The organism is Streptomyces sp. NPDC005438 (genome assembly GCF_040606315.1).
Classification (GTDB): domain Bacteria; phylum Actinomycetota; class Actinomycetes; order Streptomycetales; family Streptomycetaceae; genus Streptomyces.
Window position 1 is genome coordinate 112,621 of record NZ_JBEXEP010000007.1, and the last position, 115,343, is coordinate 227,963.

Genomic DNA, 115,343 nt, shown 5'->3' on the forward strand with positions numbered 1-115,343 from the left:
GCGGGGTCCGAGGCGGGGTCCGAGGCGGGGTCCGAGGCGGGGTCCGAGGCGGGGTCCGAGGCGGGGTCCGAGGCGGGGTCCGAGGCGGGGTCCGAGGCGGGGTCCGAGGCCGGGAGTGAACGGACCGGGGAGGGGACCAACTCCCCCGAGGAGGCGCCGAGGCGTCCGTCCAGTGAGGAGGGCGAGAGGTGAGCGACGTCCTGGACGTCGGGGTGCGGCTGTTGGCCGTACTCGTCGCCTTCCTGGTACTGCCGCTGGTGGTGGGCCAGACCGAGCACAAGGTGATGGCCCACATGCAGGGCCGGGTGGGTCCGATGTACGCCGGGGGTTTCCACGGCTGGGCCCAACTGGTCGCGGACGGCGTGAAGTTCGCGCAGAAGGAGGACATCGTCCCGGCCGGGGCGGACCGTCGGGTGTTCCAGTTGGCGCCGGCGGTGTCCCTGGTCCCGTACCTGCTGGTGCTGGTCGCCATCCCGCTGGCCCCCGGGGGCGCGGTGGGGCAGGTGATCGACGCGGGGATCTTCTTCGTGCTGGCCGTGATGGGTGTGGGCGTGCTGGGCTCGCTGATGGGCGGCTGGGCCTCGGCCAACAAGTTCTCCCTGCTGGGCGGGCTGCGTACGGCCGCCCAACTGCTGGCCTACGAGCTGCCGATGCTGCTGGCCGCCGCCTCGGTGGCGATGGCGGCCGGCACCCTGTCGCTGCCGGGGATGCTGGACGCCTTCGAGTGGTGGTGGGTGCCCTGGCAGGTGGTCGGCGGGTTGGTGTTCTTCACCGCGGGCCTGGCCGAGTTGCAGCGCCCGCCCTTCGACGCCCCGATCGCCGACTCGGAGATCATCTTCGGCGCGTACACCGAGTACTCGGGGCTGCGGTTCGCGCTGTTCCTGCTGGCCGAGTACGCCGGGATCGTGGTGCTGTGCGCCCTGACCGCCGTACTGTTCCTGGGCGGTTGGCACGGGCCGGCCGCCGACCAGCTCGGTTGGCTGTGGATGTTGGTGAAGACCGGCGTACTGGCCTTCGTGGTGATCTGGCTGCGGGTGAGCTACCCGCGCCTGCGGGAGGACCAGGTGCAGCGGGTGGCCTGGACCGCGCTGGTGCCGCTGGCCCTGTTCCAGATCGCGTTGACCGGGGTGATCAAGGTGGTGATCCAGTGACCGGCCGGCCTGACCAGCCCCAGGTGTCCGGGAAGAACCGTTCCTCGTTCGGCTCGGGACTGGCCAAGGGGTTGGCGGTGACCCTGCGGACCATGACCCGCAGGTCGGTGACCGCCCACTACCCGGACGTGGCGCCGGAGTTGCCCCCGCGGAGCCGGGGCGTGATCGGCCTGTTCGAGGAGAACTGCACGGTCTGCATGTTGTGCGCCCGGGAGTGCCCCGACTGGTGCATCTACATCGACTCGCACAAGGAGACGGTGCCCCCGGTGGCGCCCGGTGGACGTGAGCGCAGCCGCAACGTGCTGGACCGCTTCGCCATCGACTTCTCGCTGTGCATGTACTGCGGTATCTGTATCGAGGTGTGCCCCTTCGACGCCCTGTTCTGGTCGCCCGAGTTCGAGTACGCGGAGACCGACATCCGTGAACTGACCCACGAGCGGGACAGGTTGCGCGAGTGGATGTGGACGGTGCCCGAACCTCCCGCGCTGGACGAACGGGCCGAGGAGCCCAAGGAGGTCGGCGCGGCCCGCAAGGCGGCGGAGAAGGCCGCCGAACGGCTGGCGGCCGAGAACGCCGAGAGCGCCGAGAACGCCGAGAACGCTGAGAACGCCGAGAACGCCGAAGAGAGTGGCGCCGCTGACGGGGAGGAGCAGCCGTGACCCTGGCCGCCGGCCATCCCGGTTTCCTGTCCCCGACCGGGGTGGAGGTCGTGTTCCTCACGGTGGGCCTCGCCACCCTGGGCGCCGCCCTGGTCACCGTCACCACCAGGCGGCTGGTGCACGCCGCGCTGTGGCTGGTGGTGGCCCTCGGCGGGGTGGCCGTGGAGTACCTGCTGCTGACCGCCGAGTTCATCGCCTGGGTGCAGGTGCTGATCTACGTGGGCTCGGTGGTGGTGCTGTTGCTGTTCGGGCTGATGCTCACCCGGGCGCCGATGGGGCCGAGCCCCGACGCGGACTCCGGCAACCGGCCGGTCGCGGCGGTGGTGGCCCTGGCTTCGGCGGCCACCCTGGTGACGTTGGTGGTGGACGCCTTCCGGTCGACCTGGATCGACCTGGACCGGGCCGCCGGCTCCGGCGGCTCCACCCGGGTCACCGGCGAGTTCCTGTTCCGGCACTGGGTGTTGCCCTTCGAGGCGCTGTCGGTGCTGTTGTTGGCCGCCCTGGTGGGGGCGATCGTGCTGTCCCGGCGCCGGGACGCCGGCCCGGGGGACGCCCGGCCGTCCGGTGACCGGGCGGGGGAGGGCCGCTGATGCATCTGGCGTACCCGGCGGTGCTGGCCGCCCTGCTGTTCTGCGTGGGCCTGTACGGGGTGCTGGCGCGGCGCAACGCGATCCTGGTGCTGATGTCGGTGGAGCTGATGCTCAACGCCGTCAACCTCAACCTGGTGGCCTTCGACGTGTGGCTGCGGGACACCCTGCACGCGGGGCAGGCCCTGACGTTGTTCGTGGTGGCCGTGGCGGCGGCGGAGATCGGCATCGGTCTGGCCATCGTGCTGTTGGTGTACCGCAACCGGGGCACCTCCGACCTGGACCGGCTCCGTGACCTGCGGGAGAGACGGGACCCTGACGGCCCAGAGGACGCGGACGCCCCCGAGGGCCCCGACACCGCTGGGACGACCACGGCTTCCGACAGTGCCGCCGACCCGTTGACCAGGGGAGAGGCCACCGCGTGACCACGACCACCCTCGCCGTACTCGTTCCGCTGCTGCCGTTGTGCGGGGCGCTCGCCGGGTTGCTGCTGGGGCGTACCGCGCCCGGCTTCGTCCAGCCGCTGGCCGTGCTGCCGACGCTGGCGGCCACCGTGGCGGCCGTACTGGTCGCCGTGGAGCAGGGGGGCGGTGAGCCGGTACGGGCGGTCACCGAACTGGCGCCCACCGGCAACGAGGCGTTGCCGATCGAACTGGCCCTGAACCTGGACGGGTTCGCGGTCCTGGTGGCGGTGCTGGTCGGGGTGGTGGCCAGCTGCGTACAGCTGTACTCCACGGCCTACCTGCGTGACGACCCCCGCTACCCCTCGTACGCGGCCCTGGTGTCACTGTTCACCTCGGCGATGCTGCTGGTGGTGTACGCCGACGACCTCATCGTGCTGCTGGTGGGCTGGGAGGTCATGGGCATCTGCTCGTACTTCCTGGTCGGCCACTACTGGGAACGGGAGGCGGCCCGTGCCGCGTCCCTCAAGGCCTTCCTGGTCACCAAGCTCGGCGACGTGCCCTTCCTGATCGGCGTCCTGGCCCTGGCGGACCAGGCCGGCACCTTCCGCATCAGCCGGATCGTGACCCGGCTGACCTCCTCCCTCTCCGACTTCGAACTGTCCCACCCCACCCTGATCGCCCTGCTGCTGTTGGCCGGGGTGGCCGGCAAGTCGGCCCAGTTCCCCCTGCACACCTGGCTGCCGGACGCCATGGCCGGCCCCACCCCGGTGTCGGCGCTGATCCACGCGGCGACCATGGTGGCCGCCGGCGTCTACCTGGTGGCCCGGCTGCTGCCGGTGTTCCTCGCCTCGGCCGCCGCCCTGGTGGTGCTGGGCCTGCTGGCGGCCGTGACCATGGTCGGTTCGGCCCTGGCGGCGCTGGCCCAGGACGACATCAAGCGGGTACTGGCCTACTCCACGGTCGGTCAACTCGGCTACATGGCCGGGGCGTTGGCGGTCGGCGACCGGGGTGCGGCGGTGTTCCACCTGCTGTCCCACGGCGCGTTCAAGGCGCTGCTGTTCCTCGCGGCCGGGGCGCTCATCCTGGCCGCCGGCACCAACTCGCTGACCCGGATGGCCGCCGACGGCGGCCTGCGGACCCGCGCCCCGGACGCCTTCTGGACGCTCACCGTCGGACTGCTGGCACTGGCCGCCGTCCCCCCGTTCAGCGGCTTCTTCTCCAAGGAGGCCGTACTCGGCGCGGCCGAACACCAGGCCCTGCACCCCGGGCAGGGCGTACCGGCGGCAGCCGGCTGGATCGTGCTGGTCGCCGGGCTGCTGACCGCCCTGCTGACCGCCGCCTACGCCACCCGGCTGTGGCTGCTCGCCTCGGGATGGTCGGCGCTGCCGGAGGCCGGGCCCCGGCCGGCGCCGCAGTCCCCCGGGCAGCAGCCGGCCGGAGCCGACCAGGCCGCGCCGCAGCCGGAGCAGACCCAACTGCCCCGCCAGGCCGAGGCGTCCGCCCAGCCCGGCGGGCACCCCCCGACCCAGGGACCCACCCGGGTGCCGCCGGTGATGGTGGCCGTGCTGTGGCTGCTGGCCGTCCCCTCGTTCGCGTTCGGGCTGCTGTACGGCTGGTTGCCGCGCTGGTTCGACGACCGTCCGCTGGGGCCGACGTTGACCACCTCGGTGCTGGCCACGGCCGCCGCCCTGCTCGGGGCGCTGTTGTCCTACGCCGCCTGGCGCCACCTGCTGTCCCGGGCCCCGTCGGAGGGGGCGTCGGCGCGGCTGCGTGACCCGGGCCGGCTGCTGCTGGGCCCCCTGCATCGGCACGCCGCCCTGGGCTTCCACCTCGACGGGCTGGTGCACCGGCTGCTGGTGCGGCCCACGGTGGCCGCCGCCGGGCTGGTGCGGTTCCTGGACCGCGAGGTGATCGAGACCTATGTGCGGGCCGCCGCCGGCACGCCCCGGCTGATGGGTGCCCTGGCCCGGGGCGCCCAGACCGGCAACGTACAGACCTATGTGAGCGTGCTGTTGGCCGGTTCGCTGGCGCTGGGCGTGGCCGCCGTACTGCTCCTCGCCGACCTCGTCGGAGCGTGACCCCGTGACCCTCGCCGCTTTCTCCCCCGACGGTACGGCCCTGCGGCTGCTGCTGGCCGCCGTGGTGGTGCTGCCCGCGCTGGGCGCGGTGGCCGCACTGCTGCCGGCCCCTCCCGGGCTGCGCGGGCGGAACCCCGAACAGGCCGTGCTGCGCCACGGGGTGACCGTGACCGGGCTGGTGCTGCTGTGCGCCCTGCTGCTGACGGCCGGTTTCGACCACGGCGAGGCGCGGCGGATGCAGGCCACCACCGACCTGTCGTGGATTCCCGCCCTGGACATCCGGCTGCACCTGGGTGTGGACGGCATCTCGCTGCCGCTGGTGGTGCTGACCGCGCTGCTGACCTTCCTGTGCGCGCTGTACTCCTACCACCGCCCACCGGCCGGCCCGTCCGCCCGGGGCTTCGTGGCGCTGCTGCTGCTGCTGGAGACCGGCACCCTGGCCACCTTCGCCGCGCTGGACCTGGTGCTGTTCTTCCTGGCGTTCGAGACCGTGCTGATCCCGATGTACTTCCTGATCGCCCGCTGGGGCCAGGACACCCCGGACGGCACCCGGCAGCGGGCGGCCTGGCGCTTCATCCTCTACACCCTGCTGGGCTCGGTGGTGATGCTGCTGGGCCTGCTGCTGGTCGGGCTGCGCGCCGGCACCTTCGACATGGTGGCCCTCGCCGAGGACGGGCCCGGCCAGCTCACCCACACCACACAGCTGTTGGCGGTGCTGGCCATCGGGGCGGGACTGGCCGTCAAGACCCCCATGTGGCCGTTCCACAGCTGGCTGCCCGACGCCCACACCGCCGCCCCCACCGTCGGGTCGGTACTCCTGGCCGGCGTACTGCTGAAGATGGGCACCTACGGCATGGTGCGCATCCTGCTGCCCGTCGCCCCCGACGGTATGCGCACCCTCGCCCCGTACCTGGCCGCCTTCGGCACGGTCGGCATCGTCTACGGTTCGCTGGCCTGCCTGGCCCTGGTGATGCCCTCCCGGGGCGGCCGGTCCGCCGACCTGAAACGGCTGATCGCCTACTCCTCGGTGGGCCACATGGGCTTCGTCCTGCTGGGCATCGCCACCCTCACCCGTACCGGGGTCAACGGCGCCCTGTTCGCCAACGTCGCCCACGGACTGATCACCGGCCTGCTGTTCTTCCTGGTCGGGGCGGTCAAGGAACGGGCCGGCACCACCGAACTGGGCGCCCTGGCCGGCGACCTGGGCACCGGGGCGGCACTGTACGGGCGCAGCCCCCGGCTGGGCGGGCTGATGGCCTTCGCCGCCGTGGCCTCCCTCGGGCTGCCCGGACTGGCCGGGTTCTGGGGCGAGTTGCTGGCCATGCTCGGCGCCTACCACCCCGCCGAGGGCCTCAACCGGGCCACCTTCCTGGTGTGCCTGGCCTTCGCCGCCCTGGGCACCCTGCTGACCGCCGCCTACCTGCTGGTGATGGTGCGCCGGGTGTGCATGGGCGACCCGGCGCGGGCACCCCGTACCGGTGACGGCGGCGTACTGGCCGACGTCCGGGGGGTGGAGTTCGCCGCCTGGACCCCGCTGGTGGTGCTGACCCTGCTCGCCGGGCTGTGGCCGGCGGTGCTGCTGGGCCTGACCAACCCGGCCGTACAGAACCTGCTTCCGGGAGTCGCCCGATGACCGCCCCCCTGGCCGCCGGAACCGTGCAGTCCATCGACTGGCTGGCGATCGCCCCGCCCACCCTGGCCGCCGTACTGGGACTGGCGGTGCTGCTGGCCGACCTGTGGGTGCCGCCGGCCCGCAAGTGGCTGCTGGGCTGGCTGACCGTCGCCGGACTGGCGCTGTCCACCCTGGCGCTGCTGCCGTTGGCCCTCGGCGACGACCGCGCCACCTTCTGCCTCACCTCCGGCCCGGACGCCTGCTCCTACGTGGTGGACGACTTCACCCTCACCGTCCAACTGCTGGTGCTGGGCGGGGCGTTGCTGACCGCGCTGCTGTCCCTGCCCACCCTCGCCGAGGAACGCCTGCCGGCCGGCGAGTACGGGTTCCTGCTGATGTCGTCGGCCGCCGGGGCCGCCCTGCTGCCGGCCGCCCGCGACCTGGTCACCCTGGTCATCGCCCTGGAGGTCGCCTCGCTGCCCTCCTTCGCGCTGGTGGGCCTGCGCCGGGGCGACCGCCGCTCCTCCGAGGCCGCTCTGACCTTCTTCCTGTCCTCGGTCACCGCCACCGCCGTGATGCTGCTGGGCGTGAGCTTCGTGTACGCCTCCAGCGGGGCGGTGCACCTGGACGCGGTCGCCGACGGCCTACGGCAGCTGGAACACCCCCAGTTGGGCTCCCTCGCCGCCGCCGGGGTCGGGCTGACCCTGGTGGGCTTCGCCTTCAAGGCCGCCGCCGCGCCCTTCCACTTCTGGGTGCCCGACAGCTACGTGGGCGCCCCCCTGCCCATCGCCGCCTACCTGTCGGTGATCGGCAAGGCGGTCGGCTTCACCGGGCTGATCCTGGTGACCGTACGGGCCTTCCCCTCCCACGACCAGGTGTGGGGTCCGGTGCTGGCCGTCCTCGCGGCGCTCACCATGACCGTCGGCAACGTCGCCGCGCTGCGCCAGGTGGCGGACCGGGCCCACAGCGCGGTACGGCTGCTGGCCTGGTCCTCGGTGGCGCAGGCCGGCTACCTGCTGGTGCCGATCGCCGCCGCCGGACGACGTGGCGCCCTGGCGGACGCGGTCGGCGCCACCCTGACCTACGCCCTGATGTACGCGGTGGTCAACCTCGGCGCCTTCGCGGTGGCCGCCCACGTGGGCCGTACCCGCTCCGCCCACTCCACCGACAACCGGCTCACCGACTACCGCGCCCTGTACGCCCGACAGCCCCTGGCCGCCCTGGCGTTGGCCTTCTTCCTGCTGTGCCTGGCCGGCCTGCCGCCCGGGGTGGTCGGACTGTTCGCCAAGGTCGCGGTGTTCCAGGTGGCGGTGGACGCCGGACTGGGCTGGCTGGCGGTGGTCATGGCCGTGAACGTCGTCCTGGGCCTGTACTACTACCTGCGCTGGACCGCCCTGCTGTTCCGCCCCGCCCCCGAGGACGCCCCGGCCACCGGCGCGGACATCGGGGTGGAGGCACCCCGGGTCGGCGGCCCGCTGGCCACCGTGATCGGGCTGACCGCCGTGCTGGGCCTGGTCCTGTCCGGCGCCCCCCAACTGGTGCTGCGCTTCACCGGCCTGCCCCTGTTCTGACCCCCCTGTTCTGACCCCTCTGCTCTGACCTCGCGGCGGGGCGCCCGCCCGGCCGGGGGCCCCGGTGCGCGGGGTGGCCGGAACCCGCCGGTCACACCCCGTTCCCGGTCACCCACCGTGACCGCCGCCCCGGGGAACCGACGCCCTCGCTACGGCGTTCACCTGTACGGAAGGTCCGTTGGAAGGTGGAGACGACCAGCGAGTGAACGCTCGCTCCGCACCAGTGGAGGGCGCACGTGCACCGGCACAATGGGCTGAGGACAGCCGTCCTGCTGGGCGGCATGTCCGCGTTGATCCTGCTGGTCGGGGGCTTCTTCGGACGTATGGGCCTGCTGCTGGCGCTGCTGGTCGCCCTGGGCACCAACGGCTACGCCTACTGGCGCAGCGACAAGCTGGCGCTGCGCGCGATGCGGGCCCGGCCGGTCAGCGAGTTCGAGGCGCCCGAGCTGTACCGCATGGTCCGCGAGCTGTCCACGGCCGCCCGGCAACCGATGCCCCGCCTCTACATCTCGCCGACCCAGGCGCCCAACGCCTTCGCCACCGGACGCGGCCCCCGGCACGCGGCGGTCTGCTGCACCGACGGCATCCTGCGGATGCTGAACGAACGGGAGCTGCGCGGGGTGCTGGGCCACGAGCTGAGCCACGTCCACAACCGCGACATCCTCATCTCCTCGGTCGCCGGCGCCCTGGCCTCGGTGGTGATGTTCCTGGTCAACTTCGCCTGGCTCATCCCCCTCGGCCGCTCCGACGACGACGACGGTCCCGGACTGGTCGGGATGCTGATGGTGATGATCCTCGGCCCCCTGGCCGCCGCCCTGATCAAGCTGGCCATCAGCCGCTCCCGGGAGTACGAGGCCGACGCCGCCGGGGCCCGGCTCACCGGCGACCCGCTGGCCCTGGCCTCCGCGCTGCGCAAGCTGGAGGCGGGCACCAACCTGCTGCCACTGCCCCCCGAACCCCGGTTGGAGACCGCCAGCCACATGATGATCGCCAACCCCTTCCGGGGCGGGGGCGGGATGTCCCGGCTGTTCTCCACCCATCCGCCGATGGCCCAGCGCATCGCCCGCCTTGAGGACATGGCAGGCTGGGAGGAGTGAAGACCCTCCTCAACGTCATCTGGCTGGTGCTCGCCGGCTTCTGGATGGCCCTCGGTTACGTCCTGGCCGGCGTCATCTGCTGCGTACTGATCATCACCATCCCCTGGGGCATCGCCAGCTTCCGCATCGCCGGATACGCCCTGTGGCCCTTCGGCCGCACCACGGTGGAGAGCCGTGGAGCCGGCATCGGCTCCGCCCTGGGCAACATCGTCTGGATCGTGTTCGCCGGCTGGTGGCTGACGTTGGGGCACCTGCTGACCGGGCTGGCGCTGTGCGTCACCGTGATCGGCATCCCCCTGGGCCTCGCCAACTTCAAGTTGATCCCCATCTCGCTGATGCCCCTGGGCCGCGAGATCGTCCCCACCGACCGCCCCTTCATCGCCCGCTGACCGCCCCGGTACTCCGGGACCGGGCCTTCGGCCGGCCGGTGCCCCAGTGGGGTGCGGGCCTGGCGGTGTCGGGCGCCCAAGCCCCGTGCGTCGCGGGGGAGTTGGGCTCCTGGTACGGAGTGGCCTGGGGGTGCCTGGTGTGGGTGCGGTGGTCTCGGAGCTTCCTGTGGGGCCGGTTGGTGGTTCCGGGTGCGGGTGGCTGTGGGGATACTCGCCGTGCGGTGCTCGGTGGCTGGTGTGGGTGGTTTGCGCCCTGGTGTGGGTGCGGTGGTCTCGGAGCTTCCCGTGGGGCCGGTTCGTGTTCCTGGCGACGGTGCCTGACCGAGGGCCGTGCTGCCGGGGCCCGTACGTCGTGGGGGCTCCTGGTGCGGGGTGCCGCCCCGGACGCGGCGTCTCCTGTCGGTGACCCGTGCCGTGGTTCCCCTCTTCCCGTACGGCCGGCCGGTGCCCCCGGTGGGGTGCGGGCCTGGGGTGTTCGGCGCCCAAGTCCCGTACGCCGTGGGGGAGTTGGGCCGGCTCAAGGGGGTGCCGCGCCGGCCGGGTTCCCACCCGGGCCCGGCCCCCGCTCGCCCCGATGGCCGAGGTCCTCAGGGGCTGCTGGCCCCTCAGCTCTCGGCGGGCAGCCCCAGGGCGCGCAGCGCCCCCCAGGGCACGTCCGCCCCGTCGAGGGCCTCGGCCAGCCGCAGTGCCCGGTCAGCGATGACCAGGTCGCGGGGTACGTCGGCCACCCGTACGCCCCGCTCCCGCAGATGTCCGGCGACCTGGCTCCAGGAGTACAACACGGTGCCCTCGTCGGTCACGGGCGGGGGAAAGCCGCTCTGGCCCGCCAGCCCCCGGAGGGCCTCCGCGTCCGTCCCGGACCGCTGGGCCGCCTCCTCCCGGGTCACGGTGTCGGGCTGGGTGACACCGACCGCGCGTAGTCCGTCCACCAGCCGGATGCGGCGTACCGCCTCAGCCACCGCGTCCAGCAGGTCGGGGGCCTCGATGTCGCAGGCCAGTTCGCGGAGCGCGGTGGAGTCGGCGACCAGGGGGTGGGCGTCCGGGGCCTCGGGCGCGAGGGTGTAGGAGATCGCCCCGTCGGCCAGGGCGTCACAGTGGTCGAACTGATCCGCCTGCTCGCGGGTGAGGGGATGCTGTAGGCAGAGGGTGAAACTCCACTCCACGGTGGTGCTCCTCCTGAGAGTGCGGGGCTCTTGCGCGAGTCCTCTGGTGGATGTGGCTTCTGACGAACCGGTCGATCTTCCTGGCTTCGTTGCCCGGGTTCCTGGGGGTTCCAGAGACCGCCAGGCTGGCTCCGCAGGAGCAGCACACGACCGGTTCCCACGGCGCCCACCCGCCTCGGTACCCTCCTCCGGTGACCACGCCCTGGACACTAACGACCACGGAACGTGGTCGTGGTGCCGGGGGTCCGATCTGGCCGGAACCCGGTCCTCGGGCCGGCGAACACCGCCGGTGACGGTGACCCGTGCGGCGACGCCGGGCTGGTGCGCGCCACGGCGGTGCGGTCACCCACGGCCGGGGGCCATGTTCCTTACTCCACGGGGAAGTTGGCCGGGCGCCGGTGGTCGGCCGCCCACCGGTCTCGGCGGCATGGCCGGGGGATCACACTCCGCTCACGGCTTCCGTCAGCCCGCGACTTTCGTGTGAGCATCGGTGACCGACCGGACAGGGCGAACCGTCCGTCACCCGTCCCAGGCCAACCGTCACCGAGGTGTTCCCGTGTCGCAGTCCCCACGAGCCGGCCGCCGTACGGCGCTCGCCCTGTCCCTCTTGGTCGCACTGGGACTGACCGCCTGCGGAACCTCGTCCGAGCGGGACTTGGACAAGGAGCGGGAGCCGGAGAAGCGGGAGAAGGCGGTGGACAGGGGCCGCTACGAGAAGGTGATCAAGAACCCCCGGCCCACGCCGCAGGAGGTCATCGACGTGTCCGGCGCCCCGGACGGGGCCGTACAGGGGGAGGACGGTTCCGTACTGCTGAGCTTCCACCCGGGCGCCCCGGACGACGACGAGGGGCCGGCCGTCTACGCGTGGCGCCTGTACTCCCCGGAGAGCAAGCGGGTCGCCGACCACGCGGAGAAGAGCAACGCCGAGACGGGTATCCCCGGCACCTTCCACAGCTGTGCCGGAGGCTTCCTCTTCGCCCCGTCCCAGCTGGGCGGGAAGTACTTCTTCCTCGACACTTCCGGGAAGAAGCACCCCGTCACGAAGCGGGACACGCCCCGGAACACCCGTCCCGGCGACGTCCTGGCCGGTGAGGCCACCACCGACGGTGTCGGGGCCACGTACGCCTACCGCCCCTCGACCCGCACCGTCGCCCCCGTACCCCTGGCCAACAACCGGGTGAACGGCCTGACGGTCGACAGCCGGCGGGGTACCGCCTGGGCGCACGACCAGGGGGAGGGATCCACACCGCACCGGATCGTCACCTCGGCCGCCGGTGGACGGTCCCACCCCCTGCCCGCCAAGTACTCCGTCATCGACCTGGCGGCCAGGGGCGGCACCTTCGTGGCCTACACCGACAGGGGGGTCGAGTTCCCCAAGGACCCGGTCCTGCACCTCACCAGGGACGGGGTGCGCTGGTGGACGGTACGCGGCACCTCGGACATGCCCATGAAGGACTTCCCCCTGCACGCCGAGGTGGACGTCCTGTCCGACGGGCGCGTCCTCGTCACCGACGCGGAGAGGAAGCGCTCCTGGCTGAGCGACACCGACGGCGACGAGTTCACCCGCCTCAGGACCCCGGTCGGCTTCGTTCGGACCTCCGCCCAGGGCAGGGTGCTGTACGGCGTGGCCGACTCCTTCCACGGCTCGTACAAGCCGGTACGGGGCGAGGGCCTGTGGAGGTCCGACGACGGTGGCCGCCACTGGACCCGCTTCCGTGACGGCAGGTACTGACAGCGCCTGGCCGTAATCCCCTGCGGCCCAAGTCCCGTACGGCGTGGGGGAGTTGGGCTCCGGGGCTGGGGTGCCCGTCGGGGTGCCGTCCCGGTTGGTTGGCCCGCGCCAACTCGTACGGCCGGCCCCCGGCCCCGGCCGGTACGGCGCCCGCCCGTGGTCCCCTGCGGCCCAAGCCCCCCACCCCGCAGGGGAGTTGAGCCCTGAGGCGGGGGCACCCACCGGGGCGTCCCCCGGCACGGTGGCCCCGACCGGTTGGGGCCACCAGCCCGTACGGCTGGCCCGCCCCGGCACCGTATGCCCGCAGACCCCGGCAGGCGTGCCCCGCGGACCCCGGGCCGGGCGCCCCTCGGGTGGGGGAAACGCGGTTGCGGGCGGGGCCTCGGGCGGACAGGGTGCCCGGATGAGCGGTACCCCCATCGAACTGCCCGTCCGGGACGGAACCCTGGCGGCCCTGGACTTCGGCGGCCACGGCCCGGGCCTCCTGCTCGTCCACGGCAGCGGACACAACGCCGCCGCCTGGACGGACGTGGCCGCCCGGCTGGTGGACCACTGCCATCCGGTCGCCCTCGACCTGCGCGGGCACGGACAGACCCCGGTCACCTCCACCGACCCGGAGCGGTACTGGCGCGACATCGGCGAGGCCGTCACCGCGCTGTCCTGGGAACGGCCGGTCCTGGTCGGCCACTCCACCGGTGGCTACGCGGTCACCGCGGCGGTCGCCGACGGGCTGGTGGATCCGGCCGCCCTCTGCGTCGTCGACGGGGTGGTACTGGACGACCGGGACACCGCCCTGGCCGAGCACGCCGCCCTACGGACCCCGGAGACGGCGGACCGGCTGCGGGCCCTGTTCCGCTACGGCTGGTCGGCCACCGACGAGCAGATGCGCGCCCACGTCGCGCGGTGCGTCCGCGAGGCGGAGGGGGACTGGCTCAACGCCGGGGCCCGCCCGGAACTGGTCGAGGAGGTGACGCGGCGCTCCTTCCTGCGCCGTGACCACCACTGGCTGCGCAGGCCCACCATCGAGGAGATCGTCACCGTCAGCACGGTGGACGCCGAGGCCAGGGTCTTCCCCGGCGTCGACGTGTACGACCACCTCACCGTTCCGACCACGTTCGTCCTGGCCGGCGAGGGCTTCTACGCGGCCCGCCGGGACGAGGTCCGCGCCCTGGTCGACGCCGTTCCCGGCCGTCGGCTCGTCGACCTCGACGGAAACCACAACCTGCCCATGACCCGGCCCGCCGAACTCGCCGCCGTACTGGGCGAGCTGCTGTGAGCACGGGCCAACTCCCCCGCGCGGCAAGGGGGTTGGCCCGGTACCCCGATGGGGCACCCTGACCAGCGGCGCAACAGGTGACCGTACGCCCCGACCGCCCGTACCCCACCAGCCGGGCGCCACCCCTCACCCGTACCGACGACGGCCCCCGGCCCCCGGTGCCCCGGCGAACCGTCAGCCCGGCCGCCGCCAGGGTTCGCGCCGCCCCAACAGGCCGGCCGCACGGGGGAGTCGGGGACCACCAGGCGGGGTAGTGAAGGGGTTCGGCGGGACTTCGACCACCCGGACAGAGGCCGTTCGTCCACCGGGGGAACCGGGCCCGGCCGGAGGTATATCTTCGGTGATCGCGGGACCGCCCAGGCCCGGTGTGTCGGACGCCAGTCGACAGCGCGGCCGGTCCGCGGAGGTTCCCGTGACCGCGGGAACTTTTCTCCCGCAGAGGTCGTCCTCGTTCCCGTGATCGTGGGAGCGGGGTGTGCCCGGGGAGGCCAGTTCTTAGGGGAGGGGAGTTTCGCGGATGGATGAGGGCCGCAGAGCAGACGAGGGAGAGGTTCCCGGGAACGCGGGTGCCCCGAAGGCGCAACGGTTCACCGTGGTCGCCGGCCGGTACGAGCTGCGCCGCGAGATCGGCAGTGGCGGTATGGGCGTGGTGTGGGAGGCGTGGGACACTCAGCTGAGGCGGTTCGTCGCCCTCAAGGGCATACGCTTCTCCGGCTCCGCCACCTCGCGGGCGATGGCCCGGGCCCGCCGCGAGGCCCAGGCGATCGCCCACATCCAGCACCAGAACGTGGTGTCGGTGCACGACGTGATCGAGACCGGCAGCGAGGTCTGGATCGTGATGGAGCTGCACAAGGCTCCCTCCCTCGCGGACCTGCTCCAGGAGGACCAGCTGTCGGTGCCCCGCGCGGCCCGGCTCGCCCTCCAGGTCCTCGAGGGGCTCGGCGCCGTACACCAGGCCGGGGTGCTGCACCGCGACATCAAGCCGCACAACCTCCTGGTGCTCTCCCAGGACCGGGTGCTGCTGGTCGACTTCGGCATCGCCACCTTCGAGGGCGCGGAGATGGTGACGCTGCCGGAGGACATCCCTCCGGGTACGCCCAAGTACCTCGCCCCCGAGCTGCTCTACGGCGTCTCCGGTCACCCGATGGCGGCCACCCGGCAGTCCGACCTGTGGTCGCTGGGCGTGACCCTCTTCGAGATGGTCGAGGGACGGACGCCCTTCGACGGCGACACCCCCTGGGGGGTCTACACGGCCGTCCACCGCGACCCGGTGCCGCCGATGCTGTACGCAGGGCCGCTCGCCGAGATCATCACCGGGCTGCTGTCGAAGGACCCCGGGGAGCGCCCCACCGCCGAGAAGGTGGAGGAGACCCTGCGGCGGATCGTCGACAGTTCCCCGCGCGGGCGCACGGCCGCCGGCGCGGTGGAGGCCTCCGGGGGCGGCAGCCGGCCCGAGCCACGGGACCCGCGACTGGACCAGCGGCTGGAGTCGTCGAGCCCCGAGGAGCCGGGGCCGGACGAGAAGCCGAAGCCGGCCGAACAGGGCGCGGGACAGAACGCGGACGCCTCCGGGGCGAGCCGGGCCGAGGGCGCACCCGTAGCCGACGGCCCGAAGGGGGCCGAGGAACCGAAGGCCGCCAAGAAGCCCAAGAAGTCCAAGCCCAAGGACCCGGGGAAGCGGGAGGGCGAGGACCGGACGGGGAAGGCGGCGAAGACCGGGCGCCCCGACGGCGGGAAGTCCGGCAAGCCGAAGAAGGCCGGGCGGCCAGAGGAGCCCGGGGAGCCGGAGCGGTCGGGACGGCGGGGCTGGTGGGTGGCCGTGGCCGCCGCGATCTGTCTGGTGCTGCTGGCCGGCGGCGGCTACCTGGTGTGGGACCGGCAGGACGACGGCCAGAAGTCGGACGGTGGGCCGAGCGCCGACGCCAAGCCCGAGGAGGACACCGGGCCCAAGGTGGAGGACGCCTCCCTGGAGCGACTGGAGCAGGCGCGGAACAACGAGAAGCCGTGGGTCATCGGGCTGAAGGACGGCCAGCCCGGACTCAGCGACCTGAAGGACGGCAAGTGGTCCGGCGTGGAGTACGAGTACGCCAAGGACATCGCCAGGTCCCTCGGCATCCCGGACGACAACGTCAACTTCGTCGCGGTGGGGACGGAGGAGCGCGCCAACCGGCTCGACAACGGATTCATCCAGATGATGATCGGCAGCTACGGCATCTCCGAGGAGCGCCAGCGCGGTACGGAGGAGGACCCGCCGGTCCTGTTCGCCGGCCCCTACTACCGCACCCAGCAGAAGATCATGCTGGAGCGGTTCTCCACCAAGGGCGACGCCAACGCGGCGCGCATCAGGGGCCAGCGCGAGATCGTGCAGTCGGTCAACGACCTCCCCTCCGACACCCGCATCTGCGTGGTCAGGAAGTCCTCGGGCCACAACTTCCTCCGCTCGAACGACAAGTTCAAGCAGGTGAAGACCCGGTCCGACTACAACTACTGCATCAAGGGCCTGCACAAGCAGTACGACGCGGTCTTCACGGACGAGGCCGTGCTCAAGGGCTTCCTGAAGGGCCGCGAGAAGGAGTACATGATCGCCCGGGGCGGGTTCTCCGAGAAGAACGAGGAGTACGGCATCGGCCTCAAGGCCGGAAGCGTCCGGCTGTGCCAGGAGGTCCTGGACGCCGTGCGGAAGAAGCCCGCCAGCGGCTACCCGGGCTACCGCGACCTGGAGCCGGAGGGGCAGAAGGGCTGGTCCTTCGAGGTGTCCCCCGGCAGTTGCGCGCCCTAGCCCCCTAGCCCCGCCTACCGGCCGTGCCCCCGGTCACCGGCCAGCGCGCTCCTCAGCTCGCTGACGGAGTGCTCCAGGTCGGTGATGCGGGGGGCCAGCGCGGAGGCCGGGGCGTCGTCCCGCTCCTTGAGTAGCAGCTCCACCCGGCCCAGGCGCTCGGACACCGCCGACAGCTGGTCCTCGGCCGTCGCCTCCTCGGCCGCGGTGGTCCCGGTGTCCGGGCCGGACACCAGCAGTTGCCGCAACTGCTCGGTCTGCGCGGCCAGTTGGCGCTTCTTGCGGTGCAGGTCCAGGAACACGTTGATCTTGCTGCGCAGCAGCCAGGGGTCGAAGGGCTTGGTGAGGAAGTCGGCGACCCCGATGGCGTAGCCCCGGTAGGTGTAGTCGGGGTCGGCGTCCGCGCCGGTGAGCAGGATGATCGGGATGTCCTTGGTCTGGTCGAGGCGCTTGATGTTGGCCGCCGTCTCGAAACCGTCCATCCCCGGCATCAGCACGTCCAGCAGCACCACCGCGAACTCCTCGCGCAGCAGGGCCTTCAGCGCCTCCTCGCCGGAGCGGGCGCGCACCAGCCGTTGCCCCAGGAAGGACAGCACCGCCTCCAGGGCGACGAGGTTCTCCTCCATGTCGTCGACGATCAGGATGCTGACGCGTTCCTCGCCGAGGGCGGTGCCGTCGTGGGTCATCGCGGCTCCTCCGGTTCCTGTTCGCTGTCGGTCTCGCCGGGGTCCAACACCGCGCAGACGGCGGTGAGCAGGCGGTCGACGTCCACCGGCTTGGGCACGTAGTCGTTGGCTCCGCTGTCCAGGGCCTTGGCCTGGTCGCCGGGCATGGCCTTGGCGGTCAGCGCGATGATCGGCAGCCCGCTGGTGCGGGGGTTGGCGCGCAGGGCCTGGATGGTCTCGTAGCCGTCCATCTCCGGCATCATGATGTCCATCAACACCACGCTGACCTGCGGGTTCTTCTCCAGTACGGTCAGTGCCTCGCGGCCGTTCTCGGCGTAGGTGACCGAGATGCCGACCCGGCCCAGCACGTGGGTGAGCGCGAAGACGTTACGGATGTCGTCGTCGACGATCAGGATGTGGTTGCCGGGCAGTACCTCGCCGGGCCGGCCGGTCAGCCACTCGCCGAGCCGGGTGGTCTCCGGCCAGCCGGTCTCGTCCCGCTCCACCGTCCCCTCCGACCCGCTGGGCCCCGACTCCCCGTACCGGCCGCTGGCGGCGAACTCCCCCTCCTCCGGGGCGACTTCGGTGGTGGCCAGCTCCGTCGACGGTGGCGCGGGGGCCTCCGTACCGCTGGCCGGCTCCTCGGCGGAGCCCTCCCCGCCCGACAGTTCCTGGGTCGGCCGCTCCTCGTCCGGCGCCTCCTGCGACTCGGTGTCCACCCGGGCCACGGCGGGCGCCGGCAGGACGGCGGCCAGCTCGGCGGGCCGCATGGTCGCCGGGTCGGGGGAGGGCAGCGGCCCGGGGTAGTGGGCGGGCACCAGCAGGGTGAAGCGGGAACCCACCCCCGGCTCGCTCTCCACGTCGATCCGGCCGCCCAGCATGGTGGCCAGCTCGCGGCTGATGGACAGGCCCAGCCCGGTGCCCCCGTACTTGCGGCTGGTGGTGCCGTCGGACTGGGCGAAGGCCTCGAAGATCTGCTGCAACTTGTCGGCCGGCACCCCGATACCGGTGTCCCGCACCGAGAAGCTGATCACCGCCTGGGCCTCCCGCAGGGTGGCCTGCTCGAAGGAGGAGGTGTCCCGCACCCGGTCGACCCGCAGCTCCACCCCTCCCGAGGAGGTGAACTTGACGGCGTTGGACAGCAGGTTGCGCAGGATCTGCTGGATGCGCTGCTCGTCGGAGTACAGCTCGCGGGGCACCCCTTCGCCGACCCCGATCTCGAAGGCCAGCCCCCGGTCCATGGCCAGCGGGCGGAAGGTGGCGTGCACGTAGTCCAGCAGCTTGATCAGGGGCAGTTGGCGCGGGCGTACGTCCATCCGGCCGGCCTCGATCTTCGACAGGTCCAGGATGTCGTTGATCAGCTGGAGCAGGTCCGAGCCGGAGCGGTGGATGGTCGCGGCGAACTGCACCTCCTTCTCCGACAGGTTCCCGTCCGGGTTGTCCGCCAGCAGCCGGGCCAGCACCAGCAGCGAGTTCAGCGGGGTGCGCAGCTCGTGCGACATGTTCGCCAGGAACTCCGACTTGTACTGCGAGGAGGTCGCCAGCAGCGCCGCCTTCTCCTCCAACTCGGCGTTGGAGCGCTGGAGTTCGTCCGACCGCTGCCTCAGCTCGCTGGTCAGCCGCTGCGACTGCGACAGCAGTGCCTCGGTACGGGAGTTGGCCAGCACCGTGTTGATCGACACCCCCATGGTGTGGCTGAACTGGTCCAGGAACGCCAGGTGTACGTCGTTGAAGTTGCTGAACGAGGCGAGTTCGATCACCCCCAGCACCTGCTCGTCGAACACGATCGGCAGGATCACCACACTCACCGCCGGGGCCGCCCCCAGGCCGGAGGAGATGCTCAGGTAGTCCGCCGGCGCCGGCTCCACCACGATGCGCCGCTTCTCCAACGCCGCCTGCGCGATCAGCCCCCGCACCGGGGTGTCCGAACCCGGCAACGGCTCCCCGGTGCCCCAGCCGGCGATGAAGTCCAGCCCCTGACTGGGCGGTTGCCCCTCCCGGGCCAGGAAGAACCCCCCGAACTGGGCGTTCACCAGCGGAGTCAGCTCCCGCAGGATCAGGTCCGCCACCTCCACCAGGTCCCGGTGCCCCTGCATCAGCGCCGCGATACGCGTCAGGTTGGACTCCAGCCAGTCCTTGGCCCGGGTGGTCTCCCGCAGGTTGGCCACCATCACGTTGACGTTGTTCTTCAGCTCCGCGACCTCTCCCTGGGCCTCCACCGTGATGGAACGGGTCAGGTCACCCTGGGCCACCGCGCTCGCCACCTCCGCGATGGCCCGCACCTGGGTGGTCAGGTTCAGCGCCAGTTCGTTGACCGAGGTGGTCAGCTGCTTCCAGGTGCCGTACACCCCCTCCACCCGGGCCTGGCCGCCCAACTGCCCCTCGCTGCCCACCTCCCGGGCCACCCGGGTCACCTCGGAGGCGAACGAGGAGAGGGTGTCCACCATGGTGTTGAGGGTGGTCTTCAGCTCCAGGATCTCGCCCCGGGCGTCCACGTCGATCTTCTTGGACAGGTCACCCTGCGCCACCGAGGTCGCCACCTGGGCGATGTTGCGGACCTGGCTGGTGAGGTTGTCGGCCATGAAGTTGACGTTGTCGGTGAGGTCCTTCCACACCCCGGACACCCCGTGCACCTGGGCGCGTCCGCCGAGGCGTCCCTCGGTGCCGACCTCGCGGGCGACGCGGGTGACCTCGTCGGCGAACGCCCGCAGCTGCTGGACCATGGTGTTCACGGTCTCCTTCAGCTCCAGGATCTCGCCCCGGGCGTCCACGGTGATCTGCTTCGACAGGTCGCCGTTGGCCACCGAGGTGGTGACCTGGGCGATGTTGCGCACCTGCGAGGTCAGGTTCAGCGCCATGAAGTTGACGTTGTCGGTGAGGTCCTTCCACACCCCCGACACCCCGCGTACCTGGGCGCGTCCGCCGAGGCGTCCCTCGGTGCCGACCTCGCGGGCGACGCGGGTGACCTCGTCCGCGAACGCCCGCAGCTGGTCGACCATGGTGTTCACGGTGTCCTTGAGCTGGAGGATCTCCCCCTTGGCCTGCACCGTGATCGTCTTGCCCAGGTCACCCTGCGCCACCGCCGTGGCGACCTGGGCGATGTTGCGGACCTGGCTGGTGAGGTTGTCGGCCATGAAGTTGACGTTGTCGGTGAGGTCCTTCCACACCCCGAAGACCCCCCGCACCTCCGCCCGGCCCCCCAGGCGTCCCTCGGTGCCGACCTCGCGGGCGACCCGGGTGACCTCGTCCGCGAACGCCGACAACTGGTCGACCATGGTGTTCACGGTGCTCTTGAGCTGGAGGATCTCCCCCCGGGCGTCCACCGTGATCTTCTGGCTCAGGTCACCGTGCGCCACCGCCGTGGTGACCTGGGCGATGTTGCGGACCTGCGCCGTCAGGTTGCTGGCCATCAGGTTGACGCTGTCGGTCAGGTCCTTCCACACCCCCGACGCGTCCCGCACCTGCGCCCGGCCGCCCAGCTGCCCCTCGGTGCCCACCTCCCGCGCCAGCCGGGCCACCTCGTCGGCGAACGCCCGCAGCTGGTCGACCATGGTGTTGACGGTCAGCTTCAGCTCCAGCAGCTCCCCGGTCGCCTCCACCGTCACCTGACGGGTGAGGTCACCGCGCGCCACCGCCCGGGTCACCAGCGAGATGTCCCGCACCTGGGAGGTCAGCCGGGCGGTCATGGTGTTGACCGCCTCCGCCACCGTCCGCCAGTCCCCGTACAGCCCCCGCACCCGGGCCCGGCCGGCCAGCCGCCCCTCGGTGCCCACCTCCCGCGCCACCCGGGCCACCTCGCCGTTGAACAGCGACAACTGGTCCACCACCCGGTTGACGCTCTGCCCCAGCCGCCGCAGGTCCCCGTGCAGCTCCCGGCTCCCGTCGTGCGGGTCCACCCGCTGGTTCAGGTCACCCTGCGCCAACGCGTCCAGCACCCGGGTGGCCCGCCACACCGGGGACGTCAGCGCGTCCATCAACGAGTTGGCCGCCCGTACGTCCCCGCTCCAGGCCCCCTGCCCCGGGCTGGGCGTCAACCGCTCGTCCAGCCGGCCGTGCCGGATCACCTCCCGACGCACCCGGTGCAGCTCCTCACTGCGGTGCCGCTGCCGGGCGACGACCTGGTTGAACACCTCGGCCAGCTCGGCCGCCAGAGGGGAACCGGTGGGCTCCACATGGGCGGAGTAGTCCCCGTCGCGCAGTTCCCGCAGAGCGGCCAGCAGAGGTCGCAGCTCCCCCTCGTCCAGCTGCCGTGCGGCCGGAGGGGAAGTGTTGTCCACGGGGTCCGGTTGCCGTGCCATCGCCTCATTCTCCAGGAATTACGAGAATAGTCACCTTGGTTCGGTTTTATGCTGGTCGCTGATTCCGTGACCGGAGTGGACAGGAGACCGGAGTGCCGCCGTCGCCAGCAGATGCACGCCTCCCCGCGGAAAGGGCCACCTTCCCCGGGGACGAACGTGCCTCGGCCGCCGCCCGCCGCTTCACCCGGGATCTCCTGCGAAACTGGAGCGCCACACACCCCCAGCTGGGGGAACGCCTCATCCAGGACGCCGCCCTCCTGGTCAGCGAACTGGTCACCAACGCCGTCATGCACGCCGGCACCGAGGTCGAGGTCGGCTGCTGGCTGGAGTCCGACCACCCCGACTGGGCCCTCACCCCCGGCCCACCCCCCGACCGGCGCCGACCCACCGCCCTGGTCGTCGAGGTCGCCGACCGCCACCCCTCCCGGGGCGTGCACCCCGCCACCGGCACCCGGGGCCAGGGCCGGGGACTGCAGCTCCTGTCCGGCCTGGCCAACGCCTGGGGGGTGACCTACCGCCGTACCGACAAGGCCGTCTGGTTCCGCCTGGTGGCCGGCGAGGAACCCGAGGCACCCCGACCCGACCAACGCGAGTCCGCCGACCCGCCCGCCAGTGCCGCACGCGGCGAGTGGACCCAGATGGGCGGCCCCTCCTTCCTGGCCGAGGCCAGCGAACTGCTGGCCGGCCAACTCGACGAGGACATGGTGGCCGCCCTCGCCGGACAGCTCCTGGTACCCCGACTGGGCGACTGGTGCGCGGTCTGGCTCAGCGGCGAGGGCGGCACCCAGCGGCTGTCCCGCGTCTGGCACGTCGACGAACGCCGCATCGAACGGCTCCGCCGCCTCCTGGAACGCGACCCGCCCCCACCGGGCCTCAGCTCCAGCGGAGTGCCCTGGCCCTGGCCGGACGACGGACAGGAGGGATCACGGGGCTCCGCGCTGGCCTTCTCCCTGGTCGCCGGCGGAGAGGTACAGGGCGTACTCCTGCTGGGCCGGGCCGGACGCTCCCGCATCACCGACAGCCAGGTGTGGCTCGCCGAGGACGTGGCCCGCCGAGTGGCCCAGTCACTGGTCACCGCCCGCCGCTACGCCCGCCAGACCAGCATCAGCCGGGCCCTCCAGTCCCGACAGCTGCCCGCCTCCCTCGCGACCATCCCCGGAGTGGAGAAGGCCATCGTCTACGAGCCCAGCGGCGAGGGCCTCACCGTGGGCGGCGACTTCTACGACCTGTTCCCGGTCGGCGAACGCCGCTGGTGCTTCCTGCTGGGCGACGTCAGCGGCCACGACCCCGAGGCCATGTCGATCACCGGACTGGCCCGCCACCTGGTACGGCTGCTCGCCCGCGAGGGCCACGGAGTGGAGGCGGTACTCGACCGGCTCAACGTGGCCATGGCGGAGGAGGGCGCCGAGGCGGTCGCCGCCGGAGTACACCTCACCCCCCGCTTCCTCAGCCTGCTGTACGGGGAGTTGGAGCCGTACCCGGTCGACGGCGGCGCCCGCTGCACCGTGGCCAGCGCCGGCCACCCCCTGCCCCTGCGGCTGACCGCCGACGGCACCGTCGTCACCGCCGCCGAACCCCAGATGCTGCTGGGCGTCGACGAACTGGCCCGCTACAAGGCCGACACCTTCGACCTCGCCCCGGGCGAGACCCTGCTGTGCGTCACCGACGGGGTCACCGAACGCCGCGACGGCACCCGGCAGTTGGACGACCACGACGGCCTGGCCCGCCTCCTGCGGGAGTGCGCCGGAATGGGCGCCCAGGCCGTGGCCGAACGCATCCGACAGGCGGTACACGAGTTCGGCGCCGGGCCGCTGGACGACGACATGGCCATCCTGGTGCTGGAGGCCCTGCCGGGCCAGACCCACACCCCCTGACCCGTCCGGCACCCGTGACGGTCCGACGGAAACCCCAACACCGCGCCACCCGAGGGGAGTTGGCCGCCCACCCGCCCTCCCGACGGCCACGCCCCCGGGCCCCGACCGACCGGGAGTTGTGTATCGCGATGAGTGAAACGGCCCAGGGTGCCCCGTATTTGCTCACTTCCCAGCATGGACAGGCCACCAGTCACCGGGGGAGGGTCAGGGGGCCGCACACTGGTCCCGGTGAGCAGACGCCTTCGCCCCTGGTCAGGGCGTACGGCCGACCCGGCCGACCAGACGTCGGCGCCGGTGGCCTCCCCTCCGGGCCACCGGCGCCGACCGGCGCGCGATCACAGCGCGCTGAGTAGGTGAGTAAACCCTGCCGGCGAGTGCGAGGAAATGCCCACTTCCGGCTATGGACAACCGACACCCGGTTTCCCCCGACACCCTCGACACGGCCCCGCCCCGGCACGGCCACCGGCCCCAGTCGGCCGGCAGCCGGACGTACCGGCCAACCACCCCTGCTTCAGCGGTAGTTGACGAACTGTACGGCGATGTCCAGGTCCTGCCCCTTGACCAGCGAGATGACGTCCTGAAGCGCGTCCCGGCTCTTGGAACTCACCCGCAGCTCCTCACCCTGGACCTGCGCCTTGACCCCCTTGGGGCCCTCGTCGCGGATCAGCTTGGCGATCTTCTTCGCGTCCTCCTGGGAGATGCCCTCCTTGATGGAGCAGAACAGCTTGTACTCCTTGCCGGACGCCTGCGGCTCCCCGGCGTCCAGGGCCTTCAGCGAGATACCGCGCTTGACCAGCTTGCCCTGGAAGATGTCCAGCACGGCCTTGGCGCGCTCCTCGGCGTTGGCCCGGATCTCGATCCGCTCGCCCGACCAGGAGATCGAGGCGTCCACGCCCCGGAAGTCGTAGCGGGTCGAGATCTCCTTGGCGGCCTGGTTGAGGGCGTTGTCGACCTCCTGCCGCTCGACCTTCGAGACGATGTCGAAACTGGAGTCGGCCATGGTGAGTGAGCTCCTCGGTGTGTGAGATCGATCAGAGAGTCGGCCCGCCGAGCAGGGCGCGCCTGGCTCGCAAGCCTAGCCATCCCCACCGACCGCCGAGGGCCCCAAACCGGGTGGCGGACCACCCCCGACGATCGGGTATGGTTTACGTCGTCGCCACGGGGCCCAACCCCCCGGTGACAGATCCGAGGCGGTGTGCCCGAGCGGCCAAAGGGAGCAGACTGTAAATCTGCCGGCTCAGCCTTCCTAGGTTCGAATCCTAGCGCCGCCACAGGAGCAAAGAACGGCCCGTGACCAGCAACCAGCTCTGGTCCGGGCCGTTCTCGCGTTCCGCTCGCCGCCTGGTCGTTCTCCCCGCTTCACCGTCTCCGGTGCTCCACGGCGAGTACGACTCCCCGGCACCCTTTCCCCGGCCGTCCCCGGGCGGTCCACCACTCTCCGTACGCCCAGTTCGGTGCCCACCCCGACGCCCCCAACGGCCAGTCGCACAGCCGGAGTTGGGCCGTTGCCCCGGCGTGTGTGGGGAGCGCCAAGTCCTGTCGGAGGACAGCCCGTCAGGCGGTGGGGGAGGCGTCCTTGGAGTCGCGTACCTGGACCCCGTGGGGGTACAGCCGGGCTTCCACGCAGGCTTCTATCTGTTCGTCACTGTGGCTGCTCTTGGTCCGGTTCGATGAGAGGGCCAGCGGGGCGGAAGCTGGCCGCTACAACTGCCGGCTCGGCCTTACGGGTTCGGACCCCAGCGGCCCCCCGGCGCGGGGAGCCCCGCACGGGGAGCGGTCGACGACCAACCTCGTGGCCCCGCCCCACCGTTGCCCCTTCCGGCACCCTTGCCCCTTCCAGCACCGCCCTTCCAGGAGCCGGAAAGGGCGGGCCCCCGAGGCTCGCCGCGCGGGAGGTGGGGAACCGTCCCCGGTAGGAGAGGCTCGGGGTTCCGGCTCTCCTCGGCTGACCCCTCCTCCACCGGGCGCCTGGCGAGCCGCACACCTACGCACCCACCCCAACCCGGCCCCGCACCCACGCCACCCCGGTCGCCCAGCCCCGCACCCACCCCAGCCCGGCCCCGCACCCACCCCACCCCGGTCACCCAGTCCCGCACCGACCCAGCCCGGCCCCGCACCGACCCCAGTCCAGCACCCACCCACCCCCAGCCACCCCAGCAAGGTGAGGTCGGACATGGGTGACGGCGGCCGGGCGGTACGCCGAGGTCGTACGGGGAGTACCGCGCTGGTGGCGGAGGGTGCGAGGAGGTGGGCGGGGGTGAGGGGAAACACAGGAGCGGAGGTCAGGGCGGTGTTCTCGGGCTCGTGGGTGGGGGCCGGCGACCGACCGTGGTGGGGCGGGCGCGGGGTGCTGTGGAGGGGTCACTGCGGGTGGAGGTCGGACGTACCGAGGGTCTTCGGTAACTCGTGAGGGCTGCTCATGGGGGTTGACGGGTGCTCTCCGGGCGGGTGTGGTAGCCCTTTCGTCGAAGCCCCCAGCGACGTGAGGCAGTCCATGTTTGGTAATCACACCTCCCCCACAGACGAGACCGCGAACTCCGGCAAGGGCCCGAGCAGGCGAGGCGTGCTCGCCGCGGCGGCGGCCGGTGTGCTCACGGTCGGTGTGGCCGTGAAGTCCAGCGCCCTCGAAGGGCCCAAGCCCCCCGGCACCAAGGCCAAGGAGGAGACCTCGCCGTTCACCGGTCTCCCGGCCGAGCCGGGTCCGGTGATGGTGGTGAAGATCGACAACCACAAGGACGCGCGCCCCCACACCGGCCTGGAGATCGCCGACATCGTGGTGGTCGAGCAGGTCGAGGGTGGCCTGGGCCGGTTGATCGGTGTCTTCGCGAGCAAGATGCCGGAGACGCTCGGCCCGGTACGCAGCGCCCGGGAGTACAACGTCGAGCAGCTGCGGATGTTCGACGCTCCGGTCCTGGCGTACTCCGGTGCCAAGGAGAGCGTCGTGGAGCTGATCGACAAGTCGCCGATCTTCGGGCTCTCCAACGACAACTTCCCCAGCGCGTTCCGGCGTGAGGAGTCCCGTCCGGCGCCGCACAACCTGTACGTCGACCCGCAGAAGATCCTCGCCGAGGCGCCGGAGGCGTCCGTCAGCAAGGACATCGGGCTGGCCTTCGGTGACCGTCCCGAGGGCGGCAAGGCGACCGAGCAGTTCAGCGTGAAGTACCCGGCGTTCGAGGCCTCCTTCGAGTGGTCGGCCGAGGAGGAGCGCTGGTTGGCGTCCTTCGACGGTGAGCCGGCGATGAACACCGACGGCAAGCAGCTGGGCGGCACCACGGTGGTGGTCCAGAAGGTCGACATGCCGCACAACACCCCCGACGACCCGACCCCGTACATCAAGACGGTCGGCAAGGGCGAGGCCACCGTGCTGCGGAACGGCGAGGCGTTCACCACCACCTGGGAGCGCAAGTCCGAGACGGACGGTACGACCTACACCCTGGAGAACGGGGAGAAGATGCCCTTCGACCCGGGCCAGACCTGGCTGGTGTACGAGGAGCGCTGAGTCCTCGACCCCACGGGTACGGGCTGACCCGGTGCCCGCGACGACGGCGTACGGCCACCGCACTCGCGCGGTGGCCGTACGCCGTTCAGCGCTCGGCGTCGCGGGCGACCCTCAGGGCCCACCAGACCAGGGGCGCCTGGAGCGGCAGCCGGCCGTAGGCGGCGGCCCGGAGCGGGGCCGAGCGGTCGCGCCAGTCGCGGGCCATCCTGACGTTGGCGGGGAAGACGGCGACGAACAGGCCGGCGGCGGCGTAGCCACCGAGCCGGCGGGTCGCGGGGTGGGCGACGGCGGCGGCCAGACCGAGTTCGGCGGCACCGCTGAGGTACGTCCAGGTGCGGGGGCTGCCCGGCAGGGACCGGGGCACGATCTGGTCGAACAGGCGGGGTACGGCGGCGTGGGCCACGCCGGCACCAGCGAGGAGTCCGGCCAGGGCGTGGGCGGTACGGGGCGAGTGGGGGAGTCGGGGGAACCGTGAGGGCAAGGTTCTCTCCTCCTGTGGTGATCGGTTGCCGGCGGAGTCCGGTGTGATCCGGCGAGGGGGGGGCCGACCCAGAACTTACCCGAGGGTAAACAAGAGGGAGCCCGTACGGCGGTCCCACGGGAGTACCGGACCGTCTGTCCGGGGGAACCCCACGCCCGTACACCGAGGTCACCGTCAGGGCGCGGACCCGCCCACCTCCTCGCCGCCCGTACCCACACCGGGCCCGATGAGGCCAGGTCAGAGCGGGGAACCGCCCGTGCCACGGCTCGGAGGCCGGGACCCGGAGTGTCCGTTCACCAGCCCGCGAGGAACCCCCTCCTTCGCTGGGAGCGGGGCCCCCAGTGGGGGACCTCGTGTCCGGCTCCCGGTCAAAGGGCACCTCTGGGTGCTGGGCAGGTGTTCAACCGCCCTGTCCTGGTGGGGGGTTGATCCACGGGGGTGCCTCGTTCCGGTGCACTGGCCCCAGCGGGGGATCCCGTGTCCCGCTCCCAGCGAAGGGCACCTCTGGGTGCTGGGCAGGTGTTCAACCGCCTTGTCCTGGTGGGGGGTTGACCCACGACCGGCTCGCGTGCCGTTCCCCGGGGCCGCGCGACCAGGCACGCGCACCCCGGGGGCGGCACGGGCGCGCCCTACTCCGCCAGGGCGGCCACCGCCTCACCGACGGGGGCGTCTCCCTCGACCAGTTCCAGGGTGAGTCCGGTGGTACGGGGCTCGTCCAGCAGGGCCAGCAGTACCCCGGCCACGTCGTCCCGGGTGACCTCGCCGCGCCCGGTGCTCTCGGCCAGGTGTACCCGGCCGGTACCGGGGTGGTCGGTCAGCCGGCCCGGCCGCAGGATCGTCCAGTCCAGCGCGCCCCGGGCCCGTAGGTCCTCGTCGGCCGCCCGCTTGGCCCGCAGGTAGTCGGCGAACACCGGGTCGGTGCCCGGCTCCGGCTCCTGGTCCACCCGCATCGCGGACACCTGCACCAGCCGCCGTACACCGGCCAGTTGGGCCGCGTCGGCGAACAGGGCGGCGGCCCCACGGTCGACGGTGTCCTTGCGGGCCGAGCCGCTTCCGGGGCCCGCGCCCGCGGCGAACACCGCCGCGTCCGCTCCCCGCAGGTGGTGGGCGACCTCCTCGGCCGAGGCCGACTCCAGGTCGACCACCCGGGGGTCGGCGCCCACGTTCCGCAGGTCCTCGGCCTGCGCGGGGTCGCGGATCAGCCCCGACGCCTCGTCGCCCCGTTCGGCGAGCAACCGCTCCAGCCGCAGGGCGATCTGTCCATGTCCTCCAGCGATGACTACGCGCATGTGCCCGACCGTACGCCGAGGGGGCGCCGCCCGCCGTGTGGGTGGGCCGTCAGCGTTGCGACTGCCGGGGCAGTTCCATGTCGTCGGCCTCGGCGCTGTCGCAGTACTCCCGTACCGCGCTGGTGCGGGACACCACCCGCCCCTGGTGCAGCACCACTCTGCTGTACGCCAGGGACAGCGCCCCGGCCACGGTGGTGCCGCGTACGGCCAGCAACTCGGCGGGGAACCCCGCCTCCAGACGTACCGCCGGCAGACCGAGGGCGGCCCGGGCGTGGGCGCTGACCGCCTGGTAGGCCTCGGGCGGCCGGGCCTGGCCGAGCGAACCGAGCAGGTAGGCGGCCTCCAGCGGGTCACCGCGTCCCACCGGGTTCGCCAGGTCCCGCAGTGCGCCACTGCCGGCCGCCACCCGTACCCCGGCCGAGCGCAGCAGCCGTACCGGGGCGGTCGAGACGGGGGCGGGGAGGGCCGAACTCCCCTTCACCGTCTGGCAGTCACCCTGGGGCAGGGCCACCACGGTGACCCCGGCGGCGGCCAGTTGGTCGGCGGCCCGGGTGGCCGCCGGCGGGGGCAGCTCGGACAGTCCGCCCAGCGGGCCGAGGGTCACCTTGGGGCGCAGGCCCCCGACGGCGGCGGCCAGTCGGGCCAGCCGGGCCGGGTCGCGGCCCTGGGTGTGCAGGTCCACCGCGCAGCCGTGTTCGGCCGCGACGTCCAGCACCGCGTCCACGTAGCCGCCCGGGTCGGGGTCCAGGTCGGGGCAGCCGCCCACCGCGGTGGCGCCCATCTTCACCGCGTCCCGCAGCATCGCCAGCCCGTCCGCTCCGGCCAGCCCGGTCAGCAGGCGGGGCATCGCCACCGTGGTGAGGTCCACCAGTCCGCGCAGGGCGCGCCGGGACTGCAACACCGCCTCCAGGGTGCCGAGTCCGGCCACGTCGCCGATCCGTACGTGACTGCGCAGGGCGGTGGCGCCGTGGCCCAGTTGCAGCAGGGCGGCCTCGGTGGCCCGGCGCTGCACCTCGTGCGGTTCGGTGGACGGGGGGCCCGGGGAGTCGGCGGTCAGGGCGGTGTCGTGGTGGGCGTGGGGTTCGGCGGGGGCGGGCAGCAGCAGGAACCCGGACAGGTCCAGGCGGGGGCAGCCCTGGGGGGTGGCGGACAGGCTCCCCTCGGTGCCCACCGCCTCGATGCGGCCGTCGCCGAGTCGTACGTCCACGGTGCGGCCGTCGGCCAGCCGGGCACCGCACAGCAGCAGCGGGGGAACTCGGGAGGAGGAGGCGGGAGCGCTGTCGCGTTCAGGTCCACCCCCTCGGGGTGGCTGGCTGTCGGACGGCATCGGGCTCCCGCGTTCGCGTGCTGGTTCTGGCCGAAGGCGGCACGAGTGTGGGCATGAGGTTAGGCGGCCGGGGAGGGCGCTGCGAGCAGGACCGCAATAGTCGTACCGGCGTCGCCGCGCTGGTGGGGGGTGCTCGCGCCACCCCTCACCACCAGGCGCGGGTGGTGGTCGTGGGAGGCGATCTCGGGCCGGTGGCGGGGGCGTTGGGGGGCGTGGGTGGTGGCGGTCTTTATGGATTTCACGTTCCACGGCGAAGCGTGTAATGTCTTCACCGCTCGCCCCAATAGCTCAGTCGGCAGAGCGTCTCCATGGTAAGGAGAAGGTCAACGGTTCGATTCCGTTTTGGGGCTCTGATGTGAGAGGTCTCCCGCCCCCCGGGGTGGGGGCCGCCGCATCGCGGCGGTGTAGCTCAGTCGGTAGAGCAAGCGGCTCATAATCGCTGTGTCACCGGTTCAAGTCCGGTCACCGCTACTGTCAGTAGCCGATTGTGGGGTCGGTCCTCCGGTCGGCTACTCTTTTCTGCGTTTTCGTCCGCCCTTTCTCTCCCGGATGGTGCCGGGTAGGGAAACATCGTCAAGGAGCACTCACGTGGCTGCCACCGACGTCCGCCCGAAGATCACCCTGGCCTGCGTGGAGTGCAAGGAGCGGAACTACATCACCAACAAGAACCGGCGTAACAACCCGGACCGTATGGAGATGAAGAAGCACTGCCCGCGCTGCAACGCTCACACCGCGCACCGCGAGACTCGCTGACTCTCTTTTCGCTGAGGCCGTTCCCCGTGAGGGAACGGCCTTCGCGTATGTCGTCCGGCACGTGACCTCGGCGGTCCACCGGGCGACCGGTACCGCCGCCGAGCACCGCAGGAGATGCTGGACCCATGCCACTTGACCAGTCGTTCGTGGGGCGGAGCTACCCCTCCCCGCGCCCCTACGAGGTGGGGCGGGAAACGGTGCAGGCCTTCGCCGAGGCGATCGGCGACACCAACCCGGTCTACTACGACCCCGAGGCCGCCCGAGCCCTGGGGCACCCCGCCATCCCGGCACCCCCGACCTTCGCGTTCGCCTTCACCTACCAGGCGGCGATACGCATAGTGCAGGACCCCGAACTGGGCCTGGACTACGACCGGGTGGTGCACCGCGAACAGTCGTTCAGCTACTCCCGCCCGGTACGGGTGGGGGACGTGCTGGACATCACCTCGGTGGTCAAGGAGATCAAGTCGCTGGCCGGGAACGAGGTGGTGAACGTCGCCGCCGAGGTCACCGACGCCGAGGGCGAGCATGTGGTGACCGTACAGACCAAGCTGGTCGCCCGGGCCGTGGAAGAGGGGGAGTGAGCGCCGTGACCGCCGAGAACGCACAGCCCGAGGGCACCCCGCCGCGCTACGAGGACGTCGAGGTCGGCACCGAACTGCCGGTGCGCAGCTACCCCGTGGACCGCGCCACCCTGGTCCGGTACGCCGGCGCCTCGGGGGACTTCAACCCCATCCACTGGAACGAGCGGTTCGCCCGCGAGGTGGGCCTGCCCAACGTGATCGCCCACGGCATGTTCACCATGGCCGAGGCCGCTCGCGCGGTCACCGACTGGACCGGTGACCCCGGGTCGGTGCTGGACTACCAGGCGCGGTTCACCAAGCCCGTGGTGGTGCCGGACGACGAGAAGGGCACCGTTGTCGAGGTCGTCGGCAAGGTCGCGGCCAAGCTGGACGACGAGCGGCGCACGGTCCGGGTCGACCTGACGGTCAGCTGCGAGGGACAGCGGGTGCTGTCCGCCTCGCGTGCGGTCGTCCGGCTCGCCTGAGACACCCCCGTACGCTGGTGCCGTGCAGCAACTCAACGACGCCCCGCTCGCTCCCCTGACCACCTTCCGCCTGGGCGGTCCGGCCCGACGGCTGCTGACCGCCACCACCGACGCCGAGGTGGTCCAGGCGGTCGCCGAGGCCGACTCCTCCGGCACCCCGCTGCTGCTGGTCGGCGGGGGCAGCAACCTGGTGATCGCCGACGAGGGCTTCCCCGGTACGGCGCTGCGTATCGCCACCCGGGGCCTGGAGTGGAACGGCACCGCCCTGGAGGTCGCGGCCGGCGAGGTGTGGTCGGACGTGGTGGCCCGCACCGTGGAGGCGGGGCTGGCCGGGGTGGAGTGCCTGGCCGGTATCCCGGGGTCGACCGGGGCCACCCCGGTGCAGAACGTCGGGGCCTACGGCCAGGAGGTCTCCACCACCCTGACCGAGGTGGACGCCTACGACCGCCGGGCCGGCCAGACGGTCACCCTCTCCGGCGCGGAGTGCGGCTTCTCCTACCGCCACAGCCGCTTCAAGGCCGACCCCGAGCGCTTCGTGGTGCTGCGGGTACGGTTCCGACTCGCCGACCTGGACGGCCAGTCGGCCCCCCTGCGGTACGCCGAGACCGCCCGCGCCCTGGGCGTGGAGGTCGGCCAGCGGGTACCCCTGGAGCGGGCCCGGGAGACGGTGCTGAAACTGCGCGCCGGCAAGGGCATGGTGCTGGACGCCGAGGACCACGACACCTGGTCGGCCGGCTCCTTCTTCACCAACCCCATCCTGGACGAGGGTGAGTTCGCCGCGTTCCGGGAACGGGTCACCGAACGCCTCGGCCCCGAGGTCGCCCCACCCGCCTTCGACGCCGGCGAGGGCCGGGTGAAGACCTCGGCGGCCTGGCTGATCGACCGGGCGGGGTTCACCAAGGGCTACGGCCAGGGGCCGGCCCGTATCTCCACCAAGCACACCCTGGCGCTCACCAACCGGGGGCGGGCCACCACCGCCGACCTGCTGGAACTGGCCCGCGAGGTGCGGGACGGGGTACGGGAGGTCTTCGGGGTGACCCTGGTCAACGAGCCGGTCACGGTGGGCTGTTCGCTGTAGGGGAGCCCGTTCCGGCCGGCCGGGGAGGGTGGGTCCCGTGGCGAGGGCCCGGTTCAGCTGGCGACGCCCACCACCCGGCGGTACGTCGCCGGGTCGTCCACCAGCCCCAGGACGGCGTGGGCCACGTCCGCGCGGGGCACCGTGCGGCCACGGGGCACGGCGCCGCCGATCCGTAGCCGGTAGTCGCCGGTCAGCGGTCGGTCGGTGAGCCGGGGCGGGTGGACCAGTGTCCAGTCGGTGTCACTGGCCCGTACCGCGCGCTCCATCAGCCGCAGGTCGGCGTAGACGTCCCGGAAGACCCAGCTCACCAGGGGCCAGACCACGAACCGGCCCAGCGGTCCCTCCCCCTCGGGAGGTGGCCCGACCGGGGGAGCGCTGACCGCCACGTAACGGCGCACCCCCTCCGCCGACAGGGCGCCCAGCACGGCCGGGGCGGCGCGGGAGGCGATCCCGGCGGCCTTGTTGCCGGGGGCGCCGAGCGCCGACAGCACCGCGTCCCGGCCGGCGAACACCGGGCGCAGCGCCTCGGGTTCGGTGACCTCGGCGGTGACCTTCTCCAGCCGCTCGTGGTGGACCGGCAGCCGGTCGGGGTTCCGTACCACCGCGGTGACCTGGTGTCCGGCGTCCAGTGCCTGTCGGACCAGTTGCTGTCCGGTGCCGCCGGTGGCCCCGAGGACGGTGTAGCGCATGGGGGTTCCTCTGTCGGTGGGGACGGGGTGACGAACGAGGGTGGGTGAGTGCTCACTCACCCCTAGGGTGAAGGAATGCCCACACCGGAGTCAACGCGTCCCACCCGTGAACGCATCATCGACGCCGCCGCCCACCTGCTACGCACCGTCGGCCTGGCCCGCACCACCACCAAGCGGATCGCCGAACGCGCCGGCTGCTCCGAAGCCGCCCTCTACAAGCACTACCGGAGCAAGGAGGAGATCTACGTCCGGGTCCTGCGCGACCGGCTGCCCCGCCTCATCCCCCTGCTCGACGAACTCGCCGAGGACCCCGGAGAGGCCGGGGTGCGGGACAACCTCGTACGCGTCGCCGAACACGCCCTCGACTTCTACGCCGAGAGCGTGCCCATCACCGCGTCCCTGTTCGCCGAACCCGCCCTGCGCAGGCGGCACTTCGAGGGCGTACGCGAACTCGGCCAGGGCCCCCACGTCCCCCTGCTGGCGCTCTCCCGCTACCTGCGGGCCGAACGCGACCGGGGCGCCCTGCGTCCCGACGCCGACACCGATGCCGCCGCCGCCCTGCTGCTGGGCGCCTGCTCCCAGCGCGCCTTCGTCTACGCGGACGCGGAAGAAGGCGAGGGCGCCGAGAGCGAGGGCACCGAAGGCACCCGGGAAGGGGAGGGGGTCACGCCACCGGAGTCGGACCAGCGGTTCGCGGCGGCACTGGTCGACACCCTGGTCAGCGGACTGCTCTGAGGTCCCGGGCGTCCGAGCCCAGGTCCGGGGAACCCTGTTCCGCCGGCTCCGCCAGCCAGTCGTCGATCTCCGCCAGCAACGCCTGCCGCACCTCGGGCGGTGCCACCGAGCCGCGCACCGACTGCCGGGCCAGCTCGGCCAGTTCCTCGTCGTCGAACCCGTGGTACTCCCGGGCGATCTCGTACTGCGCCGCCAGCCGGGAACCGAACAGCAGGGGGTCGTCCGCCCCCAGGGCCATCGACACCCCCGCGTCCCACAGCCGCCGCAACGGTACGTCCTCGGGCTTCTCGTACACCCCCAGCGCCACGTTGGACGCCGGGCACACCTCGCAGGTCACCCCGCGCTCCGCCAGCTGACGCAGCAGCCGCTCGTCCTCCACCGCCCGCACCCCGTGGCCCACCCGTCGGGCGGCCAGGTCGTCCAGGCAGTCCCACACGCTCGACGCCCCCGACAGCTCACCGCCGTGCGGGGCGGCCAGCAGGCCGCCGTTCCGGGCGATGGTGAAGGCGCGGTCGAAGTCCCGGGCGAAACCCCGCCGTTCGTCGTTGGACAGGCCGAAGCCGACCACCCCCCGGTCCCGGTACCGCACCGCCAGCCGCGCCAGGGTCCTGGCGTCCAGCGGGTGCTTCATCCGGTTCGCCGCCACCAGCACCCGGATGTGCAGACCGGTGTCCCTGGACGCGGTGTCCACCGCGTCCAGGATGACCTCCAGCGCCGGGATCAGACCGCCCAGCCGGGGGGCGTACGAGGTGGGGTCGACCTGGATCTCCAGCCACCGCCCCCCGTCCCGCAGGTCCTCCTCGGCGGCCTCCCGCACCAGTCGCTGGATGTCCTCCGGCTCCCGCAGGCAGGAACGCGCCGCGTCGTACAGCCGTTGGAAACGGAACCACCCGCGCTCGTCGGTGGCCCTCAGCTTGGGCGGCTGACCGGCGCTGAGCGCGTCCGGCAGCCTGACCCCGTACTTGTCGGCCAGGTCCAGCAGCGTGGACGGGCGCATGGAACCGGTGAAGTGCAGGTGCAGATGTGCCTTGGGAAGTCGACGGATATCACGGGCCATCCAAGGATCCTGCCGCACACGGCCCGGTGAACGGTAGTTGGGGCCGGGTACACCCCCCGGTCGAGGGGCTCGTAGAACACGAAACGGGCCCCGGACGTCCGCCGTGCGAACATCCGGGGCCCGTGACGGTCGAGGGATCAGGCCGCCTCGCTGAGCAGCTTCTGGATCCGGGAGACGCCCTCCACCAGGTCCTCGTCACCGAGCGCGTAGGACAGCCGCAGGTAACCGGGGGTGCCGAAGGCCTCACCCGGCACCACGGCCACCTCCACCTCCTCCAGGATCACTTCGGCCAGCTCCACCGAGGAGGCCGGACGCCGACCCCGGATCTCCTTGCCCAGCAGCCCCTTCACGGAGGGGTACGCGTAGAACGCGCCCTCCGGCTCCGGGCAGACCACGCCGTCGATCTCGTTCAGCATCCGCACGATGGTGCGCCGCCTGCGGTCGAAGGCCTCCCGCATGGTGGCCACCGCCTCCAGGTCACCGGACACGGCGGCCAGCGCCGCCGCCTGGGAGACGTTGCTGACGTTGGAGGTGGCGTGCGACTGGAGGTTGGTGGCCGCCTTCACCACGTCCCGGGGGCCGATCACCCAGCCCACCCGCCAGCCGGTCATGGCGTACGTCTTGGCCACCCCGTTCACCACCACGCAACGGTCGGCCAGTTCGGGCACCACCACCGGCAGCGAGTGGAACTCGGCCGAGCCGTACACCAGGTGCTCGTAGATCTCGTCGGTCAGCACCCACAGCCCGTGGTCCCGCGCCCACTCGCCGATCCGCTGGACCTGCTCCCGGGAGTAGACGGCCCCGGTCGGGTTGGAGGGGGAGACGAACAGCAGCACCTTGGTCCGCTCGGTGCGGGCCGCCTCCAACTGCTCCACGCTCACCCGGTAGCCGGTGGACTCGTCGGCCACCACGTCCACCGGTACGCCGCCGGCCAGCCGGATCGACTCCGGGTAGGTGGTCCAGTACGGGGCCGGCACGATGACCTCGTCGCCCGGGTCCAGGATCGCGGCGAACGCCTCGTAGATCGCCTGCTTGCCGCCGTTGGTGACCAGCACCTGGGAGGGGTCGACCTCGTACCCGGAGTCGCGCAGCGTCTTGGCCGCGATGGCGGACTTGAGTTCGGGCAGCCCACCGGCCGGCGTGTAGCGGTGGTTCTTCGGCTCGCGGCAGGCGGCCACGGCCGCGTCCACGATGTAGTCGGGCGTCGGGAAGTCGGGCTCACCCGCGCCGAAGCCGATCACCGGACGGCCGGCCGCCTTCAGTGCCTTGGCCTTGGCGTCCACGGCCAGGGTCGCGGACTCGGAGATCGAACCGACCCGCGCGGAGACCCGGCGTTCGGAGGGTGACTGAACTGGTGGAGTTGCAGCGGTCATACAGGCATGTTCGCAGACCCCCAACGCGGAGGGCACAGCGGTTTCACCACCTGAGAGCCCGCCGGGAACCCCGCAGGGGCCACCCCACAGCGGTACGGAGAAGATCGATGGGAGGGGTTCGTGTTCGACGCGTTGCCCCTGAGCACGTACACTCAACGCTCGTTGGCCCTCGCCGACTTCTCACAGCGCCCTCCGGGTGTCGCTCGGGATGCGGTAGGTTGAGGTCCGCAAAGGGTCGTAGCTCAATTGGTAGAGCACTGGTCTCCAAAACCAGCGGTTGGGGGTTCAAGTCCCTCCGGCCCTGCTACACACATCTGCTGGGTGTGTGCTTGTGTACGTACTGAAATGCACCGCCGTGCGGCCGGGCCCGTCGCCGCAGGGCCACGACCCGGATCAGGTGAGGACGAGTGACGGAGATCACGGACTCCATCGAGGTCCCCGAGCCGGAACCGTCGTCGGAGGACAAGAAGCCCCGTCGCGGCGGTAAGCGCGGCAAGAAGGGCCCCTTCGGCAGACTGGCGCTGTTCTACCGCCAGATCGTCGCCGAACTGCGCAAGGTCGTCTGGCCCTCGCGCAACCAGCTGACCACTTACACCAGCGTCGTGATCGTCTTTGTGGTCATCATGATCGCCCTGGTGACGGTGCTGGACTACGGGTTCACCGAAGCCATGAAGTTCATTTTCGGCTGAGCCACGCCACAGAACGCGGAGCCGCGTCCCGCGGCTTTTCCGCGTGTTCGACCCCATGAAGTCAGGAAGAAGCAGCCACCGTGTCTGACCCGAACGTGAACGACGCCGTCGAGCCCGCCGAGGGCGATGACACCGCGCTCGACATCGTCGAGGCCGCGGACGGCGCCGACCAGGCCGAAGCTGCCGACGCCGCCGCTGGCGTACCGGCCGAGGAGGCCGCGCTGCACGTCGAGGGTGACGGCCCGGACGCCCAGGTCGCCGAGACCGCCGAGGACGCGGCGGCCCTGGGACGGGAGACCGACGCCGGGGCCGAGGGGGACGCGGAGGTCGCGGAGCCGGCCGAACCCGTCGACCCGGTGGCCGCCCTGCGGGAGGAACTCCGGCTGCTGCCCGGTGAGTGGTACGTCATCCACACCTACGCCGGCTACGAGAACCGGGTGAAGACCAACCTGGAACAGCGGGCCGTCTCCCTGAACGTCGAGGACTACATCTTCCAGGCCGAGGTGCCCCAGGAGGAGGTCGTCCAGATCAAGAACGGCGACCGCCGCACCGTCCGGCAGAACAAGCTCCCCGGCTACGTGCTGGTCCGCATGGACCTCACCAACGAGTCCTGGGGCGTCGTCCGCAACACCCCCGGCGTGACCGGCTTCGTGGGCAACGCCTACGACCCGTACCCGCTGACCCTGGACGAGATCGTCAAGATGCTCGCCCCGGAGGCGGAGGAGAAGGCCGCCAAGGCCGCCGCCGAGGAGGAGGGCCGCCCGTCCTCCCGCAAGGTCGAGGTCCAGGTGCTGGACTTCGAGGTCGGCGACTCCGTCACCGTCACCGACGGCCCCTTCGCCACCCTCCAGGCCACCATCAACGAGATCAACGCCGACTCCAAGAAGGTCAAGGGCCTGGTGGAGATCTTCGGCCGGGAGACCCCGGTCGAGCTGAGCTTCGACCAGATCCAGAAGAACTGATCTTCGCGAACGCCGAAAAGCGCCCCTGACCCGCTGGTTTCCAGCAGGACGGGGGCGCTTTCGCGTGGGGTACGAGGTGCCCCTCAGCCTGTAGCGAGGGGGCAGGGGGCTGTTCCTCCGCTTGTGCCGGTGGGCCGATGGGCCGGTGGGGACACCACGCGGGCGTCTGCTGGGCGGGAACGTCGACCAGCCGTGCAGCCTCCGCCAGCCTTGCCCCGGGCAACGCGATGACCCGCGAGTACCGACCCCCCGCTGCGGGAACGCCGCTCCCACGGCCGCCTGCACAGCCCCCAGCAGGGGCTTTACCTTGGTGTCAGGGATGTCATCGACCCCAGTGGGATCGCGACGCTCCCAGCACGGTGGTCCAGGTGACGAGGCGCCCTCTCCGTGTGGCATGGCCACAGCAGCAGCGCAGCAGGGCGGCACCCGCCGCGAAACCGCCGCGGTCGCAGGAGGCCCCGAACCGCATCGTGGACCTTGGCGAACGGGGCTGAGGGGCTGTGGTCGTGCGAGGTCAGCCCACGTTGACCAACGTCGTGCGATCACCACATCGAGGTAGCCGAACGCCCGGGTGGACCGGCCACCGGGGCAGGCGCCAGGTTGCCGTCTTCAGCCCGGGGAGAACTGATGGAGGGCCTCGATACTCAGCACGGTCGTGTCCCCGGTTCCGGGGACCAACTGCCCTGTACGCGGGGCCTGTTGGCGCCCGGGGCGCCTGCTCCCGGGTGGGTGAGCCGTGGGGACGGCTGCTGACTGATCGGGAGTCGCCGGTTGTCCCGGTTGCCCTCTCGGCGGGGGCGGGTTCAGCCCGTAGCGGCGTTCCGTTGGCCGTCGCGGTCACGTACGCCCCGTTCCGTATCAAGGGCTGTGTTCACCCGCTGGCCGAGGGGTGCCCGTTCGCTCGTCTGCGGCAGTCGGGGGCGGTTGACCGCCGCATCCCGTACCGGCCGTGGGCGGCTCCCGGTTCGGGGGAGTGGAGCGGTCGAGAGCTGATCGCCCTGGCCGTGACCAGCCGGTTTCCGGCCCTGGAGGGGGACGGGCTATCGTGGGGCGGTATGCCTCCATCCGTGTGCGATGGATCGGCTCACCACTCTCGTTCAAGACCCGGAGAGAGAATGCCTCCCAAGAAGAAGAAGGTCACGGGGCTGATCAAGCTCCAGATCCAGGCCGGCGCCGCCAACCCGGCTCCGCCGGTCGGCCCCGCGCTGGGTCAGCACGGCGTCAACATCATGGAGTTCTGCAAGGCCTACAACGCCGCGACCGAGTCGCAGCGTGGCATGGTCGTGCCGGTGGAGATCACGGTCTTCGAGGACCGCTCCTTCACCTTCATCACCAAGACGCCTCCGGCCGCGAAGATGATTCTCAAGGCCGCCGGCATTGAGAAGGGCTCCGGCGAACCGCACGTCAACAAGGTCGCCAAGATCACCCGCGACCAGGTGCGCGAGATCGCCAACACCAAGATGCCCGACCTCAACGCCAACGACCTGGACGCGGCCGAGAAGATCATCGCCGGCACCGCCCGTTCCATGGGCGTCACCGTCGAGGGCTGACCCGTCCCACCGTGGCAGGGCCAGGCGCTGGCCCGGTGACCACGACTCCATTCGCAGATCAGGAGCAGTAGTGAAGCGCAGCAAGAACCTCCGCAGCGCGGACAGCAAGGTGGACCGTACGCAGCAGTACGCTCCCCTGGAGGCGATCCGTCTGGCCAAGGAGACCGCCTCGACCAAGTTCGACGCGACCGTCGAGGTCGCCCTGCGGCTGGGCGTCGACCCCCGCAAGGCCGACCAGATGGTCCGCGGCACCGTGAACCTCCCGCACGGCACCGGTAAGACCGCCCGGGTCCTGGTCTTCGCGACCGGTGACCGTGCTGCGGCGGCGGAGGCCGCGGGAGCCGACATCGTCGGCTCCGACGAACTGATCGACGAGGTCTCCAAGGGCCGGCTGGACTTCGACGCGGTCGTCGCCACCCCGGACCTGATGGGCAAGGTCGGTCGTCTCGGCCGGGTGCTGGGCCCCCGTGGTCTGATGCCCAACCCGAAGACCGGCACCGTCACCCCGGACGTGGCCAAGGCCGTCACGGACATCAAGGGCGGCAAGATCGAGTTCCGTGTCGACAAGCACGGCAACCTGCACTTCATCATCGGCAAGGTGTCCTTCGACGACGCCAAGCTGGTGGAGAACTACGCCGCCGCCCTCGAAGAGATCCTGCGGCTGAAGCCCTCCGCGGCCAAGGGCCGTTACGTCAAGAAGGGCACCATCACCACCACGATGGGCCCCGGCATCCCGCTGGACGCCAACCGCACCCGCAACCTCCTGGTGGAGGAGCCGGTCTGATCGCACGTTCCCACTCCCTCCTGAACGGGGGAAGTCGAGGACGCGGCGAACCCGAGGCCGGGGTGGGGCTCTCTGTGAGCACCCGCCCCGGCCTTTCGCGTGCCCGGTGGAGCCGGTGCCCACCCCGGCTGTCGGCGCCACCACATAGGGTGAACGGCAGTCGACGAGGGGGACGTCAGGCGTTCCCCCCAGGGGGTGGAGAACATGCGCAGGACCCGTATCGCCGCGCTGGCCGTGAGCGCGGCGCTGATGGTGGGGCTGTCCGGCTGCGGGGGTGACGACTCCAGCGGTGATGCCGGTGACGGGGCCCGCGAGAAGGGCGAGAGACGCGAGACGGCCCAGCGGTCCACCAACGCGGTGACCGCCCTCAAGGCCGTGTCACGGAGCACCAGGAACGAGGACTCGGCCCGGGTCGAGGGCACCCAGAGCCAGACCCTGCCCGGCGGCACCGAGTCCCACGTCACCACGAAGGGTGCGATGGACTGGTCCGAGGGAGGCATCACCGGCAACCTCGACGTCACCCAGTCCGGCGGGGCGGTCCAGGGCAGCCCGATCGACGGCAAGGCCCTCCCGGCGCGGTACACACCCGACGCGATGTACCTCAACATGGGCGACGACTTCGCCCGCGAGGCGGGCGGCGGCGCCCACTGGATCAAGTACGACTACGACGTCCTGGCCAAGAAGGCCGGCGCCTCGGGCTCGTTCGTCAAGGACCAGTTGCAGAACAACAACCCCTCCCGCTCGGTGGAGTTGCTGTTGGCCGCCGGCAAGGTGCGCAAGGTGGGCGAGGAGTCCGTACGGGGCACCCCCACCACCCACTACTCCGGCACCGTCGACATCGCCGAACTGGCCAAGCTCCAGTCCACCAACCTCTCCGAGCAGGAACTGGAGTCGCTGCGGACCCAGCTGCGCCAGACCGGGCTGACCAGCCAGCGCATCGACCTGTGGGTGGACGGCGACGACCTGCTGGTCAAGAAGCGGGAGAGCGGCAAGAGCGAGCAGGGGGACAGCTCCTTCGACTCCACCGTCCACTACTCCGACTACGGCACCTCCGTGAAGGTCTCCGAGCCGTCCTCCTCCGACACCGTGGACTTCGAGAAGATCGGCTGACCCGCACCCACCGAATCCGTCCGGCCGTGCGATCGGGCGGATTTGGTGGTACGGCACCGCTTCACGTACTCTCACCGGGAAGCCAAAGACCGCTGGTCGTCGCCGTGCCCGACTCGGGCGAGGTGGCCGAAGGATCCGCTAGCTGCGGACGACCCGCGCAGGTGAACTGGACACGCTCCCAAGCCCGTTGACGGTTTGGTGGAGCCGCGCCCCGTGCCCCTGCGCCGGGGCGCTCGTTTTGTTCAGCCCCTTCCGAGCGGTCCTCATCACCCGGAAGGAGGCCGAGGCTCATGGCAAGGGACCAGGTCGCGCCTGACAAGATCGAAGCCGTGAAGGAGATGACGGACAAGTTCCGCAACTCCAACGCCGCGGTGGTCACCGCGTACACCGGACTCTCGGTGGCCCAGCTCCAGAAGCTGCGCCGTTCGCTCGGTGACACCACTCAGTACCGTGTGGTGAAGAACACGCTGACCAAGATCGCCGCGAACGAGGCGGGGATTAACGAGCTGGACGAGTACTTCATCGGCTCGTCCGCCGTCGCCTTCGTGACCGGGGACCCGGTCGAGGCGGCGAAGGGTCTTCGTGACTTCGCCAAGGAGAACCCCGCCCTCGTGATCAAGGGTGGGATCGTCGACGGCAGCGTGCTGTCCGCCGAGGAGATCAACAAGCTCGCGGACCTCGAGTCCCGTGAGGTGCTGCTCGCCAAGCTGGCCGGTGGCATGAAGGCGTCCATGGCCAAGGCCGCGGCGACCTTCCAGGCCCCGCTTACGAAGATGGTCCGCACCGCGGACGCCCTTCGCGGCAAGGTCGAAGAGCAGGGCGGTGCCGGTTAGCCGGCTCCCGTCGAGGCCGGGTCGAGGCCGAACCCCCACACCGCTGAGGCGGCGGCGCGGTTCGCACCCCTTGCTCCCGGTCGCAGCGGGCCCGACGCCCGCCAACCCGTACATCCGGCACCAGCCGAACTAGTGGAAGGACCGCCACCATGGCGAAGCTCAGCCAGGACGAGCTGCTCGAGCAGTTCAGCGAGATGACCCTCATCGAGCTCTCCGAGTTCGTGAAGGCCTTCGAAGAGAAGTTCGACGTCGAGGCCGCCGCCCCGGCCGCCGCTGTCGTAGCCGCCCCCCCGGGTCAGGGTGGCGACGTTGCCGAGGCCGAGGCCGAGCAGGACGAGTTCGACGTCGTCCTCACCGGCGCCGGCGACAAGAAGATCCAGGTCATCAAGGTCGTGCGTGAGCTGACCTCGCTCGGCCTGAAGGAGGCCAAGGACCTGGTCGACGGCACCCCGAAGCCGGTCCTGGAGAAGGTCAACAAGGAGGCCGCGGACAAGGCCAAGGAGTCCCTCGAGGGCGCCGGCGCCTCCGTCGAGGTCAAGTGACCCCCGGTCCCGTCGCCGTCGTATGACGGAGGTAGGGGCCTGACAGTGGGTCGGCCTCGGCCGGCTGACTGACCAGGGGCGATCACCCGCACGGGTGGTCGCCCCTGAGTGTTTTCGGGTGTGGCTGGACGCGCCTCGTACCGGCATGGGTAGGCTGATCGTCGTTGCCCAGGCCGGCCACACAGGGGCTTCTGGCGGACAGTCCACCCTTGACGAACCGCACCCGGCACGCGATTCTCGGGGCGCGTCACACTTCGGTTCGGAATCCGAGGCATGGATCGAAGTGGATGCGGGAAGTCTTGCCGCAGCAAGGGGGTTCGGCGATTCGAGGCCGCCGTACCACCGAGGACAATCCAAGAGCACAGCCGCCGTACGGGCTTGGGAAGAAGCCGGTACGCCGGTCCGTTGAACAAGCGGGTGGACGCCTCTCGGCCGAGGGGTTCGTGCCACCACCGAAGGGAGAGATTGGCACTGAGCCGATCTCCGAAAATCTCTTCTGGACAGCAGTGGGCCAACTGGCTACACTGACACTTTGCGCTGCCTATTAGCTGCCCCCATTCCGTCATCAGGGGCACCGGTATGCGCGTAGTGAGTCCGAGCCCTCGGAAGGACCCCCTCTTGGCCGCCTCGCGCAACGCCTCGACCGCACATTCGAACAACGGCGCCAGCACCGCCCCGCTGCGTATCTCCTTCGCGAAGATCAAGGAACCTCTAGGGGTTCCCAATCTCCTGGCCCTGCAGACCGAGAGCTTCGACTGGCTCCTCGGCAACGAGGCGTGGAAGTCCCGCGTCGAGGCCGCGTTGGATTCCGGTCAGGACGTCCCCACCAAGTCCGGTCTGGAGGAGATCTTCGAGGAGATCTCCCCGATCGAGGACTTCTCCGGGTCGATGTCACTGACGTTCCGTGACCACCGCTTCGAGCCCCCCAAGAACTCGATCGACGAGTGCAAGGAGCGGGACTTCACCTACGCCGCTCCACTGTTCGTCACCGCGGAGTTCACCAACAACGAGACCGGGGAGATCAAGTCCCAGACGGTCTTCATGGGTGACTTCCCGCTGATGACCGACAAGGGCACGTTCTGCATCAACGGCACCGAGCGTGTCGTCGTCTCGCAGCTGGTGCGCTCCCCGGGTGTCTACTTCGACAGCTCCATCGACAAGACCTCCGACAAGGACATCTACTCCGCCAAGATCATCCCCTCCCGGGGTGCCTGGCTGGAGATGGAGATCGACAAGCGCGACATGGTCGGTGTGCGCATCGACCGCAAGCGCAAGCAGTCGGTCACCGTGCTGCTGAAGGCCCTGGGCTGGACCACCGACCAGATCCTGGAGGAGTTCGGCCAGTACGAGTCCATGCGGGCCACCCTGGAGAAGGACCACACCCAGGGTCAGGACGACGCGCTGCTGGACATCTACCGCAAGCTCCGTCCGGGCGAGCCCCCGACCCGTGAGGCCGCCCAGACCCTGCTGGAGAACCTCTACTTCAACCCCAAGCGCTACGACCTGGCCAAGGTCGGCCGGTACAAGATCAACAAGAAGCTCGGTGGCGACGAGCCGCTGAACTCCGGCGTTCTCACCAGCGAGGACGTCATCGCCACGATCAAGTACCTGGTCCGTCTGCACGCCGGCGAGACCGAGCACACCGCCTCCAACGGCGACGTGATCGTGGTCGAGACCGACGACATCGACCACTTCGGCAACCGCCGTCTGCGGAACGTCGGCGAGCTGATCCAGAACCAGGTGCGCACCGGGCTGGCCCGTATGGAGCGGGTCGTCCGCGAGCGGATGACCACCCAGGACGTGGAGGCCATCACTCCGCAGACCCTGATCAACATCCGCCCCGTCGTGGCCTCCATCAAGGAGTTCTTCGGCACCTCCCAGCTGTCCCAGTTCATGGACCAGACGAACCCGCTGTCCGGGCTGACGCACAAGCGGCGTCTGTCCGCGCTGGGCCCCGGTGGTCTCAGCCGTGAGCGGGCCGGCTTCGAGGTCCGTGACGTGCACCCCTCGCACTACGGCCGCATGTGTCCGATCGAGACCCCCGAGGGTCCCAACATCGGTCTGATCGGTTCGCTCGCCTCCTACGGCCGGGTCAACGCCTTCGGCTTCGTGGAGACCCCGTACCGCAAGGTCCGCGAAGGTGTCGTCAGCGACGAGGTCGACTACCTCACCGCCGACGAGGAGGACCGGTTCGTCATCGCCCAGGCCAACGCCCCGTTGACCGACGAGATGACCTTCGCCGAGGAACGCGTGCTGGTCCGCCGCCGTGGCGGCGAGGTCGACCTCATTCCCGGCGTGGAAGTCGACTACATGGACGTCTCCCCGCGCCAGATGGTGTCGGTGGCGACCGCCATGATCCCCTTCCTGGAGCACGACGACGCCAACCGCGCCCTGATGGGCTCCAACATGATGCGGCAGGCCGTGCCGCTCATTAAGGCCGAGTCGCCGCTGGTCGGCACCGGCATGGAGTACCGCTGCGCGGTCGACGCCGGTGACGTCATCAAGGCCGAGAAGGACGGTGTCGTCCAGGAGGTCTCGGCCGACTACGTCACCGTGGCCAACGACGACGGCACCTACATCACCTACCGCATCGCCAAGTTCTCCCGCTCCAACCAGGGCACCTCCTTCAACCAGAAGGTCCTGGTCGACGAGAACGACCGCGTGGTCGTTGGCCAGGTGCTGGCCGACGGCCCCTCCACCGAGGACGGTGAGATGGCGCTGGGCAAGAACCTGCTCGTCGCCTTCATGCCGTGGGAGGGCCACAACTACGAGGACGCGATCATCCTCTCCCAGCGGCTGGTCCAGGACGACGTCCTGTCCTCCATCCACATCGAGGAACACGAGGTCGACGCCCGGGACACCAAGCTGGGCCCGGAGGAGATCACCCGCGACATCCCCAACGTCTCCGAGGAGGTGCTGGCCGACCTCGACGAGCGGGGCATCATCCGCATCGGCGCCGAGGTCGAGGCCGGCGACATCCTGGTCGGCAAGGTGACCCCCAAGGGCGAGACCGAGCTGACCCCCGAGGAGCGGCTGCTGCGCGCGATCTTCGGCGAGAAGGCGCGCGAGGTCCGTGACACCTCGCTGAAGGTGCCGCACGGCGAGACCGGCAAGGTCATCGGCGTACGGGTCTTCGACCGCGAGGAGGGCGACGAACTGCCCCCCGGCGTCAACCAGTTGGTGCGGGTGTACGTCGCCCAGAAGCGCAAGATCACCGACGGTGACAAGCTCGCCGGCCGTCACGGCAACAAGGGCGTCATCTCCAAGATCCTGCCGGTCGAGGACATGCCGTTCATGGAGGACGGCACCCCCGTCGACATCATCCTCAACCCGCTCGGCGTCCCGTCCCGGATGAACCCGGGCCAGGTGCTGGAGATCCACCTCGGCTGGCTGGCCAGCCAGGGCTGGAAGGTCGAGGGCGCCGACGAGGAGTGGAAGAAGCGGCTGCACGCCATCGCCGCCGACGAAGTCGAGCCCGGCACCAACGTCGCCACCCCGGTCTTCGACGGCGCCCGGGAGGACGAGATCGCGGGCCTCTTCGCCGCCACCGTCCCCAACCGGGACGGCGACCGGATGGTGAAGGAGTCCGGCAAGGCCCGGCTGTTCGACGGCCGCTCCGGCGAGCCGTTCCCGGACCCGATCTCCGTCGGCTACATGTACATCCTCAAGCTCCACCACCTGGTCGACGACAAGCTGCACGCCCGCTCGACCGGGCCGTACTCGATGATCACCCAGCAGCCCCTGGGCGGTAAGGCCCAGTTCGGTGGCCAGCGCTTCGGCGAGATGGAGGTCTGGGCCCTGGAGGCATACGGCGCCGCGTACGCCCTCCAGGAACTGCTGACCATCAAGTCCGACGACGTCACCGGCCGCGTGAAGGTGTACGAGGCCATCGTCAAGGGCGAGAACATCCCCGAGCCCGGCATCCCCGAGTCCTTCAAGGTGCTGATCAAGGAGATGCAGTCGCTCTGCCTCAACGTGGAGGTGCTGTCCTCGGACGGCATGTCCATCGAGATGCGCGACACGGACGAGGACGTCTTCCGCGCGGCGGAGGAACTCGGAATCGACCTGTCCCGGCGCGAGCCGAGCAGCGTCGAAGAGGTCTGACGGGTTGGCCGGGACCTCCACCTGAGGTCCCGGCTCTCCCCGGACCCGTACAGACCATGCTGAAGCGCCCCATATCGCTTCTCGGCGAGGGGGCACAACCCTGAAAGAGGGATTGACGACAGTGCTCGACGTCAACTTCTTCGACGAACTGCGGATCGGCCTGGCCACGGCTGACGACATCCGTCAGTGGTCGCACGGCGAGGTCAAGAAGCCGGAGACCATCAACTACCGCACCCTCAAGCCCGAGAAGGACGGACTCTTCTGCGAGAAGATCTTCGGCCCCACCCGGGACTGGGAGTGCTACTGCGGCAAGTACAAGCGCGTCCGCTTCAAGGGCATCATCTGTGAGCGCTGTGGCGTCGAGGTCACCCGCGCCAAGGTGCGCCGCGAGCGGATGGGCCACATCGAACTCGCCGCCCCCGTCACCCACATCTGGTACTTCAAGGGCGTCCCCTCCCGGTTGGGCTACCTGCTCGACCTCGCCCCCAAGGACCTGGAAAAGGTCATCTACTTCGCCGCGTACATGATCACGTACGTGGACGAGGAGCGCCGCACCCAGGACCTGCCCTCCCTGGAAGCCCACGTCTCCGTCGAGCGCCAGCAGATCGAACAGCGCCGCGACGCCGACCTGGAAGCCCGGGCCAAGAAGCAGGAGACCGACCTCGCCGAGCTGGAGGCCGAGGGGGCCAAGGCCGACGTACGCCGCAAGGTCCGCGAAGGCGCCGAGCGGGAGATGAAGCAGCTCCGCGACCGCGCCCAGCGCGAGATCGACCGCCTCGACGAGGTCTGGAACCGCTTCAAGAACCTCAAGGTCCAGGACCTGGAGGGCGACGAGCTGCTCTACCGCGAGCTGCGCGACCGGTTCGGCACCTACTTCGACGGCTCCATGGGCGCCGCCGCCCTGCAGAAGCGGCTGGAGACCTTCGACCTCGACGAGGAGGCCGAGAAGCTCCGCGAGATCATCCGCACCGGCAAGGGCCAGAAGAAGACCCGCGCCCTGAAGCGGCTCAAGGTCGTCTCCGCGTTCCTCCAGACCCGCAACAGCCCCAAGGGCATGGTCCTGGACTGCGTGCCGGTCATCCCGCCGGACCTGCGCCCCATGGTGCAGCTCGACGGTGGCCGCTTCGCCACCTCCGACCTCAACGACCTGTACCGCAGGGTCATCAACCGCAACAACCGACTGAAGCGTCTGCTCGACCTCGGCGCCCCCGAGATCATCGTCAACAACGAGAAGCGGATGCTCCAGGAGGCCGTCGACGCCCTGTTCGACAACGGCCGCCGCGGCCGTCCGGTCACCGGACCGGGCAACCGTCCGCTGAAGTCGCTGTCCGACATGCTCAAGGGCAAGCAGGGCCGCTTCCGTCAGAACCTGCTGGGCAAGCGCGTCGACTACTCCGCCCGTTCGGTGATCGTCGTCGGCCCCCAGCTCAAGCTGCACCAGTGCGGCCTGCCCAAGGCCATGGCCCTGGAGCTGTTCAAGCCCTTCGTCATGAAGCGGCTGGTCGACCTCAACCACGCGCAGAACATCAAGTCCGCCAAGCGGATGGTCGAGCGCGGCCGTACGGTCGTGTACGACGTGCTGGAAGAGGTCATCGCCGAACACCCGGTGCTGCTCAACCGCGCACCGACCCTGCACCGCCTGGGCATCCAGGCCTTCGAGCCGCAGCTCGTCGAGGGCAAGGCGATCCAGATCCACCCGCTGGTCTGCACCGCCTTCAACGCCGACTTCGACGGCGACCAGATGGCCGTCCACCTGCCGCTGTCGGCGGAGGCCCAGGCCGAGGCCCGCATCCTGATGCTGTCCTCGAACAACATCCTCAAGCCGGCCGACGGCCGACCGGTCACCATGCCCACCCAGGACATGGTGCTCGGACTGTTCTTCCTCACCACCGACGAGGAACAGCGCAAGACCATCGGTGACGGCAGGTCCTTCGGCTCGGTCGCCGAGGCCATCATGGCCTTCGACGCCCGGGAACTCTCCCTCCAGGCGAAGATCGACATCCGCTTCCCGGTCGGCACCATCCCGCCGCGCGGCTGGACCCCGCCGACCCCCGAGGAGGGCGAGCCGGAGTACCAGCTCGGTGACAGCTTCCGGCTGCACACCACCCTCGGGCGGGCGCTGTTCAACGAACTGCTGCCCGAGGACTACCCGTTCGTCGACTACTCGGTGGGCAAGAGGCAGCTCTCCGAGATCGTCAACGACCTGGCCGAGCGGTACCCCAAGGTGATCGTGGCCGCCGCCCTGGACAACCTCAAGGCGGCCGGCTTCCACTGGGCGACCCGCTCCGGCGTCACCGTGGCCATCTCCGACGTGGTGGTCCCGGAGGCCAAGAAGGAGATCATCGGCCGCTACGAGGCGGACGACGAGAAGGTCCAGAAGCAGTACGAGCGGGGTCTGATCACCAAGGACGAGCGGACCCAGGAACTCATCAACATCTGGACCAAGGCCACCGGCGAGGTCGCGGACGCGATGAACGCCAACTTCCCGAAGACCAACCCCATCTTCATGATGGTGGACTCGGGTGCCCGAGGAAACATGATGCAGATGCGTCAGATCGCGGGTATGCGTGGCCTGGTGTCCAACGCCAAGAACGAGACCATCCCGCGGCCCATCAAGGCGTCCTTCCGCGAGGGTCTGTCCGTGCTGGAGTACTTCATCTCCACCCACGGTGCCCGAAAGGGTCTCGCCGACACCGCTCTGCGTACCGCCGACTCCGGGTACCTGACCCGTCGTCTGGTGGACGTCTCCCAGGACGTGATCATCCGCGAGGAGGACTGCGGCACCGACCGTGGCCTCAAGCTGGACATCGCGGGCAAGGGCGCCGACGGCGTCCTGCGCAAGGCCGAGGACGTGGAGACCAGCGTGTACGCGCGCTGCCTCGCCGAGGACATCGTCGTCGACGGCAAGGTGATGGCCCCGGCCGGCACCGACCTGGGCGACGTGCTCATCGACGAGCTGGTGCGCCACGGCGTACAGACCGTCAAGACCCGCTCGGTCCTCACCTGCGAGTCCGCGGTCGGCACCTGCGCCATGTGCTACGGCCGTTCGCTGGCCACCGGCAAGCTGGTCGACATCGGCGAGGCGGTCGGCATCATCGCCGCCCAGTCCATCGGTGAGCCCGGCACCCAGCTGACGATGCGTACCTTCCACACCGGTGGTGTGGCCGGTGACGACATCACCCAGGGTCTGCCGCGTGTGGTCGAGCTGTTCGAGGCCCGTACCCCCAAGGGTGTCGCGCCGATCTCCGAATCGGCCGGCCGGGTCCGTATCGAGGAGACCGAGAAGACCAAGAAGGTCGTGGTCACCCCCGACGACGGTTCCGACGAGACCTCGTACGGCGTCTCCAAGCGCGCCCGCCTGCTGGTCGAGGAAGGCGGACACGTCACCGTCGGCCAGCCGCTGACCGTGGGCGCCACCAACCCGCACGACGTGCTGCGCATCCTGGGGCAGCGGGCCGTGCAGGTGCACCTGGTGGGAGAGGTCCAGAAGGTCTACAACTCCCAGGGTGTGTCCATCCACGACAAGCACATCGAGATCATCATCCGGCAGATGCTCCGCCGGGTGACGATCATCGAGTCCGGCGACGCCGAGCTGCTGCCCGGTGAGCTGGTGGAGCGCACCAAGTTCGAGGGTGAGAACCGTCGGGTCGTACGCGAGGGCGGTTCGCCGGCCTCGGGTCGTCCGCAGCTGATGGGCATCACCAAGGCCTCGCTGGCCACCGAGTCGTGGCTGTCGGCGGCGTCCTTCCAGGAGACCACCAGGGTCCTCACCGACGCGGCGATCAACGCCAAGTCGGACTCCCTGATCGGCCTCAAGGAGAACGTCATCATCGGTAAGCTCATCCCGGCCGGTACGGGCCTGTCCCGCTACCGCAACATCCGGGTGGAGCCCACCGAGGAGGCCAAGGCCGCGATGTACTCGGCCGTCGGTTACGACGACATCGACTACTCGCCCTTCGGCACCGGCTCCGGCCAGGCGGTCCCGCTGGAGGACTACGACTACGGGCCCTACACCGGCTGATCCGGTACCAGGCTCGGGCCTTCCGCACGGCGCCCGCCCCAGGGAGTTCGCTCCCCGGGGCGGGCGCCGTGTGACGTTCCGACCCCCGGACGCCCGCCAACGGCGTGGGCGTGACCGGCGGTTGGCGAACCGGGCGCCGGCCCGGCCGAGTTGGCGGACGGGGCCCGATGAGGTGACGGTTCGGACTCGGGGGAACCACGGTCACCGCTGGTACGTCTGTCGTCGTGACGGGTCTGGACTTCCCGGGGTACGTGTCGACGTGCACTATGGAAGTCGACGTGGCGTGGCCACGATGGGGGTGAGGAAGATGCTCGCGAGTGAAGCGGACCGGGAGCGCACCAGCGACGTCCTACGGGCGGGGTACGCCGAAGGCCGGTTGAGCCAGCACGAGTTCGACCGCCGTACCTCCCTGGTGCTCAAGGCGACCACGGTGGAGGAACTCAAGCACCTGGTCGGGGACCTGCCCAAGGGGCCGGGCACCGTGACGCGCGCCCCCGCCGCGCACGGGCACTACGGCCCGCCGATGGGATACGGCCCCCCTATGGCGCCGCACCCGCAGATGCACATGCCCCCGATGGCGCCGGCCCCTCCGGTCAACGGCAACGCCATGGCCGCGTTGATCTGCGGCATCCTCGGCTTCGCCACCGGCCTGACCGCCATCCCCGCGGTGATCCTGGGGCACATGGCCCGGGCGGAGATCCGTCGGACCGGTCAGCCCGGGGACGGCCACGCGGTCGCGGGTCTGGTGATGGGCTGGCTCGTGATCGGGTTCGGGCTGCTGTTCGTGCTGTTCTTCTTCATGTTGTTCGCGGCGATCTCACACACCCCGTAGCGCGCTGACCTGCGCTGTCGGCGGGGCAGTCGCCCCCCGGTGGGGGACCGGTCGGCGAGACGCCCTTTCGCCCGTCGACGGCGCCGAGTACGGTTCCGGGAAGTCGCTGGACCGGGCCGGTGGAGGCCCGGAGGTGGGCCCTGGGGTTCTGTTTTGACCGGGGCCAGTGGGCTGGGTAGGCTCTGACCTTGTGCCTGGGGTATCCCCTGCGCTCCCGTACGCGCGCTGATCGCGCGGGACGCGCGGATGGCGACACCGAATTCTGCACGTCCCCCCGCTTTCGCGGGAGTGCGCAGCCTTCGACACACCCGACCTCGTGGGTCGGACAGGTGGCCCAGGTTAGCTTTACCGTCGCTGGTCATACCCAGCAGAGAAGAAACCGGAGAAACGGTGCCTACGATCCAGCAGCTGGTCCGAAAGGGCCGGCAGGACAAGGTCGAGAAGAACAAGACGCCGGCACTTGAGGGTTCGCCCCAGCGTCGTGGCGTCTGCACGCGTGTGTTCACCACCACCCCGAAGAAGCCGAACTCGGCCCTGCGTAAGGTCGCGCGTGTGCGTCTGACCAGCGGCATCGAGGTCACCGCTTACATCCCGGGTGAGGGCCACAACCTCCAGGAGCACTCCATCGTGCTCGTGCGTGGTGGCCGTGTGAAGGACCTGCCGGGTGTGCGTTACAAGATCATCCGCGGCTCCCTCGACACGCAGGGCGTCAAGAACCGCAAGCAGGCTCGCAGCCGCTACGGCGCCAAGAAGGAGAAGTAAACATGCCTCGTAAGGGCCCCGCCCCGAAGCGACCGGTCATCGTCGACCCGGTGTACGGCACTCCTCTGGTGACCTCCCTCATCAACAAGGTGCTCCTGAACGGCAAGCGCTCCACCGCCGAGCGCATTGTCTACGGCGCCATGGAGGGGCTGCGCGACAAGACCGGCAACGACCCGGTCATCACGCTCAAGCGCGCGCTGGAGAACATCAAGCCGACCCTGGAGGTCAAGTCCCGCCGAGTCGGCGGCGCCACCTACCAGGTCCCGGTCGAGGTCAAGCCCGGCCGTGCCTCCACGCTCGCGCTGCGCTGGCTCGTCGGCTACTCGCGCGCCCGTCGTGAGAAGACCATGACCGAGCGTCTGATGAACGAGTTGCTCGACGCCTCCAACGGCCTTGGTGCCGCTGTGAAGAAGCGCGAGGACACCCACAAGATGGCCGAGTCCAACAAGGCCTTCGCGCACTACCGCTGGTAGTCGCAGACCCCATCGAGACCGAGAGAAGACTGAAGCCTTATGGCTACCACTTCACTTGACCTGGCCAAGGTCCGCAACATCGGGATCATGGCCCACATCGACGCGGGCAAGACGACGACCACCGAGCGGATCCTGTTCTACACCGGTGTCAGCTACAAGATCGGTGAGGTCCACGACGGCGCAGCCACCATGGACTGGATGGAGCAGGAGCAGGAGCGCGGCATCACGATCACGTCGGCCGCGACGACCTGCCACTGGCCGCTCAACAACGTCGACCACACGATCAACATCATCGACACCCCCGGGCACGTCGACTTCACCGTTGAGGTGGAGCGCTCCCTGCGGGTCCTCGACGGTGCGGTGACGGTGTTCGACGGGGTGGCCGGAGTCGAGCCGCAGTCGGAGACCGTGTGGCGGCAGGCCGACCGTTACGGCGTACCGCGCATCTGCTTCGTCAACAAGCTGGACCGCACCGGTGCCGAGTTCCACCGCTGCGTCGACATGATCGAGGACCGCCTGGGTGCGGTGCCCCTGGTCATGCAGCTGCCGATCGGCACCGAGGCCGACTTCCGGGGCGTGGTCGACCTCGTCCAGATGAAGGCCCTGGTGTGGTCCGCCGAGGCCAAGATGGGCGAGATGTACGACACGATCGACATCCCGGACACCCACACCGAGGCGGCCGACGAGTGGCGCGGCAAGCTGCTGGAGGCCGTGGCCGAGAACGACGAGGAGATGATGGAGCTGTACCTGGAGGGCGAGGAGCCCTCCGAGGAGCAGCTGATGGCGGCCATCCGCCGCATCACCCTCGCCTCCACCGGCGCCGAGGGCTCCATCACCGTCACCCCGGTGTTCTGCGGTACCGCGTTCAAGAACAAGGGTGTGCAGCCGCTGCTCGACGCTGTCGTGCGCTACCTGCCCTCCCCCCTGGACGTGGAGGCCGTGGAAGGCCAGTCGGTCAAGGACTCCGAGGAGATCATCACGCGTCGTCCCTCCGAGGACGAGCCGATGGCCGCCCTGGCATTCAAGATCGCCAGCGACCCGCACCTGGGCAAGCTGACCTTCATCCGTATCTACTCGGGCCGTCTCAACACCGGTACCCAGGTGCTGAACTCGGTGAAGGGCAAGAAGGAACGCATCGGCAAGATCTACCGGATGCACGCCAACAAGCGTGAGGAGATCGAGTCGGTGGGCGCCGGCGACATCGTCGCCGTCATGGGTCTCAAGCAGACCACCACCGGTGAGACGCTCTGCGACGCGGGCAGCCCGGTGATCCTGGAGTCGATGGAGTTCCCCGCTCCGGTCATCCAGGTCGCCATCGAGCCCAAGTCGAAGGGCGACCAGGAGAAGCTGGGCATCGCGATCCAGCGTCTCGCCGAGGAGGACCCGTCCTTCCAGGTGCACACCGACGAGGAGACCGGCCAGACGATCATCGCCGGTATGGGCGAGCTGCACCTCGACGTGCTGGTCGACCGTATGAAGCGCGAGTTCCGCGTCGAGGCCAACGTCGGTAAGCCGCAGGTCGCGTACCGCGAGACCCTCCGCAAGCGGGTTGAGAAGGTCGACTACACGCACAAGAAGCAGACTGGTGGTTCCGGCCAGTTCGCCAAGGTGCAGATCGACGTCGAACCGCTTGAGGGCGACGGCTACGAGTTCGAGAACAAGGTCACCGGTGGCCGCATCCCCCGGGAGTACATCCCCTCGGTGGACGCCGGCTGCCAGGAGGCCCTGGAGTTCGGTGTGTTGGCGGGCTACCCGCTGACCGGTGTCAAGGTGACGCTGCTCGACGGCGCCTACCACGACGTCGACTCCTCCGAGATGGCGTTCAAGATCGCCGGTTCCATGGCGTTCAAGGAGGCCGCCCGGAGGGCCAGCCCCGCGCTGCTCGAACCGATGATGGTCGTCGAGGTCACCACGCCCGAGGACTACATGGGCGACGTGATTGGTGACATCAACTCCCGCCGTGGCCAGGTACAAGCCATGGAGGACCGGGGTGGTGCCAAGCTCGTCAAGGCTCTGGTGCCGCTGTCGGAGATGTTCGGTTACGTCGGTGACCTGCGTAGCAAGACCTCTGGTCGCGCCAGCTACTCAATGCAGTTCGACTCCTACGCCGAGGTTCCCAAGAACGTCGCCGAGGAGATCATCGCGAAGGCCCGGGGTGAGTGACGCGGTCATCCCGCGTCAATGAAACCCTTAGGCTGGAGCCAAGGCATTCGGGGTATCCGTCACAGTCCTTCGGGCCTGTGACGGGCCCCCGGCCGCCAGCCCCCAGCGAAACGGTCAAGGGCGTCCCCTAGGGGTCCTGACCGGTTCGGAAGACCATCTGCAAACCCTCCGCAGAATGTGGAGGGTGTACAGCACCAGTCCACAGGAGGACCCCAGTGGCGAAGGCGAAGTTCGAGCGGACTAAGCCGCACGTCAACATCGGCACCATCGGTCACGTCGACCACGGTAAGACCACTCTTACCGCGGCGATCACCAAGGTGCTGCATGACGAGTACCCGGACCTGAACCCCTTCACGCCTTTCGAGGACATCGACAAGGCGCCGGAGGAGCGGCAGCGCGGTATCACCATCTCCATCGCGCACGTGGAGTACCAGACGGCCAACCGTCACTACGCCCACGTGGACTGCCCGGGTCACGCGGACTACATCAAGAACATGATCACCGGTGCCGCGCAGATGGACGGCGCGATCCTGGTGGTCGCCGCGACTGACGGCCCCATGCCGCAGACCAAGGAGCACGTGCTGCTGGCCCGCCAGTCCGGCGTGCCGTACATCGTGGTCGCCCTCAACAAGGCGGACATGGTGGACGACGAGGAGATCATGGAGCTCGTCGAGCTCGAGGTCCGTGAGCTGCTCTCCGAGTACGAGTTCCCGGGCGACGACCTGCCGGTCATCAAGGTCTCGGCGCTCAAGGCGCTTGAGGGCGACGCCGAGTGGACCCAGACCATCGTCGACCTGATGAGCGCCGTGGACGAGAACGTCCCGGAGCCCAAGCGTGACGTGGACCAGCCGTTCCTCATGCCCATCGAGGACGTCTTCACGATCACCGGTCGCGGTACGGTCGTCACCGGCCGTATCGAGCGCGGTGTGCTGAAGGTCAACGAGAACGTCGACATCATCGGTATCAAGGAGGAGAAGACCTCCACCACCGTTACCGGTATCGAGATGTTCCGCAAGCTCCTCGACGAGGGCCAGGCCGGTGAGAACGTCGGTCTGCTGCTCCGCGGCATCAAGCGCGAGGACGTCGAGCGCGGCCAGTGCATCATCAAGCCGGGCTCTGTCACCCCGCACACCGAGTTCGAGGCCACGGCCTACATCCTGTCGAAGGACGAGGGTGGCCGTCACACCCCCTTCTTCAACAACTACCGCCCGCAGTTCTACTTCCGTACCACGGACGTGACCGGCGTGGTGACCCTCCCCGAGGGCACCGAGATGGTCATGCCGGGCGACAACGCCACCATGTCGGTCCAGCTGATCCAGCCGGTCGCCATGGAGGAGGGCCTGCGGTTCACCATCCGTGAGGGTGGCCGTACCGTCGGCGCCGGCCAGGTCACCAAGGTCACCAAGTGACCTGATCCCTGCGGTTCCTCCGTGGACCCTGGGGCTGGCCTCACGGCTTGAGAGGGGCCCGTACGACTCCGGTCGTACGGGCCCCTCTTCCGTCGTCCAGCGGCAGTGGCGCCCGGATCCGCGCTGGTCGAAGACCTCTGGTGACCTCCTACGCCGGCCAGTAGCGTGAGGGGATGCCGAACACCCCCACCACCGCCGCCCGTTGACGCCGCTGGTCGTCGCGGCCGTACTGGCGGCTGCGGTCACCCACGCCAGCTGGAACGCCATCGCGCACGGTCTCAAGGACCAACTGCTGGCGTTCTCCCTCATCGAACTCGCCGGCACCCTCTGCGGGTTGACGGCCGCCGTGTTCGTCCCCTTTCCCAGAGCCGAGGCCTGGCCGTACCTCCTCGTCTCCGTGGTGCTGCACCTGGGCTACATGGCCCTGCTGATGCGCTCCTTCCAACTCGGCGACTTCGGGCAGGTCTACCCCCTCGCCCGGGGTACCGCGCCCCTGGTCGTGACCGTACTGGCCGTTGTCGTCGTCGGTGAACGCCTCGACGCCTGGGCCACCGCCGGCGTCGCCGTGGCCTCGGCGGGACTGATGGGCGTCGCCCTGGTGGGGCTGCGCTCGGGTACGGCGCGCCACCGGACCCCGGCGGTACTGGCCGCCCTCGGCACCGGCCTCGCCATCGCCGCCTACTCGGTGGTGGACGGCGCCGGAGTACGAGCCTCCGGCAGTGCCCTGGGCTACACCGCCTGGCTGCTGTTGCTGATGGGGCCCGCGATCCCCCTCTACACCCTCGCCACCCGAGGGCGGGTGCTGCTCGCCCAGATGCGCCCCGTCTGGGCACTCGGACTCCTCGGCGGAGCGCTGTCCGGGCTCGCCTACGGGCTGGTGCTCTGGGCCCAGACCCGAGGCCCCCTCGCCCCGGTGGCCGCGCTCCGCGAGTCCTCCATCCTGGTGGGCGCCACCATCGGCACGGTCTTCTTCCGCGAGCAGTTCGGCCGGTTCCGCGTACTGGCCGCGGTACTGATGGTCGCCGGCATCTCCCTGATGCTGCACGGCAGTTGAGGCCTGGTGGCCGTGCGGCGGCACGGGTGGGGTGACGGGCGCCGGCCCGGTTCGTGGGCGGCCGCGGGGGAGTGGGGGAGGTCCACCGCTGGTCCGCCCCGTTCGGGACCCGTTCAGACGTGGGCGAGCAACTCATCCAGGGGGCGGGGCACCTGCTCGGGGCCCAGGGCCTCCACGAGCAACCGCGCGTACAGCGCCTTGCGCCCGCTGTGCGTGCCCATGAAGCGGTGGAGCTGGTCCTCCACGGGCCGGCCGCGTTGGGCGGGCTGCTTCTGGAAGGTACGGAACCTCCGCAGGTCACCCCCGAGTTGGAGCACCCGCTCCACGGTGCCGGTGCCCAGCGCCCGGATCAGCTCGTCCTCCAGATCGGCCACACAGACGAAGAACCCCAGCGACTCCAACCCCTCCGGCGTCAGTTCGGAGGCGACGCCGGCCCGTTCCAGGGCACGCCGAAAGTGCCGCTCCTCCCCGATGTCACAGAGCCCCGCCAGACCCAGGTCCAACCCCTGGGGACCGCACAGGTCGAGAAACCTGCCGATGCTGGTGGCGCCGCCGAGGGGTACGACGGGGACCCGCTCGGCATCCAGGCTTCGCCCCTGTCGGCCAGCCAGAGTGTCGAGGGCCACCCGGTCGCTCTCCCCCTCCACCAGTACGACGGTGCGCACGCCCAGTTCGGACACCAACTCCCGTGCGGTGTCGGCCGCTTCCCGTGCGTCGGCCCCTCCGGCCGCCGCTGTGACAGCTGCCTCCCGGAACCGGGTCAACTCGTTCATGGGTTCAGTCTCACAGCCTTCGCGTGGGGGGTGGGGAGGGGTGGGCAGAGGGGGCACGGCTGGCGGAAGAAAGGTGGAGGGCGGGGACGCGCGTGCGGGCAGCACTCGGGCAGCACTGTGCGCGGCGTGAGGTTGTTGTGTGTTGGTTGCCCTTCTTGGGGCCTCCCCTCCCCGTGCCCACCCTCCGCCACCACCACCTCTTGGCCGCTCAGGAGCCGCGCGTATCTCCTGAGCAGCCACTTCGGTCCACCCGCTACCCGGTCACCGGAGTGATCGGGAGGCGGGCCCGTACGGTCGAGGACCGAAGGCCGCCGCAGCACGCACCATGATGCACAAATCCCCTGACAGGTGCCGTGAGTTATCCACAGGCACCCCCACTCGTCATACAACCCCGCCCCGTGCTCCTCCCCGGCAGTTGACGCCTCGACCCCACCCACCGCGACCCTTCGCACCCCGCAGGCGCACCCTCGGCATCGCACCGCATCGAGGCGGGCCCCCACCCCGCCGCCCCGGTCACGTGACCCGCCACAGCGAGTTGCCCCTTCAAAGCACCCCCCACCACTCACCCCTACCACTCACTCACCCCACGACCAGGGCGCCCGTCTCCACCGTCGTCCCCACCAAAACGCCCCCACCACTCACTCACCCCACAGCCAGAGTGCCCGTCCCCACCCACCACCCCCCAAGATGCCCCCCACCACTCGCCCCCAAAGAGGTGCCCCCACCCCTCCCAAGGAGCCCCACCCAGCACCCCCCCAGGCTCCCGTCTCCCCACCACCGGACCAGGGGTACCCCCGTCACCAACTAGGCTGGGCGGCTTGGTCCACCCCCTGCTGAGGAGCCCCATGCCCGTCAACCTCGTCAACCTGGAAACCGTGAGCAAGGTGTACGGCACCCGGACCCTGCTGGACGGGATTTCCCTGGGCGTCAGCGAGGAGGACCGGATCGGGGTGGTGGGCCGGAACGGGGACGGCAAGACGACCCTGATCGAGGTCCTGGCGAAGAAGGTGGAGCCGGACCGGGGGAGGGTCACGCACCTGGGCGGTCTGCGGCTGGGGCTGCTGACCCAGCAGGACTCGCTGGACCCTGAGGCCACCGTGCGGCACGAGGTGGTGGGGGACCTGGCGGACCACCAGTGGGCGGGTGACCCGCGTATCCGGGACGTGCTGACGGGGCTGTTCGGCGGCCTGGACCTGCCGTCCTTCCCGTCCGGGCTGGACACCGTGATCGGTCCGCTGTCGGGTGGTGAGCGGCGCCGTATCGCGTTGGCCAAGTTGCTCATCGACGACCCTGACCTGATCGTTCTGGACGAGCCGACCAACCACCTGGACGTGGAGGGCATCGCCTGGTTGGCGCGTCATCTCGCCCAGCGGCGTTCCGCGTTGGTCTGCGTCACCCACGACCGTTGGTTCCTGGACCAGGTGTGCACCCGGATGTGGGACGTGCAGGGCGGGGCGGTCCACGAGTACGACGGCGGGTACAGCGACTACGTCTTCGCCCGGGCCGAGCGGGAGCGGATCGCGGCCACCGAGGAGGCCAAGCGCCAGAACCTGATGCGCAAGGAGTTGGCCTGGCTGCGTCGGGGTGCCCCGGCGCGTACCAGCAAGCCCCGGTTCCGTATCGAGACGGCCAACGCGCTGATCGCGGACGTACCGGCGCCTCGCGACCAGGCGGAGTTGATGCGCTTCGCCAACTCCCGGTTGGGCAAGACGGTGTTCGACCTGGAGGACGTGCGGTTGGAGGCCGGGTCCAAGGAGTTGCTGCACCGGCTCACCTGGCAGATCGGCCCCGGGGACCGTTTCGCGCTGGTGGGGGTGAACGGTGCCGGTAAGACCTCGTTGCTGAGGGCGTTGGCCGAGGCGGCCCGTACCGGCGGTGAGGTGCAGCCGGCGGCTGGCAGTATCCGGGTGGGGAAGACGGTGAAGTTGGCGTACCTGTCCCAGGAGGTGGTCGAACTCCCCGGCCAGCTGCGGGTGTTGGAGGCCGTGGAGCAGATCCGGGGGCGGGTGGACCTGGGCAAGGGTCGGGAGATGACCGCCTCTCAGCTGTGTGAACGGTTCGGCTTCGGCAAGCAGAAGCAGTGGACGCCGGTGGGGGACCTGTCGGGTGGTGAGCGTCGGCGTCTGCAGATGCTGCGGCTGTTGATGGACGAGCCCAACGTGCTGTTCCTGGACGAGCCGACCAACGACCTGGACATCGAGACCCTGACGCAGTTGGAGGACCTGCTGGACGGGTGGCCGGGGTCGCTGGTGGTGATCTCCCACGACCGTTTCTTCCTGGAGCGGACCACCGACCGGATCTACGCGCTGCTGGGGGACCGGACGTTGCGGATGCTGCCGCGCGGGGTGGACGAGTACCTGGAGCGTCGGGAGCGGCTGCGGACGGAGAGCGTCCCCGCCCCGGCGGTGGCCGCTCCGGCGGCGGAGAAGCCCCGTTCGGCGGCGGTTTCCCGGGCCGCGCAGAAGGAACTGCAGCGGGTGGAGCGCCGGTTGGACCGGATCGCGGAGCAGGAGAAGACCCTGCACGCGGGGATGGCGGAGCACGCCACGGACTTCACGAAGGTCGCCGAACTGGACGGGACCCTGCGGGAGTTGGCGGCCGAGCGCGAGGAGTTGGAGAACCGTTGGCTGGAGCTGGCCGAGGAGGCGTGACCCGAGCCGGCGGCTCCTGGGCAGGGGCGGCCGGGCCGCCGCCGGTTCGGTACCGGCGACGGGTGTGCGGACGGCGCCCCCGGCACGGGTTGTCGGTGGGGTGTGAGGGAGGCCACCGCCCGGTGGCCGGCCCGGTTCGTACGGGGGCGGGGGCCCGAGCTACACGGGGATAACGGCGCCGTCCCGGGCTGGTATCGGGGGCCTGTGGGCCGGGGAACCACGGTGAGAGTTGTCGTCGTCCAGTGGTAGAAAGAACTACCGCTCACATCGTCGATGTTTGACGCGCTGGTGTCCGATTTCGCCACTTTCGTTGTTTCTGGTGGCCTGTGGGGCGGCGGCTCGTCGTTAACGAGGGAATCCCATGTCGCAACCACCTCCCCCCAGTCAGCCGCCACCGGGTGGCGATGGTGCCTCTGGTAACACCCCTGGTTACGGTTATCCGCAGCAGCCCGGTGGGCAGGGCCAGCCCGACCTGTCGAAGAGCTCCGACAAGGGCTCGTCGTCCGACGGCGGTTCGGTGAACGACGCGCAGACCCAGGCCGGCCAGCCCACCCCTCCGCCGCCGCCCGGCGGCTCCCCCAACGACGGTCGCACCCAGGCCGGCGGGCCGGTTCCGCCTCCGGCGCCCCCGGGAGGCTACGGCTACCCGCAGCAGCCCGGTCAGACGCCGCCCCCGCCTCCGGGTGCGCCCGGGTACGGGTATCCGCAGACGCCTCCGCCCGGTGCCCACCAGGGCTACGGCTACCCGCAGCAGCCGGGCCAGACGCCGCCCCCGCCGCCCGGGTACGGCTACCCGCAGACGCCTCCGCCCGGTGCCCACCAGGGCTACGGCTACCCACAGGCGCCGATGTACCAGCAGCCCGGCGGTTATCCGACGGTGCCCGGCGGGCCCATGCCCCCCGGTGGTTCCGGTGGGGGCAAGGGCAAGCTGTACGGGATGATCGCGGGCGTGGTGGCCCTGGTGGTGATCGCCGGACTCGGGGTGTTCTTCCTGGTCGGGAAGGACGACGACAAGGGCGGCGACGACGAGGCGAAGCCCAAGCCGACCCAGACGCAGGAGGGCGCCACCAAGCCCCAGTCGACCGACGGCAAGCAGCTGTTCAAGGTGCCGGCTCCCGGCACCTCCGGTGAGTTCAGCAGGGACTCCCGTGGTGCCTGGGCCACCGACAAGCTGTTGGTGAAGACGGCCGTGGACCACGTGGTGGGGTACGACCGGGACAGCGGGCGCGAGGTCTGGAAGATCCCGGTGGGCAAGGGCACCTGCACGGCGACCGAGACGCAGAGCGCCGACGGCAAGGTCGCCGTCACCTACACCGAGAAGGCCCCCGAGAAGTCCCTGGTCAAGTGCGACACCATGGCCCTGCTGGACATCCGCAAGGGCAAGAAGGTGTGGGACAAGCCGCTGCCGGGCGGTGAGGGGTACTCCACGCTGTCCTCGGTGGCGATCACCGACGACATGGTGGCGGTGGCGAACGGCTCCCGTGGTTCGGCGGGTTACCGCCTCAGTGGCAAGAAGCTGTGGCAGCAGACCGCCAGCGGCAACTGCGCGGACTACGGGTACGCGGGGGGCAGCCGCATGTTGGCGGCGGTCCGTTGTGGGACGTTCACCAACAGCACGTACAAGGTCCAGGAGCTGAACTCGTCGGGCAAGAAGGTCAAGGAGTTCAGCGGGCTGCCCAACAAGGTGCAGGCGTTCAACATCGTCTCGGTGGACCCGCTGGTGGTGGGCGTCGGCGTGGGCGACTACTCGCTGACCGACCTGTACACGGTGGACGAGTCGTTCAAGAAGAAGGCCCGCATCTCCGTGCCGAAGGACAAGTACGAGCTGCGGTGTGACACCGACTGGGGTGTGGGCGGCTGCTTCAACGTCGTCGCCGACGAGAAGGGCGTGTACCTCCCGTCCAAGGAGCACGAGGGCAGCTCCGCCTACGGCCGGACGAACGAGATCTGGGCCTTCGACTTCAACACCGGCAAGACCCTGTGGAAGGCGGACGCCGGGGAGAAGCGCACCATGCGGCCCATCCAGAAGGCCAAGGGCGGCATCCTGGCGTACAAGGGCTCGGGTACGGACATCGGTGGCGAGGTGATCCACATCGACACCTCCGGTTCGGAGGCCAAGCAGTCCACCTGGCTGCGGCTGCCGTTCACCGACGAGGAGCGGAACCTGTCCTACGGCATCAGCCGGGACATGGTGATCTACCGGGACGGTCGCCTGTTCCTGCAGTCGAGCACGGTACGTGACTCCGACCTGAGCAGGTACATCGCGCTGGGCTACGGCAGCGCCAACTAGACACCGGGCCGAGTGGCCCGAGTACAGGGGCCGTTGGACCACCGTGGGAACGCGGGGTCCGGCGGCCCCTCGGTCGTTCCGGGGCGTTCCCGGGCGGCTGCCGTCGGGGTCACGATGTATGGCCGAAAGCTGACGCCAGGTGTAGCTTGCCGGGAATCGACAGGGGGACCGGGGCAGGGGGAGGAAAGCGGACTCCAGGGCTCGGGCGACACCGGGAACCGTGGGAAGAGGGAGCGGATGAGCGCGCGACTGATCGTGGTGGACGATCACCGGCTGCACGCCGAGGCGTTGGCCTCGGCGTTGAAACTGCGCGGTCATCGGGTGCTCGCGGCCACCGCCCCGTGTGGTGGGGCGGCCGACCTGGTCATCGCCCGGGCCCCCGAGGTGTGCCTGATGGGTACGGCCGCCCCGGCCGAGGCCGGCGCCTTCGACCCGGTGGTGCGGATCAAGCAGGAAAAGCCCCAGGTCGCGGTGGTGGTGCTGGGACCGGTGCCCAACCCCCGTGGGGTGGCCGCCGCGTTGGCGGCCGGCGCCTCCGGCTACGTACGGCACGACGAGCGCATCGACGGAGTGGAACGGGCCATGCTCAAGGCCCGGGCCGGGGAGTCGGCGGTCGCCCCCCAGCTGTTGCAGCAGTCCTTCCGCGAGCTCCTGTATCCCTCGGCGGAGCCCGACGACGAGGCGGCCCGGCTGCTGCGGGTGCTCACCCCCCGGGAGGTGGAGGTGCTGGTGCGGGTGGCGGAGGGCGAGGACACCCAGCTGATCGCCCAGGGCATGGGGATCGCCTCCAGCACGGCGCGTACCCATGTGCAGCGGGTGTTGATGAAGCTGGAGGTCGGCTCGCGGTTGGAGGCCGCCGCCCTGGCCGCGCGTACCGGGCTGTTGGACCGGGCGGGCGGGCTCGCCGCCGTCACGGACCGGTCCGGTACGGCCCCGGGCTGAGCCGGGGCGGTTCCTCCACGGACACGGCCGCCCCCGGGGTGTGCCGGGGGCGGCCGTGGGGATCAGGCGGGCGTGCGGGTCAGGTGCCCTGGCCCTCCTGGGCCTCCCGCAGTTCCTCGGGTGGCGGTGGCGGGACGGTGGGGCTCACCCGCAGCCAGACGAGGAAGAACAGGCCAAGTGCCAGCATTCCCAGTCCGGTCCACAGGTTGATGTTGATGTCCTGGGCCTTCTTGAGGTCCTCGTCCGAGGCGAAGATCCCGGCGACGGTGACGATCACCCCGTAGACCACGAACAGTCCGCCGATGATGCGGCGTACGTCGAACAGTCGGGCCGCGGTGGCCGACTGCTTCTCCAGTTCGGTGACCTCCTCGGCGACGGCCGCCGGGTCGGTGGAGTGCAGGGACTCGGTGGAGTGCAGGGACTCCGGGCCGGGGGTGTGTTCTTCGGGGTTGCCCTGGGTGCTCATGGTGAGTCAGCTCCTCGCGGCTTCAGAAGGAGAACGGGATGTAGCAGGCGGCGGCGAGGATGATCGCGCCCCAGCCCAGCAGCGCGGGGCGGCGGTACCAGGCGTCGTCGCCCTCGGCCGGTGGTTCCTGCATCCCGGGGGAGGTGGTGCCGTACACCAGCCCGGCCAGCTGCTCGACCGGCTTGGGCCTGGTGACCATGGTGAGGACCACCATGACCACGCCGCCGACCACGAAGGCGACGATGGAGGAGACGAAGTTGGCGCCCTGGTCGCTGGGGATGCTGATGACGCCCTGCTTGTAGAACCAGAAGTAGTTGATCATCGCGGCGAGGGTGCCGCTCAGCAGGCCCCAGAAGCCGGCGGCCGGGGTGGTGCGCTTCCAGAACATGCCGATGATGAAGACCACGAACAGGGGGACGTTGAAGAAGGAGAACAACGTCTGGAGGTAGTTCATGATGTTGCTGAACGAGGCGGCGATGAACGCGGTCCCCATGCCGATCAGCACGCCGACCGCGGTGATCACCCGCCCCACGTGCAGGTAGTGCTCGTCGGTCCGGCCCTTCCGCACGTAGGCGGCCCAGATGTCGTTGGTGAACACGGTGTTGAACGAGGAGACGTTCGCGGCCATGCCGGCCATGAAGGCGGCCAGCAGACCGGTCACCGCGATCCCCAGTACGCCGTTGGGCAGCAGGTCCCGCATCAGCAGGGGGATGGCGTCGTTGTACTGGAGCCCCGAGTCGGCCTTGCCCAGGGTGGGTTCCATGACCAGGGCGATCAGGCCGGGGACGACCACCACCATGGGGATGAGGATCTTGGGGAAGGCCGCGATCAGCGGGGTGCGCTTGCCGGCCGACATGTTCTTCGCCGACAGCGCCCGCTGGACCTCGGCGAAGTTGGTGGTCCAGTAGCCGAAGCTCATCACGAAGCCCAACCCCAGCACGATGGTGAGCCAGTTGGCGCCCAGCGGGTTGTCGGAACCGATGCCGGTGCCCTCCCAGGCGGTGAGGAAGGCGCCGCCCTGGGAGTCGGTGAGCGAGTCGGACAGCCCGTCCCAGCCGCCCACCCGCTTCAGGCCGACCACGGTCAGCGGGATGAGGGCGGCGAGGATCACGAAGAACTGGAGCACCTCGTTGTAGATGGCCGAGGAGAGCCCGCCCAGGGTGATGTAGGCGAGGACGAAGAAGCCGGCCACCACGATGGCCACCCACTGCTGCCAGCCCAGCAGGGCCTCCAGCACGATGGCCATGGCGTAGAGGTTGACGCCCGCGATCAGCACGGCGGAGACGGCGAAGATCACCGAGCTGAGCAGGTGGGAGGAGGGCCCGAAGCGGTGGAGCAGGAACTCGGGCACCGACCGCACCTTGGAGCCGTAGTAGAAGGGCATCATCACCAGGCCGAGGAAGACCATGGCGGGGATGGCGCCGATCCAGTACCAGTGCACGGTGTAGACGCCGTACTGCGCGCCGTTGGCCGCCATGCCGAGGATCTCGGTGGCCCCCAGGTTGGCGGCCACGAAGGCGAGACCGGTGATCCAGGCGGGGAGTGACCGGCCCGAGAGGAAGAAGTCGAGGCTGGTCTTGACGCTGCGCCGGGCGGCGAAGCCGATCCCGAGGACGACCACGAAGTAGATGCTCAGCAGCGTGTAGTCGAGAGCGTTGGTGTCGAGCCGAAGCCCTTCGGCCAGATGTTGCATTCTCACTCTTTTCGCGGGGGTACGGGGAGGCACCGCCGCCCGATGAGATCGGCGGCTCTGGCTCGTGGCGCCGGCTGTGCCGCGAACCGGGGCGAAACTACTCCCCACACTTAGCTTTTTGAAGACACTTGTTGCACTTTGCTGTTTGGTTATGGTCGAGTCGAACGGATCTCGCTGGCGACTTCGTGAGATTGTCCGGGAATGCCGGTTGTTGCCCGTGGGGCACGCGGTGCATTGACCAAACTGTGCGGTTGTGATTCATTGTGTTGAGTTGTGTTGGAGTGGGGTGGGTTCGCGGTCGGGCAGCCGGGCGGTGCCCCGAGTCCGCTGGAGGAGAAGCGTGAGAAGGACCAGCCGCCGCCTCGCGGACGGCCGCGAGATCGTCTACTACGACAGCCACGAGACCCCCCGACAGGCCGTGGACCAGCGGCCGTTGGAGCCCACCCGCACCGACTCCGAACTGCGCTTCGACCCCCTGCTCGACGAGTGGGTGGACGTCACCGCCCACCGGCAGTCCCGCACCTACCACCCGCCGCCCGACCAGTGCCCGCTGTGCCCCAGCCGGGAGGGCCGCCCCAGCGAGATCCCCGAACCGGACTACGAGGTGGCCGTCTTCGAGAACCGGTTCCCCTCCTTCGCCGGGACGCCGGCCCCCGGGGAGACGTCGCCGCCCGGCACCCCGGGGAGCGGAACCGACCGGACGGGCGGGGAGCCGCCCCCCTTCGCCAGCCGCCCGGGGGTGGGTCGCTGCGAGGTGGTGTGCTTCACCCCCGACCACCGGGCTTCCTTCGCCGACCTCGACGAACCCCAGGCCGCCCTGGTCCTGGCCGCCTGGACCGACCGCACCGCCGAACTGTCCGCCCGGCCCGGAGTGGAGCAGGTCTACTGCTTCGAGAACCGTGGCCCGGAGATCGGGGTCACCCTCGGCCACCCCCACGGCCAGATCTACGGCTACCCCTTCATCACCCCCCGTACCGCGCGGGTGCTGCGCTCGGTCGACGCCCACCACCGGCGTACCGGGGGCAACCTCTTCGACGAGCTGGTGGACCGGGAACGCCGGGACGGCCGGCGGGTGGTGCTGGACACCGGCCACTGGACGGCGTTCGTGCCCCACGCCGCGCGCTGGCCGTACGAGGTGCACCTCTACCCCCGGGCCCGGGTGCCGGACCTGCCGTCGCTGGGGGCCGGGGCGAGGGCGGAACTTCCCGGGGTCTACCTGGAGTTGCTGCGGCGCTTCGACCGGATCTTCGGCCCGCAGGCCCCGCCCACCCCGTACATCTCCGGCTGGCACCAGGCGCCGGTGGGGGAGGCGCACCGGGAGCGGTTCGCGCTCCACCTGGAGCTGTTCACCATCCGTCGGACGTTGGACAAGCTGAAGTACCTCGCGGGATCCGAGTCGGGCATGGACGCGTTCATCAACGACGTACCGCCGGAGGCCGCGGCACAGCGACTGCGAGAGGTGGCGAGCGAGTGAGCGAGAAGTACCTGGTGACCGGCGGCGCGGGATACGTCGGCAGTGTGGTCGCCGCACATCTGGTCCAGGCGGGCCACGAGGTGGTCGTCCTGGACGACCTGAGCACCGGCTTCCGGGAGGCGGTGCCGCCGGGCGCGCGACTGGTCGAGGGCCGGGTGCAGGACGCCGCCGCCTGGCTGGACGACTCCTTCTCGGGGGTGCTGCACTTCGCGGCGTTCTCCCAGGTGGGGGAGTCGGTGCGGCACCCGGAGAAGTACTGGCGCAACAACGTCGGCGGCACCCTCGAACTGCTGTCGGCGATGCGGGCGGCCGGGGTGCGCAGGCTGGTGTTCTCCTCCACGGCGGCCACCTACGGCGAACCGGTCCGCACCCCGCTGACCGAGTCCGACCCCACCGCGCCCACCAGCCCCTACGGCGCCTCCAAGCTGGCCGTGGACCACATGATCGCCGGCGAGTGCCTGGCGCACGGGCTGGCCGCGGTGTCCCTGCGGTACTTCAACGTGGCCGGCGCGCACGAGGCGCCGGACGGCAGGTGGTACGGGGAGCGGCACGATCCCGAGTCCCACCTGATCCCGCTTGTCCTCCAGGTGGCCCTCGGGCAGCGGGAGGCGATCTCGGTGTTCGGCGACGACTACCCCACCCCGGACGGCACCTGTGTACGGGACTACATCCACGTCTCCGACCTCGCCGAGGCCCACCTGCTGGCCCTGGAGCACGCCCGGGCCGGCGAGCACCTGGTGTGCAACCTGGGCAACGGCGACGGCTTCTCGGTGCGGGAGGTGATCGCCAGCGCCCGCCAGGTGACCGGTCATCCGGTGCCCGAGGTGGTGGCCGAACGGCGGGGCGGGGACCCGGCGGTGCTGGTGGCCTCCGCCGACCGGGCCCGGGAGGCGCTGGGTTGGCGGCCCAGCCGTGCCGGGCTGGAGCGGATCGTGGCCGACGCCTGGCGGTTCGCCCGGGACGGCGCCGACCGGGGTGCGGGGGTGCGCTGATGGTGGCCCTCGGCCACGGCCCGACCGAGACCCGGGACGGTTTCCGGGCGGCGTTCGACACCGACCCCGACGGGGTGTGGGCGGCGCCGGGCCGGGTCAACCTGATCGGTGAACACACCGACTACAACGACGGGTTCGTGCTGCCGCTGGCCCTGCCGCACTCCTGCCTGGTGGCGGCGCGCCGCCGGGACGACGGGGTGCTGCGGCTGCACTCGGGGGACCGGCCGGAGGAGCCGGTACGGGTGGCGGTGGCCGACCTGCGTCCGGGCGACAACCGTGACCTGGGCTGGGCGGCGTACCCGGCCGGGGTGGCGTGGGCGCTGCGGGAGGCGGGGTTGCCGGTGGGTGGGGCGGACGTGCATGTGCGCAGCACGGTGCCGACCGGGGCGGGCTTGTCGTCCTCGGCGGCGTTGGAGGTGTCCACCGGGCTGGCCCTGTGTGACCTGTACGGGGTGGAGGTGGAGCCGCAGCGGTTGGCCCTGGTGTGCCAGCGGGCGGAGAACGCGTTCGTCGGGGTGCCGTGCGGGATCATGGACCAGACCGCTTCCGCCTGCTGTACGGCCGGTCATGCCCTGTTCCTGGACACCCGGGACCTGGGGAAGCGGCGGGTGCCGTTGGAGTTGGAGCGGGAGGGGCTGCGGCTGCTGGTGGTCGACACCCGGGTGCGGCACGACCTGGCGGACGGGGCGTACGCGGCCCGTCGGGCCGGTTGTGAGCGGGCCGCCGCGCTGTTGGGGGTGCCGGCGCTGCGGGACGTGGGGTTCGAGGAGTTGGACGCGGCGTTGGGACGCTTGGACGATCCGGCGCTGGTGCCGTTGGTGCGGCATGTGGTGACCGACAACCGGCGGGTGCGGGAGACGGTGGAGCTGCTGGAGTCCGGGCGTACCCGTGAGGTGGGGCCGGTGCTGTACGCCGGTCACGCTTCGCTGCGGGACGACTTCGCGGTCTCCTGCCCGGAGTTGGACCTGGTGGTGTCGGCGGCCGGGGAGGCGGGGGCGTTGGGTGCCCGGATGACCGGGGGTGGCTTCGGTGGGTCGGCGCTGGTGTTGGTGGAGGCGGAGCGGGCCGAGTCGGTGGGGGAGGCGGTGGTGGCCGCGTTCTCCGGGGCGGGTTTCGTCCGGCCGAGGGTGTTCACCGTGGTGGCGGGTGAGGGTGCCCGTCGGGTGGGGTGAGCCGGGTTCCGGGGCGGTGGGGTGCCGTTCGGGCCGGCCGGGGCGTGGTGTGCGGGGCTTCGGTGGAGGGGCTTGGCCTACCGGGACGTACCGGGGGTGGGGCGGGTTCGGTTTGCGGGGCCCTGTTCGCGGTAAGCAGTTTTGCCGTTGGCCTTCCCATGGGAAGGCGGGTACGTAGTCTGTTCAACAACGCGCCGGTGGGGGCCGGAGGCGGTCGGGTGCACGAGGACGTGTCGGCCGCCCGGTGCTGGAGGCGGGGGTCACCCGCCCGCGAGAGGGCGTGTCGAGGTCGTGTTCACGGGGCACTGCTGACCCCGTGGCGCTGGCCGTGTCCCGGGGCCGATGCCGGTCTTGTCCAGGACTTCGCAGGGGGTGCCATGCAACGGATCAGGGTGCTGGTGGTCGACGACCACCGCATCTTCGCCGAGTCGCTCGCCACGGCGTTCACGGCCGAACAGGATGTGGAGGTGGCGGCGGCCGGCAGTGCGCCGGCCGCTTTGCGCTGTCTGGAGCGCGGGGTGGCCGAGCACCGGCCCTTCGACGTCGCCCTGGTGGACGCCGATCTCGGCGGGGGCGAGGGCGAGGAGGGCGAGGGGCCCGTTGAGGGTGCGGTGAGCGCGCCGGGGGTGGCCCTGGCCGCCCGGATGCGGGTGACCCATCCACGGGTGCGGGTGGTGCTGTTGGCCGACCGGGACGATCCCCGGCACGCCGCCGCCGCCTTGCAGGCCGGTGCCTCGGGTTGGGTGGCCAAGGATTGTTCGCTCTCCCGGTTGCTCCAGGTGATCAGGGGCGTGCTGCGGGACGAGACCCATCTGGCGCCGTCGTTGTTGACCGGGGTGGTGCGGGAGTTGACGGTGACCCGTCAGCACCGTACGGAGAGTGAGCGTCTGGTGGAGGCGCTGACTCCCCGGGAGCGTGAGGTGCTGCGCTGCATGGTGGCGGGGTTGGGCCGCAAGGCGGTGGCGGAGCGGTTGTTCCTGTCGCCGCACACGGTGCGTACCCACATGCAGAACGTGCTGGGCAAGTTGGGGGTGCACTCGACGCTGGCGGCGGTGGCGCTCGCCCGGCGGGCGGGGGTGGATCCGGTGGAGCGTGAGGAGTCCTCGGCGGTCGCGGGGGCCGGTTAGGGCGCGGCTTCTCGTGGGTGGCCACGCGCCCGTGGTGGCTGGGCGCCGGGTCCGGTGGGCAGCTGCCGAGTGGCTGGTGTCCGAGGCGACCGGGCGCCGCCGGTTGGGGTACGGGCGCCGGTGAGCGTCTTGTGGGGCCCGCACGGTGACGGCGCGGCGAGGTGCGACGCCCCGGGGTCGTACGTGCCGCCTCAGGGGCCCGTACGGCTGCGGGAGCGTGGGCGGTTCAGCTGGGGACGTTGTCGAAGGGCGCGGTCAACTGGCGGAGCAGCGCGGCGAGTTCGGAGCGTTGCGCGGTGGACAGTTCGGCCAGGATGGCGCGTTCCTGGGCCAGTAGTCCGGCCAGGGCGCTGTCGGCCCGGTCCCGTCCCTCGTCGGTGAGTCGTACCAGTACGCCGCGTCGGTCGTTGGGGTCCGGCTGTCGGGCCACCAGTCCCTTCTTGGCCAGCCGGTCGATGCGGTTGGTCATGGTGCCGGAGGTGACCAGGGTCTGGGTGAGCAGCTGTCCGGGGGACAGCTGGTAGGGCTGCCCGGCCCGGCGTAGCGCGGTGAGTACGTCGAACTCCCAGGGTTCCAGGGCGTGTTCGGCGAAGGCGATACGGCGTGCCCGGTCCAGGTGGCGCGCGAGTCTGCTGACGCGGCTGAGCACCTCCAGGGGGTCCACGTCGAGGTCGGGGCGTTCCCGACGCCATGCGGCCACCAGTCTGTCGACCTCGTCCTCCATGGTGGATCAGTGTAGAGGTTCTGTCGACGTGAAGTCTCTTGACGTCAAGATATATCGGGCGCACCCTGGCCCCATGACCCACCGCGCCCCCAGCTGGGACCCCGAGCGGTACCTCCGCCACCAGGCGCCCCGGCTCCGCCCGGTCCACGACCTGCTGGCCCGGGTGCCCGATCCGCCACATCCCCACCCCCGGGTGGCCGACCTCGGCTGCGGCCCGGGCGGCCCCAGCCTCCCCCTGCTGGAACGCTGGCCCACCGCCCACGTCACCGGCTACGACAGCTCCCCGGCCATGCTCGGGCGGGCCGCCCCGTACGCCGGGGGCACCCCCGAGGGTGGGCGGATCGACTTCCGGCGGGCCGACCTCCAGCACTGGCACCCCGACGGCGAGCAGCTGCTGTTCTCCAACGCGGCCCTCCAGTGGGTCACCCCCGAGGACGGGCCCGGTCACCACCGGCTGCTGCCGCGGTGGCTGGAGGCGCTGCCGCCCGGGGGCGTACTGGCCTTCCAGGTGCCGGGCAACCACGAGGCGCCCAGCCACGCGCTGCTGAACCGGCTGCGGCGCTCCCCCCGCTGGCGGGAGCTGCTGGGCCCGCCCAGGGAGCCGGCGGTACTGGACCCGGCCGGCTACCACCGGCTGCTGGCCCCGCTGGCCCGGGAGGTCGACGCCTGGGAGACCACCTATCTGCACCTGCTCCAGGGGCCCGACCCGGTGCTGGACTGGATCTCGGGCACCGGACTGCGACCGGTACTGGACCGGCTGGAGGGCGAGCCGGAGGCACGCGAGGAGTTTCTCGACAGCTACGCGGCCCTGCTGCGCGAGGCCTATCCGGCCACCGAGGCGGGCACCTACTTCCCCTTCCGCCGGATCTTCGTGGTGGCGGTGCGCCGGTGATCGTGTCGCTGGACCACGTACAGCTGGCGGTACCGGCCGGCAGCGAGGACCGGTTGCGCGCCTACTACGGGCGGTTGCTCGGCATGACCGAGGTGCCCAAACCCCCGGAGCTGGCCGCGCGGGGCGGCTGCTGGTTCACCGCCGGGCCGGTGAGCCTGCACCTGGGGGTGGAGGCGGACTTCCGGCCGGCGGGCAAGGCCCACCCCGGGCTGCGGGTACGCGACCTGACCGCCCTGGCGCGGCGGCTGGAGGGGGCCGGGTACCGGGTCCGGTGGGACGAGGCGCTGCCGCACGAGCGGCGGTTCCACACCCACGACCCGGTGGGCAACCGGCTGGAGTTCCTCCAGTACGAGCCCGACTCCCGCGACACGGGCGGGAGTTGACCCGTCGGGCCCAGCCGGCCGGTGGTCGCGGGCGGTGGGCGGGGGTCAGATGCGGCGGCGGCCGATCAGCTGGGGCTTGGGCTCCATGCCGTCCAGGCCCCGCCAGGCCAGGTTCACCAGGTGGGCGGCCACCTCGGCCTTCTTCGGCTTCCGCGCGTTCAGCCACCACTGTCCGGTCAACGCCACCATGCCCACCAGCGCCTGCGCGTACAGCGGGGCCAGCTTGGCGTCGAAGCCCCGGGCCTTGAACTCCACCCCGAGCACGTCCTCGACCTGGGTGGCGATGTCGCTGATCAGGGAGGCGAAGTTGCCGGTGGACTGGGCCACCGGGGAGTCCCGCACCAGGATGCGGAACCCGTCGGTGTACTGCTCGATGTAGTCCAGCAGCGCGAACGCCGCCTGCTCCAGCAGCTCCCGGGGGTTGCCGCTGTTGAGCGAGCTGGTGACCATGCTGAGCAGTCTGCGCATCTCGCGGTCGACCACGACCGCGTAGAGGCCCTCCTTGCCGCCGAAGTGCTCGTACACCACCGGCTTGGAGACCCCCGCCTTGGCGGCGATCTCCTCCACCGAGGTGCCCTCGAAGCCACGGTCGGCGAACACCGTACGGCCGATGTCCAGCAACTGTTCCCGACGTTCCTCGCCGGTCATCCGGCGCCGACCCCGCCGACGCTTGCCGGTCTTGCCGGGCTTGCCGCCCTCCGTATCGGTCACGCTGCCACCCCACGAGTCGTTGCCCGCGCGGTCCTCGGTGCCGACGGGCGGGGCCGTGGTGACGCCCGGGGGAGTCACCACGGCGGTCCCTCTCCCGGAGGAGAGGGCCACGGTGGGGTCGACCACGACGGAACGGTCAACGACGCAGGGGGAGTCATGGTCGGCCACGGCCCCATCATGCCCCCTCGGGCACTCCGTCCTGCCGACGGGCTTGGATACGGGAGGCCTTCGGCCAGCGGACGTCGTAGGCCCAGCCGGCCTTCTCCAGCCAGCGGATGATGCGGGCGCTGGAGTCCAACTGGCCGCGCAGCACGCCGTGTCGGGCGGAGGTGGGGTCGGAGTGGTGCAGGTTGTGCCAGGACTCGCCACAGGACAGGATCGCCAGCCACCACACGTTGCCGGAGCGGTCCCGGGAGCGGAACGGCCGCTTGCCGACCGCGTGGCAGATGGAGTTGATGGACCAGGTGACGTGGTGCAGCAGCGCCACACGCACCAGCGAGCCCCAGAAGAAGGCCGACAGGGCGCCCTGCCAGGACCAGGTCACCAGCCCGCCGATCAGCGGGGGAACCATCAGCGAGACCACGGTCCACAGCACGAACTGCCGGGAGATGCGGTTCACCAGCGGGTCCTTGATCAGGTCCGGGGCGTACTTCTGCTGCGGGGTCTGCTCCTTGTCGAACATCCAGGCGATGTGGGCCCACCACAGGCCCTTCATCAGTGCCGGTACGGTCTCGCCGAACCGCCACGGCGAGTGCGGGTCGCCCTCGGCGTCGGAGAACTTGTGGTGCTTGCGGTGGTCGGCGACCCAGCGCACCACCGGGCCCTCCAGGGCCAGCGAGCCCATGATGGCCAGCGTCGCGCGCAGCCCCGGCTTGGCCTTGAACGAGCCGTGCGTGAAGTAGCGGTGGTATCCGATGGTCACGCCGTGGCAGCCGATGTAGTACATGGCGGTCATCAGGCCGAGGTCCAGCCAGCTGACACCCCATCCCCACATCAGCGGCACGGCGGCGATCAGTGCCAGGAACGGCACCACGATGAACAGCAGCAGAGCGATCTGCTCGACCGAGCCTCGCTGTTCACCGCCGAGCGTCGCCGAGTCCGTCGGGGTCGCGTCGGGTTCCGATTTCGCCGTCTCGGTGTCGGCGAGCAGGTCGGGGCCTGTGGTCATAGAAGTCCCTCATTGAACGGGGGATTGGCTACGGTTCCGTAACCTACGGCAACGTAAGTATGGCAGTCGGAGCGCTCGGGGCAAGACCCGAGTGACGGGGACCACGCCACGTTTGGCACTGTCGAACGCCGCCCCCACCCCGTTCGGGACCGCCCTCCCACGGTCACGCCCCAGGTGACCGGGTGGGTCCCGGCCGGCGGGGGCCACCACGGCGACCGGACCGCCCGGGGGCCGGCGGCAGGACGTGACCGGCCGGCGCACCGTACGTACCAGAGCGCCTGCCCGCCGAGTGCGCCCCCGGTGTGCGAGAGTGCGCCCGCGTACCGATCGCCGGACTCGTCGGGGGCGCCGGGCACGCCCCGCATATCCTGGGCCACCTCGGACAGCGCGGTCCGCGACCTGCCACAAGCAAGCTGCACAAGGAGCCGCACACCTCATGAGCAGTGCTGACGCGACAACTCCCGTCGACGCGACCGGCGCCCACCCCGTGCCCCCGCCCGGTGCCGACTCCGGCGAACCCTCCGACACCAGCGCGCTGCGCGCGGACATCCGGCGGCTCGGTGACCAACTGGGCGAGACCCTGGTCCGCCAGGAGGGCCCAGAGCTGCTGGACCTGGTGGAGCGGGTACGGGCGCTGACCCGGAGCGACGGGGAGGCGGCGGCCCAACTGCTCAGCGACACCGAGGTGGAGACCGCCGCCAAGCTGGTGCGGGCCTTCTCCATCTACTTCCACCTCGCCAACGTCACCGAGCAGGTGCACCGGGGCCGCGAACTACGGGCCCGCCGGGCCGAGGAGGGCGGGCTGCTGTCCCGCACCGCCGACATGCTGGCCCACGCCGACCCCGAGCACCTGCGCCAGACCGTCGCCCACCTCGGGGTGCGCCCGGTCTTCACCGCCCACCCCACCGAGGCCGCCCGCCGCTCGGTCCTCAACAAGCTGCGGAAGATCGCCGCCCTGCTGGAGGACACCGACCCCAACGAACGGGCCCGCAGCGACCGGCGGCTGGCCGAGAACATCGACCTGATCTGGCAGACCGACGAACTGCGGGTGGTGCGCCCCGAACCGGCGGACGAGGCCCGCAACGCCATCTACTACCTGGACGAACTCCACCAGGGCGCCGTCGGGGACGTACTGGAGGACCTGGCCGCCGAACTCACCCGGGCCGGGGTGAGCCTGCCGACCGAGACCCGGCCGCTGACCTTCGGCACCTGGATCGGCGGCGACCGGGACGGCAACCCCAACGTCACCCCCCAGGTCACCTGGGACGTGCTGCTGCTCCAGCACGAACACGGCATCACCGAGGCGCTGTTGCACGTCGACGAGCTGCGCGGGGCGCTGTCCAACTCCATCCGCAACTGCGGCGTCACCCAGGAACTGCTGGACTCCCTGGAACGCGACCTGGAGCGGCTGCCCGAGATCAGCCCCCGCTACAAGCGGCTCAACGCCGAGGAGCCGTACCGCCTCAAGGCCACCTGCGTACGGCAGAAGCTGCTGAACACCCGGGAGCGGCTGGCCAGCGACAGCCCGCACCTGCCCGGCCGCGACTACCTGGGCACCGGCGAACTCCTGGAGGACCTCACGCTGCTCCAGACCTCCCTGCGCGAGCACCGGGGCGGACTGGTCGCCGAGGGGCACCTCGCCCGGGTGCTGCGCACCCTGGCCGCGTTCGGACTCCAGCTCGCCACCATGGACGTGCGCGAGCACGCCGAGGCCCACCACCACGCCCTGGGGCAGCTGTTCGACCGGCTGGGCGAGGAGTCCTGGCGGTACGTGGACATGCCGCGCGAGTACCGCCAGCGGCTGCTGGCCCGGGAGCTGCGCTCCCGCCGTCCGCTGGCGCCCACCCCCGCGCCGCTGGACGAGGCCGGCGCCAAGACCCTGAACGTCTTCCGCACCGTGCGCCGGGCCATGGACACCTTCGGGCCCGAGGTCATCGAGTCGTACATCATCTCCATGTGCCAGGGCGCCGACGACGTGTTCGCCGCCGCCGTGCTGGCCCGCGAGGCCGGGCTGATCGACCTGCACGCCGGCTGGGCCAAGATCGGCATCGTCCCCCTGCTGGAGACCACCGACGAACTGCGCATCGCCGACGAGCTGCTGGACGCCATGCTCTCCGACCCCTCCTACCGGAGGCTGGTCTCCCTGCGCGGCGACCTCCAGGAGGTCATGCTCGGCTACTCCGACTCCTCCAAGTTCGGCGGCATCACCACCTCCCAGTGGGAGATCCACCGCGCGCAGCGTCGACTGCGGGACGTCGCCCACCGGCACGGGGTACGGCTGCGGCTGTTCCACGGCCGGGGCGGCACCGTCGGCCGGGGTGGCGGGCCCACCCACGCGGCGATCCTCGCCCAGCCCTGGGGCACCCTGGAGGGCGAGATCAAGGTCACCGAGCAGGGCGAGGTCATCTCGGACAAGTACCTGATCCCCTCCCTGGCCAGGGAGAACCTCGAACTCACGGTGGCCGCCACCCTCCAGGCCTCGGCCCTGCACACCGCGCCCCGCCAGTCCGACGAGGCCCTGGCCCGCTGGGACGCCGCCATGGACACCGTCTCCGACGCGGCCCACGGCACCTACCGCCGGCTGGTGGAGGACCCCGACCTGCCGGCGTACTTCTTCGCCTCCACCCCGGTCGACCAGCTCGCCGAACTCCACCTGGGCTCCCGCCCCTCCCGCCGCCCGGACAGCGACGCCGGACTGGACGGACTGCGGGCCATTCCCTGGGTGTTCGGCTGGACCCAGTCCCGGCAGATCGTGCCCGGCTGGTTCGGGGTGGGCAGCGGGCTGCGCGCCGCCCGGGAGGCCGGGCTGACCCCCGTGCTGGAGGAGGCCTACGAGCACTGGCACTTCTTCCAGAACTTCCTGTCCAACGTGGAGATGACCCTGGCCAAGACGGACCTGCGGATCGCCCAGCACTACGTGGACACCCTGGTCCCCAAGGAGCTGCGGCACGTCTTCGACACCATCCGGGCCGAGCACGAGCTGACCGTGGCCGAGGTGCTGCGGATCACCGGCGGTGACGAACTGCTCAGCTCCAACCCGGCGCTGCGGCAGACCTTCCAGATCCGGGACGCCTACCTGGACCCCATCTCCTACCTCCAGGTCGCCCTGCTGCACCGGCAGCGGCAGACCATCGAGGCCGGCGGGGAACCGGACCAACTCCTCAGCCGCGCACTGTTGTTGACCGTCAACGGGGTGGCCGCCGGGCTGCGCAACACCGGCTGACCGGCCCCACGGGGGCGCGTACCGGCCGGCGCCCGGGTGGTCAGCCCCAGTGGATGAGCGCCCAGGCGCCGGCCATGGTCACCGCGCCGACCAGGCCCATCGTCCAGGCGGTACGTCGCATCCGCAGCCCGCCGGCCACCACCAGGGAGGCCAGCAGCAGGGAGCCGGCGAACGGCACCCAGGAGTGCACCACCCCGGGCAGGCCGGTACGCACCACCACGTCCCGTCCCTCCGAGCGCAGGGCCACCGGCAGGGTGCGGCCCTCGCTGGCGACCACCCTGGTCACGGTGACCCGTCGGGGCTTGTGCCCGGCGCGGGTGAGGGTGCCGTGGCACTCGGCGCGGTCACAGGTGTTGACGATCAGGGTGCCGCGTTCGGAGGCGGGGGCGAACATCGCCTGCCGGGCGGTGCTCCAGGAGGTCCACACCCCGGCGATCAGCAGCAGTACGGCCAGCGCCGCCATCAGCGCGACCTTGGCCAGCAACAGCACCCCGAAGGCGCTCTCCCCGACTCGGCGGGAACGGCTGCGTTTGGCGAGGGTGCTGGCTGGCATGGCGGCGATCCTTGGCCATGCCCGGGCGGACGGTCAAGGCCGATGACGCGAAGTGACGGCAACGCGGGCGCCGTGGGGGCGGTGTGCTCAGTGGTAGCTGTTCTGGGTACGCGCCAGGCCCTCGACCAACAGCGACTCCACCGCGTCCGCCGCCCGCTCCACCACGTGCTCCAACTCCCGGCGCTCGGTGGTGGAGAAGTCCCGCAGTACGTAGTCGGCCACCTGCATCCGCCCCGGCGGCCGGCCCACGCCGACCCGGACGCGGTGGTAGTCCGGGCCCAGGGTCTTGGTCAGGGACTTCAGCCCGTTGTGGCCGTTGTCCCCGCCGCCCAGCTTGATCCGCAGGGTGCCGTAGTCGATGTCCAGCTCGTCGTGGACGGCGACCACCCGCTCCAGCGGCGTCTTGTAGAAGTCCCGCAGCGCGGAGGTCGGGCCGCCGGAGAGGTTCATGAAGCTCATCGGCTTGGCCAGCACCACCCGTTGGCCGCCCGCGCCGGGAGTACCCACCCGGCCCTCCAGCACCTGGGCCCGGGCCCGGTGCGTCTTGAACCGCCCCCCGATCCGTTCGGCCAGGGCGTCCACCACCATGTAGCCGACGTTGTGCCGGTTGCCGGCGTACCGGGGTCCGGGGTTGCCGAGACCCATCACCAGCCAGGGGCCCTCGCCCCCGGGCGTACTGGCCGCCATCTGAAACCTCCCACGGCGCATCCGCCGCGTCCACGAACCGAACACCCTCGAACCGAACGTCCTCGAATCCAACGGGGCGAACCTCCCACGATCACGGCCCCGCCCGGTTACCCGCCCGCGAGGGACCGACCGCCGGGGGCCTGGACGGCACCCCGGCGGTCTCGGCTCCCCACGGGTGAGGAGCGGAGGTTGGTTACTCGGCGCTCTCCTCGCCGTCCTCGCCCTCGCCCTCGGCGGACGGCTCCTCCAGCTGGCCGGCGAGCACCTGGACCACGATGACCTCCTCGTCGGTGTCCAGGGTGGCGCCCTTGGGCAGCTTGACGTCCTTGGCCTGGATCGAGTCGCCGGCCACCAGGCCCTCGATGGAGATGGTCACCGACTCGGGGATGTGGGTGGCCTCGGCCAGGACCGGCAGGGCGTTCAGACCGTGCTCCAGCACGTGCTGGCCGGGGCCGAGGTCGCCCTCCAGGTGGATCGGGATCTCGACGTTGACCTGCTCGCCCTTCTTCACGGTGAGCAGGTCGATGTGCACCAGGAAGCCACGGATGGCCTCGCGCTGCACGGCCTTGGGGATGACCAGTTCCTTCTTGCCCTCGACGTCCAGGTTGATCAGGACGTTGGGGGTCTTGAGGGCCATCATCATGTCGTAGCTGGGCAGCTCGACGTGGACCGGGTCGGCGCCGTGGCCGTAGATGACGGCGGGGATCTTCTCCTCGCGGCGCAGACGGCGCGAGGCGCCCTTGCCGAACTCGGTACGGACCTTCGCGGACAGGCTCACATCAGCCATGGGGCGCTCCTCGTCGGGTGCGGTGGGTCGGGTCAGTCGGTGAACTGACCAGCTGGTCGTGCCCGACCCAGGGACCCGTCCTCCGGCCGCCGGTGACACCGGGGGAGCGGAGTGACTGCCACGAAGAGCGCGTCGATTACGGACCAGCCGCACCCGAAGGTACGGCCTCCCTCGCCGAGCAACGCGGTGAGCTTACCGGGCGGGGAGGCCGTACCGTAAATCGATCAGTGAGTGACCGCGCGGGTCACGCCTGTTCCTCGAACAGCGAGGTCACCGAGCCGTCCTCGAACACCTCGCGCACCGCGCGGGCGACGGTCGGCGCCATCGACAGCACCGTGATCTTGTCCATGTCCAACTCCCCGGGGGTGGGCAGGGTGTTGGTGAACACGAACTCGCTCACCTTGGAGTTCTTCAACCGGTCGGCGGCCGGCCCGGACAGCACCCCGTGGGTGGCGGTGACGATCACGTCCTCGGCGCCGTTGGCGAACAGCGCCTCGGCCGCCGCGCAGATGGTGCCGCCGGTGTCGATCATGTCGTCGACCAGCACACAGATACGGCCGTTGACGTTGCCGACCACCTCGTGCACGGTCACCTTGTTCGCCACGTCCGGGTCACGGCGCTTGTGGACGATGGCCAGCGGAGCGCCGAGCCGGTCCGCCCAACGGTCGGCCACCCGAACCCGGCCGGCGTCGGGGGAGACCACGGTCAGCTTCCGCCGGTCCACCTTGGCGCCCACGTAGTCGGCCAGGATGGGCAGGGCGAACAGGTGGTCCACCGGGCCGTCGAAGAAGCCCTGGATCTGGTCGGTGTGCAGGTCCACGGTGAGGATGCGGTCCGCCCCGGCGGTGCGCAGCAGGTCGGCCATCAGCCGGGCGGAGATGGGCTCGCGGCCCCGGTGCTTCTTGTCCTGGCGGGCGTACCCGTAGAACGGGACGATCACCGTGACGCTTCGCGCGGAAGCCCGCTTCAGGGCGTCGATCATGATCAACTGTTCCATGATCCACTTGTTGATGGGAGCCGTGTGGCTCTGCATCAGAAAACAGTCCGCCCCCCGGGCGGACTCCTGGAAGCGGACGTAGATCTCACCGTTGGCGAAGTCGAAGGCCTTCGTCGGAACCACACCGATGCCCAGCTGTTCGGCGACCTCCTCCGCGAGTTCGGGGTGTGCCCGGCCGGAGAAGAGCATCAGCTTCTTCTCGCCGGTCGTCTTGATCCCGGTCACAGCGCAGTCTCCTTGCGTTCGCTCGGCGTCTGTCCCGACTCACCCGGTGATGTGCCCGGCGCCGCCGGTTGTCACGCGGCCCCGCCCAGCGTCCCTGGTGAGCGGGCCCGGTGTCGGCCTCACTCACCATACGAGGTGGGCCGACCGCCCCGACAGCCGGTCAGTCTCCCTGGTGGGAGCCCGACTCGCCCTCGGGCTGTTCCCCCGCGGCCTTCGCCGCCGCGCTGCCGGGCCGCTTGCGGGCCACCCAGCCGGCGATGTTCCGCTGCTGCCCCCGGGCCACGGCCAGGGAGCCGGAGGGGACGTCCTTGGTGATCACCGAACCCGCCGCCGTGTAGACGCCGTCCCCCAGGGTGACCGGGGCCACGAACATGTTGTCCGCGCCGGTGCGGCAGTGGGAGCCGATGGTGGTGCGGTGCTTGTGCACCCCGTCGTAGTTCACGAAGACGCTGGCCGCCCCGATGTTGGTGTGGTCGCCGATCTCGGCGTCGCCCACGTACGACAGGTGCGGCACCTTGGTGCCCTCGCCGATCTCGGCGTTCTTGGTCTCCACGAAGGTGCCGATCTTCCCCCCGCTGCCCACCCGCGTACCGGGCCGCAGGAACGCGAAGGGCCCCACGCTGACGCCGTCGCCGATGTCGGCACCCTCGGCCACACTGCTGACGACCCGGGCGTCCGCGCCCACCGTGGTGTCGGTCAACCGCGTCTGTGGGCCCACCACCGCGCCGGTGGACAGGTGGCAGGCGCCCACCAGTTGGGTGCCCGGCAGCACGGTCACGTCCGGCTCCACCGTGACGTCCACGTCCAGCCAGGTGGACGCCGGGTCCACCACGGTCACCCCGGCGAGCATCGCCCGCTCCAGCAGGCGGAGGTTCAACAGCCGCCGCGCCTCGGCCAGTTGGACCCGGTTGTTGATGCCGACGACCTCGTGGTGGTCGGCCGCCACCGCCGCGCCCACCCGGTGTCCGGCCGTCCGCACGATCCCCAGTACGTCGGTGAGGTACTCCTCGCCCTGGGAGTTGTCCCGCCGCACCTTGCCCAGGGCGTCCACCAGCAGCTTGCCGTCGAAGGCGAACACGCCCGAGTTGATCTCCCGGATCTCCCGCTGCTCGGCGCTGGCGTCCCGGTGCTCCACGATCGCGGTGACCGCGCCGCCGGAGTCGCGCACCACCCGGCCGTACCCGGTGGCGTCGGGCACCTCGGCGCTGAGCACGGTGACCGCGTTGCCCTCGCGGGTGTGCGCCTCGGCGAGTGCCTGGAGGGTGTCCCCGGTCAGCAGCGGGGTGTCCCCGCACACCACCAGCACCGTGCCGTCCGGCTCCACGCCCCGGTCCCGCAGCTCCTCCAGCGCGGTACGTACCGCGTGGCCGGTGCCGTTCTGCTCGTACTGCACCGCCGTACGCACCCCGGGGTCCAGCTCGGACAGGTGCGCGGCCACCTGCTCTCGGGCGTGACCCACGACCACGACCAGGTGCTCGGGCTCCACCTGGCGTGCGGCGGTGACCACGTGGCCGACCAGGGATCGGCCACAGATGTCGTGCAGGACCTTGGCGGTGCGCGACTTCATGCGGGTGCCCTCACCCGCTGCGAGAACGACGACTGCTGCCGGGCGATTGGCGCTCACGGGTGTGCCCTTCGGCTTTTGTGGAGGCTGACCTCCGCAGGATACCGGTGGGCCGGTGGCCGAAAGGGGCACCCCGACCGCCCCTGGCCGATCGGTCGGCGGGGGCCGAACAGTGGGGTGGGGGCACCGGACCGGCGCGCGGTGAGGGGAGTCGCGCGGGAGCCACGGGAGGCCGCGCGGAAGAAGGGGAAAGAAGGGGGAGGGAAGCTCCGCTGCCAGGACTCGAACCTGGAATGATCGGACCAAAACCGACAGTGTTGCCAATTACACCACAGCGGACGGACAGGGCGGACGGGCCGGGACATGACCAGGCCACCGCCGAACTGCCAGCCCCCACTATGCCGTACCCGGCGCCCTCCACGCGAGGTCATAGATCGTCAGGTGGCGTCGCGGCCCTCCCGTCCCCAGGGCCGCCCGGACCGCCGGGCGGCTCCCGGGCGACTCGTGGACGGCGCGAGTGGGGAGGCGCGGTGGATTTCTGGTCGCGAACCCCGATACGCCGCAGACCGGGCAGCCGGTGGGTCGTACGCTGGCGCCATGACGGATTCGGGGGATGGGCGGGCCGTCGGGGGGCCGCTGTGGTGGAACCGGACCCGTAGCGCGGTGCTGGACATCTCGCTGGCGGTCGCCTCCGCCGTGGAATGCGCCATCCAGGGCGTGCTGTTCGCCCGGGACGTGGGGCTGCCCACGGCCATCGGCATGGTGGTCGGAGTACTGGTCGGCTCGGCGCTGGTCTTCCGCAGACGCGCGCCCCTGGCCGTGGTGCTGTTGGCCATCGCGATCACCCCGACCAGGATGGGCCTGCTGCTGGGCTGCGTGGGTCTGTACACCCTGTCCAGCTCCAACGCGCCCCGCCGCGTCATCGGGCTGCTGGCCTCCATGATGGCGGTCGGCGGCTTCATCATGGCCACCGTCCAACTCGCCCACGAGACCGGCCAGGACGGGCCCGCGCCCTTCTGGTTCGTGCTGACCGTCTCGGCGCTGGCGTCCCTGGGCAGCGTCGCCCCACCGGTACTGCTGGGCCTGTACGTGGGGCAGCGGCGCCGGCTGGTGGAGTCGCTGCGGGAACGGGCCGACGGACTGGAACGCGAACTGTCCCTGCTGGCCGAGCGTGCCGAGGAACGGGCCGAGTGGGCCCGCAACGAGGAGCGGACCCGTATCGCCCGGGAGATGCACGACGTGGTCGCCCACCGGGTGAGCCTGATGGTGGTGCACGCCGCCGCCCTCCAGGCCACCGCCCGCAAGGACCCGCGGAAGGCCTCTCACAACGCCGGGCTGATCGGCGACATGGGGCGGCAGGCGCTGACCGAACTGCGCACCATGCTGGGCGTGCTGCGCGCCGAGGACGGCGGCCGGAAGGAGCCCGAACCGGAGCGGCTGGCCCGGATCGCCACCGAGGCCACCGCCGAGCCCCGAGGCGAGGCGGCGGACGGGCCGACCGGCGAGGCGGAGTCGGCGGAGCGCGAAGGGCCACGGCTGGCCCAACTGGAGTCCCTGGTGGGGGAGTCGAGGGCGGCCGGGATGGCGGTGGAACTGTCGGTGCAGGGCGAGGCCCGGGGGTACGCGGCCCTGGTGGAGCAGACCGCCTACCGGGTGGTCCAGGAGGCGCTGACCAACGTCCACAAGCACGCCAGTGGAGCCCGTACCCGGGTGCGACTGGCGCGCCGGGAGGACGAGGTGGCGGTACAGGTGGAGAACGAGCCACCGGGAGACGGGCAGCCCGGCGCCGGACTGCCCAGCGGGGGCAACGGGCTGGTCGGGATGAGGGAGCGGGTCTCGGCGCTGGGCGGCACCTTCGTGTGCGGGCCCACCGACGCCGGCGGGTTCCGGGTGTCCGCGATCGTGCCCGACGCCTGCTGAATCCCCGCCCGCGACGGCCCGCACCCCCCGGCGGGAAGGCCGGCGGAGGCGCCGGGCCCCGGCCCGCGACGGGTGCGCCGTCGGCGGTGACGGGTGGCGTCGCGCCACCTTCCTCGCGCATACGTGGCAGGGGTCCTCCTCGCGTGCCCGCCTCCCCCGAGGTCGCCCCGGCTGGCCGGGCACCCGGGCGTTCGCGATGAGGAACGGGCCACACTTGGTGTGGTGTCCCGCCCTTCCCGCAACGCATAGGCTGTGTTGGTCGGAGCGAGGGTGCTCCTTCCGGGTACGTCACACCGGTGGGCGGGTTCTGGTGGCGGTGCGGTACCAGGGCGCGGACCAGGCGGCGACCCGGGGGAGACGTCCCCGGTCGGCACTCCACGGGCCGGTCCGGTTCCGCCGGGCGCCCGCCGACCTTCCGGCCCGTCCGGGCCCGGGAACGGTGGGAGCCGTCGACGGGCGGCACGGGGCGGGCCCCGTCGGGAGAGCAGTAGTCGCGTGCAGCAGGGAGCTACACCATGACGACAGGTCGGCTCGGGCAACAGGCCGTGCCACCGAACGCCGCGCCACCCAACACGGCGTACGCCGGGCAGGTGGTGAACTTCCCGGACCCGGTGCGCGCCCGTTCGCACCCCGGAGGCGTACCGGTCGACAGCCGGGGCTTCCCCGACTTCTCCGCCTACGCCCGGGCCGTGGCCGAGGTCGCCGAGCCCCCCGAGGGCTTCGGCGCGGACGAGCTGCGGCTGACCGACTTCGTGTCCGCGAACGCCGCCCTGCACGCCTCGGGGCACGAACTGTGGTCCGGCCTGTCCAAGGTCGCCACCCCGCACGGCTGGACCTGGCACCACGTGCCCGGCAGCCGTCGGATGGAGCTGGTCCCGGTCGAGGTCAAGGCGCTGCTGCGGCACCACGGGGGGCTGGCCACGGCCGCCGTGGACCACGACAAGCGGGGCACCCGGCCGTTGCGGAACCCGACGCCCGCCCACTGGGAGACCCCGCACGAGCTGGCCGTACCGGAGACCCGCATCCTGGAGGCGGAGGAACGGCTGGGGTACCGCCTGCCCGGCGCCTACCGCGACTTCCTCAAGGTCGCCGGCGGCTGCGCCCCCAAGGGGGTCGCCCTGGACGCCGAGTTGGGGCTGCTGGTGGACCAGCCGCTGTTCACCCTGCGGGGTGAGGCCTCGGTCAGCGACCTCGTGTACGTCAACAAGTGCCTGCGCGACCACCTCACCAAGGACTACCTGGGCGTCGGCTTCGTCCAGGGCGGGCTGCTGGTGCTGAAGGTCAGGGGTGAGCGCACCGGTTCGATGTGGTTCTGCACCTTCGACGACGTACGGGACCGGGACGGGCTGGACATCCAGTGGCGGATGGACCAGCTGCTGCGGCCCTGCGGTGATGACTTCGACGCGTTCCTGCTCCGACTGGCCGGCAACCCACCGGAGTTGGAGACCGTCGCCGAACTGATGGTGGACGGCGGTTTCGCCCACGTCGTCCCGGTGGGGAGGTGAGGGCGATGGTGACCCTGGCACAGGTGGAACAGCGCGCCGAGCGCTGGATCAACGGTGAGGTCCCCGCCTACCAGCGCCGTCAGGTGCGGGTGCGGGAGTTCGAGCAGGGGTTCGTGGCCTGGGCCGAGGACCGCGCCGAGGGAGCCACCTCGGACGGCGGCCACTCCCGGCTGGTCGTCGCCCGTGACAGTGGCGAGGCCACCCTGTGGCCGCCGCTGCCGGTGGACGAGGTGATCCGTCGCTGGTCGGAGGCGTACGGCGGAGGGGTGCCGGAGCCGGCCCCCGCGCAACAGGCGCAGCGGCTGGACCTGGAGGCGACCTCCTTCCTGTTGACGCCCCCGGAGTGGCTGCAACAGGCGGCCGATCAGATGGGCATCCCCGGGGGACCCGAGCGGAGCGGAGGCACCGCCACCCCCGCCACTCCCGCGACCCCCTCTGCGCCTTCTACGCCTTCCGCGACCGACACCGGAACACCGGCGAGCCCGGAGACCCCCGCTGCGACTCCAGCGAATCCAGCGACCCCTGTGCCTCCCCGGGCCGAACCGCCCCCGCCCCCTCCGACGCCCGACCAGTCCGGTCAGCCCGCCACCTCCGGGCAGTCCGGGGCCGGCCAGACCCCGGCCCCGGCCGCCCCCGCGTGGCCGGACGCCCACTCCTCCGACGACCCCACCACCTCGCGCTGGAACGCCGCCGACATCCAGACCTCCTCCTGGAACGTCGACACCGCCGCCTGGGACGGGGCCTGGAACCCCGACACCGGCGAGTGGAACGACGCGGCCTCCTCCACGGAGGCCCGGGGCACCTCCCAGGAGGGCGCCCCCGGCGGCGACCCGAACAACCCCTGGGACGCGGCCGACACCAGCCGGGGCGGCTCGGGCACCTCGGTACCCCCGCCGCAGACCGTGCTGTCCTCGGCCCTGGAGGACAACGGCGACGAGGACACCCCGCCGCCGGTCAGCCCGGACGCCAAGACCGCGCTGCTGCCGGACGGCAGCAGGCTGCCCAAGACCGCGATCAATCCCGCCCTGCGTGACCCCTCGGACTCCGAGAAGGGGCAGGACGGGCAGGAGGGCGCGCCTTCCGAGGGCTCGGACGGTTCCGGCCAGGGGGTGCACCACGCGGCCACCATGTTGGCCGACCCGCAGCCGGGGGGTCCCTCGCGGCCCGGCGCCGGGGACATCGCGGACGCCGAGACCCGCCGCGCCCAGCCCCCGCAGGCCCCCGGTGCGCCCGGGGCCCGGTCCGGCTCCACCCCGCCGCCACCCCCCGGGGCGCCCGGCACCCCCGGAGCGCGCCCCGCGCCGTCCACCCCGCAGCCGGCCGCACCGGGTGCGGGGGGCGGCTACGTACCGACCCAGCTGGTGTCGGCGGACGAGGTGTCGTCGGCCGGACAGCAGTCCGGGCAGCAGCCCGGCCAACAGCCTGGTCAGCCTCCCCACCAGCAGCCGGGGCAGCCGCCGGCCGGGGGCGTGCACCACGCGGCCACCGTGCTGTCGGGGCCGGGCGGCCCGTCCACCCCGCCCCCTCCGGGACCCGGGGCCCCGCCTCCGCAGGCGCCCCCGCAGGGGCCTGCCCAGCCGCCCCCCTTCCAGGGGCCCCCGGCGTCCGCCGCCTACGGCTTCCCCCAGCCTCCGCCCCCGGCCCCGGCGTACGGCTATCCCCAGATGCCGGGCCAGCCGATGGTGGGCCCGGGGTACATGGCGGTGCTGCGGTACCGCGCCCCGGACGGTTCCGAACAGCAGCTGATCCGGCGTTCGGCCCCCGGCACCCCGCACCCCGAGTGGCAGATCCTGCACGAGCTGCGGGCGATGAACGTGCCGCCGCAGCAGGTGCTGGAACTCCACACCGAGTTGGAGTCCTGTGACCTGCCGGGCGGCTACTGCGCCCGCATGATCCGGGAGAACTGGCCCCAGGTACGGCTGTCCAGCACCGCCGCCTACGGCCGGGACCACGCCTCGCGGCAGCAGGGGATGCGTCATCTGCTGGAGCACCAGGGCGAGTTGCACCAGGTGGCCGACGGCCCCGCCCGGCCGGCGCCGTACCGGGTGCCCCTGCCGCCCCCGCACCAGGTCCCGGTGATCCCGCCCATCCCGCCGGACGGGATCGGGCACGAACTGTTCCAGGCCTTCGGGCCGCAGGGCGTGTTCCGCTTCGACCAGCACGCGGTCTCCCGGCACGGGGTGCCGGACATCGTGGGCCAGACCCTGGTGTGGGCGGGGGTGCCGCGCGAGTTCCCGCCCTTCTTCTGGGGGCAGGCCGTGCCGGGGCGCCCCATTCCCACCCTCGCCGAGCTGGCCCACGAGCGGGGCGTCCAGCCGGCCAGCGACTCCGGCTCGTACCTGGTGATGGGCCAGGACTTCGGCCGGCAGATCTGCGTGCAGTACGGCACCGCCCACATCGTCGCGGTACCGATGGAGGCGGGGCCGGGCGGTCAGCCCCAGCCGCCGCAGTTCGTCAACACCGGGCTGCCGGAGTTCGTCCGCTGCCTGGCGCTGCTGGGCCGGATGTGGCCGCTGCGGTACGGGCTCACCCCCGACCAGGCCGGGCGGTGGACGGTGGACTTCCAGATGCAGTTGGCCGGCCTCGACCCGGCGGCGCTGTCCTCCGCCGAGACCTGGTGGTCGGTGCTGCTGGAGCAGATGTGGGACGGGCTGCTGTAGCCCACCGGTCGGCGGTCCACGGTCGGTGGGGCGGGGTTCGTCAGTGAGGGCGGCCGGTACGGTTCAGCGGTCGGTGTGCCCGTCACGGTCGGACGTCGCCCGGTGCGAGGGGTGGGCGCCCTCCGTAGCCTCAGCGCCCTCAGCGTCCCCCGTAGCCGGCGGGGCTTGCGGGGTCTTCGGGGTCACCCGGCCCTCCGGTTGGGGTGGGGCTGGCTGGTCGCCGGGGGCTGGATCCTCCTGTCGTACCGGGAAGACGCGCGGCGCCAGCAGCAAGGCCAGCAGGGCGAGGGCGGCGGCCAGCGCGGCGGCCAGGTAGACGTGACTGACCGCCTGCGCCATCGCGTTCCGTAGGAACTCCCCGGCCTCACCGCCGAGTTGGTGGTGGTCCAGGGCCTGGGAGGCCTCGTCCAGCCGGCGGGGCGCGTCCGGGGGAGCGTCGGCCAGCTCCCGGGAGAGGGTGGCGTTGGCGATCGCGCCCAGCCCGGCGGCGCCCACACACTGTCCGATCTGCCGGTGGAAGAGGATCGAGGCGGTGGCCGTACCCCGTTCCCGCCAGGGCACCGAGGACTGCACGCCGATGATCAACGGCAGCTGGAAGATCCCCAGCGAGGCCCCCAACAGCAGGGAGAGCAGGGCCGGTTGCCAGGCGGAGCCCTCCTCGTGGGGGAGCAGGGGGAAGGCCAGCAGGGTCAGCAGCGCGCCCGTCATACCGATCATGGCGGACTGCCGGAAGCCCACCCGACGGTAGACGTGCTGGCTCAGCGCGGCGGAGACCGGCCAGCTGAGGGTCATCACCGACAGCACGAAGCCGGCGGCCACCGGCCCCAGCCCCAGTACGGTCTGGGCGTAGGTCGGCAGGAACACCGTGGGCGCCACCATCAGCAGCCCCATCGCCCCCAGCGACAGGTTGACCGAGGCGATCAGACGCCGCCGCCACACCCAGCCCGGGATGATCGGCTCCGTGGCCCGGCGTTCCACGACCACCACCAACATCCCCGCCACCAGCGCGCCGCCCAGCAGCCCCAGCGAGGGAGCCGACAGCCAGGGCCAGGCCACCCCGCCCCGCACCAGGGCGGTCAACAGCAGCCCCCCGCAGACGAAGACGGCCAGCGCGCCCGGCCAGTCCACCGAGGCCCGTCGGGCCGGGCGCCGGGGTTCGCGGAAGTTCCGCCACAGCAGCCACAGGGCCAGCCCCCCGACCGGCAGGTTGATCAGGAAGATCCACCGCCAGTCCACGAAGGCCACCAGCAGCCCGCCCAGGCCGGGTCCGGCGACCGCCGAGCAGGCCCACACCGAGGACAGCGCGGCCTGCACCTTCGGCCGCTCCGGCAGCGGGTACAGGTCGGCGGCGACGGTCTGCACGGTGCCCTGGATCGCCCCGCCGCCCAGTCCCTGCACCACCCGGAAGGCGATCAGGCTGGCCATGTTCCAGGCGCCGGCGCACAGCAGCGAGCCCAGCAGGAACAGCCCGACCCCGCCCAGGAGTACGGGTTTGCGTCCGAAGGTGTCGCAGAACCGCCCGTACACCGGCAGGGTCACCGTGACGGCCAGCAGGTAGCCGGAGAACAGCCAGGAGAAGGTGGACAGTCCGCCCAGGTCGCCGATGATCTGGGGGACGGCGGTGGCGACGATGGTGGTGTCCAGGGCGGCCAGCGCCATGCACAGCATCAGCGAGACCACCACCGGGCGCCGGCCCGAATGGGGCGACCCGCCCCCTCCGGGAGTCTCGCTCTCCACGTGCCGTGCCTCCCCGCGCCTCCTCGCGCCCGTTCTCGGACGGCCGTTCGCGACCGTTCCGGTACGCGTCCCCTGTACGTGGTGGTTTCCGTGCCCGGTACAACTCGTTGCCCCGGACACCTTACTCACCGGACGCCGTGCCCGACCCCGTCGGTGTTCGCGCCAGGAACGGTCCCGGCACACCGGGGTCGACCCCTGAGGGACCCCGAGGCGCGACCCGTCACCAGGCGGGGGTTTCCCCCGGGGTGGAGCACGGGTTTCCCCGGGGTGAGGCCTCGATCCGGCTCCGTGTGACCAGGGGGGTCCCTGGTTTGGGGCGCCGACGGGGGGAGAGACGCGGGGTGGGCGTCCCCCTTTGCGCCGAGGACGGTTTCCTCCTGACGCAGGAGGGAACGCAAACGTCCCGCCGCTTAGGGTGTGGTGACCCGCGCCACCCTGGGGGTGGGGGCAGCCCCCGTCACGTCGGACGGGAAACCCCATCGCGGGCACGGCACCCGTGGGGCAGGATCGCCCACACCCCACGACCGCGACACCCATCACGTTCGCGTCCCGCGCCGTCGCGGGCGGTCACACACCTACCGAGGAGACACGTTGTGAGTACAGCTGTTGCTAATCCCATGACCGGGGGCAGTGGAGGGCAGACAGCTGTCGCCGCGGCCGGCCGGCAGATCGTCAAGTCCTACGGCTCCGGCGAGACCGAGGTCCTGGCCCTCGACAAGGTCGACGTGGACATAGCCCGTGGCGCCTTCACCGCCATCATGGGCCCCTCCGGTTCCGGCAAGTCCACGCTGATGCACTGCCTGGCCGGACTGGACACCGTCACCTCCGGCCAGATCTGGATCAGTGACCAGGAGATCACCGGGCTCAAGGACAAGAAGCTCACCCAGCTGCGGCGCGACCACATCGGCTTCATCTTCCAGGCGTTCAACCTGCTGCCCACCCTCAACGCCCTGGAGAACATCACCCTGCCGATGGACATCGCCGGTCGGAAGCCCGACCGCGAGTGGCTGGACCGGGTGGTGCAGACCGTCGGTCTGGGCGACCGCCTCAAGCACCGCCCCAACCAGCTGTCCGGCGGCCAGCAGCAGCGCGTCGCCGTGGCACGGGCGTTGGCCGCCCGGCCCGACATCATCTTCGGTGACGAGCCCACCGGAAACCTCGACTCCCGCTCCGGCTCGGAGGTGTTGGGCTTCCTGCGGCGCTCGGTGCAGGAACTGGGGCAGACCATCGTGATGGTCACCCACGACCCGGTCGCCGCCTCGTACGCCGACCGCGTCCTCTACCTCGCCGACGGCCGCATCGTGGACGAGATGTACCAGCCCACCCCGGAACGCGTACTGGACCGCATGAAGAACTTCGACACCTCCGGGAGGGTGTCGTGACGGTCCTCAAGACCTCGCTGCGCAACTTCCTGGCCCACAAGGGCCGGATGGTGCTCAGCGCGATCGCGGTGATGTTGTCGGTGGCCTTCGTCTGCGGGACGCTGGTGTTCACCGACACCACCAACTCCACCTTCGACAAGCTGTTCGCCGCCACCGCCTCGGACGTCACGGTCTCGCCCAAGGACGCGCCGGACATGGACGAGCAGCAGCAGACCAAGACCACCCCCACCATCCCCAGCAGCCAGATCCCCAAGCTGGAGCGACTGGACGGGGTGAAGTCCGCCGAGGGCGACGTCACCAGCCAGTCCGTGACCCTCGCGGACCGCGAGAACAAGTCCATCGGCTCCGACCAGGGCGCTCCCACCATCGTCACCGACTGGGACCGCAACGAGCTGAAGTCGGTCAAGGTGACCTCCGGCCACGCCCCGCGCGGGGCGGGCGAGTTGCTGATCGACGCGGACACCGCCAAGCGGAAGAAGGTCAGGATCGGCGACCCGATCCGGGTCATCTCCAACGCGGGCGACTTCAAGGCGAAGGTCGTCGGACTGGCCACCTTCCAGGTCACCAACCCCGGGGCCACCATCGGCTACATGGACCGGGAGACGGTCCAGCGGAAGGTGCTGGGCGTACGGGACGGCTACACCACCATCGGCCTCACCGCCGCGTCGGGTGTCACCCACGACCAGCTGAAGAAGGAGGTCCTGGCCACCGGCGCCGACTTCAAGGCGCAGACCAAGAAGGAGAACACCGACTCCAACCGGGAACAGCTCGGCTCGTTCCTGGACATCATGAAGTACGCGATGCTCGGCTTCGCCGGGGTCGCCGTACTGGTCGGCATCTTCCTGATCGTCAACACCTTCTCCATGCTGGTCGCCCAGCGCACCCGCGAGATCGGGCTGATGCGCGCCATCGGCTCCAGCCGCCGACAGGTCAACCGGTCGGTGCTGCTGGAGGCCGTGGTGCTGGGCGTCGTCGGATCGGCCCTGGGCGTCCTGGGCGGTATCGGGGTGGCCGTGGCCCTGATGAAGCTGATGGGCGAGGCCGGCATGAACCTGGACACCAGCCAGCTGACGGTGAAGGCCAGCACCCCGATCGTGGGCATGGTCCTCGGGGTGGTCGTCACGGTGGTCGCCGCCTACCTGCCGGCGCGCAGGGCGGGCAAGATCTCCCCGATGGCCGCGCTGCGGGACGCCGGCAACCCCGGTGACAGCAGGGCCGGTCGGGTACGGGCCGTCATCGGCCTGGTGCTGACCGCGCTGGGCGGGGGCGCGCTGGTGCTGACCGCCCGCGCCGACGACTCCTCCCAGGGGGGCGGGCTGCTGGGGCTGGGCATCATGCTCACCCTGGTGGGCTTCATCGTGATCGCCCCGCTGCTGGCCGGCTTCGTGGTCCGCGCGCTGTCCTTCGTGATCCTGCGGGTCTTCGGCCCGGTGGGACGCCTGGCGGAACGTAACGCGCTGCGCAACCCCCGCCGTACCGGGGCCACCGGTTCGGCGCTGATGATCGGCCTGGCCCTGGTCGCCGGCCTGTCGGTGTTCGGGTCCTCGCTGGTCGCCTCGGCCAGCGACGAGCTGGACAAGTCGGTGGGCGCGGACTTCGTGATCCAGGGCGCCCGGGGCCAGATGATCAGCGAGAAGGTGGAGAAGCAGCTCCGGGCCGCCGACGGCCTGGACCACCTCTCCGACTTCCGGGAGCTGAGGGGCACCCGGCTGACCGCCCCCGGCGGTGAGCCGGAGACCATCAACCTGGTCGCCTCCCAGCGCACCTACGCCGAGGACCTGAGCGTTCCGGTGAAGGAGGGCAGGTTCGCCGACGCCTTCGAGCCGAACTCCCTGTCGGTCAGCGAGGCGTACGCCAAGAAGCACAAGGTCGGCAAGGGTGACCGCATCCAGGTCAGGTTCAAGGGGAGTGACCGCACCGCGAAGCTGACGGTGGCGGCGGTCACCTCCGCCGAGTCCTCGATCTCCGTCGGCACCATGTACGTCAGCGTGGACACCGCCCGCACCTATCTGGGCCAGGACAAGCTGCCAATGAACATGGCGCTGTACGGCACGGCCAAGGACGGCCAGGAGGACCAGACGTACAAGTCCCTCAAGGCCGAACTGGCCTCGGTGCCCACCGTGGAACTGCGCAACCAGGCGGACTACAAGAAGCTGATGGAGGACCAGGTCGGCCAGCTGCTCAACCTGGTGTACGGCCTGCTGGGCCTGGCCATCATCGTCGCCATCCTCGGTGTGGTGAACACCCTGGCCCTGTCGGTGGTGGAACGGACCCGGGAGATCGGGCTGATGCGCGCCATCGGCGTCTCCCGACGCCAGCTGCGGCGGATGATCCGCCTGGAGTCGGTGGCCATCGCCCTGTTCGGCGCCCTGCTGGGCCTGGGCCTGGGACTGGTCTGGGGCGTCACCGGTCAACGGGTGCTGGCCCTGGAGGGGTTGAAGGTGCTGGAGATCCCCTGGTCCACCATCGCGGTGGTGTTCCTCGGCTCGGCCGTGGTCGGCCTGGTGGCCGCCCTGGCACCGGCGTTCCGCGCCTCGCGGATGAACGTGCTGAACGCCATCGCCACCGAGTAGCCGCCCCCACCGGGCACCCCGTCGGGGGCCGTCCGGGAAGCCGTCCCGTGGCCCGGGCGCACAGCGACTGTGCGCCCGGGCCACGGACGTACCCGGGCCCTCACCGGGGGCGGCGTACGAACCGGTGACCGAAGGGTGACCGTCGCCGGGCCGGCGTAGGCTGGGGGACCCCGGTCGCATCCGCGTACCGGCCCCTCGGGCTGCCCGCCGCACCGTTCGCCCACCGGACACGCGGGAACCCGAGGCCAGCGGCCCGGGCGCCCGTGTGTGTCCGGCCGGCCCGGGAAGTCAACCCAGCACACTGGACGGAACCGACTGATGTCTCTCACCGGCCTGCTCTCCGCCGTCATGCGGGACCCCGCTCTGGACGAGGCCGTACGAGCCGCCGCGGACGGCAACCGGCACCACGTGGACCTGGTGGGCCCGCCCGCCGCGCGCCCCCTGGCGGTGGCCGCGCTCGCCCAGCGGGCCGGCCGGCCCGTACTGGCGGTGACCGCGACCGGCCGGGAGGCCGAGGAGCTGGCCGAGGCCCTCCGGTCGCTGCTGCCCGAGGGTGTCGGCCCGGACCGGGGCGTGGTGGAGTTCCCCTCCTGGGAGACGCTGCCCCACGAGCGGCTCTCCCCCCGGTCGGACACCGTGGGCCAGCGGCTGGCCGTGCTGCGCCGGCTGGCCCACCCCGCGCAGGACGACCCGACCGCCGGCCCGGTGTCGGTGGTGGTGGCCCCGGTACGTTCGGTGCTGCAACCGCAGGTGAAGGGGCTGGGCGACCTGGAGCCGGTGGCGCTGCGCCAGGGGCAGAGCGCCGACCTGGCGGAGGTCGTGGACGCGCTGGCCGCCGCCGCGTACACCCGGGTCGAACTGGTCGAGAAGCGGGGGGAGTTCGCGGTACGCGGCGGCATCCTGGACGTCTTCCCGCCCACCGAGGAGCACCCGCTGCGGCTGGAGTTCTGGGGCGACGAGGTCGAGGAGGTCCGCTACTTCAAGGTCGCCGACCAGCGGTCCCTGGAGGTCGCCGAGCACGGACTGTGGGCACCGCCGTGCCGGGAACTGCTGCTGACCGACCAGGTACGCGAGCGGGCCGCCGCCCTGATGGCCGAGCACCCCGAACTGGGCGAGCTGCTGGGCAAGATCGCCGAGGGCATCGCGGTCGAGGGCATGGAGTCGCTGGCCCCGGCGCTGGTGGACGACATGGAACTGCTGCTGGACGTGCTGCCGGCCGGCAGCATGGCCGTGGTCTGCGACCCGGAGCGGGTACGCACCCGGGCGGCCGACCTGGTGGCCACCTCCCGCGAGTTCCTCCAGGCGTCCTGGGCGGCCACCGCCATGGGCGAGGGCGACGCGGACGCGGCCAAGGCGCCGATCGACCTGGAGGCCGCCTCGCTGTGGGGCATGGCCGACATCCGGGAGCGGGCCCGGGAGTTGGGGATGCTGTGGTGGTCCCTCAGCCCCTTCGCGGCGGCACCCGCCGAGGAGGACACCCCCGACGGCGGGGCGCCCCGGGTGGGGGAGGAGCCGGGCGAGGACGTGCTGCGGCTGCGGATGCGGGCCCCGGAGAGCTACCGGGGCGACACCGCCCGGGCCCTGGCGGACACCAAGGGCTGGCTGTCCGAGGGCTGGAGCTGCGTGTACCTCACCGAGGCGCACGGCACCGCCCAACGCACCGTGGAGGTGCTGGGCGGTGAGGGCGTACCGGCGCGGCTGGAGAGGGACCTGGGGGAGCTGAGCCCCTCGGTGGTGCTGGTCGCCTGCGGATCCCTGGAGCACGGGTTCATCGACCCCGAGGGTCGGCTGGCGGTGCTGACCGAGACCGACCTGTCCGGGCAGAAGGCCGCCGGCCGGGAGGCGGCGCGGATGCCGGCCCGGCGCCGCAAGACCATCGACCCGCTGACCCTGCACCCGGGCGACTACATCGTCCACGAGCAGCACGGCGTGGGCCGCTACGTCGAGATGGTGCAGCGCACCGTGCAGGGCGCCACCCGCGAGTACCTGCTGGTGGAGTACGCCCCGGCCAAGCGGGGGCAGCCCGGCGACCGGCTGTTCGTGCCCACCGACCAGCTGGAGCAGGTCACCAAGTACGTGGGTGGCGAGGCGCCCTCGCTGCACCGGCTGGGCGGCGCGGACTGGACGAAGACCAAGGCCCGGGCGAAGAAGGCGGTCAAGGAGATCGCCGCCGACCTGATCAAGCTGTACTCGGCGCGGATGGCCGCGCCCGGACACCCCTTCGGCCCGGACACCCCCTGGCAGCGGGAGCTGGAGGACGCCTTCGCCTACGTCGAGACGCCGGACCAGATGACCACCATCGAGGAGGTCAAGGCGGACATGGAGAAGTCCGTCCCGATGGACCGGCTGATCTGCGGCGACGTGGGCTACGGCAAGACCGAGATCGCGGTGCGGGCCGCGTTCAAGGCGGTGCAGGACGGCAAGCAGGTGGCCGTACTGGTGCCCACCACCCTGCTGGTGCAGCAGCACTACGGCACCTTCACCGAGCGGTACGGGCAGTTCCCGGTACGGGTGCGCTCGCTGTCCCGCTTCCAGTCCGAGTCCGACTCCAAGGCGACCCTGGAGGGGCTGCGGGACGGTTCGGTGGACGTGGTCATCGGCACCCACCGGCTGTTCTCCTCGGAGACCCGGTTCAGGGAACTGGGCCTGGTGATCGTGGACGAGGAGCAGCGGTTCGGGGTGGAGCACAAGGAGCAGCTGAAGAAGCTGCGGGCCAACGTGGACGTGCTGACCATGTCCGCCACCCCCATCCCCCGCACCCTGGAGATGGCAGTCACCGGCATCCGGGAGATGTCCACCATCACCACCCCGCCCGAGGAGCGGCACCCGGTGCTGACCTTCGTCGGCCCCTACGAGGAGCGTCAGATCGGGGCGGCGATCCGGCGTGAACTGCTGCGCGAGGGCCAGGTGTTCTACATCCACAACCGGGTGGAGTCCATCGACCGGGCCGCCGCCCGGCTGCGGCAGATCGTGCCGGAGGCCCGTATCGCCACCGCGCACGGGCAGATGTCCGAGGCCGCCCTGGAGCGGGTGGTGGTGGACTTCTGGGAGAAGCGGTTCGACGTGCTGGTGGCCACCACCATCGTGGAGTCGGGCATCGACATCCCCAACGCCAACACCCTGATCGTGGAGCGTGGCGACAACTTCGGCCTGTCCCAGCTGCACCAGCTGCGCGGCCGGGTGGGCCGCAGTCGCGAGCGCGGCTACGCCTACTTCCTGTACCCGCCGGAGAAGCCGCTGACCGAGACCGCACACGAGCGGCTGGCGACCATCGCCCAGCACACCGAGATGGGCGCCGGCATGTACGTGGCGATGAAGGACCTGGAGATCCGGGGCGCCGGCAACCTGCTGGGCGGCGAACAGTCCGGCCACATCGCCGGCGTCGGCTTCGACCTGTACGTACGGATGGTGGGCGAGGCGGTCGCCGACTACCGCTCCGCCCTGGAGAACGGCGAGGAGGTGGAGGAACCGCCGCTGGAGGTGAAGATCGAACTGCCGGTGGACGCCCACGTCCCGCACGACTACGCGCCCGGCGAGCGGCTGCGGCTCCAGGCCTACCGCGCCATCGCCTCCGCCAACAGCGAGGAGGACATCAAGGCGGTACGGGAGGAGCTGGCCGACCGCTACGGCCCGTTGCCGGAACCGGTGGAGAACCTGCTGCTGGTCGCCGGACTGCGGATGCTGGCCCGCTCCTGCCAGGTCACCGACATCACCCTCCAGGGCTCCAACGTCCGCTTCGGACCGGTGGAGTTGCGCGAGTCGCAGGAACTGCGCCTGAGGCGGCTGTACCCGCGCTCGGTGGTGAAGGCGGCCACCCGGCAGGTGCTGGTGCCCCGCCCCACCACCGGCAGGATCGGCGGCAAGCCGGTGGTGGGACGGGAACTGCTGGCCTGGGTGGGGGAGTTCCTCACCTCGATCCCCGGGGCCTGAGCCGTACGGACAGGGGGGCGCGTACGGCCGTCGGCCCCGGACCTACGGGCCGCCCGGGTCCGGGTGGGGGCCGACGGCCCCGACGGAGTAGCGCCGGACCATCTCCCGTACCCGCTCCAGGAACTCGGTGAGGTCCTCGGCCACCGGTTCCGGCTCGAAACCGTGCTGCCGGGACGCGGTGGTCGACCGGTACACCCGGCCGTCGGGGGCGAGGGCGAACAGGATGCCGCCCCCGTCGTTGCCGAACACCACGGCCAGTTGGCGCTCACCGGTCCGCACCGCGCCGTGGGTGGACAGCTGCTGGAGCACCTGCGCGGCCGGCAGTACGAAGTAGCCGTTCCACACGTCCGGCAGGCTGACCTCGCTGATGGCCTCGTAGAAGGTGATCAGGTCCGGCGCGACCAGGGGGTGCCGGGCCAACTGCCGGATGATGACCGGCTCGGCCGGGCTGCGCGGCAGAGGCAGCGCCTCCTCCCCGTCCTCGAACTCGCCGGGCTGGCTGAACTGGCAGCCGGGCGCCGGCAGGGACGCGTGATGCTGAGGGGCCTCCGGTGCCAGGGTGGCGAGGATCTCGCGGCGCCACTGGCACAGCCATCCCCGGTCGAGTTTCCGGGGGGTCGGGGAAGGAGCGGGCGGGGGTAACTCCCCGCCCTCACACGTGACCTCCCCCGCCGCGTCGGTGCGCGCCTGGCCTATGGATGACCCGTCCATAGTGGGGCTGTTCATTCTCAGATGACCCTCTTGACGTTGTTCGTCGACAGTGTCCTCGGCACCGGGGCGGCCCGTCTCGTACCGGCCTGGCGTCCCTGGTGCCTGTCTGTGGGGGGTTGACGATCCTGCCACCTACTGGCGGGGAAGTGGGCATCGGTACGCTCGGATTCACGAATCGGGCCCGCCGGGCGGCGCGGGGGACCAACTCCCCGTTCCGCACGGCTGGTTGCCGCCCCGGGCGGGCGTCGCCCTCCGGGCGCATCGCCCCGGACCCCGAATCGTTGGGCCCCCCGGTGGTCACGGCCACCGCGAGTCCCTAACATCGATCACCGCCAGGTCCGTGCGAGGACGCACGACCCTTCCGCCGCCGGGAGGCCCCACTTATGCATCGCCCAAGGTCCGTGTTGCCCGCCAGGTCGACACTGCCCGCCAGGTCGGTACTGCCCCTCAGTGCCGCCACCGCCCTGCTGCTCGCCGCACCGCTGCTCACCGGCTGCGGCAACGACAGCCACACCGGTGCCGCGGCCGTCTGGGACTCGCAACGCATCAGCATGGACACCCTGGAGTCGAGGGTCACCGAGGTGCGCAACGCCCAACGGTCCTCCCCCCAGAGCGAGTCGCTGATGAAGGACAGCGGCCAGCTGGGTCGCGGCACCCTCTACGGACTGCTGCACGCCCGGGTGGTCGAGCGGGCCGCCAAGGACAACGGGGTGACCGCCTCCCGCCGCGACGTGCAGAGCGCCCGCGCCATGTACGAGCAGGGCGAGGGAGGCCCCAAGGCCTTCCGCGCCATGCTGCTCCAGCAGGGCATCGCCCCCGCCCGTATCGACGACGCGGTACGCACCCGGGTGCTCCAGAACAAGCTGGCCGCCAAGTGGAAGATCAAGGCGCAGGACCAGCAGGGCATGGAGAAGCTGAACCAGCGGCTCGCCCGGGTCTCCGCCAAGATGAAGATCAACGTCAACCCCCGGTACGGCAGGTGGGACAGCAAGCAGCTGGCGCTGGGCGCCAGCAAGGAGCCGTGGGTGAAGGACGTCAGCACCTCGCGGCAGCCCCAGGGCCAGGCCTAGGGGTGTCGTTCGGGTCCTGGGAGATCCGTGAGCGCGTTCTGGTGCGGTGGGCCGAGGGGCACAGCAAGGCGGAGGAGTCGATGCGGCGCGTCGGCGCCCCCGACCGCCACCGCGTCAACGCGGCGAGGTGCGGCGCGTTCGGTGCCACCGGACGCGAGCCTCGCCGTGATCCAGACGACGCGCCCCAGCCCTCGGACGGGCCCCAACACCCCCGCCCGGGACGGGAGTCGGCCGTCCGCCGGCCCCACCCGTCCCGGGCTCGTACGGTGGACGACCGGCCCTGGTGGGGCGTGCGTTAGGTTCGGCGGGTGACCGCTTCCCTGACCCCTCCCGCCGGCCGTGTCGTCCTGCTCACCACCAGTCACCGGGTGGCCCCCGGGCTGCTGTCCTGGCCCGCCTGGCAGCTGCTGCGGGAGGCGGACCGGGTGCTGTGCGGGGACGAGGACCACCCCCTGCTGCCCTTCCTCGCCGAGGCCGGCGTCGTGGTGGAGCACGCCCGCCCCACCGCCCGGGAGCTGGTGGAGGACTGTGCCGGTGGCCGGAACGTGGTGGTCGTCGCCGGGGTCGAGGGCGAACCCCGGCTGACCGACGGACTGGCCCGGCTGGCCGGTTCGGGCCGGGAGGAGTTGCCGGAGCTGGAGCTGTTGCCCGGCTCCTGGGATCTGCCCGGCGCCCGGCTGCTGGACGTGGTGCAGGTGATGGACCAGATCCGGGCGGAGTGCCCGTGGAGCGGTGCCCGTACCCATCAGGAGCTGGTCCGGTACGGCCTGGAGGAGACCTACGAACTGGTCGAGGCCATCGAGGAGGGGGACCGGGAGGCGCTGCGCGAGGAGTTGGGCGACGTGCTGTTGCAGGTGGTGTTCCACTCCCGCATCGCCCAGGACGACCCCGACGAGCCGTTCTCGGTCGACGACGTGGCGGGCGTACTGGTGGACAAGCTGATCCGCCGCCACCCGCACGTGTTCGGTGAGGAGAGCGCCGGCACCCCCGAGGAGGTGCGGGCCCACTGGCTGCGGGTCAAGGCGGAGGAGAAGCGCCGGGAGTCGGTGACCGAAGGGGTACCGCTGGGGCAGCCGGCCCTGTCGCTGGCGGCCAAGCTGGCCTCCCGAGCACGTACCGCCGACCTCGGAGCGCCAGTACCTCCGCCCGACACCGATCGCGTCGGGGACCCCACGGAGCGGGTCGGCTGGGAGTTGCTGGAGCTGGCCGCCCGGGCCGAGGCCGACGGCGTCGACCCCGAGGTCGCCCTGCGAGCCGCCGCCCGCACCTACCGGGACGCCATCAGGGCCGAGGAGGAGCGGGCCGCCCAGCGGTGACCCCTGGGCGGTGCGCCAGCCCGCCGCCACGAGGTGTGGGTTCCGGTGGCTGTGAGGCTCGGGGCCGCGTGCGGGTGGGTGGGGTCCGTGCCTGGTTCGTCCGGTGGGGCCGGGGTGCTCCAGGGGTCCCGTCCGAGGAGTTCGTACGGCCGGGGTGTGGTGCTGGGTGGCGGGTCGGCTGTTCGGTACGCGTGGTCACGCCGGCTTCTCGGGGAGCCGTCGGGGACGGGGTGGCCGTCCCTCCGAGGGGCACGTGGTCGATGACCCCGGCGGGTGGCCGGCCCCCCTCGGGTACGGGGGCCGCACGGCCCCGCCGCTCCCGTTCGGTGCCCGGCAGGGGTGACTTCTGTCCCGGTCGGTGCCCCCCTGCGAGGGGCGCGGCGCAGTGCCCCGCCGAGTCCGCTGGTCCTCCGGGCGGGGCCAGCCCTCTCCGCCCAGAGGGGCGCGAGGTCGTGGGGGAGGGGCACCCCGCTCCCTCGTGGGGGCCGGCCGGTGACCCGTGCGGGTGGGAGGGGGTTAACGGAGCTGATCCGGGCAACCCGGGGGGCATGGACACCACCGAGGTCGTACCCCTTGCCGCCAGCCGTGGCCTGCTGGGGGTGGGCCCCCTGCTGCTGGGGCTGGTCATCGTGGCCGTGCTGATCGGCGCGGTCGCCTACGGCAGTCGCGCCCGCAGAAAGGGGCGGGACCACCCCACCGAGCCCGGCCCGGACCGCCCCGAGGAGACGGACGGTTTCGAGATGGGGCGCCGGGAGGCCGACGAACTCCCCCGGGACGGCCGCCGCCGACTGCCCCACGAGATCGACGGCACCCGTGGCACCCGCGCCTCCGAGGACAGCGAACCCCCGGTCTGGGACGAGGGCAGCAGCGGCTCCTTCGGCAGCGGGGGCCCCGGCCACCACTGACCGCTCCCGACAGCCGACTTACGGCGGATCACAGCGACTCACGGCGACTCACAGCGACTTACGGCGCCCCGCCCCGAGCCGGTACGAACCCGCGTACCGGCAGGCGGTGACACCGCGCCCCGCGCGCTCCCGGCCCGTGTCCGCTCAGTCCGCCCCGTGCGTACCCGGGGTGGGGCCGACCGGCTCCGAGGTCTCGTCGTCCAGCCGCAGGGGCAGCCCGAACAGGGGGAAGAGCCGGGCGGTGTCCAGGAAGCTGTTGATGCCACTGATCCGGTCCCCCCGGACCTCGATCACCTGGAGCGCCCAGGCCGCGTGACCCCCCTCCGGGTCGGGGCGGTACTGCCCGAAGCCCCGCATCCCGTTGGCCTCCACCGGGACCAGCCGGGAACCCTGGCAGCCGTGACCCTTGCCCAGCATCCACGCGCTGATCTCCGTCGGGCCCACCAGCCACAGGGGAAACGGAGGCATCGACAGGGTGGCGTCCTCGTGGAGCAGCGAGGTCAGCGACTCCATGTCGTACGACTCGAAGGCGGCGAGATACCGCCCCAGCAGGGCGTGGTGCTCCTCGTCCAGCGGCTCCCCGCCCTCCCGTTCGGCGATCTCGCCGGAGGCCAGGGTGGCCCGGGCCCGCTGGAGGGCGCTGTTGACCGAGGCGACCGAGGTGTCCAGCAGTTCGGCGACCTCGGCCGCCCGCCAGCCCAGCACCTCCCGCAGGATCAGCACCACCCGCTGCTTGGGCGCCAGGTGCTGGAGCGCGGCGACGAAGGCCAGGCGTACGGTCTCCCGGGCCACCGCCACCTCGGCGGGGTCGGACTCGGCCGGCACGGTGCGGCTGTCGGGCATCGGCTCGACCCAGGTCGCCTCCGGCAGCGGCGCGCCCAGCGGACTGCTGGCCGGCACCGGGGAGGACAGGTCCATGGGGCGGGCCCGCCGCTGCACCCCGCCCAGCATGTCCAGGCAGACGTTGGTCGCGATGCGGTAGAGCCAGGAGCGCAGCGAGGAGCGGCCCTCGAAACGGTCGTGGGCCCGCCAGGCGCGCACCAGGGTCTCCTGCACCGCGTCCTCGGCCTCGGCCGAGCCCATCATGCGGTAGCAGTAGCCGGTCAACTCCACCCGGTACCGCTCCAGTTGGTCGGCCACGTCCGCTTCCAGAACCGGCGTGGACCCTCCGCCGGCCGGGGCTTCGCCGCCCCGGGTGAGCTCACTCATCTTGCCCCCAGTCATCGACCGTGCCGCCCGCGCTGACCGCGGTCGTGAGCCGAGCTGATCGTGGGAACCCCCCTTGGGTTCCGTTCGCTTTCTCCATACTCCGGCAGGGCACTGACAATCGCAGCCAGAGCGGACGGGCGGCCGGTGGTAAGGCGTCCGACCAGGCGTTGACCCGGGTGCCGGCCCGCCGCAGACTTCCAGGATGTCTCCCGCCTCCCGCACCACCCGCACCTCCCGGCTCGCCAGCGCCGTCGACGTCCTCCGTTACCGGGGTGGCCGGCTCGCCCGGCGGCTGTCCGAACCGGACGGCCACGGCCGGGACGCCCTCGTCGCCTTCGGCGCGCTGTCCGTCGTCGACCTGCTGGCCACCGCCGGCACCCCCACGGTGGTGCGGCGGGCGGCCAAGCCGTTGCTGGCACCGGCCCTCGCGGCCCATGTGCTGCGCCGCCGCCGGGACCGGGACGAGCCGGTACCGGTCGCCCTGGTGGCCGGGCTGGGCTGCTCGGCCGTGGGGGACACCGCGCTGCTGTGGCAACGGCACCAGTCGGCGTTCCTCCTGGGCATGGCCGCCTTCCTGGGAACCCAGGTCAGCTACACCGCGACCCACCTCCGGGGCGGTGCGGTGGCCGGGATACGGGCCCACCCCCGGCGGGCGCTGGGGTGCCTGGCGGTGTGGGCCGGCGCCAACGCGGTGATCCAGCCGGGCCTGGACCGTCGGCTGAGGCTGCCGGTGGCCGGCTACAGCCTGGCCCTGGCGGTGATGGGCGCCACCGCCCTGGGGGTGGGCGGCAAGGTGGCCGTCGGGGGAGCGGCCTTCGTCGGCTCGGACACCCTGATCGGACTCCAGGCGGCCGGGATCGAGTTCCCCAGCCAGGAGGTGCTGATCATGGCCGGTTACCTGCTGGGCCAGTACCTCATCGTCTCCGGCACCCTGGAGCGGCGCGACGCCGACGGGTGACCGGGCGGGACGCGGAACGGCCGTACGGGCCGCCACCGACCGGGACCGCAGTGAGGGGAGCGCCCCGGGTGGCCGTGGAGCGCGGTACGGGTACGGGGCGAGGGACCCGCCCCTCCCGGGTCACGGCGGCGAACCCCTCCGGTGGACGTCGGTGGGTTCCGGTAGGGCGTGTGGTGGGGGCAACCCGGTGAGGTTGACGGTGGTCTCGAAGCCGGCGAACAGCGGGATGAACGTCGTGTCGGCGGCTCGCCGCGCCGCCGCCACGCCCACCGGGGCCGGCCCCTGCCGGGATGGGCGCGACCCGGGGTGATCGGGGCGGCGCCGGGGACGGTTACGGTCGTCGGATGCCGCACTGCCCCGTCCCGCACGAGTCCGCCGACCCCCGTCCCGCCCTGTTCGACTGGGAGTTCGCCGCCGACCCGTACCCCGCGTACTCCTGGCTGCGACGGCACGACCCGGTGCACTGGACGCGGCTGCCCAGTGGGGTGGAGGCCTGGCTGGTGACCCGGTACGCCGACGCCCGGCAGGCGTTGGCCGACCAGCGGCTGAGCAAGAACCCGCAGCGACACAGCGAGGCCGCCCACGGCCGGGGGAAGGTGGGCATCCCGGGGGAGCGCAGCGCCAACCTGATGACCCACCTGCTGAACATCGACCCCCCGGACCACACCCGGCTGAGGCGGCTGGTGTCCAAGGCGTTCACGCCGCGTACGGTGGCCCGTTTCGAGCCCCGCGTACAGGAGTTGACGGACCGTCTGATCGACGGGTTCGCGGCCCGGGGCGAGGCCGACCTGATCCACGAACTGGCCTTCCCGCTGCCCATCTACGCCATCTGTGACCTGCTGGGTGTCCCCGCACAGGACCAGGACGACTTCCGCGAGTGGGCGGGGATGATGATCCGGCACGGCGGCGGCACCCGGGGCGGGGTGGGCCGGTCGGTGAAGAAGATGCGCGGCTACCTCGCGGAGCTGATCCACCGCAAGCGGCGGGAACCGGGCGAGGACCTGATCTCCGCGCTGATCCGGGCCTCCGACCACGGCGAGCACCTCACCGAGAACGAGGCCGCCGCCATGGCGTTCATCCTGCTGTTCGCCGGCTTCGAGACCACCGTCAACCTCATCGGCAACGGCACCCTCGCCCTGTTGCGGAACCCCGGGCAGCGACGGCTGTTCCAGGGCGCGGTCGACCAGCGTGACCCGGACCGACTGGCCCTGGCCGTCGAGGAGTTGCTGCGCTACGACGGGCCGGTGGAGCTGGCCACCTGGCGGTTCGCCACCGAGGAGCTGACCCTCGGGGGCCGTACCGTCGCCCCCGGGGACCCGGTGCTGGTCGTCCTGGCCTCGGCCGACCGTGACCCGGAGCGCTTCGACCGGCCGGACACCCTGGACCTGGAACGCCGGGAGAACCCCCACCTGGGGTACGGGCACGGCATCCACTACTGCCTGGGCGCCCCGCTGGCCCGGCTGGAGGGCCGTACCGCCCTGGGCTCCCTGTTCGGACGGCTGCCCGACCTGGAACTGGCGGTGCCGGACGGGGAACTGCGCTGGCGCGGAGGTCTGATCATGCGCGGACTGCGGGCCCTGCCCGTACGGTTCGCCCCCGAGCCCGCCCGACCCGACCCGAAACCGGCCCGCGCGCGGGAGAGCTGACCAGGCGTCAGCGAGGTGACCGGTACGTGATCCCCGCGACACTCGCTTGTGACGCGTGGCCTCCCGGTACTACGTTCGGGCCTCAAGTGCCCGTGCCCCCACCGCGGGTTGAGCTGTCTGTGTTCTGGACATGAGAGGCACCCACCTGATGCTTTCCGGTAAGGGCCGGCACCGCCGCCCGCGCCAGGCTCCCGCCCTGTTCGTCACCGCCGGGGTCACCGGTGCCGGACTCGCCCTGCCTCTGCTGGGCGCCTCCGGGGTCCAGGCCGCCGACGGCGCCACCTGGGACCGGGTCGCCGAGTGCGAGAGCGACGGGGTGTGGAGCGCCGACACCGGCAACGGCTTCTTCGGCGGCCTCCAACTCCCGCTGAGCACCTGGGAGTCGTACGGCGGCACCGAGTACGCCAAGCGCCCCGACCTCGCGAGCCGGTCCCAGCAGATCGCCGTCGCCGAGCGGGTGCTCGCCGCCAAGGGGGCCGAGGCCTGGCCGGCCTGCGGGGTGGACGGTGGACTGCCGCCGGCCTCCATGCTGGACGAACGGCCCGAGAAGCCCGAGCGGCCGGACGGCACCGACGACCCCTCCGACCCCGGCCAGGACGCGCCGGGGAAGGGGAACGCGTCCAAGTCCCCCGAGCCGGGCGACACTTCGACCGGCGACGAGTCCCCCGGAGACCGCACCGACCCGGACCCCTCCGCCAGCCCCGGGGGAGGGAAGAAGGACGACGGTGACCGGGGCGGCTCCCGTACCGACCGGTCCCGCCCCGACTCCGACGCCACCCCGAAGGCCGACCCCTCGGAGCGTGAACGGCCCCCGGACGGCGGCTCGGACGGTTCCGCCGAGGACTCGGGGAAGGGGAAGTCCCCGGACCGCGAGGGCGAGTTGGGTGACACCGCGCACGGTTACGACCCCGGCGGGCCCACCGGCCCCTGGGGCGGCGACGTCGGCGAACGCCCCTCCCGGGGCGACGGTGACCGGGACGGCCGCTACCGGGTCCAACCCGGGGACAACCTCTCCTCGATCGCCGAACACGAGGGGGTGCGCGGCGGCTGGCCGGCCCTGTACGAGGCCAACCACCGCCAGGTCGGCGAGGACCCCGACCTGATCCTGCCCGGGCAGTTGCTCCAGGTGGACGGGCGGGACTGACCGGGACACGGGCGAACCGCCGGGCCGCGCGCACTTTTTCCGGCACCCCGTGAAGTGGCCTCTGGCCTGCGGAGAAGTGGGGGTGGCGAGGGGGGTCGGTGGCGTTCCAATGGGTGACGTGGGTTGTTGAGCCGGACCGCATCCCTTTCTACGTTCTTCCCGATCCGTCGACCCGGCGGGTTCCACGATCGTGAAAGGCGGGCTCGCGATGTCCCTCACGTCTCGGTTCTCTGGTTCCTCCCTCCGGCGCCTGGTCAGTGGCGCCTCGTTGACCGGCGCGGTGGTCGCCGCGGTGGTCGTCCCCGGGGCGCTCGCCCCGGCCGCGCAGGCGGCCAACTGGGAGGCCATCGCCCAGTGTGAGTCCAGCGGCAACTGGCGCGCCAACACCGGCAACGGTCATTACGGAGGGTTGCAGTTCAAGCAGTCCAGTTGGGAGTGGGCCGGTGGTCTGCGGTACGCGCCCCGGGCCGACCTGGCGACCAAGAGCCAGCAGATCGCCGTGGCCGAGCGGCTGGCCCGCCTCCAAGGCATGAGTGCCTGGACCTGCGCCCGCTGACGGGTGCGCGCCCGGGCGCCCCGACCGGGGCGCCCGGGTTTTCTTCCGTAACGAAACAAAATTCTTGAGCGCCACCCCCGCCGCCTCACCTGCGAGAACGACGCGCGCGGCGGCTCCCCGGCTGAGCCGGCCACCGGGGAGGACCCCCCGGCCGGTTAGGCTCGGGGTTGCTGAAGCCAGCCACTCACAAAGGAGGCGCTCGTGCCGTCCATCGACGTCGTCGTAGCCCGGGAGATCCTCGACTCACGAGGTAACCCCACCGTCGAGGTCGAGGTGGGCCTCGACGACAGCAGTACCGGCCGTGCCGCTGTCCCCTCCGGCGCCTCCACCGGAGCCTTCGAGGCACTGGAACTGCGCGACGGCGACAAGGACCGCTACCTCGGCAAGGGCGTGGAGAAGGCCGTGCTCGCGGTGATCGAGCAGATCGGCCCCGAGCTGGTCGGCTACGACGCCACCGAACAGCGGCTGATCGACCAGGCGATGTTCGACCTGGACGCCACCCCCGACAAGTCCTCCCTGGGCGCCAACGCCATCCTGGGCGTCTCCCTCGCCGTGGCCCACGCCGCCGCCGAGTCCTCCGACCTGCCGCTGTTCCGCTACCTGGGCGGTCCCAACGCGCACCTGCTGCCGGTGCCGATGATGAACATCCTCAACGGCGGTTCCCACGCCGACTCCAACGTGGACGTCCAGGAGTTCATGATCGCCCCCATCGGGGCCGAGTCCTTCTCCGAGGCGCTGCGCTGGGGCGCGGAGGTCTACCACACGCTCAAGAAGGTCCTCAAGGAACGCGGACTGAGCACCGGCCTCGGCGACGAGGGCGGGTTCGCCCCCGACCTCGGCTCCAACCGCGAGGCGCTGGACCTGATCCTGGAGGCCGTCCAGCAGGCCGGTTACACCCCCGGTCAGGACATCGCCCTCGCCCTGGACGTGGCGGCCAGCGAGTTCCACAAGGACGGCTCCTACGCGTTCGAGGGGCAGAGCCGCAGCGCCGAGCAGATGACCTCGTACTACGCCGAGTTGGTGGAGGCGTACCCGCTGGTCTCCCTGGAGGACCCGCTGCACGAGGACGACTGGGACGGCTGGCAGACCCTCACCGCCCGGCTCGGCGACAAGGTGCAGATCGTGGGTGACGACCTGTTCGTCACCAACCCCGAGCGCCTCTCGCGCGGCATCGAGAACCGCAGCGCCAACGCCCTGCTGGTCAAGGTCAACCAGATCGGTTCGCTCACCGAGACCCTGGACGCGGTGGAGCTGGCCCAGCGCAACGGCTTCAAGTGCATGATGTCCCACCGCTCCGGCGAGACCGAGGACGTCACCATCGCCGACCTGGCGGTGGCCACCAACTGCGGCCAGATCAAGACCGGCGCCCCGGCCCGTTCCGAGCGCGTCGCCAAGTACAACCAGCTGCTGCGGATCGAGGAGATCCTCGACGACGCCGCCGTCTACGCCGGCCGGTCCGCCTTCCCCCGCTTCAAGGGCTAGGCCGGGCCGGCTGGACCTGGGCGGTCGGCGACTCCGATCACCCAGCCACCGCCACGGCGACCACCCGGCGAGGCGCGGCGGCGAGACACGCGGGCCTCGCGGTGATCCGCACCACGCGCCCTCGGGGCCGCGCCGTTCACGACGGTACGGCGCGACCCGTACCGCTCCCGTCGTCCTCGGCCACGGTCCCGTACCGTGGCCGAGGACGTGTGGCGGCAAGTGACGGGGAGGCGACGTGGAGCGGCAACGAGGCGAGCCGGGCGAGCGGTTCTCCACCGCCACCCGCCTGCGGGCCCTGGGCACCCAGGCCGCCGAACGCGTCTACCGCGCCCAGAGCCGACGGGTCCGCACCCCACGGCGCGGACGCCTGACCGGACGGGCCGCGATACTGGCCCTGGTGGTCTGCTCCCTGCTGGTCGCCCTGGCGTACCCGATCAGGCAGTACGTCTCCCAGCGCTCGGAGATCGCCGACCAGCGCCGGCAGGCGCAGGAGGCGCGCGAGGAGGTACGGCGGCTCCGCCAGGAGAAGGCCCGATGGAAGGACCCCGCCTACGTCGAGCAGCAGGCCCGGCTGCGGCTGCACTACGTGCGGCCCGGCGAGACCGGGTTCACCCTGAGGGACGGCCGCGCCACACCCCCGGCCCGCCAGGACGCCGCACGCAGCGACCGCGCCTGGTACCTCAACCTGTGGGACGGCCTGGACAACGCCGACCGCAACCGGGCCGCCGACCGCCGCTGAACCGGTGCCGGGCGGGCGCCGAACGGCACCGGCCCCCGATGGCCCCCGCCGAACGCCGTACGGGCGCCCACGCGGGTACGCGGCCGAGCGGGCCCGCCACAGGGGCCCGTAAGCTCGTGTCCGTCCACCGTCGCCCGTGTGAAGAAGAGAACCGCCCCACCATGGAAACGCCTCCGCCCCGCACCACGCCGACCGAGCCCACCGAGGCGGACGTCGAAGCCTTCCGCGAGCAACTCGGCCGGCCTCCCCGGGGGTTGCGGGCGATCAGCCACCGCTGCCCCTGCGGCCAGCCCGACGTGGTGGAGACCGCGCCCCGGCTGGAGGACGGCACCCCCTTCCCCACCACCTACTACCTCACCTGCCCCCGCGCCGCCTCCGCCATCGGCACCCTGGAGGCGAACGGGGTGATGCGGGAGATGACCGAACGGCTGGACAGCGACCCCGAGTTGGCGAAGGCGTACCAGGCCGCCCACGAGGACTACCTCGCCCGACGGGACGCCATCGAGGTCCTGGAGAACTTCCCCAGCGCCGGGGGGATGCCCGACCGGGTCAAGTGCCTGCACGTCCTGGTCGCCCACTCCCTGGTCGCCGGCCCCGGCGTCAACCCGTTGGGCGACGAGGCCCTCGCGCTGCTGCCCGAGTGGTGGGCCAAGGGCCCCTGCGTGTCCCCCGGCGACCCCGACTGACCTCCGCTCGCACGACCGGCGCACCTCCGGCGTACGGACCGGTGCCGCACCCCCGATCCGAAGGGCACCCCATGACACGCGTCGCCGCCGTCGACTGCGGTACCAACTCCATCCGGCTGCTGGTCGCCGACATCGACCCGGACAGCGGTGAACTGACCGACCTGGACCGGCGGATGACCATCGTCCGGCTCGGCCAGGGCGTGGACCGTACCGGACTGCTGGCCCCCGAGGCCCTGGCCCGTACCTTCGACGCCTGCCAGGAGTACGCCGCCGCGCTACGGGACTGGCGGGTGCCCCCCGAGCGGCTCCGCTTCGTCGCCACCTCCGCCACCCGGGACGCCGGCAACCGCGAGGACTTCGTCAGCGGGGTACGGGACATCCTCAAGGTGGAACCCGAGGTGATCACCGGTGACCAGGAGGCCGAACTGTCCTTCACCGGAGCCACCCGCGAACTGGCCGGCGACCCGGCCTTCTCCGGCCCGTACCTGGTGGTGGACATCGGCGGAGGCTCCACCGAACTGGTCCTCGGCGACCGCGCGGTGATCGCCGCCCGCAGTGTGGATGTCGGCTGCGTACGGATGACCGAACGCCACCTGCTGCGTCAGCCGGGCCCCGACTCCCCGGACGGCACACCCGAGTTGCTGGACCCGCCGCCCCCGGACCGGGTGGCCGCCATCACCGCCGACATCGACCGTGCCCTGGACCAGGCCGCCCGGACCGTACCCCTGGAACGGGCCGCCACCCTGGTCGGCCTCGCCGGCTCGGTCACCACGGTCGCCGGCATCGACCTCGGCCTGGACGCCTACGACCACCAGGCCATCCACCACTCCCGGGTCACCCTGGAACGGGTACGCGAGATCAGCGACCACCTGCTGGCCTCCACCCACGAGCAACGGGCCGCGATCCCCGTCATGCACCCCGGCCGGGTGGACGTCATCGCCTCCGGCGCCTTGGTCCTCCGCCGCCTGATGGAACGCCTCAACCTCCCCGAGGTGGTCGTCAGCGAACACGACATCCTCGACGGGATCGCGCACAGTTGCGCCTCACATGACCAAGGTCCGTGACCCGCGCTGCTGTGTCGGCGAAAAGGGCTGCGGTCAGTTCTTGATCAGTTCGATGCCGATGGCGAGGGGGCCAAGGGCTTCCTTCTCGGGTGGGTAGATGCTGCGGATGTTGGCGAGCTGGTCCTCACGGGTGCGGGTCGGGTTGACCGTCGAGGCGCCCTCTCCATCGAGCAGGGCTTCGAAGTTCTCGTACTCCGTGACCCGGGTGACCTGTACGTCGCACGTCTCCTCGGTGCCCTTGATGCGGAAGCGGATCACCTCGCCGACCGTGAGATCGGCCAGGCGCGGGTACCTGACCCGTACCTCGGTGGTCTTCTCCCCCGCCGCGACCAAGTCGAAGTACCGGCGGTAGATGTGGAGTTCGCGAACGGGGGCGGTGGTGCCTGTCATGCTGCGGCGGTGCTCCTCGTGTGTGGTGCGGTCATCATGCGGCCGAGCTCGCCGGCCGAGTACGAACGGAAGAAGTGCCGGGGGTCGCTGAGCAGCGTCTCAGCCATGGCGAGCAGCCGCTCGGCGTACTGGTCCAACGATCCGGGCCACTCCCGGGCATCGAGCATCCACGGTTCGCTACCGGCAGGCAACGGCGCGCGGCCCTCGCGGATCAGGCTCTTGGACAGCTTCGCCCCGGTGTCGGTGACCACCTGCGGTGTGAACAGGCGGGCCGGCATCTGTCCGTCGCTCAGCCCGACGGCCGACAGGGCGCCGTCAACGAGCTGCGAGCCGAACACCCAGTCGCCGCCCTTGACCATGACGTGCAGTTCGTCGGAGCGGTCGAGGGTCGCCAGTTCCTTGACCATGTTCCGGTACAGGGTGGCGAGGTCGAGGTACCCGCCTCCGTCTGCGGCGATGGTGACCTCGTACGTGCCGTGATGGCGGCACACGGCGTGCACGGTGGCGCGGTCATCTGAGGTGCGCACGACGCGAGTTCGCTCGGCGTGCTTCTCCGCCCACCCGCACTGCTCGTGCGGGCAGGGCACACGCACGTGAGGTACGCCGCTGGAAGGGGCCAGCCACCACCGCGCCGCGTCGAGACGGGGGAGCAGACGCAGCCACGTTCGGCGGTAGTGCTCGGTGGCCTGCTGCTGCGTGTACGTCTCGGTGGTGAAGGGCACAGAGAGGCGGGCGGACAGTGCGTGGAACAGCGGCCGGTACAGGGTGTCGACCTGGCCGGCGATGCCCGCCGGGCCGAGAAGCTGTGCGTAGGCGCGCTGGTACCGGTGCCCGCCGTCCTCGACGACTTCGTACGGGGCGTTGTCGAGGGCGCAGAAGTGCACACCGACGGGGATGTCGAACCGGGTCCGGACGCGCTCCGCCATGGCGAACGTGAGGGACTGGACCAAGCCGGTGCCTAAGTGGGGGGCTCCGTTGATCTGTGTGCCGACGACGAACACGATGCGATCGGGGGAGTTGGCGGCGATCTTGGGCCTGAGCGCGTCCTCGGCGTAGGTGAGCGCGTTGGCGAGGACGGTGTTCGGCGAGACGGGGTGCACAGGTGATCCCTTCGGTTGATGTGTACGAGAGACCGCGAGTTCCGCGGCGGTGGTGAAGGGTGCCCGGAGCGGGATTCGATCCCGCAGCCGACGGCGTCTAGGGCCGCTGCCTCTACGGATTGGCCCTGCTGGGGAGACGCGGGGGTGGTCTCGCCCCGGTCGGACAGGCTCTACAGGTCGGACAGGCTCTGCAGGGAGGAGTGCAGGGCGAGGGCCAGCACGAAGCCGAGCCCGACACCGGTCGACATCAGGATGAAGGGCCGGCCAGCCCGCATGTGGTCATGACACGGTGCTTGATCTCGCTGAACACGGCACACTGCCCTTTCCGTCGTCCTGGTCGCCGACGGCCTCGTGGCGTTTGCGGGGAGTGGCGGGACGCGCGTCGCCGACTCGCCGGTTGCGGCGCTCGACGACGTACACGCCCTTTCTGTACGTCATGACACACCCCGCAGTGTGGCAGCGAGCGCACGCCCGGTCTCCGAGGTGCACGCGCTCAAGTCGATAAGGGCCACTACTTCGTTGTGGGCACTCCCTGTCGCCGGGTGAACTCGGAGAGGGGGGAAGCGCGATGCCGAAGGCGTCGAGGATTTCGCGTAGGCCGTTGAGAGTTCCCTTGGTCCTGGTGACGTGTGGCAGAGCCGGAGCTCGGTCTGTCTGGCACATCCTCAGAACTCCTCAGAGATTCGGTGGTTCACCCGAGAACAGGCTGTTTGCGAAGTCTGTGTGCGATTGGGGGCGGAACGCGGCTATCGTCTAGTCCGAACCCCCTTGGGGCCGGATACCGAAACTACGGGAGCGGCTTGAGGCAAAGAACTGACGCGTAGTACGAGTTGAGACCCCTTGCAGGAGTGGGAGCCAAGGTCATGACCGCAAGGCAAGTTCCGTCTTCGCGGAAAACTCTGACCGGCAGTCAGAGTTCCCCGCGGAAAGGGCGCGAGGGCGTCGTCACAGGGCACCTCTTCAAGATGACCCGGGAGCGGGCTGGGCTCACACAGCAGGGTCTTGCGGAAGCCCTGGAGGTCGACACGACGACTGTGCAGGGGTGGGAGTCAGGACGTAGGCCGCTGACCGCCCTTCCGATGGCCAGGTTCCGCGCTCTGGGGCGGGATCTGCTCCGCCGCGGTGCTGACCCGTCCCTCCTCGCTCTGTTCGACGTGGCCTTGGACGCTGATGCCGTGCTCAGCCACGCGTTACGGGATGACCCGGCGCGAGACCTTGTG

The 115,343-nt window shown here is 71.2% G+C and carries 89 protein-coding genes and 5 tRNA genes (1 of these 94 running past the window's edge); 66 read left to right on the top strand and 28 right to left on the bottom strand.

The genetic code is table 11. The features are described from left to right. The first annotated feature begins 188 nt into the window (after window positions 1–188). The 9 genes from ABZT14_RS16480 to ABZT14_RS16520 all read left to right on the top strand — a co-directional run bounded on the left by ABZT14_RS16480 (window position 189) and on the right by ABZT14_RS16520 (window position 9,548). Window positions 189–1,151, top strand: coding sequence for a complex I subunit 1 family protein (locus tag ABZT14_RS16480; RefSeq protein WP_356302543.1), 963 nt, complete (start codon window positions 189–191; stop codon window positions 1,149–1,151). A 92-nt stretch (window positions 1,152–1,243) separates the two neighbouring features. After that, window positions 1,244–1,810, top strand: coding sequence for a 4Fe-4S binding protein (locus ABZT14_RS16485; RefSeq protein WP_356303113.1), 567 nt, complete (start codon window positions 1,244–1,246; stop codon window positions 1,808–1,810). Next, window positions 1,807–2,400 (top strand): NADH-quinone oxidoreductase subunit J, encoded by a 594-nt coding sequence (locus ABZT14_RS16490; RefSeq protein WP_356302545.1) that lies wholly within the window; start codon window positions 1,807–1,809, stop codon window positions 2,398–2,400. The genes ABZT14_RS16485 and ABZT14_RS16490 overlap by 4 nt, the downstream gene beginning before the upstream one ends. Continuing rightward, window positions 2,400–2,822 carry an NADH-quinone oxidoreductase subunit NuoK gene (gene nuoK, locus ABZT14_RS16495; protein ID WP_356302548.1) on the top strand — a complete coding sequence of 141 codons (423 nt, stop codon included), beginning with the start codon at window positions 2,400–2,402 and terminating at the stop codon, window positions 2,820–2,822. Before ABZT14_RS16490 ends, nuoK begins: the two co-directional genes overlap by 1 nt. Next, a complete protein-coding gene (locus ABZT14_RS16500; RefSeq protein WP_356302550.1) occupies window positions 2,819–4,879 on the top strand; it encodes an NADH-quinone oxidoreductase subunit L in 2,061 nt (686 codons plus the stop codon). Before nuoK ends, ABZT14_RS16500 begins: the two co-directional genes overlap by 4 nt. A gap of 40 nt (window positions 4,880–4,919) precedes the next feature. Then, complete coding sequence (locus tag ABZT14_RS16505) at window positions 4,920–6,512, top strand: NADH-quinone oxidoreductase subunit M (RefSeq protein ID WP_356303116.1); 1,593 nt, start codon at window positions 4,920–4,922, stop codon at window positions 6,510–6,512. Then, entirely contained in the window at window positions 6,509–8,062 is a 1,554-nt protein-coding gene (locus ABZT14_RS16510) for an NADH-quinone oxidoreductase subunit N (RefSeq protein WP_356302553.1), read from the top strand. The genes ABZT14_RS16505 and ABZT14_RS16510 overlap by 4 nt, the downstream gene beginning before the upstream one ends. A 236-nt stretch (window positions 8,063–8,298) precedes the next feature. Next, window positions 8,299–9,159 carry a zinc metalloprotease HtpX gene (gene htpX / locus ABZT14_RS16515; RefSeq protein WP_356302556.1) on the top strand — a complete coding sequence of 287 codons (861 nt, stop codon included), beginning with the start codon at window positions 8,299–8,301 and terminating at the stop codon, window positions 9,157–9,159. Beyond that, the gene (locus tag ABZT14_RS16520; RefSeq protein WP_356302559.1) at window positions 9,156–9,548 is read left to right on the top strand and encodes a YccF domain-containing protein; all 393 of its coding nucleotides are present in this window, start codon (window positions 9,156–9,158) and stop codon (window positions 9,546–9,548) included. The genes htpX and ABZT14_RS16520 overlap by 4 nt, the downstream gene beginning before the upstream one ends. Window positions 9,549–10,153: 605 nt before the next feature. Here the strand turns inward: ABZT14_RS16520 and ABZT14_RS16525 are convergent. Further along, window positions 10,154–10,711: a hypothetical protein gene (locus tag ABZT14_RS16525; protein WP_356302562.1), complete on the bottom strand. Its 558-nt coding sequence runs from the start codon at window positions 10,709–10,711 to the stop codon at window positions 10,154–10,156. Between the two features lie 556 nt (window positions 10,712–11,267). Here ABZT14_RS16525 and ABZT14_RS16530 point away from each other — a divergent pair. The 3 genes from ABZT14_RS16530 (at window position 11,268) to ABZT14_RS16540 (ending at window position 16,498) form a co-directional block, all read left to right on the top strand. Further along, window positions 11,268–12,443 (top strand): hypothetical protein, encoded by a 1,176-nt coding sequence (locus tag ABZT14_RS16530; RefSeq protein WP_356302565.1) that lies wholly within the window; start codon window positions 11,268–11,270, stop codon window positions 12,441–12,443. 403 nt (window positions 12,444–12,846) lie between these two features. Then, window positions 12,847–13,719 (top strand): alpha/beta hydrolase, encoded by an 873-nt coding sequence (locus ABZT14_RS16535; RefSeq protein ID WP_356302568.1) that lies wholly within the window; start codon window positions 12,847–12,849, stop codon window positions 13,717–13,719. A 517-nt stretch (window positions 13,720–14,236) separates the two neighbouring features. Then, the gene (locus ABZT14_RS16540) at window positions 14,237–16,498 is read left to right on the top strand and encodes a protein kinase (RefSeq protein WP_356302571.1); all 2,262 of its coding nucleotides are present in this window, start codon (window positions 14,237–14,239) and stop codon (window positions 16,496–16,498) included. 14 nt (window positions 16,499–16,512) lie between these two features. On the opposite strand, the gene ABZT14_RS16545 is transcribed toward ABZT14_RS16540, so the two are convergent. Together ABZT14_RS16545 and ABZT14_RS16550 are read right to left on the bottom strand one after the other, a co-directional pair. After that, window positions 16,513–17,181, bottom strand: a complete 669-nt coding sequence (locus ABZT14_RS16545; RefSeq protein WP_356302574.1) for a response regulator — start codon at window positions 17,179–17,181, stop codon at window positions 16,513–16,515. After that, on the bottom strand, window positions 17,178–21,458 hold the full coding sequence (locus tag ABZT14_RS16550; protein ID WP_356302577.1) for a HAMP domain-containing protein: 4,281 nt from the start codon (window positions 21,456–21,458) through the stop codon (window positions 17,178–17,180). Before ABZT14_RS16550 ends, ABZT14_RS16545 begins: the two co-directional genes overlap by 4 nt. A 92-nt stretch (window positions 21,459–21,550) precedes the next feature. On the opposite strand from ABZT14_RS16550, the gene ABZT14_RS16555 reads away from it, so the two are divergent. Continuing rightward, a complete protein-coding gene (locus tag ABZT14_RS16555; RefSeq protein ID WP_356302580.1) occupies window positions 21,551–23,332 on the top strand; it encodes a SpoIIE family protein phosphatase in 1,782 nt (593 codons plus the stop codon). A 511-nt stretch (window positions 23,333–23,843) separates the two neighbouring features. On the opposite strand, the gene ABZT14_RS16560 is transcribed toward ABZT14_RS16555, so the two are convergent. After that, window positions 23,844–24,332 (bottom strand): YajQ family cyclic di-GMP-binding protein, encoded by a 489-nt coding sequence (locus ABZT14_RS16560; RefSeq protein WP_356302583.1) that lies wholly within the window; start codon window positions 24,330–24,332, stop codon window positions 23,844–23,846. 189 nt (window positions 24,333–24,521) lie between these two features. On the opposite strand from ABZT14_RS16560, the gene ABZT14_RS16565 reads away from it, so the two are divergent. Beyond that, window positions 24,522–24,603: transfer RNA gene (locus tag ABZT14_RS16565), tRNA-Tyr, on the top strand. 283 nt (window positions 24,604–24,886) lie between these two features. On the opposite strand, the gene ABZT14_RS16570 is transcribed toward ABZT14_RS16565, so the two are convergent. After that, complete coding sequence (locus tag ABZT14_RS16570) at window positions 24,887–25,015, bottom strand: DUF397 domain-containing protein (RefSeq protein WP_356303119.1); 129 nt, start codon at window positions 25,013–25,015, stop codon at window positions 24,887–24,889. Window positions 25,016–25,826: 811 nt separating this feature from the next. Between ABZT14_RS16570 and ABZT14_RS16575 the strand changes: the two genes are divergently transcribed. After that, window positions 25,827–26,831 (top strand): DUF3048 domain-containing protein, encoded by a 1,005-nt coding sequence (locus ABZT14_RS16575; RefSeq protein WP_356302585.1) that lies wholly within the window; start codon window positions 25,827–25,829, stop codon window positions 26,829–26,831. A gap of 85 nt (window positions 26,832–26,916) precedes the next feature. On the opposite strand, the gene ABZT14_RS16580 is transcribed toward ABZT14_RS16575, so the two are convergent. The 3 genes from ABZT14_RS16580 to ABZT14_RS16590 all read right to left on the bottom strand — a co-directional run bounded on the left by ABZT14_RS16580 (window position 26,917) and on the right by ABZT14_RS16590 (window position 29,928). Further along, window positions 26,917–27,312: a hypothetical protein gene (locus ABZT14_RS16580; RefSeq protein WP_356302588.1), complete on the bottom strand. Its 396-nt coding sequence runs from the start codon at window positions 27,310–27,312 to the stop codon at window positions 26,917–26,919. A 629-nt stretch (window positions 27,313–27,941) separates the two neighbouring features. Further along, window positions 27,942–28,601, bottom strand: coding sequence for an NAD(P)H-binding protein (locus tag ABZT14_RS16585; RefSeq protein ID WP_356302591.1), 660 nt, complete (start codon window positions 28,599–28,601; stop codon window positions 27,942–27,944). Between the two features lie 49 nt (window positions 28,602–28,650). Further along, window positions 28,651–29,928: a hydrolase gene (locus ABZT14_RS16590; RefSeq protein WP_356302594.1), complete on the bottom strand. Its 1,278-nt coding sequence runs from the start codon at window positions 29,926–29,928 to the stop codon at window positions 28,651–28,653. Window positions 29,929–30,205: 277 nt separating this feature from the next. On the opposite strand from ABZT14_RS16590, the gene ABZT14_RS16595 reads away from it, so the two are divergent. From ABZT14_RS16595 to ABZT14_RS16620, 6 genes are all read left to right on the top strand, one after another. After that, window positions 30,206–30,278: transfer RNA gene (locus ABZT14_RS16595), tRNA-Thr, on the top strand. Window positions 30,279–30,326: 48 nt separating this feature from the next. Beyond that, window positions 30,327–30,399: transfer RNA gene (locus ABZT14_RS16600), tRNA-Met, on the top strand. Window positions 30,400–30,516: 117 nt separating this feature from the next. Then, a complete protein-coding gene (gene rpmG, locus ABZT14_RS16605; protein ID WP_356302596.1) occupies window positions 30,517–30,681 on the top strand; it encodes a 50S ribosomal protein L33 in 165 nt (54 codons plus the stop codon). A gap of 125 nt (window positions 30,682–30,806) precedes the next feature. Further along, window positions 30,807–31,262, top strand: coding sequence for a MaoC family dehydratase N-terminal domain-containing protein (locus ABZT14_RS16610; protein ID WP_356302599.1), 456 nt, complete (start codon window positions 30,807–30,809; stop codon window positions 31,260–31,262). Continuing rightward, a complete protein-coding gene (locus ABZT14_RS16615; RefSeq protein ID WP_356302602.1) occupies window positions 31,259–31,726 on the top strand; it encodes a MaoC family dehydratase in 468 nt (155 codons plus the stop codon). The genes ABZT14_RS16610 and ABZT14_RS16615 overlap by 4 nt, the downstream gene beginning before the upstream one ends. Window positions 31,727–31,748: 22 nt before the next feature. Further along, the gene (locus ABZT14_RS16620) at window positions 31,749–32,804 is read left to right on the top strand and encodes a UDP-N-acetylmuramate dehydrogenase (RefSeq protein WP_356302605.1); all 1,056 of its coding nucleotides are present in this window, start codon (window positions 31,749–31,751) and stop codon (window positions 32,802–32,804) included. Window positions 32,805–32,857: 53 nt separating this feature from the next. Here the strand turns inward: ABZT14_RS16620 and ABZT14_RS16625 are convergent, their stop codons facing one another. After that, window positions 32,858–33,493 carry an NAD(P)-binding oxidoreductase gene (locus ABZT14_RS16625; RefSeq protein WP_356302608.1) on the bottom strand — a complete coding sequence of 212 codons (636 nt, stop codon included), beginning with the start codon at window positions 33,491–33,493 and terminating at the stop codon, window positions 32,858–32,860. 75 nt (window positions 33,494–33,568) lie between these two features. Here ABZT14_RS16625 and ABZT14_RS16630 point away from each other — a divergent pair, with 75 nt between their 5' ends. After that, the gene (locus ABZT14_RS16630; RefSeq protein WP_356302611.1) at window positions 33,569–34,228 is read left to right on the top strand and encodes a TetR/AcrR family transcriptional regulator; all 660 of its coding nucleotides are present in this window, start codon (window positions 33,569–33,571) and stop codon (window positions 34,226–34,228) included. Here the strand turns inward: ABZT14_RS16630 and ABZT14_RS16635 are convergent. Together ABZT14_RS16635 and ABZT14_RS16640 are read right to left on the bottom strand one after the other, a co-directional pair. After that, the gene (locus tag ABZT14_RS16635) at window positions 34,212–35,285 is read right to left on the bottom strand and encodes an adenosine deaminase (protein WP_356302614.1); all 1,074 of its coding nucleotides are present in this window, start codon (window positions 35,283–35,285) and stop codon (window positions 34,212–34,214) included. The two genes, ABZT14_RS16630 and ABZT14_RS16635, sit on opposite strands and share 17 nt — an antisense overlap. Before the next feature lie 137 nt (window positions 35,286–35,422). Beyond that, window positions 35,423–36,658: a pyridoxal phosphate-dependent aminotransferase gene (locus tag ABZT14_RS16640; RefSeq protein ID WP_356302617.1), complete on the bottom strand. Its 1,236-nt coding sequence runs from the start codon at window positions 36,656–36,658 to the stop codon at window positions 35,423–35,425. A gap of 231 nt (window positions 36,659–36,889) precedes the next feature. Here ABZT14_RS16640 and ABZT14_RS16645 point away from each other — a divergent pair. The 16 genes from ABZT14_RS16645 (at window position 36,890) to ABZT14_RS16720 (ending at window position 57,946) form a co-directional block, all read left to right on the top strand. Beyond that, window positions 36,890–36,962: transfer RNA gene (locus ABZT14_RS16645), tRNA-Trp, on the top strand. A gap of 103 nt (window positions 36,963–37,065) precedes the next feature. Continuing rightward, window positions 37,066–37,347 (top strand): preprotein translocase subunit SecE, encoded by a 282-nt coding sequence (gene secE, locus ABZT14_RS16650; protein ID WP_356302620.1) that lies wholly within the window; start codon window positions 37,066–37,068, stop codon window positions 37,345–37,347. An 80-nt stretch (window positions 37,348–37,427) separates the two neighbouring features. Further along, window positions 37,428–38,309, top strand: a complete 882-nt coding sequence (gene nusG / locus ABZT14_RS16655) for a transcription termination/antitermination protein NusG (RefSeq protein WP_356302623.1) — start codon at window positions 37,428–37,430, stop codon at window positions 38,307–38,309. Between the two features lie 1,115 nt (window positions 38,310–39,424). Beyond that, window positions 39,425–39,859: a 50S ribosomal protein L11 gene (rplK, locus tag ABZT14_RS16660; RefSeq protein ID WP_356302626.1), complete on the top strand. Its 435-nt coding sequence runs from the start codon at window positions 39,425–39,427 to the stop codon at window positions 39,857–39,859. Window positions 39,860–39,929: 70 nt separating this feature from the next. Next, the gene (gene rplA, locus ABZT14_RS16665) at window positions 39,930–40,643 is read left to right on the top strand and encodes a 50S ribosomal protein L1 (protein ID WP_356302629.1); all 714 of its coding nucleotides are present in this window, start codon (window positions 39,930–39,932) and stop codon (window positions 40,641–40,643) included. A gap of 204 nt (window positions 40,644–40,847) precedes the next feature. Beyond that, entirely contained in the window at window positions 40,848–41,753 is a 906-nt protein-coding gene (locus tag ABZT14_RS16670) for a hypothetical protein (RefSeq protein ID WP_356302632.1), read from the top strand. Window positions 41,754–42,043: 290 nt separating this feature from the next. After that, window positions 42,044–42,586, top strand: a complete 543-nt coding sequence (gene rplJ / locus ABZT14_RS16675) for a 50S ribosomal protein L10 (protein WP_356302635.1) — start codon at window positions 42,044–42,046, stop codon at window positions 42,584–42,586. A gap of 149 nt (window positions 42,587–42,735) precedes the next feature. Next, complete coding sequence (gene rplL, locus ABZT14_RS16680; RefSeq protein WP_356302638.1) at window positions 42,736–43,128, top strand: 50S ribosomal protein L7/L12; 393 nt, start codon at window positions 42,736–42,738, stop codon at window positions 43,126–43,128. Window positions 43,129–43,746: 618 nt separating this feature from the next. After that, complete coding sequence (rpoB, locus tag ABZT14_RS16685) at window positions 43,747–47,232, top strand: DNA-directed RNA polymerase subunit beta (protein ID WP_356302641.1); 3,486 nt, start codon at window positions 43,747–43,749, stop codon at window positions 47,230–47,232. A 121-nt stretch (window positions 47,233–47,353) separates the two neighbouring features. After that, the gene (locus ABZT14_RS16690; protein WP_356303122.1) at window positions 47,354–51,253 is read left to right on the top strand and encodes a DNA-directed RNA polymerase subunit beta'; all 3,900 of its coding nucleotides are present in this window, start codon (window positions 47,354–47,356) and stop codon (window positions 51,251–51,253) included. A gap of 307 nt (window positions 51,254–51,560) precedes the next feature. Continuing rightward, complete coding sequence (locus ABZT14_RS16695; RefSeq protein WP_356302644.1) at window positions 51,561–52,085, top strand: DUF1707 and DUF4190 domain-containing protein; 525 nt, start codon at window positions 51,561–51,563, stop codon at window positions 52,083–52,085. Between the two features lie 390 nt (window positions 52,086–52,475). Beyond that, on the top strand, window positions 52,476–52,847 hold the full coding sequence (gene rpsL, locus ABZT14_RS16700; RefSeq protein ID WP_003948652.1) for a 30S ribosomal protein S12: 372 nt from the start codon (window positions 52,476–52,478) through the stop codon (window positions 52,845–52,847). A 2-nt stretch (window positions 52,848–52,849) separates the two neighbouring features. Next, window positions 52,850–53,320, top strand: a complete 471-nt coding sequence (gene rpsG / locus ABZT14_RS16705; protein WP_356302647.1) for a 30S ribosomal protein S7 — start codon at window positions 52,850–52,852, stop codon at window positions 53,318–53,320. 39 nt (window positions 53,321–53,359) lie between these two features. Beyond that, window positions 53,360–55,483 (top strand): elongation factor G, encoded by a 2,124-nt coding sequence (gene fusA, locus ABZT14_RS16710; RefSeq protein ID WP_356302650.1) that lies wholly within the window; start codon window positions 53,360–53,362, stop codon window positions 55,481–55,483. 215 nt (window positions 55,484–55,698) lie between these two features. Beyond that, on the top strand, window positions 55,699–56,892 hold the full coding sequence (tuf, locus tag ABZT14_RS16715; RefSeq protein ID WP_356302653.1) for an elongation factor Tu: 1,194 nt from the start codon (window positions 55,699–55,701) through the stop codon (window positions 56,890–56,892). Between the two features lie 202 nt (window positions 56,893–57,094). Continuing rightward, window positions 57,095–57,946, top strand: coding sequence for a DMT family transporter (locus ABZT14_RS16720; RefSeq protein WP_356302656.1), 852 nt, complete (start codon window positions 57,095–57,097; stop codon window positions 57,944–57,946). A gap of 113 nt (window positions 57,947–58,059) precedes the next feature. Here ABZT14_RS16720 and ABZT14_RS16725 read toward each other — a convergent pair whose 3' ends face one another. Next, a complete protein-coding gene (locus ABZT14_RS16725) occupies window positions 58,060–58,719 on the bottom strand; it encodes a TOPRIM nucleotidyl transferase/hydrolase domain-containing protein (RefSeq protein ID WP_356302659.1) in 660 nt (219 codons plus the stop codon). Window positions 58,720–59,564: 845 nt separating this feature from the next. On the opposite strand from ABZT14_RS16725, the gene ABZT14_RS16730 reads away from it, so the two are divergent. The 3 genes from ABZT14_RS16730 to ABZT14_RS16740 all read left to right on the top strand — a co-directional run bounded on the left by ABZT14_RS16730 (window position 59,565) and on the right by ABZT14_RS16740 (window position 64,602). Further along, window positions 59,565–61,370 (top strand): ABC-F family ATP-binding cassette domain-containing protein, encoded by a 1,806-nt coding sequence (locus ABZT14_RS16730; RefSeq protein ID WP_356302662.1) that lies wholly within the window; start codon window positions 59,565–59,567, stop codon window positions 61,368–61,370. 517 nt (window positions 61,371–61,887) lie between these two features. Continuing rightward, the gene (locus ABZT14_RS16735) at window positions 61,888–63,660 is read left to right on the top strand and encodes a PQQ-binding-like beta-propeller repeat protein (RefSeq protein ID WP_356302665.1); all 1,773 of its coding nucleotides are present in this window, start codon (window positions 61,888–61,890) and stop codon (window positions 63,658–63,660) included. A 237-nt stretch (window positions 63,661–63,897) separates the two neighbouring features. Continuing rightward, complete coding sequence (locus ABZT14_RS16740; protein WP_356302668.1) at window positions 63,898–64,602, top strand: response regulator transcription factor; 705 nt, start codon at window positions 63,898–63,900, stop codon at window positions 64,600–64,602. Between the two features lie 79 nt (window positions 64,603–64,681). Here the strand turns inward: ABZT14_RS16740 and ABZT14_RS16745 are convergent, their stop codons facing one another. Together ABZT14_RS16745 and ABZT14_RS16750 are read right to left on the bottom strand one after the other, a co-directional pair. Beyond that, complete coding sequence (locus tag ABZT14_RS16745; protein WP_356302671.1) at window positions 64,682–65,068, bottom strand: hypothetical protein; 387 nt, start codon at window positions 65,066–65,068, stop codon at window positions 64,682–64,684. A 22-nt stretch (window positions 65,069–65,090) separates the two neighbouring features. Then, on the bottom strand, window positions 65,091–66,761 hold the full coding sequence (locus tag ABZT14_RS16750) for a sodium:solute symporter family protein (RefSeq protein ID WP_356302674.1): 1,671 nt from the start codon (window positions 66,759–66,761) through the stop codon (window positions 65,091–65,093). A 340-nt stretch (window positions 66,762–67,101) separates the two neighbouring features. Here ABZT14_RS16750 and galT point away from each other — a divergent pair, with 340 nt between their 5' ends. From galT to ABZT14_RS16770, 4 genes are all read left to right on the top strand, one after another. Further along, the gene (gene galT / locus ABZT14_RS16755) at window positions 67,102–68,235 is read left to right on the top strand and encodes a galactose-1-phosphate uridylyltransferase (protein ID WP_356302677.1); all 1,134 of its coding nucleotides are present in this window, start codon (window positions 67,102–67,104) and stop codon (window positions 68,233–68,235) included. Further along, entirely contained in the window at window positions 68,232–69,227 is a 996-nt protein-coding gene (galE, locus tag ABZT14_RS16760) for a UDP-glucose 4-epimerase GalE (protein ID WP_356302680.1), read from the top strand. Before galT ends, galE begins: the two co-directional genes overlap by 4 nt. Beyond that, window positions 69,227–70,399: a galactokinase gene (galK, locus tag ABZT14_RS16765; protein WP_356302683.1), complete on the top strand. Its 1,173-nt coding sequence runs from the start codon at window positions 69,227–69,229 to the stop codon at window positions 70,397–70,399. The genes galE and galK overlap by 1 nt, the downstream gene beginning before the upstream one ends. Before the next feature lie 377 nt (window positions 70,400–70,776). Next, window positions 70,777–71,526 carry a response regulator transcription factor gene (locus ABZT14_RS16770; protein WP_356302686.1) on the top strand — a complete coding sequence of 250 codons (750 nt, stop codon included), beginning with the start codon at window positions 70,777–70,779 and terminating at the stop codon, window positions 71,524–71,526. A gap of 226 nt (window positions 71,527–71,752) precedes the next feature. On the opposite strand, the gene ABZT14_RS16775 is transcribed toward ABZT14_RS16770, so the two are convergent. Beyond that, complete coding sequence (locus ABZT14_RS16775) at window positions 71,753–72,250, bottom strand: MarR family transcriptional regulator (protein ID WP_356302689.1); 498 nt, start codon at window positions 72,248–72,250, stop codon at window positions 71,753–71,755. Window positions 72,251–72,323: 73 nt separating this feature from the next. Between ABZT14_RS16775 and ABZT14_RS16780 the strand changes: the two genes are divergently transcribed. Together ABZT14_RS16780 and ABZT14_RS16785 are read left to right on the top strand one after the other, a co-directional pair. Beyond that, window positions 72,324–73,142, top strand: coding sequence for a methyltransferase domain-containing protein (locus ABZT14_RS16780; protein WP_356302692.1), 819 nt, complete (start codon window positions 72,324–72,326; stop codon window positions 73,140–73,142). Further along, window positions 73,139–73,525 carry a VOC family protein gene (locus tag ABZT14_RS16785; protein WP_356302695.1) on the top strand — a complete coding sequence of 129 codons (387 nt, stop codon included), beginning with the start codon at window positions 73,139–73,141 and terminating at the stop codon, window positions 73,523–73,525. Before ABZT14_RS16780 ends, ABZT14_RS16785 begins: the two co-directional genes overlap by 4 nt. A 45-nt stretch (window positions 73,526–73,570) precedes the next feature. Here ABZT14_RS16785 and ABZT14_RS16790 read toward each other — a convergent pair whose 3' ends face one another. Both ABZT14_RS16790 and ABZT14_RS16795 read right to left on the bottom strand, forming a co-directional pair. Next, window positions 73,571–74,173: a TetR/AcrR family transcriptional regulator gene (locus ABZT14_RS16790; RefSeq protein ID WP_356303125.1), complete on the bottom strand. Its 603-nt coding sequence runs from the start codon at window positions 74,171–74,173 to the stop codon at window positions 73,571–73,573. Window positions 74,174–74,411: 238 nt separating this feature from the next. Then, window positions 74,412–75,404 (bottom strand): fatty acid desaturase, encoded by a 993-nt coding sequence (locus ABZT14_RS16795; protein WP_356302698.1) that lies wholly within the window; start codon window positions 75,402–75,404, stop codon window positions 74,412–74,414. A 436-nt stretch (window positions 75,405–75,840) separates the two neighbouring features. On the opposite strand from ABZT14_RS16795, the gene ppc reads away from it, so the two are divergent. Beyond that, complete coding sequence (gene ppc / locus ABZT14_RS16800) at window positions 75,841–78,627, top strand: phosphoenolpyruvate carboxylase (RefSeq protein WP_356302701.1); 2,787 nt, start codon at window positions 75,841–75,843, stop codon at window positions 78,625–78,627. 40 nt (window positions 78,628–78,667) lie between these two features. Here the strand turns inward: ppc and ABZT14_RS16805 are convergent, their stop codons facing one another. From ABZT14_RS16805 to ABZT14_RS16830, 6 genes are all read right to left on the bottom strand, one after another. Continuing rightward, window positions 78,668–79,180 (bottom strand): hypothetical protein, encoded by a 513-nt coding sequence (locus ABZT14_RS16805; protein WP_356302704.1) that lies wholly within the window; start codon window positions 79,178–79,180, stop codon window positions 78,668–78,670. 87 nt (window positions 79,181–79,267) lie between these two features. After that, window positions 79,268–79,867 carry an aminoacyl-tRNA hydrolase gene (pth, locus tag ABZT14_RS16810; RefSeq protein ID WP_356302707.1) on the bottom strand — a complete coding sequence of 200 codons (600 nt, stop codon included), beginning with the start codon at window positions 79,865–79,867 and terminating at the stop codon, window positions 79,268–79,270. 193 nt (window positions 79,868–80,060) lie between these two features. After that, the gene (locus ABZT14_RS16815; protein ID WP_356302710.1) at window positions 80,061–80,654 is read right to left on the bottom strand and encodes a 50S ribosomal protein L25/general stress protein Ctc; all 594 of its coding nucleotides are present in this window, start codon (window positions 80,652–80,654) and stop codon (window positions 80,061–80,063) included. Window positions 80,655–80,898: 244 nt separating this feature from the next. After that, window positions 80,899–81,876, bottom strand: coding sequence for a ribose-phosphate diphosphokinase (locus tag ABZT14_RS16820; protein ID WP_356302713.1), 978 nt, complete (start codon window positions 81,874–81,876; stop codon window positions 80,899–80,901). A gap of 160 nt (window positions 81,877–82,036) precedes the next feature. Beyond that, complete coding sequence (glmU, locus tag ABZT14_RS16825; protein WP_356302716.1) at window positions 82,037–83,500, bottom strand: bifunctional UDP-N-acetylglucosamine diphosphorylase/glucosamine-1-phosphate N-acetyltransferase GlmU; 1,464 nt, start codon at window positions 83,498–83,500, stop codon at window positions 82,037–82,039. A 207-nt stretch (window positions 83,501–83,707) separates the two neighbouring features. Next, window positions 83,708–83,779, bottom strand: a tRNA-Gln gene (locus ABZT14_RS16830). 258 nt (window positions 83,780–84,037) lie between these two features. Here ABZT14_RS16830 and ABZT14_RS16835 point away from each other — a divergent pair. From ABZT14_RS16835 to ABZT14_RS16845, 3 genes are all read left to right on the top strand, one after another. Beyond that, window positions 84,038–85,360: a histidine kinase gene (locus ABZT14_RS16835; protein ID WP_356302719.1), complete on the top strand. Its 1,323-nt coding sequence runs from the start codon at window positions 84,038–84,040 to the stop codon at window positions 85,358–85,360. 515 nt (window positions 85,361–85,875) lie between these two features. Next, complete coding sequence (locus tag ABZT14_RS16840; protein ID WP_356302722.1) at window positions 85,876–86,865, top strand: HNH endonuclease; 990 nt, start codon at window positions 85,876–85,878, stop codon at window positions 86,863–86,865. Between the two features lie 5 nt (window positions 86,866–86,870). Continuing rightward, complete coding sequence (locus tag ABZT14_RS16845; RefSeq protein WP_356302725.1) at window positions 86,871–89,525, top strand: SUKH-4 family immunity protein; 2,655 nt, start codon at window positions 86,871–86,873, stop codon at window positions 89,523–89,525. Between the two features lie 63 nt (window positions 89,526–89,588). Here ABZT14_RS16845 and ABZT14_RS16850 read toward each other — a convergent pair whose 3' ends face one another. After that, on the bottom strand, window positions 89,589–91,262 hold the full coding sequence (locus tag ABZT14_RS16850) for an MFS transporter (protein ID WP_356302728.1): 1,674 nt from the start codon (window positions 91,260–91,262) through the stop codon (window positions 89,589–89,591). Window positions 91,263–91,879: 617 nt separating this feature from the next. Between ABZT14_RS16850 and ABZT14_RS16855 the strand changes: the two genes are divergently transcribed. The 3 genes from ABZT14_RS16855 (at window position 91,880) to mfd (ending at window position 99,147) form a co-directional block, all read left to right on the top strand. Next, window positions 91,880–92,644 (top strand): ABC transporter ATP-binding protein, encoded by a 765-nt coding sequence (locus ABZT14_RS16855; RefSeq protein ID WP_356302731.1) that lies wholly within the window; start codon window positions 91,880–91,882, stop codon window positions 92,642–92,644. Further along, complete coding sequence (locus ABZT14_RS16860) at window positions 92,641–95,217, top strand: FtsX-like permease family protein (RefSeq protein WP_356302734.1); 2,577 nt, start codon at window positions 92,641–92,643, stop codon at window positions 95,215–95,217. The genes ABZT14_RS16855 and ABZT14_RS16860 overlap by 4 nt, the downstream gene beginning before the upstream one ends. Before the next feature lie 318 nt (window positions 95,218–95,535). Continuing rightward, on the top strand, window positions 95,536–99,147 hold the full coding sequence (gene mfd / locus ABZT14_RS16865) for a transcription-repair coupling factor (RefSeq protein WP_356302737.1): 3,612 nt from the start codon (window positions 95,536–95,538) through the stop codon (window positions 99,145–99,147). A 42-nt stretch (window positions 99,148–99,189) separates the two neighbouring features. Here the strand turns inward: mfd and ABZT14_RS16870 are convergent, their stop codons facing one another. Continuing rightward, the gene (locus tag ABZT14_RS16870; protein ID WP_356302740.1) at window positions 99,190–99,873 is read right to left on the bottom strand and encodes a hypothetical protein; all 684 of its coding nucleotides are present in this window, start codon (window positions 99,871–99,873) and stop codon (window positions 99,190–99,192) included. A 389-nt stretch (window positions 99,874–100,262) separates the two neighbouring features. On the opposite strand from ABZT14_RS16870, the gene ABZT14_RS16875 reads away from it, so the two are divergent. From ABZT14_RS16875 to ABZT14_RS16885, 3 genes are all read left to right on the top strand, one after another. Continuing rightward, window positions 100,263–100,928 carry a SurA N-terminal domain-containing protein gene (locus ABZT14_RS16875; protein WP_356302743.1) on the top strand — a complete coding sequence of 222 codons (666 nt, stop codon included), beginning with the start codon at window positions 100,263–100,265 and terminating at the stop codon, window positions 100,926–100,928. 308 nt (window positions 100,929–101,236) lie between these two features. Further along, the gene (locus tag ABZT14_RS16880; RefSeq protein ID WP_356302746.1) at window positions 101,237–102,244 is read left to right on the top strand and encodes a nucleoside triphosphate pyrophosphohydrolase; all 1,008 of its coding nucleotides are present in this window, start codon (window positions 101,237–101,239) and stop codon (window positions 102,242–102,244) included. A 548-nt stretch (window positions 102,245–102,792) separates the two neighbouring features. Beyond that, entirely contained in the window at window positions 102,793–103,149 is a 357-nt protein-coding gene (locus tag ABZT14_RS16885) for a DUF6479 family protein (RefSeq protein ID WP_356302749.1), read from the top strand. Window positions 103,150–103,293: 144 nt separating this feature from the next. Here the strand turns inward: ABZT14_RS16885 and ABZT14_RS16890 are convergent, their stop codons facing one another. Next, the gene (locus ABZT14_RS16890) at window positions 103,294–104,358 is read right to left on the bottom strand and encodes a sigma-70 family RNA polymerase sigma factor (protein WP_356302752.1); all 1,065 of its coding nucleotides are present in this window, start codon (window positions 104,356–104,358) and stop codon (window positions 103,294–103,296) included. A gap of 202 nt (window positions 104,359–104,560) precedes the next feature. Between ABZT14_RS16890 and ABZT14_RS16895 the strand changes: the two genes are divergently transcribed. The 8 genes from ABZT14_RS16895 to ABZT14_RS16930 all read left to right on the top strand — a co-directional run bounded on the left by ABZT14_RS16895 (window position 104,561) and on the right by ABZT14_RS16930 (window position 112,633). Beyond that, entirely contained in the window at window positions 104,561–105,316 is a 756-nt protein-coding gene (locus ABZT14_RS16895; RefSeq protein WP_356302755.1) for a lysoplasmalogenase, read from the top strand. A 344-nt stretch (window positions 105,317–105,660) separates the two neighbouring features. Further along, window positions 105,661–106,962, top strand: coding sequence for a cytochrome P450 (locus tag ABZT14_RS16900; protein WP_356302758.1), 1,302 nt, complete (start codon window positions 105,661–105,663; stop codon window positions 106,960–106,962). 130 nt (window positions 106,963–107,092) lie between these two features. Next, window positions 107,093–108,106, top strand: a complete 1,014-nt coding sequence (locus ABZT14_RS16905) for a transglycosylase family protein (RefSeq protein ID WP_356302761.1) — start codon at window positions 107,093–107,095, stop codon at window positions 108,104–108,106. A 208-nt stretch (window positions 108,107–108,314) separates the two neighbouring features. Further along, a complete protein-coding gene (locus tag ABZT14_RS16910; protein WP_356302764.1) occupies window positions 108,315–108,662 on the top strand; it encodes a transglycosylase family protein in 348 nt (115 codons plus the stop codon). Window positions 108,663–108,863: 201 nt separating this feature from the next. After that, the gene (eno, locus tag ABZT14_RS16915) at window positions 108,864–110,144 is read left to right on the top strand and encodes a phosphopyruvate hydratase (RefSeq protein ID WP_356302767.1); all 1,281 of its coding nucleotides are present in this window, start codon (window positions 108,864–108,866) and stop codon (window positions 110,142–110,144) included. Between the two features lie 235 nt (window positions 110,145–110,379). Further along, a complete protein-coding gene (locus tag ABZT14_RS16920; protein WP_356302770.1) occupies window positions 110,380–110,883 on the top strand; it encodes a septum formation initiator family protein in 504 nt (167 codons plus the stop codon). 161 nt (window positions 110,884–111,044) lie between these two features. Continuing rightward, a complete protein-coding gene (locus tag ABZT14_RS16925) occupies window positions 111,045–111,569 on the top strand; it encodes a DUF501 domain-containing protein (protein WP_356302773.1) in 525 nt (174 codons plus the stop codon). A 71-nt stretch (window positions 111,570–111,640) separates the two neighbouring features. Continuing rightward, window positions 111,641–112,633: a Ppx/GppA phosphatase family protein gene (locus ABZT14_RS16930; RefSeq protein WP_356302776.1), complete on the top strand. Its 993-nt coding sequence runs from the start codon at window positions 111,641–111,643 to the stop codon at window positions 112,631–112,633. Window positions 112,634–112,666: 33 nt separating this feature from the next. Here ABZT14_RS16930 and ABZT14_RS16935 read toward each other — a convergent pair whose 3' ends face one another. Further along, window positions 112,667–113,023 (bottom strand): ASCH domain-containing protein, encoded by a 357-nt coding sequence (locus tag ABZT14_RS16935; protein ID WP_356302779.1) that lies wholly within the window; start codon window positions 113,021–113,023, stop codon window positions 112,667–112,669. Beyond that, complete coding sequence (locus ABZT14_RS16940) at window positions 113,020–114,123, bottom strand: hypothetical protein (RefSeq protein WP_356302782.1); 1,104 nt, start codon at window positions 114,121–114,123, stop codon at window positions 113,020–113,022. Before ABZT14_RS16940 ends, ABZT14_RS16935 begins: the two co-directional genes overlap by 4 nt. A gap of 863 nt (window positions 114,124–114,986) precedes the next feature. Between ABZT14_RS16940 and ABZT14_RS16945 the strand changes: the two genes are divergently transcribed. After that, on the top strand, window positions 114,987–115,343 hold the 5' end (the start) of the coding sequence (locus tag ABZT14_RS16945) for a helix-turn-helix domain-containing protein (RefSeq protein ID WP_356302785.1). 783 nt of this gene lie beyond the right edge of the window; the window shows 357 of its 1,140 coding nt (coding positions 1–357); it begins with the start codon at window positions 114,987–114,989; its stop codon lies off the right edge, out of view.

Coding starts and splice junctions, on each gene's coding strand:
- ABZT14_RS16910 (WP_356302764.1), top strand. CDS start 108,315: ATGTCCCTCACGTCTCGGTTCTCTGGTTCCTCCCTCCGGCGCCTGGTC.
- ABZT14_RS16780 (WP_356302692.1), top strand. CDS start 72,324: ATGACCCACCGCGCCCCCAGCTGGGACCCCGAGCGGTACCTCCGCCAC.
- ABZT14_RS16695 (WP_356302644.1), top strand. CDS start 51,561: ATGCTCGCGAGTGAAGCGGACCGGGAGCGCACCAGCGACGTCCTACGG.
- ABZT14_RS16550 (WP_356302577.1), bottom strand. CDS start 21,458: ATGGCACGGCAACCGGACCCCGTGGACAACACTTCCCCTCCGGCCGCA.
- ABZT14_RS16900 (WP_356302758.1), top strand. CDS start 105,661: ATGCCGCACTGCCCCGTCCCGCACGAGTCCGCCGACCCCCGTCCCGCC.
- ABZT14_RS16835 (WP_356302719.1), top strand. CDS start 84,038: ATGACGGATTCGGGGGATGGGCGGGCCGTCGGGGGGCCGCTGTGGTGG.
- ABZT14_RS16485 (WP_356303113.1), top strand. CDS start 1,244: ATGACCCGCAGGTCGGTGACCGCCCACTACCCGGACGTGGCGCCGGAG.
- ABZT14_RS16540 (WP_356302571.1), top strand. CDS start 14,237: ATGGATGAGGGCCGCAGAGCAGACGAGGGAGAGGTTCCCGGGAACGCG.
- ABZT14_RS16545 (WP_356302574.1), bottom strand. CDS start 17,181: ATGACCCACGACGGCACCGCCCTCGGCGAGGAACGCGTCAGCATCCTG.
- ABZT14_RS16725 (WP_356302659.1), bottom strand. CDS start 58,719: ATGAACGAGTTGACCCGGTTCCGGGAGGCAGCTGTCACAGCGGCGGCC.
- ABZT14_RS16745 (WP_356302671.1), bottom strand. CDS start 65,068: ATGAGCACCCAGGGCAACCCCGAAGAACACACCCCCGGCCCGGAGTCC.
- ABZT14_RS16895 (WP_356302755.1), top strand. CDS start 104,561: ATGTCTCCCGCCTCCCGCACCACCCGCACCTCCCGGCTCGCCAGCGCC.
- ABZT14_RS16815 (WP_356302710.1), bottom strand. CDS start 80,654: ATGGCTGATGTGAGCCTGTCCGCGAAGGTCCGTACCGAGTTCGGCAAG.
- ABZT14_RS16905 (WP_356302761.1), top strand. CDS start 107,093: ATGAGAGGCACCCACCTGATGCTTTCCGGTAAGGGCCGGCACCGCCGC.
- ABZT14_RS16510 (WP_356302553.1), top strand. CDS start 6,509: ATGACCGCCCCCCTGGCCGCCGGAACCGTGCAGTCCATCGACTGGCTG.
- ABZT14_RS16640 (WP_356302617.1), bottom strand. CDS start 36,658: ATGACCGCTGCAACTCCACCAGTTCAGTCACCCTCCGAACGCCGGGTC.
- ABZT14_RS16890 (WP_356302752.1), bottom strand. CDS start 104,358: ATGAGTGAGCTCACCCGGGGCGGCGAAGCCCCGGCCGGCGGAGGGTCC.
- ABZT14_RS16610 (WP_356302599.1), top strand. CDS start 30,807: ATGCCACTTGACCAGTCGTTCGTGGGGCGGAGCTACCCCTCCCCGCGC.
- ABZT14_RS16845 (WP_356302725.1), top strand. CDS start 86,871: ATGGTGACCCTGGCACAGGTGGAACAGCGCGCCGAGCGCTGGATCAAC.
- ABZT14_RS16885 (WP_356302749.1), top strand. CDS start 102,793: ATGGACACCACCGAGGTCGTACCCCTTGCCGCCAGCCGTGGCCTGCTG.
- ABZT14_RS16750 (WP_356302674.1), bottom strand. CDS start 66,761: ATGCAACATCTGGCCGAAGGGCTTCGGCTCGACACCAACGCTCTCGAC.
- ABZT14_RS16805 (WP_356302704.1), bottom strand. CDS start 79,180: ATGCCAGCCAGCACCCTCGCCAAACGCAGCCGTTCCCGCCGAGTCGGG.
- ABZT14_RS16575 (WP_356302585.1), top strand. CDS start 25,827: ATGTTTGGTAATCACACCTCCCCCACAGACGAGACCGCGAACTCCGGC.
- ABZT14_RS16635 (WP_356302614.1), bottom strand. CDS start 35,285: ATGGCCCGTGATATCCGTCGACTTCCCAAGGCACATCTGCACCTGCAC.
- fusA (WP_356302650.1), top strand. CDS start 53,360: ATGGCTACCACTTCACTTGACCTGGCCAAGGTCCGCAACATCGGGATC.
- pth (WP_356302707.1), bottom strand. CDS start 79,867: ATGGCGGCCAGTACGCCCGGGGGCGAGGGCCCCTGGCTGGTGATGGGT.
- ABZT14_RS16740 (WP_356302668.1), top strand. CDS start 63,898: ATGAGCGCGCGACTGATCGTGGTGGACGATCACCGGCTGCACGCCGAG.
- mfd (WP_356302737.1), top strand. CDS start 95,536: ATGTCTCTCACCGGCCTGCTCTCCGCCGTCATGCGGGACCCCGCTCTG.
- ABZT14_RS16770 (WP_356302686.1), top strand. CDS start 70,777: ATGCAACGGATCAGGGTGCTGGTGGTCGACGACCACCGCATCTTCGCC.
- rplK (WP_356302626.1), top strand. CDS start 39,425: ATGCCTCCCAAGAAGAAGAAGGTCACGGGGCTGATCAAGCTCCAGATC.
- ABZT14_RS16670 (WP_356302632.1), top strand. CDS start 40,848: ATGCGCAGGACCCGTATCGCCGCGCTGGCCGTGAGCGCGGCGCTGATG.
- ABZT14_RS16925 (WP_356302773.1), top strand. CDS start 111,045: ATGGAAACGCCTCCGCCCCGCACCACGCCGACCGAGCCCACCGAGGCG.
- ABZT14_RS16590 (WP_356302594.1), bottom strand. CDS start 29,928: ATGCCGTCCGACAGCCAGCCACCCCGAGGGGGTGGACCTGAACGCGAC.
- ABZT14_RS16535 (WP_356302568.1), top strand. CDS start 12,847: ATGAGCGGTACCCCCATCGAACTGCCCGTCCGGGACGGAACCCTGGCG.
- ABZT14_RS16630 (WP_356302611.1), top strand. CDS start 33,569: ATGCCCACACCGGAGTCAACGCGTCCCACCCGTGAACGCATCATCGAC.
- ABZT14_RS16585 (WP_356302591.1), bottom strand. CDS start 28,601: ATGCGCGTAGTCATCGCTGGAGGACATGGACAGATCGCCCTGCGGCTG.
- rplJ (WP_356302635.1), top strand. CDS start 42,044: ATGGCAAGGGACCAGGTCGCGCCTGACAAGATCGAAGCCGTGAAGGAG.
- ABZT14_RS16930 (WP_356302776.1), top strand. CDS start 111,641: ATGACACGCGTCGCCGCCGTCGACTGCGGTACCAACTCCATCCGGCTG.
- ABZT14_RS16795 (WP_356302698.1), bottom strand. CDS start 75,404: ATGACCACAGGCCCCGACCTGCTCGCCGACACCGAGACGGCGAAATCG.
- ABZT14_RS16790 (WP_356303125.1), bottom strand. CDS start 74,173: ATGACCGGCGAGGAACGTCGGGAACAGTTGCTGGACATCGGCCGTACG.
- ABZT14_RS16560 (WP_356302583.1), bottom strand. CDS start 24,332: ATGGCCGACTCCAGTTTCGACATCGTCTCGAAGGTCGAGCGGCAGGAG.
- ABZT14_RS16625 (WP_356302608.1), bottom strand. CDS start 33,493: ATGCGCTACACCGTCCTCGGGGCCACCGGCGGCACCGGACAGCAACTG.
- rpsG (WP_356302647.1), top strand. CDS start 52,850: ATGCCTCGTAAGGGCCCCGCCCCGAAGCGACCGGTCATCGTCGACCCG.
- ppc (WP_356302701.1), top strand. CDS start 75,841: ATGAGCAGTGCTGACGCGACAACTCCCGTCGACGCGACCGGCGCCCAC.
- nuoK (WP_356302548.1), top strand. CDS start 2,400: ATGCATCTGGCGTACCCGGCGGTGCTGGCCGCCCTGCTGTTCTGCGTG.
- ABZT14_RS16775 (WP_356302689.1), bottom strand. CDS start 72,250: ATGGAGGACGAGGTCGACAGACTGGTGGCCGCATGGCGTCGGGAACGC.
- galK (WP_356302683.1), top strand. CDS start 69,227: ATGGTGGCCCTCGGCCACGGCCCGACCGAGACCCGGGACGGTTTCCGG.
- rplL (WP_356302638.1), top strand. CDS start 42,736: ATGGCGAAGCTCAGCCAGGACGAGCTGCTCGAGCAGTTCAGCGAGATG.
- ABZT14_RS16840 (WP_356302722.1), top strand. CDS start 85,876: ATGACGACAGGTCGGCTCGGGCAACAGGCCGTGCCACCGAACGCCGCG.
- ABZT14_RS16935 (WP_356302779.1), bottom strand. CDS start 113,023: ATGACAGGCACCACCGCCCCCGTTCGCGAACTCCACATCTACCGCCGG.
- ABZT14_RS16870 (WP_356302740.1), bottom strand. CDS start 99,873: ATGAACAGCCCCACTATGGACGGGTCATCCATAGGCCAGGCGCGCACC.
- ABZT14_RS16730 (WP_356302662.1), top strand. CDS start 59,565: ATGCCCGTCAACCTCGTCAACCTGGAAACCGTGAGCAAGGTGTACGGC.
- ABZT14_RS16855 (WP_356302731.1), top strand. CDS start 91,880: ATGACCGGGGGCAGTGGAGGGCAGACAGCTGTCGCCGCGGCCGGCCGG.